The organism is Pararhizobium capsulatum DSM 1112, assembly GCF_030814475.1.
GTDB classification, from domain to species: Bacteria; Pseudomonadota; Alphaproteobacteria; order Rhizobiales; family Rhizobiaceae; genus Pararhizobium; species Pararhizobium capsulatum.
On sequence record NZ_JAUSVF010000001.1, the window covers coordinates 1,589,622 to 1,701,731 of the forward strand.

The window sequence follows — 112,110 nt, forward strand, 5'->3', positions numbered from 1 at the left end:
GATGACGGCTTCTTAGAGCATGCGCGGGGATCAGCAAAGAACGAAAAGTCGGGAGCGGCGTCGGGTTTCAGAGGCTGCGGATGATTTTGCGCAGGGCGTCGTTGCAGGCGCCGAGCATCAGCACGTTCTTCAGGGCCGCTTTCGGGTCGCGGGTACGAAACAGCAGCCCGTCGTCGCGAATCTTCCGGTCGACGATCAGCCTTCCTTCGTCCGTGTCCTTTTCCATGGCAACGGCGAAGTACATGCGCGAATAGCCAAGGCTGATGTTCTTGAAGAACTGATCCTTGTCGCTGACATCGGCAAAGAAATTGGCGATGTAGAACGACCAGCGCACATCGTCGAATTGGGCAAGCTTTGTCTTTGCCGAGGTGACATGACAGTAGCCGAGATGCGGACGTCCGGCGAGCGTCTTGTGAAAGACGAGCTTCGGAAAGCGAATCGAGGCGTGGAAACTGTTGATCTTTTCATGCGCCTGGGTGCCCGCAACTTCCAACTTGCGGCCGGTCCTTTGAGCAACTTCCTGATGGGTCAGATAGCGCTTTTCTGCGGGGTGCCAGTCGTTGCCTCGGCGCGCGATACGGCCTGTGCGCAGGAACTCCGTGTGCACTGCCGTCTTGGAGCTCGGCGCTTCGGCCTTTTCGCTCGACGAATCGAAGTAACGCAGATTTGGCATGGTTCATACCCGTTTGCTTCAGACGAAGACGCTGGCGATAGAGGTTGCCCGGTCTTCCTTCAGGAAATGCTACTATGACGCAGTTAACGCCGTCTTCCTTCTAGCCCCCCACGATGATGCGAGGCTTGTGTGATCGCGCGTTGGGCGGGGAGAAGCGATGTCGCAATGAGACATCAGCCGGAACGATTGGCAACCGGCAGCGTGAAAAAGCGCCATCTGCCGAAAAAATCGTCAGCGCTTTGTTTCTAATAGATAAATTTTGACGCGTCACAATCTGTGCGGTGTCGTCTTTCTTGAATCCGCTGTCGCTAATTGACACTTGCGACATCAAACTCTCAGCTTAAATGAAAACACTCAACGGTGCCGCCTTTATAGGGAGGGCGGAGAATTGGGAAGCCGGTCAAAATCCGGCGCTGCCCCCGCAACGGTGGTGGAGCGAAACCTCGGCAAAAGGCCACTGGAGAAATCCGGGAAGGCGCCGAAATAGTCCTGCCAAGGACAGCTCCAGAGCCCGGAAACCAGCCTTTGGGATGAAATTGATGTCTTGGTTGCGGCGGGCAGCCGGAAGGAGAACCAATAGACCGCGTGCGCTCCCGGCACGGCGGCGGTTCCTTTCCTGCTCGCCAAAAACCCAAACGATGTGGCGAACACAAGGAAAGAACCATGGATCTTCGCAGCGAAGTCCTCCGCAAGCTCAAGACCCGGCGCGACGGCCATAGCCTGGAGCAGGCCTTCTACACCGATCCCGATCTCTACAAGCTCGATCTGGAGCAGATCTGGTACAGGGACTGGCTTTTCATCGGCCATGACTGCGAAGTGCCGAAGGCCGGCAATTACTTTACCATTCAGGTCGGCGACTACCCTGTCGTCGTCACCCGCGACCGTCAGGGCACGGTCCGCGCCCTGCACAATTCCTGCCGCCATCGTGGCTCGCGCGTCTGCGCCGGCCAGAAAGGGTCGTCCGCCAAGCTCGTCTGTCCCTATCACCAGTGGACCTATGAGCTTGACGGTTCGCTGCTCTTTGCCCGCCAGATGGGCGAGGATTTCGACAAGGCGGTGCACAGCCTGAAGCCGATCGCCTGCGAAACCGTCGGCGGCTACATCTTCATCTGCCTCGCCGACGAGCCGATCGATTTCGCGCCGATGCGCGATATGGTGACCCGTTACCTTCAGCCGCATAACCTGAAGGACACCAAGGTCGCCTTCGAGAGCACCATCATCGAGAAGGGCAACTGGAAGCTCGTCTGGGAAAACAACCGCGAGTGCTACCACTGCGCCGCTAACCATCCGGAACTCTGCCGCACCTATCCGGAAGCGCCGACTGCGACCGGGGTGCAGGGCGCCAAGGATGATCCTGTCATTGCCGAGCACTGGGCGCGCTGCGAAGCCACCGGCCTGCCGAGCGAGTTCAAGATCGACCATACCGGCCAGTTCCGCATTGCCCGCATGCCGCTGATCGAAGGGGCCGAAAGCTACACGATGTCCGGTGCGCGCGCCGTCAAGCGCCAGCTGTCGGATGATGTCAGCCAGAGCCATATCGGCACGCTGCTCATGTTCCATTATCCGAGCACCTGGAACCATGTGCTGGCCGATCACGCCATCACCTTCCGCGTGCTGCCGCTCGGGCCAGAACTGACGCAGGTCACGACCAAGTGGCTCGTCCACAAGGATGCGGTCGAAGGCGTCGATTACAATCTCGACGAACTCACCCATGTCTGGACAGAAACCAACGATCAGGATCGCCAGATCGTCGAGGAAAATGCCTTCGGCATCCGCTCACCCGCCTACCAGCCCGGCCCTTACTCGCCGGAACACGAAGGCGGCGTCATGCAGTTCGTCGAGTGGTACGTGAATTTCATGCAGGACCGCCTGAAGGGCGCAACCGCACCTCTGTTCAAGGTCGCCTGAGATGACAATCGCCTCTTCCTTCCGCCATTTCGACGAGCTGCAGCCGTTCAACGACCGCCAGCAGCTGCTCGAATGCATCGCCGCGACTGTCGAGGCGGCCGATGTCATGACCTTCACCTTCAAGTCCGACAAGGATGGCTGGTTCCGGTATCTTCCGGGCCAGTTCCTGACGCTGGAGCTTCCGGTCACGCCGGAAGATCCTGTCATGCGGACCTATACGCTCTCGTCTACCCCGTCGCGGCCCTTCTCCGCGGCGGTCACGGTCAAGGCGCAGGCAAACAGCATCGGCACCCGCTGGATGTTCGAAAACCTGAAGCCGGGCATGAAGCTGAAGGCTTTCGGCCCGCTCGGCGATTTCTCCTTCGTGCGTCATCCCGGCGAAAAATACCTGTTCATCTCCGCCGGTTCCGGCATCACGCCGATGATGTCGATGACCCGCTGGATGGCCGATTGCGCGCCGCAGACGAACGTGACGTTCCTCTCCTGCGCCCGCCAGCCGGACGATCTCCTGTTTCGCGAGGAGCTGGAAAACATCTCGCGCAACATGCCGAACCTCAATCTCGGCTTCATCGTAGAAACCCATGCCCCGCGCCATGGCTGGCACGGCCTGCGCGGCCGCATCGAGACCTCCAAGCTTGCGCTGCTGGCACCCGATTTCCGCGATCGCACCGTCTTCTGTTGCGGGCCGGAACCGTTCATGCGCGGTGTCAAAACCATGCTGGAAAGCGTCGGTTTCGACATGGCACGCTACCATGAGGAAAGCTTCCAGCCGTCTAATGCGCCGGCCGAGGAAGAGCTTGCCATCCGAGCAGGGGCGGGCGAGGCGGATGCCAACGCGGTCTCCACCATCACCTTCACCATGGCCGGCAAGGAAGCCAAGTGTCAGCCGGGCAAGACCATCCTGCAGACCGCGCGTGCCAACGGCGTGCGCATTGGTGCCGCTTGCGAGGGCGGCATCTGCGGCACCTGCCGGGTCATGAAGATTTCGGGTGAGGTCGAGATGAACCACAATGGCGGCATCCTCGACGACGAGATCGAGGAAGGCTATATCCTCGCCTGCTGTTCGCGGCCGATCGGAGACGTACAGATCGAGGCGTGAGCCAGCGTTTGCATCTGTGGTGATTGAGCTTGATGCGGTCGCTCGGTACTGCATGCCGGTTTCGGCAGCCTGCGTTTTGAAAGACCCTCCGCCCCGCAAGTCCAACAGATACGGGGCGGGTCAGGTAGCCGCATCAACATAAGAATCATAGCACAGGCGAAAATGCTGCCCCATCACCCATCCGATCTAACGGCGGGCTAGTACGATCATCACGAGGGTACAGACATGCACCTCAAAAGACGTATTGATACGCCTTTTGAGGTATCGTTCTCTACGCCAAACGGATAGGTCGATGGCTGAAACTTGCCGGGCGAAACGACCGTTCACTCCATGCCATCTGCAATGATGGTATTTGCAATGACCTAATCCTTTAGGCCGTCATCCACGAAAGCGGGTGGCGGCTCTTGATTCGCGGCGACGGAAGAGGGGTTGCTGCAGACTACGTCTTCAGAACAGGAAATCATCGGCGTGCAGATGCGCAAGCTTGACGTTCTTCAGCGTGATGCTGTCGCCGTTCAGGCCGTCAATGTAGACGTAGCCGTCCTGCTGCGTCATGTGGTTCTTTACCAGATCCTTGAAATCGGTGATGCTCGAAAGACCGGTCAGGTCGAGAATGTCGTGGCTCGATCCAGTCGCGGCGAAGTCGGTGATCGTGTCCTTGCCGTCACCCTTGGCGAAGACGAACGTGTCGGAACCTGAGCCACCGGTCAGGCTATCGGCGCCGCCATGCCCCCAGATCGTATCGTTGCCGGCGCCGCCGTCGATGGCGTTTTTGCCGCCGTTACCATGGATCTGGTTGGCAAGGGCATTGCCGGTGGCGCTGCTGTTACCGGAGGCGGTCAGCGCCAGGTTTTCAAAATTGTCCCTCAGCGTGTAGCTGGCGCTGGACTTTACCAGATCGGTGCCTTCGCCGGCTTTTTCGACGAGCTTGGTGGACGAGCTGCTGATGACGTAGGTGTCGTTGCCCTTGCCGCCATGGACGCTGCCGGTGACCTTGCCGATGGAGCCGTTGAAAAAGTCGTCGCCGCCGCCGAGACAGACCGAGCCTTTGATCGTGCCGGTATTGATGACCTTCTGAACCCCATTGCCGCCTAGAAAGGCTCTGCCGGTACTTTCGACCAAGCCGGAGTTTTCAAAGGTGGACGTTGCCGTTCCGGTAAAGTCGATTGCAGCAATCCCCGCCTTCGTCGCAGTGATCGTGCCGGTATTGTTCACCGAGACATCCGTCCCGTCGGCAGTCACGCCGCCGGCTGCCTGGATCGTGTTGTTGTTGGTAACGATCGCCTTGTCGGCATCGACGGAGATGCCATAGGCCGAGGATGTGATCGAACCGTTGTTGGTCACCGTGCCGGCGTCGCCGGTCAGCACGACAGCATCCTTCAACGCCGTGATCGTGCCCTTATTGTTGGTGACGATTGCCAACGTGCCCTTGGCAAGAATTGCCGAGCCCTTGGTCGAGGATATCAATCCATCATTGGTAATCTTCGCCTCGGTTCCGGAAGATACAACCGTATTGGCGGTGGATTTCAACGTGCCGTGATTGGTGAGGGTCGCAGAACTGCCTGAAGAGACGAGTGCCCCCGCCTTGCTGGAACTGGTTTCGCCGTTGTTGGTGAAATTGGCCGAGGCGCCGGAAAGGACAACGGTATCGCCTGCAGCTTTGATCGTGCCATTATTGATTACCACTTCCATCTTGCCGCTAGCCTTGATGGCGGTGCCGGCTGAAGATGTGGTGAGGCCGTTGTTGACGATCTGGGTCGACGCGCCGGTGACGAGAAGCGTCGTCAGCTTGGCTTCGATCGTGCCATGATTGGCGAGTTCCAGCCCACCGCTCATGATCTGCATGCCGCCGCCCGATGTGCTGGAAACCTTGCCGGTCTTTGCGACAACAAAAATGCTGTCACTGTCGGCGACGCCGCTCGCCCCGAACTTCACGGCATAGTCGGACGCGGAGATGAGATTGCCATTGATATAGAAATCGCGATCAGTCGCCGTGCCGGTCGCGATAACAGCGGTGCCGGACGTGGAAACGCTGATGTTCTGATTTACGACCAACTCGCTGTTGGTCTTGAGCACCGACACGGGCGTCGTGCGGTCGCTTTTGATTAAGATATTAGTCTTCATCTGCTCATCATGTGCAGTGGTCTTATGGGAAAGTCCCTAGACCATTCTGCGACGGAAGGGGACAAAACCTGCCCGGCCGGCCGCGTCATTCACCGGCCATGGTAAACATATGCTTGCGGCGGGCGAGAAAGACAAGTGCGTCCTGAGCATGGGAGCCTCCCCAGATCTGGGGAGGTTGGGTTTCAGGGCAGCCTGCCGTTCAGTGTGGCATCAATTGAGAAGCTCGAAAAATGTCTTCCGGCGCGGGCTGTACGCGCTGTAGGGGTTAACCTTTCCGGTGGGTGTGATCGAGGCTGTCATCATCAGGTCTATGCCGATGCCGCCCCCCGACGAGGATATTGCCGTCGCGGAAACCAGAAGAACCGGCGGTTTTGCCGGAACCAGTTCCCCCTTGGCCCAGACCTTCTTCAGTTCAGCGGCACTCATCGCCGCGACATTGACGTCGATATCGTCGAGCGTGCCGGTGACCCGGTAGGGACAACGCCGCTTGCCGCAATTGGCGGCAGCCGAGAATTGCCAGAGCGCATAGCTGTCCCAGTTGCCCATCGGGAAAACATTGCGGATGCCCGGCTTGTAGCGCGCATACCAGAGCGGCAGGCGCGAGAGGATCGGATAGAGGCTCCGGTGTTGGGCAATATATGTGGCCGTCGTATGGTTGGTATAGAGCGTCGGATATCGCCCGGTGCGGGTCTTGATATGGCCGGCAAAGATGCTGGCGTCTTCAAGCGACATGAACTTTTCCGCGTCGATCCCTTCCAAGTCGAGAACCATCAGTTCATCATCGCGCGGAGACGCGTAGTCCAGGAAATGATTGGCCTGATCGATCGGGTTGCCAGGGCGTGCGAGGTGATAGGCCCCCCAGAGCAGGCCGTTGGCGCGGGCGAGCATCCGTCGTGTCTGGTAAAGCTCGCGGCTGACCGCGTATTTGCGCCACATGGTCTTGCAGTGGTTGACGGTGTCGCCAGCATGGTCGCCGGTGCAGGTAAAACTTTCCGGCAGGCCGTCGGATGCCTTCGAGATGAAGCCGGCGATGCGCTTGTCCGTCAGCATGGCATCCCAGTCGATGATGTTCATCTCGTAGGCATCGATCACGATCGCGTTTGAAGGTTTCTTCCAGGGCATGACATCGCGCGCGTTGAGAGGCGTCGCCAGCAAGATCGCTGCAAGAGTGAGGCTCAAAAGCCCTGAACCCAGTGTTTTCCGGCGCTTTGTCATGGGAGACAGCGTGCCGGGATGTTGGTTAACAAAGCATAAATTAGAATATCGCGATTTCTGGCTAGGGCGGTTGGCTCTGGTCACGAGCGGAACAAACCGGCCGGGTTGCCCGTTTCAAGTCCATAACGATCAATGGACCTTACGGAGGAAGCCCAGATGGGTATATTTAAAACAAGAATCGTGCCTGCGGCCTTGTCGGCAGTATTTCTGATCGCCTCGGTCGCGCCGTCGCAGGCTCTTACCAATATTCCGATACCGACCAAGGCGGAACGTGTTTCCCATGTCTTGGACGTTCAGTATCGCTATGATCGCGATCGTGACTATCGTCGCGGATACTACAAGAACAGTGGTCGCTACTATTACAACGGCCATCGCGGTTACAATTACTACCGTCCGGGCTACCGCGAATATAACGGCTACTGGTTCCCGCTGGCTGCCTTTGCCACCGGCGCCATCATCGGCGGCGCCATTGCCCAGCCGCAGGCCGTGCCGGCTTATGGTGGTAGTCATGTCCAATGGTGCCAGAACCGGTACCGGTCCTACCGCGCCTATGACGACACGTATCAGCCGAACTCTGGCCCGCGCCGTCGTTGCGCTTCGCCCTACTGATAACAGCAATCTCAGCACGAACTGGGCCGGAACTTTTCCGGCCCATTTTTTATGGCTACAGAATGCCGATCCGCTTCAGGATCATCCAGGCAAGGCCCATCGACATCAGGATGAACGTGCCCGCGACCAGCGTGCCGTGAAGCCCTTGCTCGAAGGGAAGACCGCCGGTGTTCATGCCGAAAAAGCCGGTGACCAGTGTCGGCGGCAGCAGGAAGGCCGTCATCAGCGACAGAATGTAGAGGTGGCGGTTGGTCTCGGAGGAGAGCTTGCTGTCGATTTCCTCATGCAGCAGACGGGCGCGTTCCTGCAGCGCGAAGACGTCACGATCGACGGTTTCGAGCCTATCCGATAGCCGCTCCGCCGCATCCAGGAAGCCCGGCGGCACCTCGTCTTCCTCCGATGTGCCGACGCGCCTTAGCAGGGCAAGCAGCGTGCGCAGGTGCCGGTGCAGCCTCACGGCCGTCCGGCGCAGCGGCGCAAGCCGCGGCTGGCTGTTGTGACCCGCTTCTCCGTAGACATCGTCCTCGATGATATTGAGCTCTTCGGTCAGCTCCAGAACGAGGCTGATCAGGGTGCGCTGGAACTCGACAACCATCATCTCGAAAAGATCGATCGGCCTCGTGCAGCGCGCGTTCTTCTCTACCGTCGCTTTCACCCGGTCGATGCTGCGCAGCGGATGCAGCCGCGTGGTGATGATGAAGCGATCGCTGACGGCGAAATGCAGCCAGCCGATGGTCTTGGTTTCGGCATCGAAAGTTCGCTCAAAATCCACCAATGTTCCATGCACGATGTCGTCGGTGACGGCGATGGCTGCCTGGGTATCGTGGCTGGTGAGTGTCGAGCTGACGTCAGCCGGCAGGTCGAAAATGTTTTCGATCAGCGCTGGTGTGCGGGCATCGCTCAGCGCCAGATGCACCCAGACCCAACCCGCGGCCGTCTGCCTGAGATTTTCCACGGAAGAATCGATGGCGATCCGGTTACAGCGCGTCTCTCCGGGAACGAAGCGATAGGCCCAGACCAGTCCCGGAATTTCGCGTGATAGCAGGTTCATGTGGCTGGATATCCTGGAGTTTGTCAGGGAAAAGTGGGAACGGGTTTCCCGAAAAGACACACGAAAACAAAAGAAATCAGAGGAGGTCTCGTTCAATCTGAACCCTACCTCCTCTAGAGGAAAGCAGAAGACGCTTATGCGCCTTTTATGACATTCTTGTTACAGAACGTTCCGCGCCAAAGGCCCGATCGGCATTCCGGTCGATATTGACGTTTACGTAAAAATCAATAATTTCGGCCCCAAGAAAATCCCGTCAGGAAAATCTCGCCCTGCGACGCCGGGCAAGGTTATCATGGGAAGGCAGGAGGAGACGATCATGTACAAGGCACCCGTCGAAGATATTCTTTTCACGCTGAAGCACGTCGCAGGGCTCGATGCCGCGCTTGCCGATGGCGCATTTGGCGATCTTGGCGAAGATATCGTCGATGCCGTGATGATCGAGGCGGGCCGTTTCGCCAGCGACGAGATCGCGCCGCTTGCTGCCATCGGCGACATCCAGGGCGCCAAGCTGGTGGATGGTGCCGTGAAGACGCCGGACGGCTGGCGTGATCTCTACCGCAACTGGGCGGCCGGCGGCTGGAACAGCCTCACGGCGGCCGAAGAATTCGGCGGGCAGGGGTTGCCGCATATGCTGCACATCGCCGCCATGGAAATGTGGAATGCCGGCGCCATGGCCTTTGCGCTCGGCCCGATGCTGACCATGGGCGCCGTCGATGCACTGGAAAAGCACGGCTCGGACGACCTCAAGGCGATTTATCTCCAAAAGATGATCTCCGGCGAATGGACCGGCACCATGAACTTGACGGAGCCCCATGCCGGCTCCGATCTCGGCGTCTTGAAGAGCCGTGCCGAGCGCCGCGACGACGGCAGCTACCGCATCTTCGGCCAGAAGATCTTCATCACCTGGGGCGAGCACGATTTCACCGACAACATCGTGCATCTGGTTCTCGCCCGTCTGAGCGATGCGCCGGAAGGCACGCGTGGGATATCGCTGTTCCTCGTGCCGAAATTCCTCGTCAATGCCGATGGTTCGCTCGGTGCGCGCAATGACCTCTTCTGCCACGCGCTTGAGCACAAGCTCGGGATCCACGCTTCCCCGACCTGCACGATGATCTACGGCGATGGCCACTTCGGCGCGGAAAAGGGAGCGATCGGTTACCTGATCGGCGAGGAAAACCGTGGCCTCAACTGCATGTTCACGATGATGAACAATGCCCGTCTCGCGGTCGGCGTCCAGGGCGTCGCCATGGCCGATGCTGCGACCCAGAAGGCGATCGCCTTTGCCCGCGAGCGCACCCAAGGCAAGGCGCCGGGCTGGGAGGGTAAGGGCATGAGCCCGATCATCGAGCATCCCGATATCGCCCGCACGCTGCTGACCATGAAGGCGCTGACCCAAGGGGCGAGGGCCATCGCCTACATCTGCGCCTATGCGGTCGATAAGGCGCGCCATCTGGAGGGTGACGAAGTGCGTTTCTGGGCGGATCGCTCCAGCCTGCTCACCCCCATCGCAAAGTCCTTCGGCACCGATGCCGGCGTTGATGTCGCCTCCATGGGCGTACAGGTTCATGGTGGCATGGGCTTCATCGAGGAGACGGGTGCCGCCCGCCTGCTGCGCGACGCCCGCATTGCCCCGATCTACGAAGGCACCAACGGCATTCAGGCCGTCGATCTGGTGACCCGCAAGCTGCCGATCGGCAATGGCGACCACGTTCGCGGCTTCATCGTCGAGCTGGCCAAGATCGCTGGCGTCGTCGCCGCCTCCAATCTTGATGGCTTCGGCAATACAAAGGATCGCCTGAACGCCTCGTTGCGCGATCTCGAAACCGCAACTGTCTGGCTTCTCGAACGCCTCGCTGCCGGTGAAATGGCCGCTGCCCTTGCTGGTGCCACCGCCTATCAGCGCCTGTTCGGTCTGACGCTCACCGGCATCTATCTCGCCAAGGGTGCGCTTGCCGATGCCGGCGATGATCAACAGCCGGCCCGCATCGCGCTCTGCCGTTTCGCGGCCGAAAACCTGATCGGCGAGACCGCCGCCCTGAAACACAGCATCGTCTACGGCGCCGACAGCCTCGCCGCCGCCCGCATCGCGCTTGCCTGAGGAAACACCATGACCGACGACGTGCTCATCGAACGCCCCGAGGCTTATCCGGGTGTCGAAGTCATCCGCTTCAATCGCCCGGCCAAGAAGAATGCCATCACCAGCGCCATGTATCGCAAGATGGCGGACGCCCTCGTGGCGGCTTCCCGCGATCCGGCGTTGCGGGTCGTCGCCTTTCTCGGCACGGAAGGCTGTTTCTCCGCCGGCAACGACATGGCAGATTTCATTTCGGTTGCCATGGGCGGCGCCATGGGGCGTGACGTCATCGACTTCCTGCGCGCGCTCGCCAGCATCGACAAGCCCGTCGTTTCCGGCGTGGACGGTCTGGCGATCGGTGTCGGCACGACGATCCACATGCATTGCGATCTGACAGTCGCGTCTGCGCGTTCTATGTTTCGCACGCCGTTCGTCGATCTGGCGCTGGTGCCGGAGGCCGCATCCAGTCTGCTTGCCCCGCGCGTCATGGGGCATCAGCGAGCCTTTGCGCTCCTGGCAAAGGGCGATGCCTTCTCTGCAGAGGAGGCGCTTTCTGCCGGTCTCATCCGGAAGATCGTTGAACCCGAAGCCGTTGAGACAGAGACCTTGGCGCTCGCGACAAAGCTGGCCGCCAAGCCACCGGCAGCACTCGCCATCGCCCGTCGGCTGTTGCGCGGCGACCGTGCGGATGTGCTCGCCCGCATCGATGAGGAGGCCATCCACTTCGCGGCTCAGTTGAAAAGCGTCGAGGCACGTGCGGCCTTCGAGGCCTTCATGACGCGCCGCTGAGACAGTTTCGGCGACCATCTTGATCGCCGCGCCTTGCCGCGGGGTGCGGCGCGCGCCATATTCCTTTTCGGGTGGAGCATACCGGCCTTGCTGGAGGGCAAGCCTGCCAGGAAGGACATGCCTTGCGATCCCCCTTCAAGTTTTCCTTCTCATCGATGCTGCGCCAGCAGCGCCGCCTCGAAAAGACCGTTCTGAAAGCGGTCAAGGCATCCCGAAAGGCCATTGCGCTCTCCCCGTTTTCCACCCCGGCTCCCGTAAAACCGTCGGTAAGACCCGCGAAGAAAACATCCGGCAAGCTCGAGGAGGTAACAGGCTTCGGCAGCAATCCGGCCCGCCTGCATATGCTGCGCTATGTCCCGCCGCAGCTTCCGCGCAAGGCCCCGCTGGTCGTGGTCCTGCACGGATGCCAGCAGAATGCGCGCGATTACGATCACGGCAGCGGCTGGTCCACACTGGCGCGCGAACGCGGCTTTGCGGTGCTCTATGCGGAGCAGACCCGTGGCAACAACGCCAATCTCTGTTTCAACTGGTTCCGCCCCAGCAACGTCACGCGCGACCGCGGCGAGGTCATGTCGATCCGCCAGATGATCGAGCGGATGGTGACGGCCCACGGCATCGACCGCAAACGCATCTACGTCACCGGCCTTTCCGCTGGCGGCGCGATGACAGCAGCGATGCTCTCGACCTATCCTGAACTTTTCGCCGGCGGCGGCATCATCGCCGGTCTGCCCTACGGTGCGGCGCGCGATGTTCACCGTGCACTTGCCGCGATGAAGAAGGCGCCGGATCGCTCTGCTCGGGAATGGGGAGATCTCGTCCGCACGGCATCACCCCACGCCTTCGCGGGTGGAAAAATGTCCCTGCCATCCGTCTCCGTCTGGCACGGTACCCGAGATCATACAGTAGCGCTCTCCAACGCCGAAGCGCTGCTTCAGCAATGGCTCGACCTGCATGGACTTGATCCCGCCCGTTTCATCGAAGGTCAGGTGGAAGGCCATACGAAGCGGAGCTGGAAGGATGCCTCCGGGCGTGTTGCGGTGGAGTTTCATCTGATCGAAGGCATGGGCCACGGTACCCCGCTCAAGCCGCGCGCGGCCTCCCGCAGCCGGGCCGATACGCCCGGTCCCTTCATGCTGGATGCCGGAATTTCCTCCACCACGCGCCTGGCCGATAGCTGGGGACTGAAAAAGCAGACCCTGCTTGCGCGATAAAGGCCCGGGCGCGGTGTTACCGACGAATCAGGGACATTAAATTTAACGGGCTCTTAAGTACGTCATCCTATTCTGCGGCCCATCAAGCATAGTGATGCTGCCGTCCGCATGATGCTGGCGTTTCCGCCCTTCGGGCATGTTCCCTTGAGATCATTCGCATGTCGCTCAGCCCCGCGGCACGCGCATTTGCGCGCTTCAGGCTCCGAGCCCGCTCGCCGTAACGTATAAGGAAGGCCCGCCTTGCTCCGCACCTCCAATCTCATGACGCGCATTCTGCTCGCAGCGTCCTTCGTCGTCGTCGCCGCTCTTGCCGGCTTTTCCATGTATATCGATAGCTTGCAGCGGGCCGCCACGACACGCGCCGTCGAGGAAAACATCTCCTCCTCCGGCAAGCAGGCTGCCCAAAGCGTCGCCAACTGGCTGAACGGCCGTGTCACGCTGACCGAAATGGCAGCCAACGCTGCCGGCAATGCGGCAGATCATGATGGGCTTCTGGGCGCCCTGAAAAATGACGTTCTCGTCAAGGAATTCATGACCACCTATGTCGGCGAAGAGACCGGAACCTTCACCATGTGGCCGGATTCGCCGATGCCGGAAGGCTACGATCCGCGCCAGCGCCCCTGGTATCAGGATGCCGTCAAGGCGAACGCCAGCGTGCTGACCGAGCCCTATATCGACGCCTCCACCAACGACCTGATCATCAGCGCGGCTTCGCCGGTCAAACATGACGGCAAGTTGACTGGCGTTGCCGGCAGCGACTTCTCGCTGAAGACGCTCGTCGACATGATCAAGGGTGTCGACGTCGGTGGCGAGGGCTTTGCCTTCCTCGCCAACAAGTCCGGCCAGATCCTCGTTCATCCGGATGCCAAGCTGGTCACCAAGACCCTTGCCGATGCCTTCCCGGTCAATACCCCATCGATCGGCTCCTCGATCATGGAAACCGAGCTTGACGGCAAGCCGATGCTCGTCAGCTTCGTTCCGGTCGCAGGCCTGCCCACGGTCGAGTGGTATGTCGGTTTCGCCGTCGATGCCGATGTCGCCTATGCCGCGATCAACCAGTTCCGTATTGCCGCAACCATCGCCACCATTCTTTCGGTCGGCGTGATGATCGCCTTCCTCGCCTCGTTGCTCAGCCGCCTCGTCATCCGTCCGGTCACCGACATGACCGGCGCCATGCAGAAGCTGGCGGCCGGTGATCTCGCGGCCGAAATTCCCGGCCAGGCGCGCCGCGACCAGATCGGATCCATGGCTGCAGCGGTCGCCGTGTTCCGTGATAACGCCATCGAACGTCTGCGTCTCGAAAACGAAGCCGATGCCGGCCGCTCGCTGTCTGAAAAGGAGCGTCGCGAACGCGAAGCCCAGAAGGCGCGCGAAACCGCCGATATCCAGCATGCCGTCGATGCCCTGGCGACCGGTCTCGGCCGTCTGTCTGACGGTGACCTCGGCTACCGCATCGACGCTCCGTTCGTTGCTCACCTCGACCGTCTGCGTGCCGACTTCAACAACTCCGTCGCCAAGCTGCACAATGCCATGGCAACGGTGGGCGAGAATGCCCGCGCCATCGACGCCGGCGCCCATGAAATCCGCCACGCGGCAGACGATCTCGCCCGTCGCACAGAACAGCAGGCTGCCTCCGTTGAGGAGACTGCCGCAGCGCTTGAAGAGATCACTACGACCGTCAAGGACTCGGCACACCGCGCCGAAGAAGTTGGCGCGCTGGTCGCTCGCACCCGCGCCGGCGCCGAGAAGTCCGGCACGGTTGTCCGCGATGCCGTCAACGCGATGCACGGCATCGAGAAGTCGTCCGGTGAAATCTCCAACATCATCGGCGTCATCGACGACATCGCCTTCCAGACCAACCTCTTGGCGCTGAATGCCGGCGTCGAGGCAGCGCGCGCAGGTGATGCCGGCAAGGGCTTTGCCGTTGTCGCCCAGGAAGTTCGCGAACTGGCCCAGCGCTCGGCCAATGCAGCCAAGGAGATCAAGACCTTGATCAATACGTCCGGCGAACAGGTCCGCGCCGGTGTCACGCTCGTCGGCGAAACCGGCAAGTCGCTGGAGGCCATCGTCGCCGAGGTGCAGGAAATCAACACCCACATCAGCGCGATCGTCACCGCCACCCGCGAGCAATCGACGGGCCTGCAGGAGATCAACACGGCCGTCAACACCATGGACCAGGGCACCCAGCAGAACGCCGCCATGGTCGAGGAACAGACAGCCGCCAGCCACGGTCTGGCCCAGGAAGCCGCAGCCCTCAACGCGCTGCTCGCCCAGTTCAAGCTGGCTGACAGCGGTCAGCCACGCCAGCAGGGGTATACTCGCCGCGCTGCTTGATAAAACCAGTCGCTCAGGAAATGAGAAAGGCCCGCTCGTCGGGCCTTTTTCTATGCAGCGGTTGTTGCCTTTCGCAAAATCCTCGCGACAAAATCGCTCTTCCCGCCAGTGTAGAAATTCCAGTCGCCACCCGCGTCTGCTGACAGTCGCCGCTTCAACGCCGCATATTCTGCTGCGTCATCGGGATGACCGCGCAGCCAATCCCGAAACAGAATGCGATTGATATGGGCGACATTGTCCGGCCCGCAGAGATAAAGCCGTATCCCATAGGACCCGCGCCCCGCGGTGAAGGTCCACTTGCCCTGATCATATGGGTCGCCATGGAAGGTGAATTCGCCGAACGTCTTCACGCGCTCGACGGCCTCTCCTAGAACGGCGTCGTGTCGGACAACGGCATCAATATCGATCTTGGGCTTGGCGCAGAGACCGGGGATCGATGTGCTGCCGATATGGTGAATATCGTCGACGAGATGGCCGATCAGCCCGTTGAGGCGTTGACGCTCCCGTTCGAACAGAAGCGGCCATTCCGGGTCGTAATCGACAACCTTTCTCACGCTCATCCAACGGCTCCGATGCCGTCCGGGTGCAGACTGCTCGATTCGCACGAAAAGCGGAACGGCCAATCACTTCTCCAGCGTCGCCACCACTTCCACATGGCTCGACCACAAAAACTGATCGATCGGCGTAACGGACGTGAGCCGGTAGCCGGCATCGACCAGAATGCGCAGGTCGCGCACCAGCGTCTGCGGATTGCACGAGACCGCGACGATCTTCTTGACGCCGGAGCGGGCGATTTCCTTGACCTGCACTTCCGCACCGGCGCGCGGCGGATCGAAGACGATGGCGTCATAGACCTTGAGTTCCGAGGTCATCAGCGGGCGGCGGAAGAGGTCGCGTTTCTCGATCGTGACCGGCTTCAGCCCCTGCGTGTTGCGGGCGGCGTTGTCGAGGGCCTTCAGTGCCTTATCGTCGCCTTCGACAGCGTGGACACGGCCGATCCGGGCAAGCCTCATCGAAAATGTGCCTGAGCCGGAAAACAGGTCTACAATCCGTTTCGCCTTGCCGACATGGCGGACGACAAGATCCGCCATCACGTCCTCAGCGGTTTTGGTCGCCTGGGTGAAACCGCCCGGAGGAGGCGAGACCTGCACGCCGCCGAAATCGATCAGCGGCTTGATCGGCTCGACAAGGATTTCGCCATTGACGGAAACCCGCGCCACGCCGCGCACCGAAAGCACGGTCTCGACCGTCTTGCGCCGCTGCTTGTCGTCCAGTTTCTTGATGCCGTCTGCGGCCAGATCGAGGCCGGTCAGCGTTTCCAGCACAGTGAGGCGGAAAGGCTCGGCATTGGCGGCCAGCGCTTCTGCCACCGTCCGGATGGTTGCAAGCTGCGACACGATGCCGGGGCTTGCGATGGGACATTCCGATATGGAAACGATGTGATGGCTTTCCGGCGTGTTGAAGCCGAGAAGCAATTCCTTCTCCGTGCGCCGGGCCGTGAACACGACGCGACGACGCTCGCCCGGCCGGGCGATGACGAGCGGTGCAACCTCGACTGAAAGTGCCTTGGACTTCAGCGCATCAATGACGATCTGGCGCTTGAAATCGTGATAGAGCGTATCACTGGCATGCTGCAGCGAACAACCACCACAGGTGCCGTTCTCGCCTTCCGGACCAAAATGCCGGCACTTCGGCTCGACCCGCTCGGGCGAAATCTCGCTCATCGACATGACCGTGCCGTTGTTCTTGTTCACGGCGAGCGCTGCCGTTTCACCGGGCAGCGTGAAGGGCACGTAAACGGGGCCAAAAGGCCCGCGGGCAATCCCGTCGCCGGAAAGGCCGAGCTTTTCGATGGTCAGGGTTTCCGAGCTCATTCCTCGTTGTCCCCGTCATCCTCAAGGTCATCTTCCAGCGGCTTGTGGCCGGCCAGCAGATATTCCTCGTTGCCGTCACCGCCGGCAATCGGCGAGGGGATGAGACCGAGGCTTTCCCAGCCCATGTCCTCGACGAGCCAGCGCTCAAGCTCGGCTGCAACGGCAGGCGCCGTCGTCGGGTCCTTCAGAAGCCCGGCCTTGCTGATCGCCTCGCGTCCGGCTTCGAATTGCGGTTTGACCAGCAGCACGCAATGCGCGCCGGGCTGCGCCAGATCGAGTGCCGGCGGCAGCGCCAGCTTCAGCGAGATGAAGGAAACATCCGAGACGACGAAGGTGATTTCGCGGCCCTCGAGAGTGTCTTCGTCGAGCACGCGGGCATTCAAACCCTCGATATTGGTAACGCGCTCGTCGGCCTCCAGGCGCGGATGGAACTGGCCGTGGCCGACATCGATGGCGATCACATGGGCTGCATCATTGTGCAGCAGGATTTCGGTAAAGCCGCCGGTGGAGGCTCCGATATCGAGGCACTCGCATCCCTCAGGCGAAAGGCCGAAATGTTCGAGACCGGCCTTCAGCTTCAGGGCAGCGCGCGAGACATAGGCCTGCACCGGATCATCAATCGCGATCACGGAATCTTCGGAGACATTGGCGCTCGCCTTGGTGACGACCTTGCCATCGACCGTGACGGTGCCGCGCTGGATGGCGTCGCGGGCGCGCGAACGGCTGGCGACGAGGCCGCGATTGAGCAGCAGCTGATCGAGACGAATGGGGTTTTTCAGGGTGTAGGACATCGCTCCTCATGACCTGTCAGCCCCGGGATGGCAAGGGTTTTGCCGATTTCCGGCAAAAAATTGGACCTTCTAACACTTCAGTCTGCCGATTGGTTTATAGCGAACGTCCGAAAAGCCCCCGAATAGTCGGGACTTTATCACGCAGGCTGTCGTCCTCAGCCAGCAACGCCTGAACTGATCGTCTGCTTCTGGCCCAGCGTTTTAAAGACTGTCGAAACGATGCCGGCGCGGTCGAGACCTGCCTTGGCATACATGACCTCGGGCTTGGCCTGTTCCATCCAGATATCAGGCAGCACCATCGGGCGCACCTTCAGGCCACTGTCCAGCAGGCCTTCATGGGCAAGGAACTGCAGCACATGGCTACCGAACCCGCCAACCGAGCCTTCCTCGATGGTGATCAGCACTTCGTGGTGACGTGCAAGCTGACGGATCAGGTCATGATCGAGCGGCTTGGCGAAGCGCGCATCGGCAACCGTGGTCGAAAGGCCAGCAGCATCGAGATCTTCGGCAGCTGCAAGACATTCAGCAAGGCGCGTGCCGAAGGAAAGCAGAGCCACCTTCGTGCCCTGTTTCATCACCCGGCCCTTGCCGATTTCGAGAATCTGGCCACGCTCCGGCATCTCCACGCCGACGCCTTCGCCGCGTGGGTAACGGAATGAAATCGGACCTTCGTCATAGGCTGCGGCCGTGCGCACCATATGCTTCAGTTCCGCTTCGTCGGCCGCCGCCATGACGACGAAGCCGGGAAGGGCGGCGAGATAGGTGGTATCGAACGAGCCTGCATGGGTCGGCCCGTCCGCCCCGACGAGACCTGCGCGATCGATCGGGAAGCGCACGGGCAAGCCCTGGATCGCCACGTCATGGACGACCTGGTCGTAGCCTCGTTGCAGGAAGGTCGAGTAGAGCGCCGCGAACGGCTTGTAGCCTTCGGACGCGAGGCCGGCGGCAAAGGTGACGGCATGCTGCTCCGCGATGCCGACATCGAAGGTGCGGCTCGGATGCGCCAATGAAAACTTGTCGAGGCCGGTGCCCGACGGCATGGCAGCGGTGATGGCGACGATCTTATCGTCGAAATCCGCTTCCTGCGTCAGCGCCTCGGCAAAGACGGAGGTATAGGCAGGCGCATTCGGCTTGGCCTTGGCCTGCGCGCCGGTGATGATATCGAAGGTGTTGACGCCGTGATACTTGTCGGCGGCGGCCTCCGCCGGCGGATAACCCTTGCCCTTCTGGGTTACGACATGGATCAGCACCGGACCCTTGGAATTGTCGCGGACATTGCGAAGGACCGGCAGCAGGTGATCGAAGGAGTGACCGTCGATCGGCCCGATGTGATAGAAACCCATCTCCTCGAACAGCGTGCCGCCGGTGACGTAACCGCGGGCATGCTCGACGGCGCGGGTGATAGCGCGATCGACTTTCTTGCCGAGATAGGCGGTCAGCTTCTTGCCGAGATCGCGGAAGCCCATATAGGTGCGCCCCGAGGCAAGGCGCGCCAGATAGGCGCTCATCGCGCCGGTCGGCGGAGCAATCGACATATCGTTGTCGTTGAGGATGACGATCAGGCGCGCATCGAGCGCGCCGGCATTGTTCAGCGCCTCATAGGCCATGCCAGCCGACAGCGCGCCATCGCCGATCACGGCAATGACGTTGCGCGGTTCGCCTGAAAGCTGCGAGGCAACGGCCATGCCGAGGCCGGCGGAAATCGAGGTTGAGGAGTGCGCGGCCCCAAACGGGTCGTATTTGCTCTCGGCCCGGCGGGTGAAGCCGGAAAGGCCGTTTTCCTGGCGCAGTGTGCGAATGCGGTCGCGCCGGCCGGTCAGGATCTTGTGCGGATAGCACTGGTGGCCAACGTCGAAGATCAGTCGGTCATGGGGCGTGTTGAACACCTTGTGGATGGCAATCGTCAGCTCGACGACACCGAGACCGGCACCAAGATGTCCGCCGGTGCGCGACACGGCATCGATCATTTCCGCGCGCAGTTCGGTCGCCAGCTGGGGCAGATCCCTGTCGTCGATCTTCTTCAGGTCGTCAGGGTAAGTCACCTGGTCGAGAAGGGGAGTCGCCGGCGTGGGCTGGGCTGGCAATTGTGTCACGCTGAATGCCTCGTTCTCGCGCCGCGCCGATGCGCCGCGATTCTGGAAGAGTGGGTGTCCGCAAATGTGGGTCTTTAAACAGAAACCACAAGGATTGCAAAAGCAGGTTTTTCTGCGACACGAACGGACAGTTTAGCGAATATTACCGTTCCGGCAAAGGGATAAACTCCTCCTTGTCCCCCGGTACGATATCGAAACGGCCGGTTCTCCACTCTTCCTTGGCCTGTTCGATGCGCTCCTTCGAGGACGAGACGAAGTTCCACCAGATAAAGCGCTGCGAGCCCATCGGCGCCCCGCCGAAGAGCATGACATGACAGCCCATCGGTCCGCCCGTTATGGTGATCGGAACACCCGGACGGAACACGAGCAGCTGATTGTCGGCAAAATGATCTCCGGCAATCACGGCCTCGCCGGAGAGGATATAGAGCGCACGCTCTTCCCATTCGGCCGCGAACGGCGCGCTCCTGCCGGCTTCGATCTTCAGGTCGATATAGATCGTGTCTGAAAACACCTTGACCGGGGAGGTCATGCCCTCGAAGGCGCCAATGACGACGCGACCGTCGAGCCCATCCTGCCGGAACGTCGGCATGTCGCGCTTTTCGGTATGGGCGAAGATCGGGTCGATCTCCTCGTACTGGTCGGGCAGCGCCAGCCATGTCTGCAGGCCGGAAATCGAATGATCCCTGCCGCGCAGGTTTTCCGGCGAGCGCTCCGAATGCACGATGCCGCGCCCGGCGGTCATCAGGTTGAGGTCACCCGGCGCGATGACCATCTCGGTGCCGAGACTGTCGCGATGCTTGATCTCGCCGTCGAAGAGATAGGTGACGGTCGAAAGCCCGATATGCGGATGCGGCCGCACATCCATCGCCTGTCCGGCTTTGAGCAAAGCCGGTCCCATCCGGTCGAAGAACACGAAAGGCCCGACAAGCCGCCGTTTGGCTGTCGGCAGCGCCCGGCGCACCTGGAAATTGCCAAGGTCCGTGGTGCGCGGAATGACCAGGAGTTCGATCGCATCACAAGCCGGCGCATCGCCAGCCTCGGGATCAATTCCGGGAAAGAAGGACATTGGCGGTTTCTCCTCTGAGCGGCTATAGCGCGAAATCGTCGTCGGGAAGCTTTGCAACGGTATCTTCGATATCCGCGAGCAGCATGGGCAACTGCTCGGAAACGATCGTCCAGATTATCGCGGCATCAATATCCTCATACATATGGCGGAGAATATTGCCGATACTGCGTATCTGTTGCCATGGATGATCGGGCAGCAAGGTTTCAGCGTCGGGTCCGAGTTTTGTCGCAGCTTCAGAAATACGCAACAGGCAGCGCTCTGTCGCGTCGCGCACGAGCGCGCTTTTTTCAAAGGCGCTGAAATCCATGCCGGCGGTATAGCCGAGAATACGCCCCGCATTTTCGGCGATGTCCTGCAGGCGGGTTTTCGGTCGCTTAGAAGGCAACGACCTGATCCCGCTTGATGTTGTGCCGGAGTTCTTCCTTCCGGATCGGTTCGGAAACAATGTCGACCTGGCGGCCTGTCAGGGCCTCGATCATGCTCTTCACGTCGCTGAGGGCGCCGAAATATCCGAACCCAGAACTTGCCACCGGAGCGGAAAGCTTGACTAGAACATCAATGTCGGAATGAAGCGACGCAGTGTCGCGGGCTATGGAACCAAAAAGCGAAATATGCTCGGCACCGGCGGCTTCCAAATCCGTTCGGTGCGCAAGCAGCTTGGCAATGATCTCATCCCGTGTCATGACCTCACACTACTACGGGGTGAGAAAGCCGTCCACTCACTCCCCGTCCAGCGGCTCGACGCCCTGCGGTTTACCTGCCCGGTCGAGGCGGATTTTTTCGATGCGGTTTTCGGCGGCGCCGAGCAGCGCTTCGCAATGTTTCTTCAGGGCTTCGCCGCGCTCGTAGATCTCGATCGACTTGTCGAGGGCGACGTCGCCGCGCTCCAGCGCCGAGACGATGGCTTCGAGTTCTTCCACGGCCTTTTCGAAGGAGAGGGCGGAAACGTTGGTGTTGTCGGTCATGATGGTCAGCCCCTCATCAGGCGGTAGATGTGTGTGCCGGCCGACTCGGCCAGTCCTTCGAGATCGTAGCCGCCTTCCAGGAGGCTGACCACGCGGTTGTTGGCGCTTCTGTCGGCGACATCGAGTAGCCGGCCCGTTGCCCAGTCGAAATCGTCGGCGACGAGATTGATCTGCGCCAGGGGATCGCGGTGGTGGGCGTCGAAGCCGGCGGAGATGATGATGAAATCCGGCCGGAAATTATCGAGCGCGGTCAGGATACGCGACTTGAAGGCCTCGCGGAAATGGTCGCTGCCGGTGTCCGGTGAAAGCGGTGCGTTGACGATGTTGCCGGCCCCTGTCTCATTCTTGGCGCCCGTGCCGGGGTAAAGCGGCATCTGGTGCGTCGAGCAGAACAGCACGGAAGGATCGTCCCAGAAGATATCCTGCGTGCCGTTGCCGTGGTGCACGTCCCAGTCGACGATGGCGACCCGTTCGGCGCCATAGGTCTCTTGCGCATAGCGGGCGGCAATAGCGGCATTGTTGAAGAAGCAGAAGCCCATCGCCTTGTTTCTCTCGGCGTGATGGCCGGGCGGGCGGGCGGCGACGAAGACATTGTCGGCCTTGCCGGTAAACACCGCATCGACGGCCGCGGTCGCGCCGCCGATGCCGGTCAGCGCTGCCTGCAGGCTTGCCGGGCTTGCATGGGTATCGGCCTCGAAGGAGTTGATACCCTCCTCGGGGATAACGGACATGACGGTGCGCAAATGCTCTTCCGGGTGGGCGAGCAGCACCAGATCCTCGTTGCCCTGCGGCGCCTTTTCGCGCTTAAGATCGCGGAAACGTTCGTGTTCCAGTGCGAGGTTGAGCGCGCGTAGACGGTCGGGCCGCTCTGGATGACCTTCCGGCACCTTGTGCTCGAGAAAGATCGGATTTTCGAAAAGGATCGTGCTCATGCCTCGAACCTAGGGCGTGATGCTTTCAAGGTCCATGGCGCGATGCATGCAATTGGCCGTTTTCAACAACGCGGGTCGATGAGGATCTTGCCGTTCCGTGCCGGCTTCTCCTGGTGAGCCAGCGCATCCGCAAGGCGCGAGAGCGGGTAGGTGGCGGCGATCCGGCTGGAAAAGATGCCGTCGCGCACGCCCGCGAAACAGATTTCGACGGAAGCCGCCAACCGGTCGCGCCCGGCCGAATGCACGTAGTTGCGCAGCCACAGGAAACTGAAGCGAACATCCGGCCGTGCCGAAATCGCTTCCTGCGGAACCGGAATACCGCTGAGTGCGCCGTACTGCAGAAAAAGCCCGCCCGCGAGGAGCTTGTCGCAAAGCAAGTCACCACCGGCATAACCGCCAACGCAATCGATCACCGCGTGGAGAGGCTCGCTATCTCCCACGTCACTGGCGAGCAACACAGATGCGGCGGCCGAAGGTTCGGGGTCCCCATCCCAGGTCTGCCTGTTTCTGACGATCGCCATGGGGAGAGCATTTTCCCTGGCAAGCTGGCGCAACAGCATGCGCCCGATCGCAGACCCGGCAGCGGTGACCGCTATCCGCAATCCGGCCAATCCCCCATTTGCCGCAAAATGGCCCTTCAGGGTTTCGATAAGCTGCAGCGTCGTCATCGGGTTGATATAGGCCATGGCGGCATCGTTGTCCGCGATGTCGTCCGGGACGGGAAAACACCAATCGGCGGGGCGCAGCAGGTAGGTCTGCCAGAGACCGCTGGCGCCGAGCGGCAGCACGCGGTCTCCCACCGCGAGGCCGCTCACATCCTTGCCGACCCGCGTCACCCGCCCGAACCCTTCGAAGCCGGGGATGAAGGGCAGGATCGTGCGGTTGCGGTAAGCACCGGTAATGGGGATCAGGTCGGAAGGATTGATGGCTGCGCGTTCAATTGCGATTTCGATCTCGCCCGGCTGCGGGGCCGGGCGGGAAAGGGTGGCAAGTTCGACAACAACGCGCGGTTCCCCATAGCGGGAAATCAGCGCGCCACGGTTTTCCGGCATCAGGCGCGTTGCGGCAAGAGTGGGTAACCGACGATGATGGCACGGGCGGCCAGCGAGGCGATGCCAGCCTTGAGGAGGTCTCCCGGGATGAAGGCGAGCGAGCCCAAAACGGCCTTCTCGATGCCAAGGCCGGTTACGAACGCAAGCCACGCAATTCCAAGCAAATAGACGACGCCGATACCGCCGATGACGGACGCGATGAAGAAGCCGGTGAGCTGGCGCACGCCGGTCTGGCTTTCACGCACCAGCTTTTCGGCAACCAGGCCTGTCACGAAAGTGCCGACGACCCAGCCGATGATGAAGCCGGCGGTCGGGCCGGCGAGAATGGCAAGACCGCCGCGACCGCCGGAGAGAACCGGCAGGCCGATCGCCACCATCAGGATGACCAGCAGATAGGCGAGCGCGCCGCGCCTGGCGCCGATAATGCAGCCTGCGAGCATGACGCCCATGGATTGGGCCGTGATCGGGACGGGGATGAAGCCCAGCGTGATCGGCGGAATAATTCCAAGGAAAACAATGATGGCGGCGAACAAGGCAATAAGCACGAGGTCTCTGGTGGTCATTCCGTCTCTCCAGTGGGAATCATTTTTCGTTTATAAGAAACTGCTTGACTACTGACGCCTGAACCCGCGCGCGTCAATGGCCATGGCGATCGTATCGGCGTCTTTGAGCGTCTGGATGATGAGCGGCGCAAACAGGGTGAGCGGCCGCATGGGAAGCCCGCGAGCACGGTGTGCCTCGCGGATATTGGCATAGCGATCGAGGATTTCCGGCACGAAGCGGATCACCAGCGCCAGCGCCAGTCCGACATCGGCGGCTCTGAGGATGCCGGCTCTTTCGAACGGCTGCAAGAGGATGGTGATCTCGTCCATGAAGGCGCTGATCGCCGTTGTCGCGGTGATGGCGCTGGCAAGGAAGACGACCGCGCCGATGCGAAGCGCCATCGCCGCCGCCTGCCGCGCGCCGTCGAAATAGAGGGTGGCAAGCGCCAGGATCAGGATGGCGAACAGCACCCAGCCGACACGACCGAAAGCTTCGCGCAGCGGCAGTCCCAGCGTGAAATAGGTGGCAGCGCAGAGAATGAAGACTGGCAGCAGCGCAAGCGGCGAGGTGACGAAGAAGAGCACGATGCTGGCCGCCATCAGCATCACCAGTTTGGTGCGCACTGACATGGCGTGCAGGGGCGTCCGACCCTCGACATAGAGGCTCTTCAGCATGCGGCAAGCTCCCGGTAGCGGGCGATGACCTCACCTGGGGTCCCGTCCGCAACAAGCCGGCCGCCATCAAACAGCAGCACCCGCTCGAAATCCTCGACCAGCGACAGATCGTGGCTGATGACCAGCACCTGCTGCTCCAGACTTTCGATCGTTGATGCCACGAGCGCCCGGTTCTTCAGGTCCAGCTGGTTGGTCGGCTCGTCGAGGATCAGGATGTCGGGCTCGGTCACCAGGACGCTCGCCATGGCGACGAGTTGCGTTTCGCCGCCGGAAAGCTCGTGCACCCGCCTGCGGGCAAGATGGGAAATACCGAATCGCGCGAGGATTGTGGCGGTGCGTTCAGTGATTTCAGTGGTCTTCAGGCCACGATTCTTCAGGCCGAAGGCAATATCTTCCTCGACGATCGGCATGATCAGCTGGTGTTGCGGGTTCTGGAAGATGAAGCCGGCTTTTCCGAAGACGCGTTTCTCGTCGGCAACGGTATCGAGGCCGCCAACCAGCACATGGCCCCCGCTCGGTTTCACCAGCCCGTTGATCAGCCGCGCAAACGTCGTCTTGCCCGAGCCGTTGAGACCGATAATGCCGATGCGCCGCTCGGTCAGCGTGAGGGTCAGGGGATGAAGCGCGGTCTTGTCGCCGAAGCGAACCGAGCAATCGGCAAAGCGAATATCCAAGGCAGTCCCCTCGCTATCTCGGCCCGTTCTATAATCGAGTCTGGCCGAAAGGCAAATCCGCCGGTTTGACTGTTGGGAATAAAAGCCTAATCTCCGTGCCCATGGCGATTCTGGTTTCGAACCGCGACGCGCGGCTGATCTTTCTCAACAAGCAGGGCCTTGCCGCCGCGCCCAATCGTGCGCTCGGCAAGGAGGGGTTGCTGCAGCTCATCCATGATATCGGCTTCGTTCAGATCGACAGCATCTCGACCGTGGAGCGCGCCCATCACCAGATCCTGTTTTCCCGCAACCAGACCTATCGGCGTGATCACCTGACGGAGCTTCTGGAAAAGGACGGCGAGCTGTTCGAGCACTGGACGCATGATGCCTCGATCCTGCCCGCCGTGTTCTTCCGCTACTGGAAACATCGCTTTGCCCGGCGCGAGCCGGTTCTGAAGGAACGCTGGCTGAAATGGCAGGGCGAGGGGTTCGACAGCAGTTTCGAGGAAACGCTTCAACGTATCGCCGAGGGCGGAGCGGCAATGTCGCGTGATCTGAAGGTGGCCGATCACAAGTCCGGTGGGTGGTGGAACTGGCATCCGAACAAGACAGCGCTCGAATATTTCTGGCACACGGGAAAGCTTGCGATCGCCGGTCGCCAGAATTTCCAGAAGATCTACGATCTCGCCGAGCGCGTCATTCCCGGCCATCATTATGAGCCGGAAGTGAGCGAGGAGGCCTTCCTCGATTGGGCCTGCCGCAGCGCTCTAGAACGGCTTGGATTTGCCACGCGCGGCGAAATCGCCGCCTTCTGGGGCCTGATCTCGCCGGAGGAAGCCGGTGTCTGGATCGAGACCCACCGCGAAGAGCTCACCGAAGTGGCGATAGGGCCGGCGGATGGCGAAAAGCCGCGGCTGTCCTATGCCTTTGAGGGCTTCCCCGATAATCTCGGTGACCATTCCGACCCGCCCGCTCGCCTCCGCGTTCTCAGCCCCTTTGATCCGCTGATCCGCGACCGCAACCGCACGGAGCGCCTGTTCGGCTTCTATTACCGCATCGAGATTTTCGTGCCTGAGCCCAAGCGGGAATACGGCTACTATGTCTTCCCGCTGCTCGAAGGCGACCGTATCGTTGGCCGCATCGACATGAAGGCCGACCGCAAGGCCGGCACGCTCGACGTCAAGCGCATCTGGTGGGAGAAGGGCGTGCGCGCCTCATCCGGACGCTTGGAGCGGCTGGAAGCCGAACTTGCCCGTGTCGCCCGCTTCGCCGGGGTCGAGCGGGTGAACTATCTTGCGGGTTGGCAGGGAGATTAGCCTCCATCCGTCTGTCAGCAGAATGCGACTTCCAGGTTCTGCCGGTCGTTTGTGATCATCCGGCATCTCGTTTCAAAGCCTTCGCCCTTGATCAGCAGGACGAATTCTGCCGGGATTCCGGTGCTTGCGGAAACCGAAAGGCTTGCACCATCAGAGCCCAGCGAGCGCACGGTGCAATCGATCGTGGAGCGCCGGTCATTGAAGAGGATAGATCCTGCCTTCAGCACCCGCCGCCGGGCGTTCATGCCATCTTCGGCAGACATCGAACTCCAGGAAACGCAGCGATTGCGCCCTTCGTTCTTGGCCCGGTACATGGCGGCGTCGGCCTGGGCAAGCAGTGTATCGACGTCCTTGCCGATAATGGACAGTGATGTGCTGCCGAGGCTTGCCGTGACATTCAGGGTGCCATAGGCGCCGCTGACGGCCTGGGATGCGATCACCAACCTCAGCTTTTCGGCCACGGCTTCCGCCCCATTGCGATCGATATGTGGAAGCAAGACGGCAAATTCCTCGCCCCCCAGACGGCCGAAAAGATCGCCGGCCCGCAGCACGGTTCTGCAGGCGCAGGCGACAGCCTTCAGGGCGTCATCACCGGCCGCATGGCCATGCGTGTCGTTCACCCGCTTGAAATGGTCGATGTCGAGGACGATGCAGGAGAGATCGTGCTGGTGACGACGGGCAAGCGAGATCAGCTGATCTGCTTCCTGCTTGAAGGCGCGGCGCGTCAACGCTTCGGTCAGGCTGTCCGTCGCCGCCGATTGCATCAGCTCGATCCGGTCCATGGCGGCACCGGAAAGTTCCTGCAGAATGGTGAGATCGCGTGAACTGAAGGACCGCGCGCGCCGGTCGATGGCGCAGACGGTTCCGATCGTATGCCCGGCTTTGGTTTTAAGGGGCACGCCGGCATAAAAACGGATGTGGGTTTCCCCCGTCACCGCCGGATGTTGCGCGAAGCGAATATCCTTGGTGGTATCAGGCACCACGATGGGTTCTTCGTTGTCGATGACATAACGGCAAAATGAATCCTCACGCGGTACTTGCGTTGCGGCAAGGCCGGAGCAGGCGGCATACCATTGCCGATGGGCGTCAATGAGCGAAACGAGGCCGATATCGATCGAGAAGATCGACTTGATCAGACGCACCACGCGTTCGAACCCTTCGTCTCGCGGCGTATCGAGAAGATCAAGCTGCGACAACGCAGCCAGTCGTTCGCTCTCACGCTGCACAACCTCTGCCGACGATCTTCCGAATGCCTTGGTGACAACCATTCTCGATTCCTCTTCAACGGTAATAACTTACCTTCTAGAGGTTGTCAGGGAAAAGTGGGAACCGGTTTTCCCGAAAAGAAAAACGCAAACAAAAGAATCCAGAGGATGTCTGGTTCAATCTGAACCAGACATCCTCCAGCGAAGAAATCTAGAATAACGACACGTTGAGGAATTAGCGTTGGCACAGTAAATTTCTGGTCAACTCTCCTGCAGCGAAAATTGTCTTGAGAAAGCGACCAACGTCGCTCAGACACCGTGCCATGCACGGGGTCAGGCGGCGCGGAATGTCCTTCAATATCCCGTCAGTTCATTTTGCATCGGCGGTTTTGGCGGTGCCGTACCGCGGATGCGGGCCATAATCGTCGTCAGCGTCGCGGCATCATTGTCGAAGCCGCCGTGAGAGGTGGATTGCGTTGTGGCGCTCGATTTTCCGGAGGAAAGATCGATTTTCAGCTTCTTAAAATCCTCTGGATCAGGCATGGGCGAGTGATAGATTTCCATGCCGGCAAGCGGTGTTTCAGGCATTTCCTCAAAAGCGCGTGAGACCAGATAGAGCAGGGAATGGCTGTAGCGTGGCGTGAATGGAATGCCCGCCTCAACCGTATCCTTCTGCTCCAATTCGTCAGTCATCATGTAGAGATACATCTTGTCCTTGAGTTTCACCGGTCCTTTGCCGGATAGAAGCGGTTTGTAATGCTCATTGAAGAAATTGACGGTACAGGCCGGCGCCATGAGATGGATGCTCTCGATGTCGATATTCTTCAGGCCGAAGCGCTTGAAGGCGCTGATCAGGCGCCCGAGCATGATTGACCCGGCGCTATGGCCGACAAGATGAATTTTCGGGCGCACAGCTGCGGCATCGAGACCCTTGAGGAGCGGTGCCAACCCACGATATCCACCGTCATAGTCATTCGTGGTGGTTTTGGTCTCTTCCTCTTTAAAGGCAGCGGCCGCATCGCCCTTCATGTTGCGCCAGGCGCGGTTACCGGCCCATTTGCCAAGACCGGTCTCAAACATCCAGTCGGTGAAACCGCTACCGGCGAGGCCAGCGTTCGTTTCCGACATCTTGCCGAAAGCCTCTCCGAAGAAGTCGGAGGCCCACATCAGATGGAAATTGTAGAGCTGGTTTCGGCCGAAGATATCGGCACGCTTCCAGGCGGCAATGCGGCGTGCCTCTGCGACGCGCGAATTGAGACCGCCATGGGCATAGATGACAAGGTGCGGATAGCCGGCACCACCGTTCGAAGAAGGGTTTGCCAGACGCTTGACCGTTTCCAGCATTTCCTCTTGTCGCGGCGAGGCATATTTGCCGGTCTCGATCAGTTGCCCGTCGTCGATATTGATGAAATGGCCGAGGATATCGGCCCGATTGGGATCGCCGATACCGAACAGACCGGAGCGGCTGCTGGGTGAACTTCCCGGAATGGCACTGAAGGCTGCCGGTGCGCGCACGCCGAGTTGCAACACCCAGCCATCCATGACTGTCGCCGCCCAGTCGGCGTAGCTCCAGTGAGCAACGCCGTTATCGCCCCACCGTTCGCCCCAGGAATTCAATATCCAGAAGCCATCCGCATCATAGCCGACAATAACAAAGGCATGGCCACCAAGCGGCGCACCGCCGGGCTCGATCTTCTTGCCCTTGAGCGTCTTCCAGTTTGCGTGAATTTGGGCAGAAACATATCGCGCCCACCTCTTGCAGCGCTGCATGGTAGTCGCTGAGGTCCGGTTGAAGTCGGAAATAGGCGCCGAGCCGCGTCTCCTTTGCCGCCTTCGCCATCTCGTAGGTTAAGAGCCAATTCGGGGCGTTCGCGCCTGGAGTGTTCTCGTCGCAGACGCCATTGCGGAAGAAGCCCTTGATGCCACCCCGCAGGCTTGATCCTTCGTGGGGACTTTCCGTCCATTCGTCGTTCCGCATCGCCATCTGTTAGAGCATGGTGGCGCTCGCCCGTTCCGGTGATAAATCTTCATCGTTTTCATGGCGCAAAACGTCGATGACATGGGCGAGTGCGTGCCCGACGCAGCTGTTGATCTTGCCCTGATCACGCACGGAAAAAGAGATGCGATAGGCTTTCTGCTGCGGCAGGCGTTGCAGATTCGGCTGGTAGATCCGGTCGCGGATATCCGGCAGATCAGGGAGAATATCAAGCATCCTGCCGCCGGGACCGTTGGGCCTGCGACCAAGATAGGCGCGGTTGCCGAAATAGACTACCTTGTCATTGGCGATATCTATGCGTGGCGTTTTGGGCTGAATTTCCGGCTGGTTCTCTGTCGCAGCGTCGCCCGCCACGCCCGGGTCCGATGACGTATCGTTGCCGTTGTCGCCAGAATTCCCCTGCGTGCTCTTAGCCATCCGTCTTCTCCATCGAAACGTTTTGCTAATATAATCACAGGTTGTATTCTTTGTTAAGCGTGCGGTGGCTGCAATCGTGCAGCCCCGGCATAGAGGTTCAGATGATGTCAGTCTCGGTGATCTGGATGCCGAAGCCTTCGAGGCCGACATAGTGGCGCTCGCGCGTCGAGAGCAGGCGGATCGAGGTAATGCCGAGATCTTTCAGGATCTGCGCGCCCAGTCCGATTTCCAGCCATTCGCTTTCGCGGGCCTGTGCCTCGTCATGGCCTTCGCGTTCGTGTTTTGCCGTGCGCGCGGTCTTGGAAACGCCCACCCCGACAGAACCCTCGCGCAGGTAGACGATGACACCGCGGCCCTGCTCGGAGATGCGCTTCATGATCCTGTCGAGCTGGCAGTCCTTGCCGAACACATCAGCGCCGACGTTTTCCAGATGCAGGCGCACCGGAATATCGACACCATCGCGGATATCCCCGAAGACGACGGCCAGATGCTGCATCGGGTCCCAGGGCAGCGAATAGGCGTGGCCCTTCGCCTTGCCGTAGGGCGTGTCGATATCGAAGCTGCTTTCCAGCTCGATCAGCTTGTCCTTGCGCTGGCGATAGGCAATGAGGTCGGCAACGGAAACCTGCTTGAGACCGTGGGTCTCGGCAAAGCTTGCCACCTGCGGGCCGCGCATCACGGTGCCGTCGTCGTTGACGAGTTCGCAGATCACGCCGATCGGCGGCAGGCTGGCGAGCTTGCAGAGATCGACGGCGGCTTCGGTATGGCCGGAGCGCATCAGGACGCCGCCTTCGCGGGCAACGAGCGGGAAAATATGGCCGGGACGGGTGAAGTCGGCCGCGCCGACATTCGGATTGGCGAGGTTGCGCACCGTCAGGGTGCGGTCGTCGGCCGAGATGCCGGTGGTGGTGCCGTGCTTGAAATCGACGGAAACAGTAAAGGCCGTCGTGTGGGCCGAATCGTTTTCGGCGACCATGGCGTTGAGGTTCAGCCGCTTGGCTTCCTCGCGCGGCATCGGCGTGCAGACGATGCCGGAGGTGTAACGCACGATGAAGCCCATCTTTTCCGGCGTGCAGTGAACGGCGGCAACGATCAGGTCGCCTTCATTCTCGCGGCCGTCATCATCGGTGACGACAACGATCTCGCCGGCTTCGAAGGCACGGATGGCGTCGACGACGCGCTTCTGGTCATAGGCCATGGTGTTCTCCTAATTTTGTCCGGCGGTTACTTCAGGCGACCTGTCTGGCCGCGGTCGCGCAGGTAGTGGTCGGCAATGGTGCAGGCAACCATCGCCTCGCCGATCGGCACGGCGCGGATGCCGACGCAGGGGTCGTGGCGGCCCTTGGTGCGCACATCGACATTGTTTCCGTCACTGTCGATCGAGCGGCGTTCCGTCAGGATCGAAGAGGTCGGCTTGATGGCGAAGCGGGCGACCACTGGCTGGCCGGTGGAAATACCGCCCAATATGCCGCCGGCGTGGTTGGACAGGAAGATCGGCTGGCCGTCATTGCCCATACGCATTTCATCGGCATTTTCCTCGCCGGTGATTTCTGCGGCGCCAAAGCCGTTGCCGATCTCGACGCCCTTGACGGCGTTGATCGACATCAGGTTCGAGGCGATGTCCTGGTCGAGCTTGGCGTAGATCGGAGCGCCGATGCCGGCCGGAACACCTTCGGCGATCACCTCGACGACGGCGCCGATCGAGGAGCCGGCCTTGCGGATGCCATCGAGATATTCTTCCCAGACGGGCACGATTTCAGGATCCGGCGCAAAGAACGGGTTTTCGTTGACCTGCGCCCAGTCCCAGTTGGCCCGGTTGATCTTGTGCTTGCCAATCTGCACGAGGGCAGCGCGGACGGTGAGGCCCGGCACGACCTTGCGGGCAAGGCCGCCGGCGGCGACACGGGCAGCCGTTTCGCGGGCCGAGGAGCGCCCACCGCCGCGATAGTCGCGGATGCCGTATTTCACGTCATAGGTATAATCCGCATGGCCGGGACGGTAGCGCTTGGCGATCTCGCCATAATCCTTGGAGCGCTGGTCGGTGTTCTCGATCATCATCGAGACCGGCGTGCCCGTGGTAATCATCGTCTCGCCGTCCTCGTCCAGCATCACGCCGGAGAGCACCTTCACAAGATCGTCCTCGCGCCGCTGGGTGACGAAGCGGGATTGGCCGGGCTTGCGCTTGTCGAGCCACGCCTGCAGGTCAGCGAGCGTGAAGCGGATGCCGGGCGGGCAGCCATCCACGACGCAGCCGAGAGCAGGCCCATGGCTTTCGCCCCAGGTGGTGACGCGGAAGAGATGGCCGAACGTATTGTGTGACATGGAAACCGGAGACCGTGAACTGACGGGGAGGGGTTTATGGCCCCATTCTTTCGGTCGAGACTATTAGTGTAAAAAGGCCGGAAGGGAAAAGCCTTTCTGCCTAAAAAGCGTTAGGCAAGGAAAAGCCTTTCCTCACGAGGCCAGTGCCAGTGCATCGCCCTTGGCAAAGGCAAGGAAGTCCTCGGCACTTTTTGCCTTGGAGAACGCATAGCCCTGCAACAGGTCGCAGCCGAGCACACTGAGCATTTCCGCATGGGCCATGGTCTCGACGCCTTCGGCAACGGTCTCGATGCCAAGAGAACGGCCGATCTCGATGATCGAGCGGATCAGCGCCTGTTCCTTGCGGGAGCCGAGGATCGGTGCCACGAGCTGTCGATCGATTTTCAGCCGCTTCGGCTTGATCTTCAGAAGGCTGACGATCGAGGTATGACCGGTGCCGAAATCATCGATTTCGATGTCGATACCGAGCTTCTTGATGCCCTCGATATTGGCAGTGACGATATCGTCGCTCTCATCAAGGAAGATTGATTCCACCAGCTCGAAGGAAAGCTGGCCGGCTGTGAAGCTCAGACCCTGCAGCGAGTTGAGAAGCAGGTCGTCGGAAAGCCGCTTGGCCGAAACGTTGACCGAGATCTTCGGGATATGAAGACCCTTTGACGCCCACACCATGGCATCAAGTAATGCGCGGTCGAGCACGATGCGATCGAGCGTGGCGACGACGTTCAGTTCCTCGGCAATGCCCAGGAATTTGTCCGGTGTCAGAAGGCCTTCGCGCGGGTGGTTCCAGCGGATCAGCGCTTCCACGCCCACAAGCTTCAAAGTCCCGGCTTCGAACTGCGGCTGGTACCAGGGGACGAACTGATGCTTTTCGATGCCTTCGAGAATTTCGTCGGCAATGCGCTTGGTGGTGATGATCTCGGCCTGCAGCATCTCCGTGAAGAATTCGAAGCGGTTGCGGCCGTTTTCCTTGGCGCGGTAGAGCGCGATATCGGCGTTGACCAGCAGTTTGCGCTCATCCACCGCCAGATCGCCGGCTGTCGCGATGCCGATGCTGACCCCGAAACGACAGGGGAAACCGTTATAATCGACGGGCTGGCGCATCTCGTGGATGATCCGCTGCGACAGCTTCTCGAGGTAGGTCTTGTCCGGCGCATCGGTGATCACGACAACGAACTCGTCGCCGCCGATCCGGGCGACCATATCGTTTGCGCGGATATTCGAACGCAAGATCTGCGAGGCATGCACCAGCATGGCATCGCCGGCGGCATGGCCGAGCGTGTCGTTGATCTGCTTGAAGCGGTCGAGATCGATATGCAGAAGCGCGATATTGGTGAGGCCATCGGCGCGTGATGCCGAGAGGGTTTCGAGTTTCCTGTCGAGCATGCGGCGGTTGCCGAGCCCTGTCAGCGGATCGTGAAGCGCGTTGTGCTCGATGCGGTGATTGGCTTCCGCGAGCTCGTCATTCTTGACTTCCGCGACGGCCTTGGCCGCCTTCAGGTCTTCGGTCAGCCGGACGTCTTCGCTGATATCGAAGGCGATGCCGATCATCTTGCGCGCACCTTCGGGAGAAATGTGAATTTTGCCAACGGACCGAACGTGCCGCACCGAACCGTCCGGCAACACCACCCGTGACTGCTGGACATAGGGCAGATCACCCTGGATCGCGCGGTCGACGTTGGTCTCCGCTTCCTTGCGATCCTCCGGATGCAGCGCGGAAAGCCAGGTTTCGTGCGTTGCCTGTCCATCGGTGAAAACCAGACCGTAAAGCTGGTGCATGCGCTGGTCCCAATAGCTGACACCACCCTCGAGATCGGCTTCCCACATGCCGCATTGGTAGGAGGCGAGCGCCAGATCGAGCCGGCGGGAGATTTCCTCCAGCTGCTGTTCCCGCTCGGAGAGACCGTCCAGTGCATCTTTCAGTTCGGTATTGCGGGCTTCGGCAAGCGCCTTGGCCGCCCTCAGCTGATCGGTCATCGTCACGTCGTCGGTCACGTCCCAGCTGATGCCGGTGATCTTGGCTTTGCCATCGGCGCCGACATGGGTGGAGCCAACATGGCGCAGATGACGAAGCCCGCCACCCGGCATGACGATGCGATATTGGGAGCGGTATTCCTGGTTTTCATCCAGCGCCCTGAACAGGGTGAGCGACACGCCTTCGAGTTCATCGGGATGTACGGTGCTGCGCCAATCGGCATAGGTCGGGTGGCCGCTGCCCGGCGCAAGGCCATGAAGGTGGTACATGCGCTCGTCCCAGGACCGTTCCTGTGTATCGAGGTCGATTTCCCAGATGCCGATGCTGGAGGATTCGAGCGCAAGATTGAGGCGGTGGGAGAGCGTCAGAAGCTCCCGGTCGCGCGAACGCAGCGTTGCGATCGTGCGCTGGCGCTCGCTGACGAGGCCGAAGGTCACGACGATCGGAATGATGATGATCGCAGCCGCGGCAAGGATGGCGATCATCAGGCCCTTGTTGTTGTCGGGTTCCTGCTGCCAGCCGCCGACCGGTATGGCCGCCAGCTCCCAGGTTCCGCCCGGCAGGTGCATCTGGCGGATCACCGGCGTCTGCGCGAAAATCTCCGCTTCGCCGAAAAATGGATCCTGAATGTTGTCGCTGACAGAAACGTCGCGGATTGCGAGCTTCACGTCGATATGGCGATCCGTGCCTTCCCGTTCGTCGCTCGTGCTCGTCTGGAGCAGGCGAGCCGCCTGATAAAGTTCGGTTTCATCGACGATCGCTTCCATGAAGCCCCAGAAGCGCATGTGCGCGAGCTTCTTGGCGAAAACCGGCGAGAAAAGGTTGAAGCCTTTCCGGCCATCCGGAAGCCGCACGGGGCCAGCAATGATGGGGCGGGCCTTTGACTGGGCGCGATCGGTTGCGACACGCGACGAGCCGAAACGCTTGAAGTCGGTACCGACCATGCGCTCATTGCCCTTGGCGGGCACGACCATGGAAACCACGGCTTCAGGTGCTGCGCTGATGCGCGTCATCTGCGGGTTCTGCAGGAGAACCTTCGAGGCGAGCAGGTTGAACTGCTCCGGGGTCATGTCGGGATTGGCGGAGACACTGTTTGCGGTGCCGCGGAGCGCTGTGATGCTTGTGGTGATTTCGGCCTGCAGACGGGTCGAGATCAGGCTGAGCTCGTTCTGGACCTTGATCTTCAGTTCGCTGCGAAAATTAAGGCGATTTTGCTGGTCGAAAAAGTAGCCGCCCGTGAAAACGACGGCCGCAGCGATCACGACCGGAATAAGCGACGGCCTTGCCAGTCTCGCAAGCATTTCCACGCGATGGCGAAGAGTTGTGCCGATGGTCAAGCCAGTATTCCCCTGTTTTAAAAAGGGACGGTAGTGATTGAGTCTTAAGATTGGCTTTAGAGGCTGATCCTGCTATGAAATTCCCGCTGAAAATACCACGGTGCGTGAGGGGCGTAACGTCGTGTTAACCATAGATCCGGAAATCGGGCAAACTCTGAAAAGCCACAACACTGGGCAACTTTCGCCACAATCGGGGGGCAAATCATGCGGACAACAAAATTCAAAGAATCACTTACGAGGGTAACCCGCATGAAGTTCGTCGTAGCGGCACTCATGGCCACAGCAAGTTTTCTGTCTCCGCTCGGCGCCTACGCCGAAAGCGCTGACGTCGAAGCTGTCATCACATCGGTCGATACCGAGCGTCTGAGCCTCTCGCTTGACGACGGAAAAAGCTACCAGGCGCCTGAAGAATTCAACTTCGACGGCCTGACCGCAGGTGTCAAGGTTCTGGTCTTCTACACCGAAGTTGACGGTAAACGCGTCATCAACGATCTGGAAATCGTTCAGTAAGACGCCACAGGTCTGAATAAAATATCCCAAGGCGCGTTTTGAAATGCGCCTGGTTGTGTTGAGTTTGCAAAGATGGCCAGGGCTCTAAAGCCAGCCGATCTTGCCGTCCTCGATCTTCAGGATCCGGTCCTGCGGGATGGCGCCCATTGCAGCTTCTTCCGCGTCCATCGCACCACAGAGCTTGAACAGCGCGCGGATGACGCCACCGTGGGCGACTGCGACCGTCGGCCTGCTGACGTCGGCAAGCCAGGCGCCGATCCGCCAGGAGAGGATTTCATAGCTTTCCGCATCCTTGCCCGGCGGAATGAAATCCCATTTCGAAAGCTCTCGCTCAGCCACGCGCTCCGGTGCAATCGCTTCCAGCTCTTCCAGCGTGTAGCCCTCCCAATCGCCGAAGGAAAGTTCCTTCAGGCGCTCATCCGTCCGGTAGAGCAGGGGATCAAGGCCCATCGCGCCACGCAGGCGCTCCATCGTCTCGCGCGTGCGGCCAAGCGGGCTTGCGACGAAATCCCAGGCTGCGGCCGTGGTCGGGTCGATAAGCTGGGCAAGCTTGCGGCCGTTGCCGCTTGCCTGGGTGCGGCCGGTATCGTTGAGGGGAATATCCTTCTGGCCCTGTAGACGGATCTGGGCGTTCCAGTCGGTCTGGCCATGGCGGATGACATAGATGAGCAACAGAACGCTCCGAGGCAGTATGTCGAAAAGATAAAGGCCCCGCCGATGACGGAGCCTCCTGTCTTGTTTGGCTGGTCAGTCCTTGACGACGCTGATGTCAGGCGCATCGACGGCTTTCATGCCGATCACATGGTAGCCGCTATCGGCGTGGTGGACTTCACCGGTAACCGAGCGCGACAGGTCGGAGAGCATGTAGAGGCCGACATCACCCACTTCCTCGATGGTGACCGTGCGGCGCAGCGGTGCGTTGTATTCATTCCACTTCAGGATATAGCGGAAGTCACCGATGCCGGAGGCGGCGAGCGTCTTGATCGGGCCTGCGGAAATGGCATTGACGCGGATGTTCTTGGGGCCGAGATCAACGGCAAGATACTTGACGCTGGCTTCGAGTGCAGCCTTGGCGACGCCCATGACGTTGTAGTTCGGCATCACCTTCTCGGCGCCGTAATAGGTCATGGTCAGCAGCGAGCCGCCATCCGTCATCATCTTTTCCGCACGACGCGCTATGGCCGTGAACGAATAGACCGAGATATTCATGGTCATGGCGAAGTTGGCAGGCGATGTATCGACGTAGCGGCCGGTCAGTTCATCCTTGTCGGAGAAGCCGATGGCATGGACGACGAAATCAATCTTTCCCCAGAGCTTTTCGAGCGTTTCGAAGACGGCGTCGATCGACGATTCGTCGGTGACGTCGCAGTGACCTGCCATGACCGCGCCAAGTTCGGCTGCGAGCGGCTCGACACGCTTCTTCAGGGCGTCGCCCTGATGGGTGAAGGCGATCTCGCCGCCCTGTGCGTGAATGGCCTTGGCAATGCCCCACGCGATCGACCGGTTGTTGGCGACGCCCATGATGAGCCCGCGCTTCCCCTTCATCAGACCTTGCGACATTCGGGTGCCCCTATAATGCTATGCTTCCCTCGCTGGCGCGAGCGGAATGGCGGATAAATTGACATGACGGGAAACCGGGGAGCGGCGTTTGGCCGCGCCGGTTCCGAAATTCGGAGCCATGGCTATGACATAGGCGTCCCGGTGGTTCAAGCGCAGCGCCTATCAGGAACTGTTAGTCCCCGTAATATTGGGTCAGCATCCCCCCGCAATGTCACGGTTGCGTCAAAAACCGGCGATGACCGTTCGTATCAGAGAACGAGGCCATCGCGGCGCGCGCGCATCAGGTCGGTGATGCGCTCATCCGGCTTTTCCCACAGCATCAGCCTCAGTTCGACCACGAGCGCCCCGCGACCGCCATCGGCGTCCGGCAGGCCGTGACCCTCAAGGCGGATTGCCTGATCCGAGCCGGACCAGGCGGGGATGGTGATGCTGGTGGCGCCGGTCGGGGTATCCACACGCATTTCGCACCCCAGCACAGCGTCCTGTATATTGATCGGCAGGGTGGTGTGAAGATCGATCCCGTTCGGACGGAAGGTTTCGTCGGCAGCAATGCGCACATGCACGATCAGGTCGCCGCGGATCATTCCGTTCAGGCGGTAGCCCTGTTCCTTCAGTCGAATGACGCTGCCGTCGACGGTGCCGGGCGGCAGGGCGACTTTCAAGGTCTGGCCGTCGGGCAGCGTTGCGGTCGCCTTCTCGCGGCGAAGGATGTCGGCGATGGTCACCGTTGCTTCGCTGAAGATGTCCGGGACCTTGTCGGCAGGCTTCTGGGCGCCACGAATGCGCCTTACGATCGCTGAAACGAGTTCGGCAGCAGGGGCGGCCGCCCGTGGCAGGATGCCGAAGGGACCGTAGCGCTTCTCGACTTCGGGTTTGGCCTCGGGCTTCTGTTCAGCTGTTTCAGGCTCGGCGGCAACGCCGGGTTCGATCCGCGTTTCCGGTTTCGGATCGGCCTTCACCTCGGCCTGCGGCTGCACCGACGCGGCTTTCGGGATGGGTTGCGGCTTTGCCTGGGGGCGTGTCTCGGCGCCGAAGATGCGCGAAATCATCTCCTCGGCGGTCTCCGGATCGACGGTATCGCGGGCCTGTTCCCGCGACTTGCGCTTCATTTCCTCCATCCGGCGAAGATCAGCTTCGCGCCGCGCATAGTCATAGCGGTTGCGCAGCTTGGGGTCTTTCAGAACCTCATAGGCGCGCCCGGCCTCGGCAAAGCGGGCAGCAGCGTTGGGATCGTCGCGGTTGTGATCAGGGTGCACGGCCTTGGCGACATTGCGCCAGGCGGTCTTGATCTCGTCGGCTCCGGCGTTTCGCCTCACGCCTAAAACTGTGTAGGGATCACGCATGCCATCACCGCCCGTTCGTGCCGCATCCATCTGCGCGGATGTCGGCTTTGCTTGAAAACAATGGGAGATGGCGCAACCGGCCGTCTCTCTACGGCAATGATGGGAAGAGGCAGCTTAAATAACGGTTAGCCGTTGTCCCGCGCGGCCTTGCAAGCGTCCATTCCGGCAGTTTTTGTGCGGTCTAATTGAAACTGTGGTTAACACCCGGTCAGCGTGTGACCACCGGGCCGTTAGCTGCGCGGTGCGAAGCTGGTCAGCATCCATTCACCATTCTGCATCAGGCAGGTATTGCCGTCGAAGTTGGCGATGCCCTGGTAGGAGTGGCGGGTGGTCGTGAAGCGTCGGCAGGTAACGCCATTTACCTGCTCCTCGTTGATGCTGCTGATCACACCCGCGCTGCCGGAGTTTGAATTGGCCCATGGAATAGGGCCGCCTTCGACCTTGCTGACATCGGCGGAGGATACAGCGTTGCGTACCGTCAGGGCGTCGGAAAGGCTGTCATTGTTTTTCAGCGGAACAGAACCTGTGGCGACGCTGTGATCGACATCGCTGGATGTCAGATCAAGCCCGGCGCCCATGCAGCCGGAAAGAAGAAGCCCCGCGAGGCAGACGAACACGATCCCGCATCGACGGGATAAAGCCTTGGTCTCATTGATGCTGTTTGCTATGTCTTGCAACGGCCTACCTGTCGAACTCGGGAGAGCTAATTCGAAAGGTCGGCGGACACGATCGCAACGGCTCTGACATATTCACTGGCGGGCGGACATCCGGGGTTCTCTCCGCACCACAAATCACGGCATTGGAAGACAATATGAGCGAGACTGGGTTAACAACTGGTGACTTCACCGAGGAAAACGAGCCCTTTTCCCTTTTCGGCGCCTGGCTGAAGGAAGCGCAGGCCAGCGAGATCAACGATCCCAACGGGGTAGCCTTGGCGACTGCGGATGCGGATGGATTGCCGAACGTGCGAATGGTCTTGCTCAAGGATTTCGATACTAGGGGATTCGTCTTCTACACGAATTTCGAGAGTCAGAAAGGTCAGGAAATTCTGGGCAGCATGAAGGCCGCGATGTGTTTTCACTGGAAGAGCCTGCGCCGTCAGGTGCGCATCCGCGGTCCGGTCGAAATCGTCAGCGATCAGGAAGCCGATGAATATTACAAGACCCGGCCACGTGGCAGCCGAATCGGTGCCTGGGCCTCGAAGCAGTCCCGCCCGCTCGAAAGCCGTTTTGCGCTGGAAAAGGCGGTGGCGGAATATACGGCGCGTTATGTGATCGGGGAAATTCCACGCCCGAGCCACTGGTCCGGCTTCCGCATCCGCCCGACCTCGATCGAATTCTGGAAGGACGGCGCCTTCCGCCTGCACGACCGCATCGAGTTCCGCCGCCCCGATCCGGATGGCGGCTGGGACAAGGTGCGGATGTACCCTTGAGACATTTTTTCCTCTTCACCCCGTCCGCATCATGCGGAAGGGGATGCCGGACGCCAGCGCGCCAACATAGGCCGCCTTCTGGAAGTGACCATTCAGCGAAATGCGGGGCAGGGCGGTCAGCTCCTGTGCGGCGTCGAGCGTTCCCGGCTGGGTCGTCACGGCAACCGTCAGCCCGAGCGCGCGGGCAAGCTGCCGGTCGCGGGCGGAAACCGCCGATAAGAAGCCGTAGGGGTAGGCCAGTGTCGTCGGCCGGTTGCCGGTAATCTGCTCGATTATCTCGATAGAGCGGTTCAGTTCCGCGCGGACCTCCTCATCGGAGAGCCGCGACAGGGCGCGATGGCTGACGGTGTGAACGCCAAGCTGCGCCAGCGAATTGTCCACGAGTTGCTTCAGCCCGCCTTCATCCAGCGTCAGTTTCTCGGTGATCGACAACGGCTCGATGCCATTTGCGCGGGCGAGGACATCGATGGCTGCGACGGCGGTCGCCTCGTCGCCGGTACCGACATAATCGGCAAAGCGCCCAAAGGCCTGATGTTTGCGGGCGGCGGTGTCGAGTGGGAGAGTCTCTGGCCCCGCGCCGAAGTCGAAGGTCAGGCTGTTCTTGGCTTCCATGAGGTCGGCCAGCGTCTCCCACCACAGGCCATGGGTGCGCTCGATGAAGCCGCGAGTCGCAAAGACGGTGAAGGGCACACTATAGCGGGAGAAGACCGGTGCGGCATGCTCGATATTGTTGCGATAGCCGTCATCCAGGGTGAAAACGGCGATCGGTGCGCGGCCCTCTGCCGTCAGTTCCTGCGGCAGGTTTTCGAGCGCAACGAAACGGTAACCCTCGGCTTTCAGGGTCGAAATCGCCGTGTCGAGAAATTCCGGTGTGATTTCCAGATGGGCGTTGGGATCGAACAGCCGCGGCCGTCTCGGACGCACATGATGCAGTGTGAAGATCGCTCCGCGGCCGCGCGCGGCCTTCATCAGGCCGGCCATCTTGACGATCCGTGCGGTTTCCAGCCCGCCGGTGATCAATGTGCTTTTCACGAAACGTTTGAGCATGCCGCCGAGCCCTGACCTGCGCGTGCCGTCTGGGCGCCGCTTCAAAGGCCGGCAGGATAAGGCTTTGGCGTTAAGCCAAGTTGAATCCAAAAGGAAAAAGGCGAACCGCTTATCGCGACCCGCCCTCGTTTTCGCTCTGTTATCCTGGTTTAGCCGACGAGATAGACCGCCTCGTCATCCCGTTGGCGGCCACCAAGTGCTGCACCGACGCCGGCGACAAAGGCGCCGATGAAGAGCGAAAGCGCACCGAGAAGAGCAACCGTGGCGCTGGTCTTGCGGGCCGTATCGGCCGCTTCCTGTGCCGCGACCTTCGCATCCTCAACGCTTTTCAGGACGCTATTGACGCGGGCCTTTGCATCCGCATCCGAAAGACCGGTGCGGGCAGCCACGAGCTGGCCGAGATAGGTCTTGTCGGCCTCCGACATCTCGCCCTTGGCCGCACTGCTGACAAGAATGCGCGAGACTTCCGCTGTCGCATCGTCTGTCGATGCCGTTGCCGGCGGCGTGGGTGGATCGGCCGGACGCAGCAGGCTATCGACAAAATAACCGGTCAGCTGGTTGTTGCTGTCAGGCGCATTGTCGGAGGTCGCCGCAGCCGTTGCGGCGGTGGCGGCGGCTGTCAGCGTGGCGGTTGCCTGAACGCCCGCACCGATGGTGGAGGAAACGGCAGAGCTGAGCACGCCAGCGATCAGCAGCGTCGCGACTGCCCAGGCCATCAGGCCATGAGCGGTGTCACGAAAGAACACTTCGTCCGTGTGCACGCCGACCCATTTGGTCCGGAGCCGGCCGGTGACATAGCCACCGAGCGCGGAGGCGAGCCATTGCACGATGATCAGCCAGACGGCCGTGGAGACCGCGAATGTGGTGACCGAGGCGCCTTCACTCGACCAGGGTGAAATCATGGTGAGGCCTAGGCCAGAACCAACCAGCATCAGCACCAGCGTCAACGCTGATGCGGCAACCGCGCCGGCGAGGATCGCGCCCCAGCTCACGGCGGAGCGCGAGGACTCTTCTGCGGGCAGGACGGCCGTCGATGAAACGGGTATCGTCATCGCGCCACCTATCGCATGAAGAGTGCGAGGAGGATAATAATGGGGATCGGAACCCCCAGCAGCCAGAGCAGAATTCCGCGTCCCATGATGTCTCTCCTTATGATGGTTCAGGGTGTCCCGATGAATTCGGGATCTGCCCCTAGAACGCCGCAGGAGAACGTTGGTTCCAGAGAAGCTGCCGCTAAGTGTCGAAATTAAATAACGTTCTTATGTCTTTGTGCCGCCGACCGTCGTATCGTTCATGCGCAGATGCGGCTGGCCGACGCCGACCGGCACCCACTGGCCGCCCTTGCCGCAATTGCCCATGCCATTGTCGAGCTTCATGTCGTTGCCGATCATGGTGATGCGCTTCATCGCATCCGGACCGTTGCCGATGAGCATGGCGCCCTTGACCGGCGCGCCGATCTTGCCGTTGTCGATCAGGTATGCCTCGGTGCAGCCAAACACGAACTTGCCCGACGTGATGTCCACCTGTCCGCCGCCGAAGGAAACGGCATAGATACCCTTTTTCACGGAAGCGATGATCTCTTCGGGCGTCTTGTCCCCTGAGAGCATATAGGTGTTGGTCATGCGCGGCATCGGCACGTGGGCATAACCTTCGCGACGGCCGTTGCCAGTCGGCTTCATGCCCATCAGGCGGGCGTTCTGGCGGTCCTGCATGTAGCCGACGAGCTTGCCGTCGTCGATCAGCACGTTGTAGGCCGACGGCGTGCCTTCGTCGTCGATAGTCAGCGAGCCGCGACGGGCCTCGATCGTGCCGTCATCGACGACGGTCACGCCCTTGGCGGCGACCTGCTCACCGAGAAGTCCGGCGAAAGCAGACGTCTTCTTGCGATTGAAATCACCTTCCAGCCCGTGGCCGACGGCCTCGTGCAGCATCACGCCCGGCCAGCCGGAGGAGAGCACGACATCCATGGTGCCTGCCGGCGCATCGATCGCTTCAAGATTGACAAGCGCCTGACGCAACGCTTCATCGGCGCCATGCTGCCAGCTTTCGGTCAGGATGAAATCACCAAAACCGCGACGGCCGCCGACGCCATAGGAGCCGGATTCCTGCCGGTCGCCGTCACCAACGACGACGGAAATATTGAGCCGCGTCATCGGACGGATGTCATGCATGCGCTCGCCATCGGCACGCAGGATATCCACCACCTGCCAGGAGGCGGCGATGGAGGCTGAGACCTGGCGCACCTTCGGGTCCTTGGCGCGCAGATAGGCGTCGATTTCGGAAAGCAGCGTGACCTTTGTCTCGAAGCTCGGCGTGCCGATCGGGTTTTCGTCGCCATAGAGCTTGACGTTGGTGCCCTGCGGGGCCGCGGCGTAGGAGCCGGAGTAACCACGGGTCACGGCGCCCACGGCATCGGCCGCGCGCTTCAAGGCCGCAACAGAAAGATCGCCCGCATGGGCGTATCCGGCCGCCTCACCCACAACAGCACGCAGGCCAAAACCCTGGTCGGTATTGAAGCTGCCGCCCTTCAGGCGGCCATTGTCGAAGGAGAGCGATTCCGACTGGATATGCTCGATGAACAGCTCACCGTCATCGGCGCCGTTGAGCGTATCCGCCAGAACCTTGCGCACCGCCGCCTCGTCGCTGTCGAACAGTTTGATGAGATCGGTGTTCATGGGCGTGGCTCCTGCATCTTTTGATGCGGGTTATGTAGAGGCTCGGCGCGAGCAGGGCAAGGAGCGCTGCCATTGCGAAGAGCGGTATTAGGCCTTTCCGCTCACACGCTCGCGTACGCTCTCCAGGATCTCGTCCGACAGGGCAGGGTCGTTGACGACCCGCGACAGCACGAGCGCCCCGACAAAGCTTGCGACATCGGTGATCGCGCGTTCGCGGTCGGGCTCGCCACCGTCTTCCATCTGCCAGTTTTCCATATGGGCAATCAGGCCCCGAATATGCTCGGTCACTGGACCTCTTTCGGTGTCCGGCAGGCGTGCCAGTTCCGGCCCGAGGGCTGCGACCGTGCATCCGGCGCCAGCTGCTTCGCGATGCGCGGGTGAAAGATAGGATTTTGCGAAGTCCTCCAGCGAGCCGCTCAGTGCATCGGCTTTCAGCATATCCACCATCGCATGGGTCAATGCCTGCCCGGCAAGATCGCTCTTGGATTTGAAGTGTCCATAAAAGCCGCCATGGGTGAGGCCTGCACCCGTCATCACGGCATCGACACCAACTGCATGAATGCCGTTTTCGCGAAACAGCTTTGCAGCCGTGTCGAGAATACGCTGCCGGTTTTCCTTCGCCTGTTCCTTGGTCGGACGCATCCCGCATCTCCTTCGAAAAATTGCTCTTGACAAAATATATGACGAGCGTCATTTAAAAGCAATACATGACGATCGTCATGTAAATTTGAACCCCACGGCTGAGGCCTCCGACATCAGGATGAAGGACATGAGCATGCGTTACAGAGTTTTCGGCCGCACCGGCCTTCGCGTTTCATCGCTGGCGCTGGGCACCGGCAATTTCGGCACCGGCTGGGGCTATGGCGCCGACCGCGAGACAGCCAGGCAGATCTTCGACGGCTACCGCGCTGCCGGCGGCAATTTCATCGATACCGCCGACCAGTATCAGTTCGGCCAGTCCGAAACGCTGACAGGTGCGTTCATTGCCAGTGACCGCGACGATATTGTGCTTGCCACCAAATTCTCGCTGGGCGATGCGCCGACGAGCGGCCTGCAGCGCACCGGCAACAGCCGCAAGGCCATGATCCAGTCGGTCGAGGCCAGCCTAAGGCGCCTGAACACGGATCGCATCGATCTGCTCTGGGTCCATATGCCGGATGCCGTCACCCCGATCGATGAGATCGTCCGCGGTCTCGACGATCTCGCCCGTTCCGGCAAGATTCTCTATGCCGGCTTGTCGGATTTCCCCGCCTGGCGCGTCGCAACGGCTGCAACCTTGGCTGACCTGCGCGGCTGGTCGCCGATTTCGGCGCTGCAGGTGGAATACAGCCTTGTCGAGCGCACGGTCGAGCGTGAGCTGATTCCGATGGCCAACGCCTTTGGCCTCGGCACGGTCAGCTGGTCGCCGCTCGGCGGTGGTCTGCTGACCGGCAAGTATCGTAAGGGCGAGACGGGCAGGGCGCAGGGGCTCGGCGCCGTCATCCATGGCGAAAGCGATGCCCGCAAGACGGCGACCGTCGATGCTGTTCTGGCAATATCAGAGGAAACGGGCCTTCCCGCCGGACAGGTTGCCATCGCCTGGGTGCTCGCCAAGGGCACGACCCTGCCGATCATCGGCCCGCGCACGAAGGAACAGCTGGACGACAATCTGGCAGCCCTCGATGTGCGTCTGACCGAAGAGCAGATCGCCCGTCTTGACGCTGCCAGCGCCATTCCGCTCGGCTTCCCCTACGACATTGTCGCCGGCAGCCGCGGTCGTCTCGCTGGTGGCAAGGCGGATGTGATGGATTGGCCGGTGGCTGCGGTGAAGTAGATGGAGAGTGAGGTGGGCAGACAACTCGCCTCTTGCTCTCTCTTCTCCCCAACGGGGAGAAGGTGGCGCGAAGCGCCGGATGAGGGGGCGGCTGGCTTTGAATCTGCGGCAAAGACCCATCGCCTCGCTTTCGCTCGGCTCTTCTCCCCACTGGGGAGAAGAGGGAGGTCGCGGCGGTGCCTCATATCACGATCGCTGGGAGAGGCTTTGCCCCTAACCCTCTCCCCGCAGACGCGGCGAGGGGACTATAAGGTGCCTGCCTCACGGCAGCGCATCATACCCTTCGCCGAACCCCTTCAGGTCCACCGGTATGCCAATGCCCTCTTCCGGCGACTGGAAGACGATGAAGGTCGCCGTCGCGCCCGAGCGGAAGGTCTTTAGCAGTTCGTCTTCCAGCACGACTTCGGCGTAGCAGCCGTCATTGAAGCAGCGCACGAAATAGGCGCGGCCGATATCCTTGCCATCGACATTGAGGCCAAGACCGTTCGGCAACAAAACGCCGAGCGGCGCCAGCACGCGCAGAATCTTTGCCTTGCGATCGGCCGTCTTCAGAACCACCACCGAAAGCCCGACTTCCGGCCGATCCTCGGCGATCACGTTCTGCATCAGCGCGCATTGTTCGGCCGTCGCGCCCGCGGGCTGGTCGCAGACGATCGACCATGCGCCGTGGTTGGATTTCACGGTGCCGGGAGTGTTTGGTTGCTGCTGGGTCTGGGCGAACGCCGTCAGGGGAAAGGTGGTTGCAGCAAGTCCGATGGCCGCAACGGACAGCCGCGAAAGGAGGGACAGGCCCATGTAAACCTCGAAATACGAATCATCAGGGCTATTCTTGAAGCGCGCCTGCGCAAATGAAAAGCCCTTGCCCCTACATTCACCAGTCATGCGGCAGAAAAGCGGCGGTGCGCAAGGCCTTTGGAGGAACTTCCGGCCGGTTGCGGGTCAACCCAAGCTGCCTTCCCCCTACGTTCCATGGTATAGAGCCGGGCATCGGTCCCGCGCGCCATTGCGGAGAGGTTGTCATGGCGGGTGTGCGGCAGGCCGAAAGCGGTGCTGGCAAGTCCCTGTGCGAAAAGCAAGGATTTGCGCAAAAATGCCGCATGAGGTTGAATGGACAGATGTTGCGGCGCTGGTCAAACTGTGGTTTGAAGCGCTTCAGTATCGCAGGGATTCTGCGTTTAGGTTTGATCCTGATCAAACGCCCAGGGGAGACATATTGTGAAAAACAAGGCTTTTGCAGTTTTGGCATCCGTTGCCTGTCTGCTTTTTGCTTCCAACGCCTTTGCCGACAAGCCGGTTGCGTGGCAGACCAATTTCCAGTCGGCCGCTACCGGTATTATGGAAGAAGTTACGTGGTTCGAGCATTATACGCTCTGGTTCATCATACCGGTCACGCTTTTCGTCCTGGCACTTCTGATCGCGGTTGTCGTCAAGTTCCGTGAAAAGGCAAATCCGGTCCCGTCCAAGACCAGCCACAACACGGCAATCGAAATCGCCTGGACGCTTGGTCCGGTCGTTATCCTGCTCTTCCTGGCAATTCCCTCGTTCCAGCTTTTGACGGCGCAGCTCACCCCGCCGGAAAATCCTGACATCACGCTCAAGGCAACGGGAAACCAGTGGTACTGGTCCTATGAATACGAAGTCGGCGAAAATCCGCTGTCCTTCGATAGCCTGCTGATGAAGGAAGAAGACCGCGCGTCGCTCGGCAAGGAAGACAAGACCGAATATCCGCGTCTTCTCGCTGTCGACAACGAAGTCGTCGTTCCTGTCGGCAAGACCGTTCGCGTTCTTGTTACCGCTGCCGACGTCATTCACGCCTTCGCCATGCCGGCCTTCGGCGTGAAGATCGACGCCGTTCCGGGCCGTCTCAATGAAACCTGGTTCAAGGCAGAGCGAGAAGGTCTCTACTACGGCCAGTGTTCCGAGCTCTGCGGCAAGGACCATGCCTATATGCCGATTGCCATCCGGGTCGTCAGCGAAGACAAGTACAAGACTTGGCTCGCGGCTGCCGCCACCAATGTTGGTGAGGCGAACAAGGCACTCATGGCTTCCATCGACGGCGCGGCCAAGACCGTAGACGTCGCTGAAAACGCCGCACAGTAATTCGCCCTACAGAATTCGAAGGGGAGCTCAGACCCATGGCCGGAACATCCGCCCACCACGATCATCATCATGATCATGCCGAGCATGATCATCACGACGACCACGCCCACAAGCCGCTGACCTTTTTTCAGCGCTGGTTTCTGTCGACGAACCACAAGGACATCGGCACCCTGTACCTGATCTTCGCGATCTTCGCGGGTATCATCGGCGGTACGCTGTCGGTGTTCATGCGCGCCGAGCTGCAGGAGCCGGGCATCCAGATCTTCCACGGTCTGGCATCCATGGTCTACGGCTTCGAGGGCGACGCTGCCATCGATGGCGGCAAGCACATGTTCAACGTCTTCACGACCGCACACGCGCTCATCATGATCTTCTTCATGGTCATGCCGGCGCTGATCGGCGGCTTCGCCAACTGGATGGTGCCGATCATGATCGGCGCGCCGGACATGGCGTTCCCGCGCATGAACAACATCTCCTTCTGGCTGATTATCCCGGCCTTCCTGCTCGTGTTCCTGTCGATGTTCGTCGAAGGTCCGGCAGGGGCCTATGGTGCGGGTGGCGGATGGACGATCTATCCGCCTCTCTCGACGTCAGGGCAGCCCGGGCCGGCCATGGATTTTGCGATCCTCGGCCTGCACCTCGCCGGTGCATCCTCGATCCTCGGCGCGATCAACTTCATCACCACGATCCTCAACATGCGCGCACCGGGCATGACGCTCCACAAGATGCCGCTGTTTGCATGGTCGGTGCTGATCACCGCCTTCCTTCTCCTGCTCTCGCTGCCGGTTCTGGCCGGCGCGATCACCATGCTTCTCACCGACCGTAACTTCGGCACGTCGTTCTTCGCGCCGGAAGGCGGCGGCGACCCGATCCTGTTCCAGCACCTGTTCTGGTTCTTCGGTCACCCGGAAGTCTACATCCTGATCCTGCCCGGCTTCGGCATCGTCAGCCACATCGTCTCCACCTTCTCGCGCAAGCCGATCTTCGGCTATCTCGGCATGGCCTACGCCATGGTCGCGATCGGCGCCGTCGGCTTCATCGTGTGGGCACACCACATGTACACGGTCGGCATGTCGCTCGACACGCAGCGCTACTTCGTGTTCGCGACGATGGTCATCGCGGTTCCGACGGGCGTCAAGATCTTCTCGTGGATCGCGACGATGTGGGGTGGTTCGATCCGCTTCGCGACCCCGATGGTCTGGGCGATCGGCTTCATCTTCCTGTTCACCGTCGGTGGCGTCACGGGCGTCCAGCTTGCAAATGCCGGTCTCGACCGCGCTCTTCATGACACCTACTATGTGGTTGCCCACTTCCACTACGTTCTGTCGCTCGGCGCCGTCTTCGCGATCTTCGCAGCCTGGTACTACTGGTTCCCGAAGATGAGCGGCTACATGTACTCCGAGTTCATCGGCAAGCTGCACTTCTGGGTGATGTTCGTGGGCGTGAACCTCGTGTTCTTCCCGCAGCACTTCCTGGGTCTCGCCGGCATGCCGCGCCGCTACATCGACTATCCGGATGCGTTCGCCGGCTGGAACTTCGTATCCTCGATCGGCTCCTACATCTCGGCCGTCGGCGTTCTCATCTTCCTCTTCGGTGTCTTCGAAGCCTTCGCCAGGAAGCGCGTCGCTGGCGACAATCCGTGGGGCGAGGGTGCGACCACGCTGGAATGGACCCTGTCTTCGCCGCCGCCGTTCCACCAGTGGGAACAGCTGCCGCGCATCAAGTAAGCGATTAGGGCCGCCCTCGACGGCGGCCTTGACGCGTAAACTTCCTGCAACCGTCATCCTCGGGCTTGTCCCGAGGATCTGGCGGGCATGAAACGAACGCAGGGATGAAGCAAATTCTCGGGACAAGCCCGAGGATGACGACAGTAGCAAGCACGCGGGCAACCGAAGTGTCTTGAACGGGACGGAAACAACATGGCACTCGTCGACAATCACGAAGCAATCGGAGCCGAAGGCGCAGTGCGTCTGTCGGAAGCCTCTGCGCGCGATTTCTTTGAGCTCCTGAAGCCGCGGGTTATGTCGCTGGTGGTCTTTACGGCGCTCGCCGGCATGGTCCTGGCGCCAGGGCATATCCACCCCGTCCTCGGCTTCATCGCGATCCTCTGTATTGCCGTGGGGGCCGGAGCCTCCGGCGCCCTCAACATGTGGTACGACGCCGATATCGATGCCGTCATGAGCCGCACGGCCAAGCGCCCGATCCCTGCCGGCAAGATCCTGCCGCAGGAAGCGCTTGCCTTCGGCCTGACGCTCTCGGCCTTCTCGGTCTGCATTCTCGGCCTCGTCGTCAACTGGCTGTCCGCCGGTCTGCTTGCCTTCACCATCTTCTTCTATGCCGTCATCTACACGATGTGGCTCAAGCGCTCGACGCCGCAGAACATCGTCATCGGTGGGGCGGCCGGCGCTTTCCCGCCCATGATCGGCTGGGCTTGCGTCACCGGCGGCATCTCGATCGAGAGCATCGTGCTCTTCCTCATCACCTTCCTGTGGACGCCGGCCCACTTCTGGGCGCTTGCACTGTTCAAGATGCGCGAATACGGCGCCGTCAACGTGCCGATGATGCCGAATGTCTGCGGCGAGGCGACCACCAAGAAGCAGATCCTGCTCTATGCCGTGCTGACCGCCTTGATCGGTGTCGCGCCTGCTGTCCTCGGCTTCTCCAGCCTCGTCTATGGCGCGGTCGCAGCCGCCCTCGGCCTCGGCTTCATCTGGTACTCGTTCCTTGTCCTGCGCATGCCGGATGGTGACGAGAAGATGGTGCCTGCCAAGAAACTATTTGCCTATTCGATCCTTTATCTTTTCGTGATCTTCTCCGCGCTGATGGTCGATCACCTGGTCACGACCCTGTGGCTGAATGTCGGAGGTGCCATCTGATGGAATTCGTAAAGCTCAACGAAGCCCAGAAGAAGTCCCGTCGCGGCCGCAATATCGCCCTCGCTGTCGTGCTCTTCTGTCTTGTCGTCCTCTTCTACGTCGTGACGCTGATCAAGATCGGCAACAACGGCATGATCAACTGATCGGGATGACCATGGGCAACGCACTGCAACAGGACGGCAAGGGCAGGGCAAACGGCGTCATCGTCGTTTCCTGTCTCGCTTTCGTAGTCGGCATGGTCGGCATGGCCTATGCCGCCGTGCCGCTCTACGACATGTTCTGCAAGGTCACCGGCTATAACGGCACCACCAAGCGGGTGGAGCAGGCCTCTGACGTCATCCTCGACAAGACCATTGAGGTGACCTTCGACAGCAATACGGCTTCCGACCTGCCCTGGGACTTCCAGCCGGTTCAGCGTTCCGTCAATCCGAAGATCGGCGAGACCATCCAGGTCGAATTCCAGGTGAAGAACCTGTCGTCGAAGCCGACGACAGGTCAGGCCGTGTTCAACGTCACGCCGATGCAGGCGGGCGCCTATTTCAACAAGGTGCAGTGTTTCTGCTTTACCGAGACGACGCTGCAGCCCGGCGAGGAGATGACCATGCCGGTCGTCTTCTTCGTCGATCCCGAGATTGCCAATGCCGTGGAGACCAAGGGTCTTCGCACATTGACGCTGTCCTACACCTTTTATGCCCGCGAGCCGTCGAAGCCGGTTGCCGCGGTCACGACGACGCCAGCGAAAGCTGACAAAAAGCTTTGAAATATATGTGTTTCCGGCTAAGCCGGAAACGTGGAGAGAGAAAGACTTTTCGGGGATTATCACATGGCCGATGCGCATCAGAAGAACCACGACTACCATATCATCGACCCGAGCCCATGGCCGCTTATCGCCTCCATCGGCGCCTTCGTCATGGCTTTCGGCGGCATTGCCTATATGCGCTACCTCTCGGGCGGCTCGTTCAAGCTGTTCGGCCTTGAGCTGGCAAACCCGTGGGGCCTCTTCATTGGTCTCGCGATCGTGCTCTACACCATGTACGGCTGGTGGTCGGATACGGTGAAGGAAGCACATGAGGGCCACCACACCCGCGTCGTCGCCCTTCACCTGCGCTATGGCATGATCATGTTCATCGCTTCGGAAGTGATGTTCTTCGTCGCCTGGTTCTGGGCATTCTTCGATGCCAGCCTGTTTCCGGGCGAAGCCATTCAGGCAACTCGCACCGTGTTTACCGGCGGTGTCTGGCCGCCGAAGGGCATTGAGGTTCTCGATCCGTGGCATCTGCCGATCTACAACACGGTGATCCTGCTCCTGTCCGGCACCTGTGTCACCTGGGCGCATCACGCGCTGCTGCACAATGATCGCAAGGGCCTGATCAACGGCCTGGCGCTGACCGTTCTGCTCGGCATGCTGTTCTCCTTCGTTCAGGCTTATGAATACGCTCACGCTCCGTTCGCCTTCAAGGATTCGATCTACGGTGCGACCTTCTTCATGGCGACCGGCTTCCACGGTTTCCACGTTCTGGTAGGCACGATCTTCCTGCTCATCTGCCTGATCCGCGCGATCCGCGGCGACTTTACCCCGAAGCAGCATTTCGGCTTTGAGGCCGCCGCCTGGTACTGGCACTTCGTCGACGTCGTCTGGCTGTTCCTGTTCTTTGCCGTCTACGTCTGGGGCGGCTGGGGCGCACCGATCGCCCACGGTTGATCCGGGCCACGTGAATTTTAAAGGGCGGGTGCTTCGGCATCCGCCCTTTGCGTTTGACGTATCGCGCGGGTGCTGCGAATGCGCTATGGGACGAGCGGCTTTCTCCCTCTTCTCCCCAGCGGGGAGAGGAAAGAAACCGCGAAAGGGGGAACGGGCGGAAAAGATGAACGACGACAGCGCACATTATCCGCCGGTCGATCCGGTAAAGACCGGCCTTCTGGGACGTTGCCCGCGCTGCGGCCAGGGCAAGCTGTTCGACGGCTTCATCAAGCTGAAACAGGAATGCACCGCCTGTGGGCTCGACTATCGCTTCGCCGATGCCGGTGACGGCCCTGTTGTCTTCGTCATCCTGATTGTCGGCTTCCTCGTTGTCGGGGCCGCACTCTGGACCGAGGTCAACATCAATCCGCCGCTCTGGCTGCACTTCCTGCTGTGGATACCCTTGGCCTGCGGCCTCAGTCTCGCTCTGATGCGCATGCTCAAGGGCCTGCTCGTCAATCTGCAATATCGCAACAACGCACGGCCCGGCGAGATCGATCGTGGTTGAGGGCGTGGTGAAATTCAGCAAACTGCGCACTGTTTTCGGGGCTGTCATCGTGCTGTTGGCGCTCGCCATCCTGTTGTCGCTCGGCACGTGGCAGCTTCAGCGTCTCGCGTGGAAAGAGGGACTGCTGGCTGATATCGCCGAGCGCCGCGCCGCGCCCGCTATCGACGTTCTTGCGATAGACGCGATGGCCAAGGCTGGCGAGGATGTCGACTACCGCGCCATGAGCGCCACGGGCACCTATCTCAACAATAAGGAGCGCCATTTCTTCGCGACCTACGAAGGCCGCACCGGCTATTACGTCTATACCCCACTTCAGCTCGCAGACGGCCGCTTCCTGCTCGTCAACCGTGGCTTCGTACCTTTCGACAGCAAGGAACCGGAGACCCGCAAGGAGGGCCAACTGACCGGCCTGCAGGCGGTGCACGGCCTCGCCCGCGCCGAACTTTCGGAAAAACCTTCGTCTCTTGTTCCGGACAATGATGTTGCCAAGAACATTTTTTACTGGAAGGATCACGACGTAATGGCGGCGAGCGTCGGGCTTGACCTGGCTAATGTCGTTCCTTTCTTCATGGACGCAGATGCGGCGCCAAATCCCGGTGGTTATCCGATCGGCGGCGTCACGCAGTTCGATCTTCCGAACAGCCATCTGCAATACGCCGTTACGTGGTACGGGCTGGCCGCCGCTTTGGTCGCCATCAGCATTGCATTCATGATCAAACGCAGACGCAAGGCGTAGGCAATGGAGCCGATTGGCGGCTTCGTTCATCGTGAAGGGGCAAACCCATGGGCACTCTCGCCGATCTCTTCGTCGCACTGACGGCACTGCTGCATATCGGTTTTCTGGTGCTGGAAATGTTTCTCTGGACCGGCCCGATCGGCCGCGGCGTCTCCGGCAAGAACGAAGAAGAGGCCGCGGCGACGAAAGTTCTGGCGGCCAACCAAGGGCTTTACAACGGTTTCCTTGCTGCCGGTCTGATCTGGGCCTTGCTGCATCCCATGCCGGAAATTGCCTTCCAGCTGAAGCTCTTCTTCCTTGTGTGCGTGATCGTTGCCGCTATATATGGCGCATGGTCGGTTTCGTGGCGCACTCTGCTGGTGCAGGGCGTGCCGGCGGTCCTGGCTCTGGTCTTTACGTTTCTGGCAATGTGATACATGGCATCATCGGCGGCAAAAAAAGCGATCACCATCCGGCTGTGCGGACCCCGTGGATTCTGTGCCGGCGTGGATCGGGCAATCCAGATCGTCGTGCTGGCGCTGAAGGAATTCGGCGCGCCCGTCTATGTCCGCCACGAGATCGTGCACAATCGGTATGTCGTCGAAGGCCTTGAGGCCAAGGGCGCGATCTTCGTCGAGGAGCTTGACGAGATCCCGGAAGAGCACCGCAAGCAGCCGGTCGTCTTCTCGGCCCACGGTGTGCCAAAATCCGTGCCGGCCGATGCCGAAACCCGCAATCTCTTCTATCTCGATGCGACCTGCCCACTGGTCTCGAAGGTCCACAAGCAGGCGATGCGCCACCAGCGCATGGGCCGCCATGTTGTCCTGATCGGTCACGCCGGCCATCCCGAAGTGATCGGCACGATGGGCCAGCTGCCGGACGGCGCGGTCTCGTTGGTCGAAACCGTCGAGGACGCGGAAACCTACACGCCGCCGGATGCGGACAATCTCGGCTTCGTCACCCAGACAACGCTCTCGGTCGATGATACGGCCGGTGTCATCAAGCGGCTGCACGAGCGTTTCCCCAACCTGACGGCGCCCGCCGCCGATTCCATCTGCTACGCCACCACCAATCGTCAGGAAGCAGTGAAGCAGGCCGCTCCCGGCTGCGATCACTTCATCATTGTCGGCGCACCGAACTCGTCGAACTCCAAGCGGCTGGTCGAGGTTGCACTTCGAGCCGGCGCGAAAAAATCGGTGCTTGTCCAGCGCGCTTCGGAAATCGACTGGGATGATTTTACCGATATCTCGACGGTTGGCCTGTCCGCCGGTGCGTCCGCGCCCGAAGTCATCGTCAACGAGATCATCGAGGCGTTTCGCGAGCGATACAATGCCGTCGTGGAACTTGCCGACACGGTCGAAGAAACCGAAAACTTCCTCGTTAACCGCGAGCTTCGCCATGTGCCGCTGACCGTGAACGATATGGCCTGGGTGAACGGCGAATAGCGTTTTTCTCTTCTCCCCAGCGGGGAGAAGTGCCGAGCTTGCGAGGCGATGAGGGGGGCTTCGCCGCGAATTCAGAGCCAGCCGCCCCCTCATCCGGCGCTACGCCACCTTCTCCCCGCTGGGGAGAAGAGGAAAGTCCCCGCTCTTCGCTGAGAAGGCATCACAGAATATCGAACCGGAGCGGCATGCTTGCTCCGCACAATTGCAGACCGCCACCTGAAAGCCGCTGAACCATGGCCGTTTATACCGATATCACTGAAGACGATCTGAAGCAGTTTCTGTCCGCTTATGACGTCGGCCAGCTCACCTCCTACAAGGGTATTGCCGAAGGGGTCGAGAACACCAATTTCCTGCTGCACACCACCAGCGGCGCCTATATCCTGACGCTCTATGAAAAGCGTGTTGATCGCAACGATCTGCCGTTCTTCCTGGGCCTGATGCACCATCTTGCCGAGCGCGGCCTTTCCTGCCCGCTGCCGCTGCCGAGGGCCGATGGCGCGCTGTTGGGGGAGCTTTCCGGTCGCCCCGCCGCCGTCATATCGTTCCTCGAGGGCATGTGGCTGCGCAAGCCGGAGGCAAAGCATTGCCGCGAGGTTGGCCGTGCGCTGGCGCAAATGCATGTGGCCGGCGAAGGTTTTGAAATCACGCGCCGCAATGCCCTTTCCGTGGATGGCTGGCGTCCGCTCTGGAACAATTCGCGCGACCGCGCCGATGAGGTGCAGGAGGGCCTGCGCGAGGAAATCTCCAGCGAACTCGACGCTCTTGAGGCCCAATGGCCGAAGGACCTGCGGGCCGGCGTCATCCATGCCGATCTCTTCCCCGACAATGTCTTCTTCCTCAACGACGAGCTCTCGGGCCTGATCGATTTCTATTTCGCCTGCAACGATTTCCTCGTTTATGACGTCGCCGTGTGCCTGAACGCCTGGTGCTTCGAAAAGGACGGTTCCTTCAACATCACCAAGGGCACGGCGCTGCTGGCCGGCTACAATGCTGTGCGTCCGCTCTCGCCTGAAGAGGTCGAGGCCCTGCCTCTGCTGTGCCGTGGGTCCGCGCTGCGCTTCTTCCTGACGCGTCTCTACGACTGGCTGATGACGCCGCCCGGCGCGCTCGTGGTCAAGAAGGACCCGATCGAATACCTGAAGAAGCTGCAATTCCATCGCACGGTGCGATCCGCCGCAGCCTACGGTTTCCGAAAGGCGGACGCGGCATGACCTCGGAGATGAAACACGTCGATATCTTCACCGACGGCGCCTGCTCGGGCAATCCCGGCCCGGGCGGCTGGGGCGCGGTGCTGCGCTACGGCAAGAAGGAAAAGGATATGTGCGGTGGCGAGGCTGAAACCACCAACAACCGCATGGAACTGCTCGCAGCGATATCGTCACTTTCCGCGCTGAAGGAGGCTTGCGAGATCGATCTCTACACCGACAGCAAATACGTCATGGACGGCATTTCCAAGTGGATCCACGGCTGGAAGAAGAATGGGTGGAAGACCGCCGACAAGAAGCCGGTGAAGAACGGCGAGCTCTGGCAAGCGCTCGACGAAGCCAACCGCCGCCACAAGGTCACCTGGCACTGGGTCAAGGGCCATGCCGGCCACCCGGAAAACGAACGCGCCGACGAGCTGGCACGCAAGGGTATGGAGCCGTTCAAGAAGGCGACGGGATGAGCTTCAGTTTAGGGGGCAAGCGGCAACCTCCGTCATTCCCTCTCCCCTTATGGGGGAGAGGGACAAGCGGCGGACTCACAGCGTCAGCTTGTAGCCGATATGGCTCGCCACGAAGCCGAGCTTTTCATAAAACCGATGTGCATCCGGCCGCGCATTGTCGGTGGTGAGTTGCACCAGCTTGCAGCCACGCTCCCGGCATTGCTCGATCGCCCATTCGATCATGCGACCACCATGGCCCTCGCTGCGCCGGTCGCTGGCGATACGCACCGCCTCGATCTGGCCGCGCCACGATCCCCTCCGCGAAAGCCCGGGAATGAAGCTGAGCTGCAGGGTGCCGATCACGCTGCGATCGTCCTCTGCCACTGCGAGGAACTGGTTTGGATCGGCTTCAATAGCCCGGAAGGCGGCGAGATAGGCTTCGTCGACAATGCCTTCAGCCGCTTCGCGATTGCGCCCCAGCGGGTCGTCGGCGAGCAGAACAAGGATCGTCGATAAATCCCGGACCTCGGCCCGGCGAAACATTATCTGCGTCATGACGGCAATCCGTGGCCGCCCGGCGGAACCGGGCGGCAGCTTTTTCAGAGCTGCTCAAGCATCGCAGCGGCACCAGACACTGTGGCCTGACCCGGACTTTCCTCGACGTTTACGGATTTCACCACGCCGTCCTCGACCAGCATGGAATAGCGCTTGGACCGAACGCCGAGCGTGCCGGCGGAAAGGTCGATATCCATGCCCAGCGCCTTGGTGAAGGCGGCGTTCCAGTCGGAGAGGAAATGGATCTTGCCCATGCCGCCGGACGCGGTCGCCCAGGCGCCCATGACATGAAGGTCGTTGACGGCAACGACGGCGATGTCATCGACGCCGCGGGCGAGGATAGCGTCACGATTTTCCAGAAAGCCCGGCAGGTGGTTCAGCGAGCAGGTGGGCGTGAAGGCGCCGGGAACTGCAAACAGCACGACCTTCTTGCCGGCAAACAGCTGATCCGTGGTGATCTCGACCGGGCCGTCGGCGGTCTTTTCCTTGAAAGTAGCGGCAGGCAGCTTGTCTCCGACGGAAATGGTCACGGGGTCTCTCCCTTTGAGAATGTTCAGAATGGCAGGCGTCGTCCGAAGCCGACGGGTTGATGGGAATATAGATTCGCGTCAATCAAAGGCAAGCGCGGTTTCGATGCTGCGGTCGCCTGAGGTGACGACGACCAGAACCGAGCCACTTTTCAGCGCTCCGCCCGAGGTCGGGGGCTTCACGGGAACTTTGGCAAGGATCGTTCCGCCATCGGTTATGGAGATGGCCGTCTTGCCAAAACCGAAGCCGGGCGGGCCGGCAACGAATATCTCCGCTGAGGATGGGTCGGCGCCTTCCGGAAGCCCAACGTCCATGCTCAATGTCGCGACCTTCGGGTCGTACGCCGCCGAAGCCACCTTGAAGCTATCGTCGGGTTGTGCCGGTAGGGCTGCGACGGCAGCGTCGATCCGGGCGCGTTCCAGCGGATTTTCCACCAGCCTTTCCGGCAGGGAAACCTTCAGCGCCGCCTGGACGGGTATGCAGATGTCCTTGCAGATGCCGAGGAAGACCGATGCATCCAAAGCAAGGTCGCCGGGACGGTTGCGCTTGAGCGTCAGCGGCAAGGCGACGGAATGGTCGTAGCCGACATAACGAACGATTCCATCGTCAAAAGTCTGCGGCGGAGGGAAGCGGATGCCGGAGAAATCGATGCCGCCGGCGGCATCGATCGTCACCTCGGGCGGGATGCCACTTGCGCCCGGCTCGCGCCAATAGGTCTTCCAGCCGGGTTTAAGTCTTATGTCGAGGATGGCGGGGATATTGCCATCGGCCTGAGGCTTTGCGGCGACGATCCGCACCTCTCCGCCCTCGACAACCGTCCACTCGCTGCTCGCAGCTTCGCTTGGTTTTGCAAAAAAATATCCGGCAAGGGTTGCCAGCACGAGGAAATGCGTCACATTCTGTAGAAGACCACTGCGTTTCATGACGGTGACGATTATCGTTTTTGTGAAGCGGATGAAAGGTACCTGCTCCTCCCCATGATCATATTGTGGTGATGGAGGATGCGGTGCGCGGCGGCGTGCAGGACAGAATACCGAGAGTGACGACACGTCTGACTTTGGCTCTGACCGGATAGGCTGACACCATGATGGCGACATTTCAGAAAAAGCGCGAACGCGGCCAGCTGGACGGACATTTCCTGATCGCCATGCCTGGCATGGTCGATAGCAATTTTGCCCGTACGGTGATCTATGTCTGCGCCCATTCCAGCGATGGTGCGATGGGTTTCATCCTGAACCGGCCCCAGCAGCTGACCTTTACCGATGTGCTTCGCCATCTGGACATCATTGACCAGGATGAGGCGATACGCCTGCCTGACAAGACGCGCCGTTTCCAGATCCAGTCCGGCGGTCCCGTCGAGACCGGGCGCGGCTTCGTGCTGCACTCCGACGATTACCTCAGCACCTCCAGCATTCCCGTCAGCGACGAGATCTGCCTGACGGCGACGCTCGATATTGTTCGCGCCATATCGCGCGGCGAAGGTCCCGCCCGGGCAACCATGATGCTTGGTTACGCAGGCTGGGGAGCCGGGCAGCTGGAAAACGAAATCGCCAACAACGGCTGGCTCAACTGCCCGGCAAGCGAAGATCTGATCTTCGATCGCGACTTCGGCGACAAGTACGATCGTGCCCTGGCCTTGATGGGTGTAGCGCCGGCCATGCTGTCGATGGACGCTGGTCACGCCTGAGGTTTGTTCCCTCAGGGTGTCAAATTTCTTTTACAAAAAAGCCCGGAACATTTTCCACCCGTTCCCGTTTTCCAGTGGCACGACATGACGAAGCGCGCATGTCGAAAGACCAAGGAGAATGATAATGGGCAGCACGTCCGACAAGATTTCCGGCGCCGCAAATCAGGCAGCTGGCAAGGCAAAGCAGGCGGCCGGCAAAGTAACCGGCAACGACAAGCTGCGTGCCGAAGGCAAGGGCCAGGAAGTCAAGGGCAAGGTCCAGACTGCTTCTGGCAAAGCCAAGGACGCCGTAAAGGGCGCCGTCGATCGCATGTAATCCGTTTCCGCCGCAGTCCGCGTCATAAGACGTGGACCGTGGCAACGAGGTGCGCAACCAGCTTCTGTCCTGACGGGTTCAACTGGATGGGAGACTATGCGCCGATGCCCGCTGTGCCTTGTGCCAGCGGGCATTTCTTATGTTGTAACGTGATGTATGATCCCCGAAAACTTATCCTTGATTATGCCAGGGCGGACCCACCTCCATGAGACTTTATGCCTGTGAGAACTGCGGAAACTCCATTCATTTCGACAATCGCACCTGCATTTCCTGTGGTTCGCAACTCGGATTTTCCTCTGAAAGCCTGCTGCTTCATGCGCTTCAGCCGGTCGATGGTGGATGGAAGACGATGTCGTCCTTGCCGCAGAGCGTGTTTTTTTGCGCCAATGCGGCCCATGATATCTGCAACTGGCTTGTGACGGCGGGTGACGGCAACGCCTACTGCGTCGCCTGCCGGTATAACCGTATCGTGCCGGTCACGGACAACCCGGAAGGCCTGGAGCGCTGGCAGAGGATCGGGCAGGCGCAAAGGCATCTGTTCTATTCTCTGCTGCGCTGGAGACTTCCTATTCCGGGGCGCGATATCGATCCGCAGGGGGGCCTCGTCTTCGATTTCCTGGCGGATGAAGTTGATGCGAACGGCAATGTCATCCCGGCAATGACCGGGCATGAAGACGGGCTCATCAGCCTGCGCGCGGCGGAGGCCAACGACGCGACGCGCGAAAGCGTGCGTGTCTCGATGGGCGAACCTTATCGCACTCTGCTTGGGCATTTTCGCCACGAGATCGGTCATTTCTATTGGGGACAACTGGTAAGGGATGACGATACCCTTGCGCTTGCGCGGCAGCTCTTCGGCGACGAGCGCGAGGACTATGCCGAGGCGCTGCAGCGCAACTATGAGCAGGGGCCTCCAGCAGACTGGCAGACACGCTTCATCAGCACCTATGCCAGCTGCCATCCGGCGGAGGATTTCGCCGAGTGCTGGGCGCATTTCTGCCATATCGTCGATACGCTGGAAACGGCGCGCTCCTTTGGCATCTCCACCGACCCGCGCCGCCACGAAGATATGGCAGCAGAAGTCGATTTTGATCCTTATCGCGCCCATGACGCGCAAACGCTGGTGGATGCCTGGATCCCGCTCAGCGTCGCGCTCAACAGCCTGCAGCGCAGCATGGGGCAGGCCGACAGCTACCCCTTTGTGCTTTCAGCGTCGGTGGTGGAAAAGCTGAATTTCATCAATGCTTTGATACAGCGTGCGGGCAATCGCCAGTATTCTTTAGGCAATAGGCAATAGGCAATAGGCAATAGGGATTAGGGCGGCAGTAGAAAAGATTGCCTGCCGGAAGAAGCCAGTTCGAAGCGTTCCTCAACTGCCTACTGCCTAAAATCACGCCCTCTTCATCAACGGAAATCGTTCCTTCAGCAGCCGCTGAATGGAATCTGCTCCGATCGGCGGGCCGAAGAGGAAGCTCTGGCCGAAGTCGCAACCCATCTGGGCGAGTTGCACGGCATCCTCCTCCGACTCGATGCCTTCAGCAACGACCTGCATCTCAAGCTCCCTCGCCATGGTGATAACGGAGCGCAGAAGGATGGTGCGCTTGTCGCTTGAATCCTTGACCAGTGCCTTGTCGATCTTGATCGTGTCGAAGGGGAAGCGAGTGAGATAGGCAAGCGAGGAATGTCCCGTGCCGAAGTCATCCAGTGCAAGCTTCAGGCCGGCGTCCTTCAGTTTTTCGAGAACAAGCCGCGCCTGTTCCGGATTTTCCATCACGAGCGATTCCGTCAGTTCGATCCGGATCTTCTGTGGGTCGCAGCGGTTCTTGGTCAGGATCGCGCGAATATCGTCGTAGAGATCGTTGTTGAGAAGCTGCGCGCTCGACAGGTTGACGGATACGAAGATCGGCAGGTCGCCGGTCTGAAGTTGCCATTCGTTGAGGTCGCTTGTAGCGCGCTCAAAGGCAAACAGTCCAAGTTCACTGATGAGATCGCAGCTTTCTGCAACCGGGATGAATTCCGACGGCGAGATATTGCCGCGCTTGGGATGATCCCAGCGCATCAGGGCCTCGAAACCGGCGATCTCGGCGTCTTGCAAGCGCACGATCGGCTGGTAGACGAGGCTCAATTCTTTACGCTCGATGGCGCGCTTCAGGTCATGTTCCAGCTGCATGCGATCCGTGCCGGAGGTGCGGAACGCCGGCCGGAAGGGCTCGACCCTGTTGCCGCCGGCCTTCTTGGCACGGAACATCGCAAGCTCTGCGTCATCCAGCAGGATGGCGGCATTCTCCTGCTGATCCACCCAGGACACGAGACCGATCGAGGCCGTGAGGTTGACTTCGCGGTTGCCGAAGGAGAGCGGCACCATGATCGCCTTCGACACGGCATCGGCGAAATCGGCAACTTTTGCAGGGTCGCGCTCGGACATCAGGATCAGCCCGAAAGCATCGCCACCCAGACGCGAGAGTGTGTCCTGCGGCTTCAGGAGCCGGCGCAGGCGACGGGTCAGGGCAATCAGGATATTGTCACCGGCAGCTATGCCGAGCGTATCGTTCACGGACTTGTAGCGGTCTATGTCGATGGTGATGACGGTCGGGCGAACGGAATTCGAACCCGAGGCCAGCGAGAGAATCGATTGCAGACGATCGAGGAAGACCTGGCGGTTTGGAAGGCCGGTCAGATTGTCGTGCATCGCATTGTGCAGCAGTCGGTCGATCGAATTCTTGTGTTCCGTGACATCGACGATTGTGCCGACGCAGCGGATGATTTCGCCATTGGCGCCAAGAACAGGCCGGGCACGGATGGACAGCCAATGATAGTGGCCGTCTTCGGCGCGGATGCGGAATTCATGGTTCAATCGGCCGCGACGATGCTCCAGAAGAACGTCGAGCGTGGCGCGGAAGCGATCGCGGTCGTCGGGGTGGAGGCGCGGCAGCCAGTTGCGGGCCGGGCCATGCATGCTGCCCGGCGAAAGTCCGAGCTGGGCGGAGATATCGGGAATGGTCACCACGCGGTCGCGCGCCACATCCCAGTCCCAGACCGTATCGCCCGAGCCGGTCAGCGCAAGCGACTGGCGTTCGAGATCTGAGAACAGACCCTGGCTATAGGCGCCACCGGCGAAGGCGTGCTGCATCACCGTAAAGCCGATCAGGAGCACGATCAGAACGAGGCCACCGCCAAGAGCGGGCTGCACGATGTCGTTGGAGAGCTGGCCGGTAACCGTCAGCCAGGCGCCGAACAGCCAGACAAGGATGAGCAGCCAGGCCGGAACGAGCAGGATGGCGCGGTCATAACGATTGAAGCCGAGATAGGCGATCAGGATGATGCCGGCCGTACCGGTCAACGCAAAGGAGAGGCGGGCAATACCGGCAGCGATCGCCGGGTCGTAGATGGCGACGCCGAAGAGCAGTCCAAGGCCGAGGATCCAGGCGAGCGTCGCATAGGACAGATGCTGGTGCCAGCGGTTGAGATTGAGATAGGTGAACAGGAAGACCACCAATCCCGCCGCAAGGAACACCTCGGTTCCCGCTCGCCATATTCGGTCGTCGCCGGCCGTCACGCTGATCAGTTTCGAGAGAAAGCCGAAGTCGACGCAGATATAGGCCAGCACCGCCCAGGCCAAGGCTGCCGTCGCGGGCAGCATCGAGGTGCCCTTGACGACGAAGAGAATGGTCAGGAACACTGCCAGCAGGCCGGCGATGCCGAGCACGATGCCACGGTAGAGCGTGAAGGCGTTGACGGTATCCTTGTAGGAGTCCGGTTCCCACAGATAAATCTGCGGCAGCTCAGGTGTGGCAAGCTCCGCAACGAAGGTGATGACCGAGCCGGGGTTGAGCGTGATGCGGAAGACATCCGCCTCTTCACTCGGCTGCCGATCCAGCGCAAAGCCTTCGCTGGGCGTGATCGAGAGGATGCGCTGCGAGCCGAGATCCGGCCAGAAAAGCTTCGAGTTCACCAGCCGGAAGTGGGGCGCGACGATGACGCGGTCGATCTGTTCTTCCGAAACATTGGCAAGCGCAAAGACGGCCCAGTCGCCCTGGTGGTTATCGGCGCTCGAGCGAACCTCGATACGGCGAACGATGCCATCGGTTCCAGGAGCCGTCGAAACCTGGAAGGCTTCGCCGCGACCGGTATAGATCTCCGTCGTCGCGGTCAGATCGAGCGCGGTGTCCTCGCGGGAAATTTTCACGGGCTCGATCGCCAGTGCCTGACTGGCCCACAGGATTGCGAACATGGCAAGGACAAGCGCCATGATCCTCTGGACCGGCAAGGGGAGGGGCAAGCGGGTGAACGTCATCAAATACTCAAATTCCTGGCTGGCGCGCTTTCCTGCGAGAGGAGGGAGAACATCAGGTGATCTCGCCAATGTCCATTGATCTTCAGATATTCCCGCAGGTAGCCTTCGCGCTGAAACCCGACCTTTTCAAGGAGCCGGATGCTTCTCTGGTTCTCGGGAATACAGGCTGCCTCGACCCGGTGCAACTGAAGGCTTGAAAAGATATAGGGGAGAGCAAGGCGCAGCGCCTGTTCCATATGGCCCTTGCCGGCATGACGCTCACCCATCCAGTAGCCGATCATGCAGCATTGGGCGACCCCGCGGCGGATATAGCCGATGGTCAGGCCGCCCAGAAGCTCGTTTTCGGCGCGTGAGAGGAGAAACAGCGGTACGGCCTGCCCGGAGGAAAATTCCTGTTCGTTGCGGATGACGCGTGTGCGAAAGGCGCTTTCCGTCATTTCATCCGCCCGCCATGTCGGCTCCCAGGGCTCCAGGAAAGCGCGACTTTCGCTGCGTAGCTGGAACCATTGCCGGTAGTCGGAGGTCTTGGGCAGCCGCAGGATATAGCTGGCGCTTGCAATCTCGACCGGGTCCGGTTGCCGTGACAGAAACCGAAAGACCGATCGTGTCATGTAAGCCTCCGCGGGCGAGCCGGAATGTCGATGCGCGCCGCTTCGGCTTTTAGCCGGCGGCCGCGCGGGGATGGTGGGTGCCGTTCGATAGCGCTCCCAGAATGTCGTCCATCGGCGCCAGCTTGTCTACAGGGCCGATAGCCGACAGGGTCGGGATTGTATCGAAGAACAGCCGGCCGGCGAGATCCTTGAGCCGTTCGATGGTGATGCCTTGCAGACGCTCCATCAGTTCCTCATTGGGGATCGGGCGGCCATAGAGCATCATCTGGCGGGCGATCTGGCCGGCGCGGGCAGCGGGGCTCTCCTGTCCCATCAGAAGTTGGGCGCGGATCTGGGCGCGGGCGCGATCGATTTCCTGCTGGTCGATCTGCATCGACGACTTGCGCAGTTCCTCGATGATGACAGGCATCAGTTCCGGCAGGTTCTCGCCGCCGGTCGCCGCATGCACGCCGAAGATGCCGGTATCGGAAAAGCCCCAATGGAAGGCGTAGACCGAGTAGCAGAGGCCACGATGCTCGCGCACTTCCTGGAACAGGCGGGACGACATGCCGCCGCCGAGGATGTTGGCGAGGATCTGCGAACAGTAGAAATCACGGGCGTGATAGGCCTTGCCCTCGAAGCCGAGCAGCACCTGCGCGTCCATCAGGTCGCGGCTCTCGCGCACGTCGCCGCCGATATAATGGGCGGGCTGGGATGCTTGCGGGCCGGCCGCGACTTCCGGCAGGCTGGCGAAACGTTCTTCTGCCTGTCGCACGAAGCTGTCATGGTCGATTGCACCGGCACCAACAACGAACATGCGATCGGTCGTGTAGTTGCGGGCGAGATAGGCGCGGATCTGGTCCGGGGTGAAGGAGAGCACTGTTTCCGGCGTGCCGAGGATCGGGCGACCGATCGTCTGGTTGGCAAAGGCGGTTTCGGCAAACCTGTCGAAGACGACGTCGTCCGGCGTATCGTTGGCAGCGCCGATTTCCTGCAGGATGACCTGCTGCTCGCGTTCGAGCTCCTCGTGATCGAAGGAGGATTCGGTGAGGATATCGGCAAGGATATCGACCGCCAGCGGCACGTCGTCCTTGAGGATGCGGGCGTAATAGGACGTGGTTTCGGTCGATGTCGCGGCGTTGACCTCGCCGCCGACATTCTCGATCTGCTCGGCGATATCGCGCGCCGAGCGCCGGGCCGTGCCCTTGAAAGCCATGTGTTCGAGAAGATGGGCAATGCCATGTTCTTCATTGGTTTCGTCACGCGAACCAGACTTGATCCACACACCGAGGGCGACACTTTCGAGGTGCGGCATGGTCTCGGTTACGACCGTCAACCCGGATTTTAGCCGAGTGCACTCAACTTTCATCGTCTGTCTTTCTGCGTTCTAATTCCGGATGCGCGCATGCTCGTTGACGAAAGTTTCAACGATCTTAAGCTCGGGCTCCAGGATATCGAAACGCTCCTCCCTGACCATCAGGTCAGCAAGCCACGTTGGAAGCGCCGGGTCAATACCGCTGGCTGATTTTACTGCGGCGGGGAATTTTGCCGGATGGGCGGTGGCAAGCGTCACCATGGGCGAACCTGGCTTTTCGTTCTTGGCCGCGACATGCACGCCGATGGCGCTGTGCGGATCGAGCAGATAGCCGGTTTCGGCAAGCACCGACTTGATCGTGCCTGCCACGTCTTTCTCGGTGGCGCGACCGGCGCGGAACTCGCGCTTGATCGCCTTCAGCGCCTTTTCCTCGATCTCGAAAGCGCCGGATTGCTTGAGGCCTGCCATGGCGAGCCGCACCTTGGAGGCATCGCGATCATAGGCTTCGAACAGCAGGCGCTCGAAGTTCGAGGATATCTGGATATCCATCGAAGGCGAGGTCGTGGCCTTCACCGCGCGCATCTCATAGCGGCCGGTCTTCAACGTGCGGGCGAGAATGTCGTTGTCATTGGTGGCAACGACCAGCCGGTCGATCGGCAGGCCCATTTTCTTGGCGACGTAGCCGGCGAAAATATCGCCGAAATTGCCGGTCGGCACAGTGAAGGAGATCTTACGATCCGGCCCGCCGAGCGCAACCGCGGTCGTGAAGTAGTAGACGACCTGGGCCATGATGCGGCCCCAGTTGATCGAATTGACGCCCGAAAGCGCCACGCCATCGCGGAACGGGGTGTCGTTGAACATCTCTTTGACGAGGTTCTGGCAATCGTCGAAATTGCCCTTGATCGCCAGCGCATGCACGTTCGAAGCGGTGGACGTCGTCATCTGCCGCTGCTGCACCGGCGAGACCTTGCCTTCGGGGAACAGGATGAAGATATCGGTGCGATCGCGCCCGGCAAAGGCGTCGATCGCCGCCCCGCCAGTGTCGCCCGAGGTGGCGCCGACGATGGTGGCGCGCTCGCCGCGCTCCGCCAGCACATAATCCATCAGCCGCGCGAGCAGCTGCATGGCGACATCCTTGAAGGCAAGCGTCGTACCGTGGAAAAGCTCAAGCACGAAGCTGTTCGGGCCGGTCTGCACCAGCGGCGTCACGGCCGGATGGCGGAAGGTCGCATAGGCCTCATCGATCATCGTCCGGAACTTGTCATCAGCAATTTCGCCATCGACGAACGGCGTCAGGACTGCAAACGCGACTTCCTGGTAGGACTTGCCGCGCAGTGCCCGGATTTCCTTTTTCGTCAGCGTCGGCCAGTGCTTGGGAACATAAAGGCCGCCATCACGGGCGAGCCCGGCCATGAGCGCATCGCAGAAGCCGAGGGTAGGGGCTTCGCCCCGCGTCGAGACATACTTCACCGTTACCATCCTTCGTCATACATTCGCCGCTCCGCGGATGCGACCACATTAGACAAGCGACGCGCGAACCACGGTTCTCTTTGCGTCAGCCTCTGGCAAAACCACCAAAAACGTGCATTTCCAATCATCTGGCGATTTGCCGGAGACTTCGCTCTTTGCACCCTGGGTACCGGTCGAAATTTTGAGCGGCCGCACGGATTCACCAATCGATTTTTCAATGCGCCGCTGCTATAGACCATCGCCAAGGGTCTTGAAAGGCCCAGTTGCGGCTTGTTTCGTCTGTCGGACAGAGCGTGATCCGGCCCGCAGCGCCAATGACGGGAGTTGCGGCGCTTTGCTCCTTGCGAGCATGCCGCCATGCGTAAAGCAGAGGGTTCAGTTACGTGATCGGTAAAGTCTCCAGCCGTCTTCTCGGCATTTCTCTCCTTCTCATCGCAGCAGGCTGCAACAAGACCGATACCGGCGGCGCCATCGACGCCGGCGGCAGCGCGGTGGCACCGACCCCGGCGGTCATCCAGGGTGCCTGCCCGAAGGTCTTCCTGCTCGACGGCACCGCGATCCATACCAGCTACGCGGGTGCCAAGGACGATCCGACAAAACTCGTCTACCAGGCGACGCTGGTCGATACGACCCGCCAGTGCGTGCAGAACGAATCGCAGCTCGTCATGACCGTCGTCGTCCAGGGTCGTGTCGTGTCCGGTCCCGCCGGTAGCGCCGGCACCATTAACCTGCCGATCCGCGTTGCCGCGACCGATGGCGAAAACACGCTGTTTTCAGAACTGACGCAATATCCGGTAACGATCCAGCCGGGAGCGGGCGCAAGCCAGTTCCTCTTCACGAAGGCCAACATCGCCCTCCCGGGCGGCGCCGGCTCCTTCGCCAAGGTTTATGTCGGTTTCGACGAAGGCCCGCAGGCTAAGAAGAAAAAGTGAGCTGAAACCCGCCGGATGCAGATTGCCTCCACACTCCCCGTCATCCTCGGGCTTGCCCCGAGGATCCACGGCTCGGAGCATGGATGGTCGGGTCAGGCCCGACCATGACGGAAGCTGGGTTTTCTACCCAACAAAAAAAATCCGGCATCAGTTATAACGCCGGTTTTTATGCCTGAAAAAGGCTGATACGTCTTAAGCGCTCATCGTTTCCGACCATGCGGCAAGCGCCTCGATCGTGCCGGCAAGTGCGCTCATGCGTGAAATCACGGTTTCCGCGCCGGCATCCGTCAGATGATCGGCGTGCGACGGATAGGTGTGCGAGGCGCCGGTAAAGCCGACGACGCGCATGCCGGCGGAGCGGGCGGCGTGAACGCCATGCACCGAATCCTCGATCACCAGCACCCGCGACGGATCGATGCCGAACTGTTTTGCGCCGTGCAGGTAGATGTCCGGCTTGGGCTTTACCCGGTCTTCGCCGAGATCGCGGGCCGAATAGATATGCTTGCCGAAGAAATCCTTGATGCCGAGCTTGCCGAGCATCATGGCGAGCCGTTCGGACGTCGAGTTGGAGCAGATGCCGTGCGGCAGCGTCAGCCCGGCCAGCATCGGCCGTACGCCGTCGATGATCTTCACATCACGCGCCAGGCGCTTGTCCAGAACGTCGTCATGGCGGTTGAGCAGCGAGGCCGAAAGCGGGATGTCCGCTTCCTTTTCGATCTGCAGCAGCGTGTTGTGCCAGGTCATGCCGGCAAAACGTTCGGCCATCTCTTCAGTCGAGATCGGGAAGCCTGCTTCCGTCAGAAGCTCGGCTTCGACTTCGGCGGCGATGACTTCGGAATCGACGAGCACGCCGTCGCAATCGAAGAGGATGAGATCGATGCTGTTCATGGAGATAGGTATCCTTTGGGAAGACCGCCGCCGTTTACACGATGCAGCCGCAAAGCTCAACCGCGGGAAGTGGATGGCTGCCATGCGCGGCGTGAGAGTTCTCCGGAGATGTCAGGCGAGGGTCGCCTGTGGCACGGCGAAGAGGTCCAGAAACGTCTGCTCGCCGGTCCGGGTAAACTGGATGCGCCGGCTTTCGGCCTCGCGTTTTGCCCAGCCCCTGTCGAGAAACAGGTTCAGCAACGCCTCGCCCAGAGATCCGGCAAGATGCGAGCGTCGTTCGCTCCAGTCGAGACATGTGCGGCAAAGCGGGCGACGACGCTTCGTCAGTGCCTCCAGATCGATGCCGAGCGCGGTCATGCGGCTGCGGCCGACCACTGTCAAAGTCAGCTCGTCATCCGTTTCGGTGACGATCTCTTCGGCGATCAGGCTGTCGAGCATGCGCACGCCATAGTCACCGGCAAGATGGTTGTAGCAGACGCGCGCCTTGCGCAGCGAAGGGTCCTTCGGCCCAAGCCGCTGGCGCAGCAGGCCACGGCTTGCGGCAAAGCCCATCAGGCTTTCCAACAGCTGCCCCACGTCGTCGTCAAACAGCGAAAAATAGCGGTGTCGGCCCTGCTTGCGCTGCCGCACGAGCTTCCCTGCTTCCAGCTTGGAGAGATGCGAACTGGTGGTCTGAAGGGTAATTCCGGCAGCCCCCGCAAGCTCAGTCGGGGTCAATGCCTTACCGCTCATCAGGGCGGTCAGCATGTTGGCGCGGGCAGGGTCACCGATGAGGGCGCCGATCTGGGCTATGTCCGGTCCTTCTTTCATAGTTCGACCGTAACCGAAGCATCGATTACATTCAAGATGGCAGAAGGGATCATCGAAAGCGAAAGGACAAACGATGATCACCTGTTTCATCCGCTATGAGATCGACCCGTTCAAGCGCGAAGAGTTCGGCCAGTATGCCCGCGCCTGGGGTCAGGCGATCCCGCGTTGTGGCGCTGATCTCATCGGCTATTTCGGCCCCCACGAGGGCTCGGCAACGACCGCCTACGGCGTCTACAATATCGAAAGCCTCGCCGCCTACGAGGCCTACCGCGCCCGCCTGCAGGCCGATCAGCTCGGCGCGGAAAACTATCAGTTTGCCAAGCGGGAACGCTTCATCCTGAAGGAGGATCGCATCTTCCTGAAAAATATGTCGCTGCCGCATGTAGAAAGGATCAAGCCATGATCGCCGTGATCTTCGAAGTAACGCCGGCTCCCGGCCGCCGCGATGTCTATCTGCATCTTGCCGCGCAGCTTCACGCGCGGCTCAAGGACATCGACGGCTTCCTGTCGATCGAGCGTTTCGAAAGCCTGGTGACCCCCGGCAAGATCCTGTCCTTGTCCTTCTGGCGCGACGAGGAGGCCGTGCGGCAATGGCGCAACCTCTCCGAACACCGCGGCGCCCAGGAAGCTGGCCGCCACGGCGTTTTCGCCGACTACCGTTTGCGCGTGGCAAGTGTTCTCAGGGACTATGGCATGAACGAGCGAGAGGAGGCGCCGGGCGATAGCCGCCAATGGCATCTGTCGGCCGTGCGCTAGAGAAATCGAGGCAGCCAAACCGTCATCAGAAAACCTTGATAGCGGATTTTTCGATGTCGTCCTTCAGGCGTGGGTGAAGCCCGTCCCGTGTCGTGATGTCCACCGCTGTTTTCAGTTTTTCCTCAAGGAGCAGCTTGATGCTCATGAGATCCAGGGCGTTAAAGCGGCTGGATGCGTCATATTCGATGAAGATATCGAGGTCGCTTCCAGCTTTTGCCTGGTCGTTCACCGTCGAACCGAAAAGATAAAGGGCGGTAGCTCCCATAACCCGAACGGCTTTCGCGTTCCTTGTGAGCTGGGCGATGGCTTCGTTTCTGAGCATGCTATCGAGCATGCTATCCAAGATAGCGTAAGCTTGCATACTCCGCCATTGCCGATCGAGATTTTCGTAAATGTTGGACGGAGTTCAGCTTTTGGTAACCAACTTCGGTAACCATAAGAGGTGAAATCAGTTCCGAGTAAGCGTAAGAGCGAGTTGTCCATGTCCTTTGTTGTTTCGCCGGCCGATATTTCTCGCGCCGCCCGCCCGTCTGGCTGGCTGGATACCATCATCAAGGGCGACTGCGTTGCTGCGCTCGAAGCCCTTCCCGATAACTCCGTCGATGTCGTCTTTGCCGATCCGCCGTACAACCTCCAGCTCGGCGGCGCCCTGACGCGCCCGGACCAGTCGCTGGTCGATGCCGTCGATGACGAATGGGACCAGTTCGTCTCCTTCGATGCCTATGATGCCTTCACGCGCGCCTGGCTGCTCGCCTGCCGCCGCGTCCTGAAACCGACCGGCACGCTCTGGGTCATCGGCTCCTACCACAACATTTTTCGCGTCGGCGCGACCTTGCAGGATTTGAATTTCTGGATCTTGAACGACATCATCTGGCGCAAGACCAACCCGATGCCGAACTTCAAGGGCCGTCGGTTCCAGAACGCCCACGAGACCCTGATCTGGGCCTCCCCCAGTGCCAAGGGCAAAGGCTACACTTTCAACTATGATGCCCTGAAGGCCTCCAATGATGACGTGCAGATGCGCTCCGACTGGCTGTTCCCGATCTGCTCGGGCGGCGAGCGCCTGAAGGGCGACGACGGCAAGAAGGTGCATCCGACCCAGAAGCCGGAAGCGCTTCTCGCCCGCATCCTCATGGCCTCCACCAAGCCGGGCGATGTCGTGCTTGATCCCTTCTTCGGCTCCGGCACGACCGGCGCCGTCGCCAAGCGCCTCGGCCGCCATTTCGTCGGCATCGAGCGGGAGCAGGATTATATTGATGCCGCTGCCGAGCGCATTGCCGCCGTCGAACCGCTCGGCAAGGCGACGCTCTCCGTGCTGACCGGCAAGAAGGCCGAACCGCGCGTTGCCTTCAATACGCTGATCGAAAGCGGCCTGATCAAGCCGGGTACGGTACTGACCGATGCGCGTCGCCGCTACAGCGCCATCGTGCGTGCCGACGGCACCATCGCAAGCGGTGGCGATGCCGGCTCGATCCATCGGCTCGGTGCGAAAGTTCAGGGGCTCGACGCCTGCAATGGCTGGACGTTCTGGCACTACGAGCAAGGTGACGAACTGAAGCCGATCGACGATCTGCGCTCGATCATCCGCGCCGACATGGCCAAACTGAACTGATTTCGAATAGGGTTCCCTGCCCAAACACCAAAGCCATCATGCGTCAAGCATGGTGGCTTTGGCGTTTTCAGGCTTTGAAGAGGAAGATGCGCAGGGCGCTCAGACGAGCCCATCCGGCTTCATGAGGGTGTCGAAGCAGGCCTTGCAGTAGCCAAACCGATACCCCTGCGTCTGCCAGGGCTCGACAGGCGCATTGCAGTCAACGCAGTCGATGATCCAGCGCTTCGGACTTTCTCCGACATGGGCCGAAAGGCTTCGGTTCGCGGGATTCTTCCATGTGTCGGGATCGGAGTTCATCGCACCACCTTTCCTGTCGCCAGGAAACGAACATCTGAAGGAGACTATTTCCCATTTACCATAAGATTTTATGGTTTTCACGAGTTTTGATACGCTTTTGAAAGGACGGTCTAAAATACCGAGCAGGCTGCTAAGAGCTTCAATCTTTTAGAACAATTTAACCATCCCTCGCCTATTCTTCAGGCAGGCGAACAACCGTCTGATCAAGCATTCGGCCCGCTGTCGTGTATCGCATGAGTTCCCCCGTCAGAAATCATTCAGACCGGACCCCGTGTGCAGGATACGATTTGTGTCCGGCTCGTCGCGCCTGCCAAGGCAGCGGCCGTCCGGAAAGGATGCGGCCGAAGGGTTTCCGACGGTAAACGGATGGCTTTCTTCCGGTTTTAGTACCTTCAGTCCCGGGGGAACGCTAAAACGCCCAGAATTCCGAGAGGAGTTCTGGGCGTTTCTCTTTGGGGGGCTCCGCGAAAAAATATCGGAACCGCCACGCCATTGCTCTGCAGAAGAGGGGGTACCCTCGTGCTTAAAGGAAGAAGTCGTCGGCATACATCTTGGTGACGCCGCTCATCTTGATTTCGAAGTCGGCCCGGCCGTCGCCGTTGGTGTCGCCTGAGAGGATGCCGCTTGCGAAGCGCAGTTCGCCGGCCTTGCTGTGGAAGGACTGGCCACCGATGAAGCTGAAATCCTGGTTGCCGCTGCGTCCCGTGTTGGCGTCGATCGTGTGCAGATCCACGACATCATATTCCGAGCGGTGGAAGTCGGCGATGATATCACGCGACGTGCCGCGGCCGATTTCGCTCACCGAATTGAAGTCGAACGTATCAGTGCCGCTGCCGCCGTGCAGGTAGTCGCTGCCGGTGCCGCCGATCAGGATGTCGGCCCCCGAGCCACCATAGAGATCGTCATTGCCGGAACCGCCCCAGAGGTCGTCATCGCCACCCAGGCCTTCCAGCAGATCGCTGCCGCCGCGGCCCTTCAGCACGTTACGGCCGTTGCTGCCGGTGATATTGTCGGCTGCATTGGTGCCGGTGGCATTCTCGATGCTGATCAGGTCTTCATAGTGACCCTTGGTTGTCGAGGCCTTCTTGCCTAAGAGGTCGATGGTCACGCCCTTGCCGCGCTGCGAAGCATAGTCGTCCTGCATCTCGTAGCTGATCGTGTCGATGCCGGAGCCGCCGTTGAAGGAATTGTCGAAGCCAACCGAGAGGAAGGTGTCGTTGCCTCCGTCGCCGTAATAGACACTGTTGAGGGTATCGACCTCGAAACGGTCATTGCCGTCGCCGCCGTGAACGATGTCGTACTCGCCCTTGGCGCCCGCGCGGATGTCGGCAATGTAGAGGTCGTTGCCGCTACCGAGATAGATGTCGTTGCCACCTTCGAAGTAGTTGACGACCTTGTCGTAGCCTGCTCCGGCGCTGACATAGTTGTTGCCGCCGTAGGAATCCGTGCGGTTCAGATAAATGTCGTCATCGCCGTCATAAGCGTAGATTTTCACCGCCACATACTTGTTCTGGACGATGTAATCGTCGTCGTCGGTGCCGTAGATGGTAGCCATGGAACAATGCCTTTCGGTGGGAAACGCTGAACTCTATGGATGCGATCATGCTGCCAGGAAGGTGAATGATGGCTGAACCGATTGGGGCGCTTTGGTGATTTCACGAAGGGCTTTTCATGGCCGGAAACGATCTAAGCCAGCGCGTCGTAATCCGTCACCTCGACATTAATGACCTTGCCTTCGGGATTGAAGGTGATGGTCTCTTCGCCACGTCGGCTGAAGGGTGCTCCGGTCGAGGCGCTGGTCGCCTTCAGGCTCCAGACGGCGCGCGCGGCAAAAGGCGAGACCTGCTCGATCAGGCTGTCTTCCGCTACCTGATCCGGATACTCGTCAAAATAACGCCGGAAGGCAGCCATGATGGCATCGCGACCCGCAAGTCCGCCGACCTTGCCCGACGAATAATGTGCATCCTTGACGAAGAAATTCTCGATCGTTGCAAAGTCGAGTTCGTTGATCGCATGGTGAAAACGCGCGGCAAGCGCACAAGGGTCGATCGTCATGGAGTGTTCCTTCAGGCGAGCAGGCCGTAGAGCGTCAGGTCGGCCTTCAACGTCTGCGGGTCGGTGAAATGAACGGCATGCCAGCCGGCCGTACGGGCGCCGACCACATTGGGCATGCTGTCGTCGATAAAGAGTGTCGCTGAAGGTTCCAGCCCGAAGGTGCGGGCATGCAGCTCATAGATAGCGACATCGGGCTTGATAACGCCGGCATCGCCCGAAACCGTGACGCCGCGGGGCAAGGTCAGGAACGGGAACAGCTTCTGGGCTTCCTTGAATGTGTCGGAGGCGAAGTTGGTCAGCAGCGTCACGTCATGACCCTGCGCAATCAGTCCCTCCATTATCGAGACGCTCTCGACATAGGCATGCGGCACCATCTCGTTCCAATGCTTGCGAAAGGCGCGGATGTTTTCGACGTGATCGGGATGCCTGGCGATCAGCAGCTCCTCGGCTTCCACCCAGTCCCGCCCGCGATCCTGCTCCAGGTTCCAGTCATGGGTGCAGACATTGGCGAAGAACCAGTTGCGGTCTGCCTCATCGGGGATCAGCCGGCTGAAGGGCACATTGGGGTCGTAATGGATCAGCACCTTGCCGATGTCGAAGACGATATGGCGGATGTCCGCCCTGGATTTTTCCAGGCTTTTTTCGGCACTCATGTCGGCACGTTCCTCGGTTTCGTCACCCGGGCCGGCCGGAAGGCGTCCGGTATAGCCTGGGCGATTGCCTTTTTCATGACGGTGGGCAGCGCCTGATCCTTCAGCGTTTCCGCCGCCTCCCACCACGCATTGCCCGTCGCCGGGTCGCCGTTTCGCTCGAAGCGGGCCGCGACATTGGCCCGATAGACCGACAAGCGCAATTCAAAATGCGTAAAGATATGAATGATTGCGCCGCAAGCTTCCCACTCGGCATCGAAGGGGCGGCTGGCTGTCGTCGTATCGCCGTCGATGCGCGCGGTCCATTCGGTGCCGGGCACCTCCGTCATGCCACCGAGCAGGCCGGTATCGCCGCGCTTGCGCAACAGGACCGAACCATCAGGCCGGATGGCGACGAAGGCCGCGCCGACGCGTACCGGTTTTTCCTTCTTCGCCGCCTTGCGCGGAAAGGTCTCGGGATCTGCGGTTTTCAGAGCAAGACAGTCCTCATTCAGGGGGCAGAGAGCACAGGCCGGACGCTTTGGCGTACAGATCGTGGCACCGAGATCCATCAGGCCTTGCGCGAAATCGCCCGGCCGCTCTTCCGGCGTCATCTCGCCAACCAGCGCCCGCAGTTCCGGCTTTGCCGCCGGCAGCGGTGTTTCGACCCTATAGAGACGAGAGAAAACACGCTCGATATTGCCGTCGAGAACCGCGCTCCTGCGACCGAAGGCGATGGCGGCGATGGCAGCTGCCGTATAGTCACCAATGCCCGGCAACGTTTTGAGGCCTTCCTCGGTATCGGGAAAGATGCCGCCGTGCTGCGTGGCGACGACCTCGGCGCATTTCTTCAGGTTGCGGGCGCGGGCATAGTAGCCGAGCCCCGCCCAGGCCTTCATCACCTCTTCGGTGTCGGCCCTCGCAAGATCGGTGACCTCGGGCCATAGCCGCAGGAATTTTTCGAAATAGGGTTTGACCGCCTGCACCGTCGTCTGCTGCAGCATCACTTCGGAAAGCCAGACATCATAGGGGCGGGGCATGATGCCGCTTCTTGCCATTGGCGGCGAGACGCGCCAGGGCAGGTCGCGGTGGTGCCGGTCATACCAGGCCAGAAGACATTGCGCGGTGTGGGCCGCTGGAGATAAGGAGAGCATGATTTGCCGGGAGATTGATTTGTCGCCTATACTTGGTCGACCCGCCGACCTCCTTCAAGGCCTATTCGAAGTGGACATCTGCCCGTGAAAGAACCATGGCGCCCCAGGGGTGCCCGCCAGATCAGCGAAGTCGCCAATGCCCTGATCGATCCGGTGCTCGCCAAGCGCGCCGGTATCAGCACCTTGCTGCTCGGCTCCTGGGACGAGATCGCCGGTGAGGATTTCGCCGATTGCACCCGGCCCGAAAAGATCACCTGGCCACGCCGCGCCTCCGAGATCGTCGATGGCAGCGGCCATCAGCCTGGCGTGCTGATTGTCGCCTGCGAGGGCGCGCGTGCGCTGTTCCTCACCCATGCACAGGGCGAACTGATCCAGCGCATCAACGGCTTCTTCGGCTTCCCGGCCGTCAACCAGCTGCGCATCGTCCAGAAGCCGGTTTCCCAGCCGCCGAAACATCGCGGCAAGCCGCGTCCGCTGACCGGCGAGAGGGCGCGCCATCTGGAGGGCATGGTCGAGGGCATCGAGGACGATGCGCTGAAGCAGGCGCTGACCCGTCTCGGTACGGCGGTCATGTCGCCGCATCGACGCTGAGCCTTTCTCCGGAATTTATGTGCAATCGCTGACATATGGCCATCGGCTGGTCACAATTCTTTGAACCTTGGTGAGGTTCAAGCCCTTGTGACTGTCCTCAAGGCGCGTTATCGCAGTTTCGACCATTTCCTCACATCAGGTGTTCCATGTTCCTTTCTGAAATGAGCCCTTTCAAGCGCCTCCTGGGCGGTGTCGCCGTTGCCGCGGTCGCCCTGACGCTCGCTGCATGCAGCGACGAGAAGAAGGACGCCGCCGAAACCGCCAAGCCGACCGAGACCACCGACACAGCGACCAAGACCGAGGTCAAGCCGGGCGACAACATGATGACGTCGTCGACGATGGCGTCCAATACGATGGCACCCTCGACCATGGCCAGCACGCCGATGACGGCAGCCGCCGAGCAGGCCAAGCCCGCAGGCGAAACGCAGGTCGCCCAGGCCGCAGCGCCCGCCGCCAAGGCCGAGTTGCCGCAGTCGGAAGGCGAAATCGACGTTGCCAAGTTGATGGAGCCCGGCGCGCTGCCGGAAATGGCGCTCGGCAAGGCCGATGCTCCGGTTACAATCGTCGAATACATGTCGATGACCTGCCCGCATTGCGCCCGCTTCCACAACGAGACCTTCGAGGCCATCAAGGCGAAGTACGTTGATGGCGGCCAGGTGCGCTTCATCGTGCGCGAATTCCCCTTCGACCCGCGTGCTGCCGCCGCCTTCATGCTGGCGCGTTGCGCGCCGGAAGGCCAGTATTTCCCGATGGTCTCCATGCTCTTCAAGCAGCAGGAACAGTGGGCCGCATCCAAGAACGGCCGCGACGCGCTGCTGCAGATGTCGAAACTCGCCGGTTTTACACAGGAGAGCTTCGAGGCCTGCTTGACGAACCAGAAACTTCTGGATGATGTGAATGCCGTAATGCAGAAGGGCGCCAAGGACTACGGCGTGGCCGCAACGCCGACCTTCTTCATCAATGGCAAGAAATACTCCGGAGAAATGTCGGTTGACACCATGTCGGGCCTTATCGACTCGATGCTCTAAGGTTTCCCTGTTTTTCGGAAGCGGGCGCATTGTTGCGCCCGTTTTTTTGTTTGCGGAGCTTGATCGATGAGATTCACCAAGCTGCGTCTCCTCGGCTTCAAATCTTTCGTCGAACCCTCCGAATTCGTCATCGAACGGGGCCTGACCGGCGTTGTCGGGCCGAATGGCTGCGGCAAGTCCAATCTGGTCGAAGCGCTGCGCTGGGTGATGGGGGAGAACTCCTACAAGAACATGCGCGCGTCCGGCATGGACGACGTGATTTTTTCCGGCTCCGGCAATCGCCCCGCCCGCAACACCGCCGAAGTCGGCCTCTATCTCGACAATTCCGACCGCACCGCTCCCGCCGCCTTCAACGACAGCGACGAAATCCAGGTCACCCGTCGCATCGAGCGTGAAAACGGCTCCGTCTACCGCATCAACGGCAAGGAAGCGCGCGCCAAGGATGTGCAGCTTTTGTTTGCCGATGCATCCACCGGCGCTCGCTCTCCGTCGATGGTGGGGCAGGGGCGGATCGGCGAACTGATCGCCGCAAAGCCCCAGGCTCGTCGGCAATTGCTTGAAGAAGCCGCCGGTATTTCCGGCCTGCATTCCCGCCGCCACGAGGCGGAACTGCGGCTGCGCGGCGCCGAGACCAACCTGGAGCGACTCGAAGACGTCACCTCGCAGCTGGAAAGCCAGATCGAGAGCCTGAAGCGCCAGTCGCGTCAGGCAAACCGCTTCAAGATGCTGTCCGCTGATATCCGCCGCCACGAGGCGATGCTGCTCCATATCCGCTGGGTGCAGGCCAAGGAGGCGGAAGCCGAGGCCGACAGCCAGCTCAACCAGATCACCTCACTGGTTGCCGAAAAGGCGCAAAGCCAGATGGAGGCCGCCAAGAACCAGGCGATCGCCAGCCTGAAGCTGCCGGAGCTGCGCGAGGCGGAAGCCCGCGCGGCGGCGGCCCTGCAGCGCCTGCAGATCGCCAAGTCGCAGCTGGAAGAGGATGCCGGCCGCATCCTGCGCCGCCGCGACGAGCTGCAGCGCCGCCTTGCCCAGCTTGCCGAAGATATTTTTCGTGAAGAGCGCATGGTTGCCGATAACGCCGGCATCCTCGCCCGCCTTGATGCGGAAGAGGCAGAGATCAACGATATTCTAGGTGAAGCGGGTGATCGCGCCGAAGAAGCCCGCGAGCGTCTGGCCGACGCCAGCGACCGGCTCAACGATAGCGAACGCGCACTCTCCCTGCTGACCGGCGAACGCGCAGAGGCCATGGCAACGCGCAATCAGCTGGAAAAGACGATCCGCGATCTTTCCGAACGGCAGATGCGGCTTGCCCGGCAGCTTGCTGATCAGGCCCGCGATCTCGATGCACTCGATAGCCAGATTTCGACCCTGCCGGACCCGGAGCAGAAGCGCGAGGACGTCGAGGCGGCGGAAGTGGCGCTGGAGGCCGCTGAAGCCATTATCGTGGAAATCGAGGGTGCTCTTGCCGAAGCCCGTGCCGCCGAAGTTGCTGCCCGCCCGCCGGTCGACATGGCCCGCGCCAGGTTGAACGGCATCGAAACGGAAGCCCGCACCATCCGCCGCATGCTGGAGGCTTCGAGCCAGCAAGGCACGGCCCCACCGGTTGTCGATGCCATGGTCGTCGATCGCGGCTTCGAGACAGCGCTGGGCGCCGCGCTTGGTGACGATCTCGATGCGCCGCTCGATCCGGCCGCGTCAGCCCATTGGCGCATGCCCGGTGATACCAGGCTCGACCCGGTCTTGCCGGGTGGCGTCCAGCCACTATCGGCACATGTAAAGGCCCCGGCGGAGCTTGCCCGCCGCCTGCGCCAGATCGGTCTGGTTGATGATCTGGCCAGCGCCGAAGCCTTGCAGAAGGAATTGAAACCCGGCCAGCGGCTGGTGACGCGTGACGGTGCCGTCTGGCGATGGGATGGCCATGTGACCGGTGCGGATGCACCGAGCGCAGCAGCGCTGAGGCTAGCCCAGAGAAACCGGCTGGAAGAGCTCGACGAAGAAGCCGAAAGTGCCCGCGATCTGCTCGATGCTCGCGAAGCGGACCTTGCCGCCGCCGCCATCCGCATCCGTGCTGAGGACGAGCGGCTGCGGCTTTCCCGCGATGAGCAGCGCCTGATCGCGCGCCGGCTTGCCGAGGCCCGCGACGCTCTGGCTGCCGCCGAGCGCGCCTCGGGCGATCTCGTGCGCCGTCGCGCCGTTCTCGCTGAGACCCGCAGCCAACTGGAGCTGCAGAATGAGGACGTCGCCGATCAGATGGAGGAGGGGCGGGCGGCCCTAGAAGAGCTTGCCGATCTCGGTGATCTCGAACAGCGCGTTTCCAGCCAGACCGTGGCCGTCACGCTTGATCGTGCCGCCGTGGTCGAGGCCCGCTCGATCCATGACGGCCTTGCCCGCGAAAACGAATCCCGCCAGCGCCGCCTGACGGCCATTGCCGGCGAGCGCCAGACCTGGAGCGAGCGGGCGAAAGGTGCACAAGACCATATCGAGACCCTGCGCGACCGCGAGGCCGAGGCCCGCGAGGAAGCCGAAGAACTGAACGACGCCCCCGACGCCTTCGACGACAAGCGCCGCGCCCTGATGAACGAACTCAGCAAGGCCGAAGCCCTGCGCCGCGAAGCGGCGGACGAATTGGCGCTGGCCGAGACCCGCCAGCGCGAGGCCGACCAGCGCGCCGCGACCGCGCTTTCGGAACTGGCGGAAAACCGCGAGAAGCGTGGCCGCGCTGAAGAGCGTCTGGTGTCCAACCGCGAGAAGCGGCTTGAGATCGAAGCCCGTATCCGCGAAGCGCTGTCCTGTGCGCCACATGAGGTGATGCGGCTCACCGGCCTTGCCGTCGATGCCGCGCTGCCGGACGTGCGCAACATCGAGCGTGAGCTGGAGCGGCTGAAGATCGAGCGAGAACGGCTGGGGGCAGTTAACCTGCGCGCCGAGGAAGAGCAGAAGGAGCTTTCCGACAAGCTCGACGCGATGCTGAAGGAGCGCGAGGATGTCATCGATGCGATCCGCAAGCTGCGCTCGGCGATCCAGAGCCTCAACCGCGAAGGCCGCGAGCGTTTGCTCGCTGCCTTCGATGTCGTCAATGCGCAGTTCCAGCGGCTGTTCACCCATCTCTTCGGTGGTGGCACGGCCGAGCTGCAGCTTATCGAAAGCGAGGACCCGCTTGATGCCGGCCTCGAAATCCTCGCGCGCCCGCCGGGCAAGAAGCCGCAGACCATGACGCTGCTGTCTGGCGGCGAGCAGGCGCTGACGGCGATGGCGCTGATCTTCGCCGTGTTTCTCACCAATCCGGCGCCAATCTGCGTGCTGGACGAGGTGGATGCACCGCTCGACGACCACAATGTCGAACGCTACTGCAACCTGATGGACGAGATGGCGGCCTCCACCGAGACCCGCTTCGTTATCATCACCCACAATCCGATCACCATGGCCCGCATGAATCGCCTGTTCGGCGTCACCATGGCGGAACAGGGGGTATCCCAGCTGGTGTCGGTCGATCTACAGACGGCCGAACAGCTGCGCGAAGCTGTGTAGAATTTCGTAGCGTAGGGCTCGATATCCAAACCAGCTTGCCCGTTTTTCACGGCAGGAACAAATTCCTTGGTCGGCCGTTATCGCTTTCGATAACCCGTCAATATTGCAAGGAATTCCCGTGAACAGAAATGCCCTCTACATGATCATCGGCGCCCTCATCGTTGTCGTCGCCGGCTTCTCCTATTACGCCTATCAGGAAGAAAAAAAGCCAGATGGCGTGGAAATCCAGGTCGGCAAGGACGGGCTGTCGATTCAGGAGAATTGAAGGTTTCCCCGTGCAGACGGTCGCGTCCGGACGGCCCCCTCAAATGTTGGAAGGGTCTCGGTGGAGAGCTAGAGAAGTCGCGGATAGCTCACGCGCGCTTCGTCCTTCCCGCGAAAAATTAACAATATCTTAAAATAGCGAAGCATCCACCCGTTTGGGGGATGCTTCGCCGTGCTGACGATGTTAGTCTGCACTTATATTTGAGGGGTCTTGTATTCGTTTCGATTAAGATCGTCCTAGTGCCTGTAAAGCGGGTGGGGACTTTAACCTTTATAATTCAGCAATTTGGCGCAAGTTGGGGCAGGCATGAAATTACCTTTACCGTTCGGTGGCGCTCTCTATGTGAAGTCGGCCCGTCGATTGAAGTGGGTCGAAGATAAGCGACAGGTTCCGCTGTTTATCGTCGGCGGTATCTGTATATCCTACTGGACCCGATCGACCCTCGATTGGGATCGGCGCCACGAGGAGCATGCTCGTAAGCTGCACAGCGCCTCATCGGGATTGTGAAGCTCATACGCCGCCTTCGCGAAACCCTTGGGTAGACATTGCTTCCGGCTCCGCAAGCTGCCGTACCGGATTATCGCGTCCTGTGATCGGTGTGCATTCGCCTGCGTCATTTTGCTGCGATGCAATATATTATGGTTCGCGCCACATTTTCAACGGGATGCACATGCTGTAGTCTAACCCTTGAGCGAGTGGGGAGACTGTTATGGGCAAGTGGGTCTATACCTTCGGCGATGGTACTGCCGAAGGCAGCGCCGCCGATCTGGACCATCTGGGCGGCAAGGGCGCAAATCTTGCCGAAATGTGCAATCTCGGCCTTCCGGTCCCGCCCGGCCTGACGATCGTTACCCGCGCTTGTTCTCACTATTACGACAACGGCCGCACCCTTCCCGACACGTTGAAGGATGAAGTCCGCCAGGGCATTGCCCTCATGGAAAAGGCAACCGGCCGCTTGTTCGGCGATACCAACCGCCCCCTGCTGGTGTCGGTGCGCTCCGGCGGGCGCGCCTCGATGCCCGGCATGATGGATACGGTGCTCAATCTGGGCCTCAACGATCAAACGGTGGAAGCGCTTGGCCATGATGCAGGCGATGCCCGCTTTGCCTGGGACAGCTATCGTCGTTTCATCCAGATGTATGGCGATGTTGTCATGGGTCTCGACCATGAAGTCTTCGAGGAAATCCTTGAGGACGAAAAGGGGCGCCTGGGTCACGAGAACGATACGGAGCTGTCTGCTGTCGAGTGGCAGCATGTGATCGGTCTCTACAAGGCGACCATCGAGGAAGAGCTTGGCGAGGCCTTTCCGCAGGATCCGCAGGTGCAGTTGTGGGGCGCGATCGGGGCGGTGTTTTCCAGCTGGATGAACCCACGCGCCATCACCTACCGTCACCTGCACAACATTCCGGCAGAGTGGGGCACGGCCGTCAACGTGCAGGCCATGGTGTTCGGCAATCTCGGCACCGCGTCTGCCACTGGCGTTGCCTTCACGCGAAATCCCTCGACCGGCGAGAATGAGCTTTACGGCGAGTTCCTCGTCAACGCGCAGGGCGAAGATGTCGTCGCCGGCATCCGTACGCCTCAGAACATCACCGAGGTAGCACGCATCGCCTCCGGTTCCGACAAGCCATCGCTCGAAAAACTGATGCCGGAGGCCTTCGAGGAGTTCCAGGCCATCTGCCGCAGGCTCGAGGCCCATTACCGCGATATGCAGGATCTCGAATTCACCATCGAGCGCGGCAAGCTCTGGATGCTCCAGACCCGTTCGGGCAAGCGCACCGCCAAGGCGGCGCTCCGGATTGCCGTCGACATGGCCGAAAGCGGCCTGATCACCCGTCCGGAAGCTGTGACCCGCATTGACCCCGCCTCGCTCGACCAACTCCTGCATCCGACTATCGATCCCCGCGCCCGGCGTGACATCATCGGTTCCGGCCTGCCGGCCTCGCCCGGTGCGGCAAGCGGCGAGATCGTCTTCACGTCCGAGGAAGCCGTCACAGCGGAGAAGGAAGGCCGCAAGGTCATCCTGGTGCGCGTCGAGACGAGCCCCGAGGATATCCACGGCATGCACGCTGCCGAAGGCATCCTCACCACCCGCGGCGGCATGACCAGCCACGCGGCGGTCGTTGCCCGCGGCATGGGTATTCCCTGCGTTTCCGGCGCCGGCAATCTGCGTGTCGATATCAGGAACGAGCAGTTGATCGCCGCAGGCATCACGCTGAAGCGGGGGGATGTCATCACCATCGATGGTTCCTCCGGGCAGGTGCTGAAGGGCATCATTGCCATGATGCAGCCGGAGCTTTCCGGCGACTTCGGGAAGATCATGGCCTGGGCCGACCAGAACCGTCGCATGACCGTGCGAACCAATGCCGACACCCCGGCGGACGCCCGCGCCGCCCGCTCCTTCGGGGCCGAGGGCATTGGTCTCTGCCGAACGGAGCACATGTTCTTCGAAGGCGAGCGCATCAATGTCATGCGCGAGATGATCCTTGCGGCCGATGAGGCCGGTCGGCGCGTGGCACTCGATAAGCTCCTGCCGATGCAGCGTTCTGATTTCGCCGAACTGTTCTCGATCATGCATGGCCTGCCGGTGACCATCCGCATGCTCGATCCGCCGCTACATGAATTCCTGCCCAAGACCGATATCGAAATCGAGGATGTCGCTGGCCGGCTTGGAATGAAGCCTGCCGAACTGCGCCAGCGCGTCGATGCCCTGCATGAGTTCAATCCGATGCTCGGCCACCGTGGCTGCCGGCTTGCCATCTCCTATCCGGAGATCGCCGAGATGCAGGCCCGCGCCATCTTCGAAGCGGCGGTCGAGGCCGCACGCGAGACGGGTGCCGCCGTCGTGCCGGAGATCATGGTGCCGCTGGTCGGCCTGAAAACAGAGCTGGACTATGTGAAGGCGCGGATCGATGCGGTTGCCCGGGAGGTGATCGGTGAGGCCGGCATCGAGATCGAATATCTCGTCGGCACGATGATCGAGCTGCCGCGCTCGGCGTTGCGCGCCCATGTGATCGCCGAATCCGCCGATTTCTTCTCCTTCGGCACCAACGACCTGACCCAGACCACCTTCGGTATCTCGCGCGATGACGCCGCGCAGTTCCTCAACACCTATATCCAGAAAGGCATCGTCTTGAAGGATCCCTTCGTCTCGCTCGATTTCGATGGTGTGGGCGAGCTTATCCAGATCGCTGCGGAGCGTGGACGGCGCACGAAGAACGGCCTGAAGCTTGGCATCTGCGGCGAACACGGCGGCGACCCGGCGTCCATCCGCTTCTGCGAGGAAACCGGCCTTGACTACGTCTCCTGCTCGCCCTTCCGCGTGCCGATCGCAAGGCTTGCGGCGGCGCAGGCGGCGATCAATGGCCGGGGGTAAAGCGGGGTTAAAAATTGACTGTGCCGATTCCATATTTATCGAATACAACTACATTGTTTCTCCTGAGAGGAAGTTGTCGATGAAGCATGTTTCGATCATCGTGCGCGCTGCATGGGATGCTGAAGCGAGCGTATGGGTTGCGACCAGTGCTGATATCGACGGACTCGCTGTCGAGGCCGATACCATCGAGGCCCTGGAGCCAAAAGTGGTTTCCGCGATATCCGATCTCCTAGAAATGAATGAGGTTTCCTCGGATTTGCGGAAGATTCCCGTTCACATCCTGTCGGAGCAATTCGCCCGGGTTCCGAACCCCTATTTCCGGTAGTTCGATGGCGAATTATCTGCGGGAGTTGAAAGCACTTTTGATCAAGGCCGGCTGTACTTTCGTTCGTCAGGAAAGGGCGATCACGAGATTTGGTACAGCCCGCTTTCCGGCCGGCACTTCACCAGCGATCACGGAATGAAATTGCGTCACACGGCCAACGAAACGCTAAAGCAGGCAGGCCTTCCTAAAGCGTTTTAGAGTTTGTCAGGGAAAAGTGGAAACCGGTTTTCCCGAAAAGACAAACGAAAACAAAATAATCTAAAGCATGTCGCGCAAAAGTGTGCAGCGGTTTTGCGATAACGACATGCGCAAAAACAAAGAGCTAAAGCGTGGGAAGCGAATCTGAAAGATCGCGACACGCTTTAGAGGATGTCGCGCAAAAGTGTGTAGCGGTTTTGTGATAGCGACATGCGCAAAAACAAAGAGCTAAAGCGGGGGAAGCGAATCTGAAAGATCGCGATGCTCTTCATCATCTTGGTCCAAGTTGCTAAGGCTGCCTCATAGGTCCCTCACCGATAAACGACGATCGGCCGATCCCAATCCCAGGCGCCACCATTGTAGCCGTAGCGGAAGGCGCGGCGTTCGGCGTGACGATCAAGGTCGATGCGTTGCAGGCAGGTGGCCATCGCGTCGGTGCCGCGGCGGAAGCCATAGGACATGCAGGTCTTTTCGTCCGCTGCCCGTCTCTCTTCCGGTGTCATGGTCTGGCAACCTGCGAGAAGGGCAGCAGAGACCGCAATGAAAACGATGGAACGTGCGCGCATGGAGCGACCTCGAACAGACTGTTTGCCCAAAGCGTCACAAGATTAGTTGATACAAACAGTCATGTTTGAGCCTAGCGCCGAAACGATTGTCTTTCAAGGAGTTGCCTATGCATCAAATGCGACGCAGTACATCGACGAAAGCATCCGCGAAGCTTCTGAGATCGGCGGTTTTCTCGCTGGGAGGTTCCACGCGGATAGCGGCGCCGCCGGTTTCCAGGCAGGCGAAAACGGTTGCGGCCTCATCCGATTCCGCGCGCGGAATGCGCAGAACGGCGATGCGTTCGCAATTTTCGATCAATCCTGATGCCGGCAGTTCGAAAAGCAGCGTACCGCCTATGGATGATGCCGATGCTGCCATATGGGCCGAGAAGCCCTCGCGCCCGCTGGAAAAGCCATCCACGGACAATTCCAGCTCCAGCAGTTCTATGGTGAAATCCGGACCCGCGGGATGCCCCTGGATGGAAATCTGAGGTTGAGTGGAAGACGCGACCCACTCAGCACCTGATTGGCTGTCGTTGGTCGCAGGCACAGATTCGGATGAAAGCATGCTGTTCTCCTTCTTGGCCCTAAACAGGAAACTTGCTGAGCGAGAATGGCAAATTTGCGACGCAACCTATGCGTGTTTTCGTTTCAGGTTTCTGCAAGGTCAGACAGGGATTGCGGAAACGTCGTTCCGCTGCCCGAAAAGCGCTTCACAGTTTTCGCCATCATGCTCTAAACAGGAGATGCCTGCCGTTTTCACGCCGGGCGTTGCCTGATGTGTGCGAGGGGCCGGCAGACGCATGATGATCAAGTATGAACGCCCGATATCCTACGCCGCCCTGTGGGCGCGCCGGATTGCGCGGTTTTCCTGCGGCCTGTTTCTCGTGGCAGCCCTTGCCCATCGTTTCGGCCCGCTGACGACCCCGCATCTGATCGCGATCGTGGTTTTGATAGCGGCGCTCGCGCTGGTCTCGGTGTTGCTTGCTGTCGTGGGTTTCGTGCGACTGTGGCAGATGGCGGCCGTCGGCGGCGTCGCGTCTTTCGCCGCCCTCGTCTATGCCGCGCTTCCCCTGACGGTCGTCGGCTTCGGGACTTATGTCTATTTTTCAAAACCCGCGATCTACGACATCAGCACCGATACGGTGACGCCGCCGGAATGGATCGAGAAGCCGAGAGCCGATCAGGGCTGGTTGCGCCGGCCGGCAACTGTTACTCCCCAGGACCGCGAAGCGCAGATCGAGGCCTATCCGGGCCTCACGGGCCGGCGTTACGACGGCGCACTCGACCGTGTTTTCCGTGGAGTGAAAACCGTGGCCGCCAACACCGGCATCCGGGTGGTTGCGACCGAAGGCGAGGAGAATGCGGAGGCCGATCTCGAAGATCTCGTGGTCAAGCCGGAGGCCAATGCCCCGTCCGACAGCGAGCCCGACAACGTGCCGATCCCGCTCTCACGCCCGAGCCTGATCATCGGGGATCGGCCCGCGGGCTTCAGGGCGTCCGATATCCTGCTGCAGGGCGAGTGGCGCACCCCGATCGCCGGCTTCCGTTTCGATGTTCTGATCCGACTCCGCGAAGAGGCAGAAACCACCTTCGTCGATGTGCGCGTCGCCTCCCGCTACGGCCCGCATGAACTCGGTCTTGCCGCAGGTTTCGCCGATCAATTCCTGCATGCGCTCGACGCCGAACTTCTGGGAATCGCGGGGGATTGAGAGTGCTTAGAGTTTGTCAGGGAAAGGGGAAACCGGTCTTCCCGAAAAGACAAACGGAAACAAAAGGAGCTAGAGGATGTCTGGTTCAATCTGAACCAGACATCCTCTAGCCGATAAACCGGCTTCTCTGCTCCGCCGTCGGCACCATACACTCCGCCTTCCGCCCGGCGATGCGGTAGCGGTTGCGAGCAACATGCCCATAGACCCAATCGCGCATGCGTTTCGGGATGATCCGCAAGACGCCGGCGAGCGCCCAAGGCATGCCGAGCTTCTCCAGAACCGCCAGTGCCGCCTCGGATTTCATGGCAATCTGGCCGTCGGTAATCACCAGATTTGTCTCGTAGTCACGCTCATCCAGACCGTAGTGGCGATAGAGCGCCGTCCCGAGCAGCGACTGCGCGGTCAGCATCCTGAACCGGCATTCGCGATCATGGTGCAGCACAAAGCGCGCCCAGGCCGAGCAGAACACGCATGTTCCGTCGAAAACGATGATCGGCGCCGTGTCGTCGAAAGCGGGGACGGATGAATCGTCGCGGTAGCTGTAAGCCATGCGACCGTGCGCCAAACCGGTTTTGCTCATGCCGCCCCACCCGGCGCAAGCCGGTAGTGGCCGGAAAGCGACGGTGGGCCATCGGTCTCCACCTGTCCGCGCTCGACCAGATCCTCGATATGGGCCAGCACTGAAAGAGCCGCCGCCCCGTGCAGCCGCGGATCGGTGCTGGCATAGATGATCTTCACCATCTCCGGGATCGACGTGTCGCCTGCCTTGATCCGCTCCAGCACCGCGCGCTCGCGCATGCGCCGGTGGGCGCGCAAGCCTCGCAGGAAGGCGGCAGGTTCACTCAACAAACCGCCATGGCCGGGCAGGTAGAGCCGGTCGTCGCGGGTGAGCAGCTTTTCAAGCGAGGCCATATAGTCGCTCATGGCGCCATCCGGGGGCGCGACGATACTCGTAGCCCAGGCCATCACATGATCGGCCGAAAATACCGTGCCGGTTCCTTCGAGCGCAAAGGCCATGTGGTTTGCCGTATGGCCGGGGGTTGCAAGCCCCGTCAGCGCCCAGCCGTCGCCCTCGATCGTCTGTCCGTCGCCAAGCACGATGTCGGGCTGGAACGCCATGTCGGAGCTTTCCGCAAAGGGATTGATCTCGCCCTGGTGCAGTGGCCGGGCAGCCCGGTGTGGTCCTTCCGCCACGATCAGCGCGCCGGTTGCCGCCTTCAGCCGCCGGGAAAGCGGCGAGTGATCACGGTGCGTATGGCTGACGGCGATGTGGGTTACCTCGCGTCCATCAAGCGCCTTCATCAGCGCGTCAAAATGCGCATCGTCCTCCGGGCCGGGATCGATGACCGCGACTGAACGGCCGCCGACGATATAGGAATTCGTGCCATGGAAGGTGAAGGGGCTCGGATTGTTGACGGTGATGCGCTGAACGCCATCCGCCACCGGCACCGCCTCGCCATAGGCGGGTTGGAAATCAAGCTTGAAGTCTGGCCCCTCCATGCGCCGGCGCCTCACTTGTACTCGATCTCGATGAACGACATGGGCTCAGGTCCGGCATTGACGACATTGTGTTCCATGCCCGCCTCGCGCCGGTAGGCCGCACCCTTGGCGATATCCACTCGCCGCTCGCCACCTGGCTCCTCCAGCAGGAACCGGCAATCGGTCATCGGCACGACGACGTAGCCGAGCCCGTGCACATGATGGCCGGTATCGGCGCCGGGCTCAAAATCCCAGCGGGTGATGCGCACCACGGCGTCGTCGACAAGAATGGTGGAAATGGCAGGCGGGCGGGCTTTGTATTGGCTCATCAGGGTCTCCAGTCGCCGGACCCTACTGCAGATTCGAGGCAACCGGAACGAAGCAGTGGCAAAAATTCCGCGGCGATTTTTCACGTCCCACATCCGCCGTTGCCCCGGCATGTTGTATTCGGCAGCTATCCACCGCGCTTTGGCAGAATATGGGATGATGAGGGTAAAAACGTCCAAGAAATCGACCGAAAGCCGAAACTAAGGATTGTCGTGTGCCTTCGGCTTTGCTAATCAGGCGCTCGATCGAACGGCGTTGCGCCGTTTTGCCGGAAACGAAAAACGTTTCCCGATCCTGTTGGGGCGTCGCCAAGCGGTAAGGCACTGGTTTTTGGTACCGGCATTCCCAGGTTCGAATCCTGGCGCCCCAGCCAAGCATTTCATGACGATAAATCAATTCCTGGGAGCTATAAGCCCTCGCCCTTTCAGAAATAGACACCGAATTTTAGCAAATAGCAAAAAAACCCACCGATCTGCACCGGCGGGCTTCATTGTTTTCTTGGGTCCGATGTGGCTTCTGCGAGCCAACGTCAACCAGCAGCCGGCGTCGGGGCCTTCGCGTCACCCAGGAACTGTTCACACCAGCTTGGGCCTTCCGCGCTGCGGTGGTCGCCTGCGACGTGGATGGAGCGGATGACGTAGTCGGAGGAGACTGTCAGCTGGACGGAGCAGCTCAGATATTCGGTGCGGGCAGGGGAAATGCGCTTGCCGCGCTTGCCATCCGGCCCCTTGGCGTATTCAGCCGGGATGCGACGGGTCTTGTAGCCGCCCTTCCAGGAATAGACCGTCGCGTCGCCGCTTTCGACATCCGAGACCGGGGGGCCGAACTGGGCGAAGAAGGTGCCGGCGGGCTGGCCGTTCCAGCGGGCCTCGACGGCATTGCGTGCCGGGCCAACGGTGGTGCAACCGGCAAGCGTCAGCGCAAGCCCGGCCATGGTGATCATGCGGAAGTTCATTTCGGTCGTCCCTTTGATTTCGTGCTGAAACATCTGTGCCGGCTCGCCGCAAACACCTGTGCGGCCGGAGTTTTCCCCTTGCCTCTAGCTCCAAACGCAAAGAAAGAAAATCACCCGCCGGCCACACTCCAGCAATTATTTGCAAAGGCGGTCGGCCTTATTTCTAAACCTCCAGAACCTCGGCACAGCGCGACAGGCTAATACCGCCGGTCGTGTCACTGCTGGCGCGAATGCGAGCGATCCGGTCGTCGGTAGATGAGCCTGCGAGGCAATCAGTGCAGCCTGGACCCACTCAAGCGAAAGCGCCGAATTATCGAATGCTTCCATGATCTTATCTGGGCGCATCGGCGTTTCGTCCTTAACGCCCCATGCCGCGGCGACGATTTCCCCCACCGCCTGTCGCTTTTCATGAATTTGCCGCTTGTCTCCGGCCGGATGCTGTTCTATAGAGGCGCCGCTGGTCACGGAGTGTAGCGCAGTCTGGTAGCGCACCACGTTCGGGACGTGGGGGTCGGAGGTTCGAATCCTCTCACTCCGACCAGCTAGAAGTCCGATACTACAGGGCTTTTTCATTCCCGAAAATATCTGAAAATTGTGCGAAGCCATCCGATGTCGTGATGCAAGCTGGAGAGTCTTTGCCCGGCATGGCATCGGCCATGGGTGCCCGTTCTTCGTGTTTTTCCTCAATCGGTGCGCTTTCTCATATCCTTCAAGGGAGTTGGCCGCCTTGTCGATGACATGAACGAGGCGTCAACGAAGCTGAAGGCGCTGCAGGCGCAGGAGCAATTCGCCATCCAGTCGCTGTCGATTGCCGACAGCAATTCCGAAAACGTCATGCAGCTCTTCAGGTCTTTGTCTGCCGGGGAGGGCTGGTCGCGTACCGAACCGCTTCAGTCTCTCTAATCCGGTATCGCCCGGTCGATATGGGTGCCAATCAGCATCGCCACCAGATGCACGGTGTTGCGGGCGCCGAAACGTTCCTTCATGCGCTCAAGGCGGTGCTCCACGGTTCGGTGCGAGATGCCCAACGTGGCGGCAATCTCTTTCGCGGTCGCTCCCTCGATCAGCAGCTGAACGATGGTCTCGTCGGCAACATCGAGCTTTTCGTTGCGTGCCGGCGGGTTGAGCAGGAACTGGGCATAGGAGGAAGAGATGATCCATTCCGGCCGGTCGGTATTCTTCTGCGGCAGCAGGATTCGGTCATAGCCGAGTTTGACGCCGAGAAGCTTGGTCTTGACCAGTTCCAGGGCCGGCTGCTGGCGCGCCAGCACATCCTTTAGCCGCGGAATGACCGCCTGCTCCATATAGGCGCGGTCCTTGAACTCGCCGATCCGACAATCAGCAAAGATCTTGTTGAGGTTAAGCACGCGCGTGATGAAGCCGGAATGACGGATCGTCTTCATGTGCCAGTTGAGCGGATTGTCTCCCTCGATAGTGAACACTGTCAGCCGCATCTTGATGCTGAGCTTATCAAACACACCACGATAGATATCCTCGGCCGCCGCCGGCTTTTCCGGAACGGTTTTCAGCCATTCGTCCAGCATGGTGCGCGTCACGACATTGAAGGACGTTTCTTTTGACATTCCGAAACAATCAACCCTTAAAATTTTAGGGAATACAACGGAAGGTCGCAGAAATTGCAAGAGGGTAAAAATACCCTGTACGGCGTCTTCTCTTTATAATTGCTTGGAAAATTCGATCTTTCCGGTTTTATTTTTTAGCTGGTCGTTATTTGTTTCTGGACCTTGCTAAATTAGAAATTGCATGAAATTCGGTGGCCGCTCAACGAGAAATCCCGCGGACGAGGCCGCGGGATCGTTTTGCAACGTTTATTTCCGGCAAACAATCAGCCGTCGATATCGCCGAGGATTTCGGCGGCCTTGCCGGCGGAGATGCGGCGAACTTCCGCTTCCTCGCGGCGGCTGGCGAAGAGTTCGCTAGCCAGGATCTTGTCGGCGAGATCGGCGGGCAGCGACAGCAGCACGCGGGTATCGTCCGTATGGATGCCGGCCAGCGCCGAACGCTTGGCTGTGATCATGCCGCCAGCCACCGTGTTGTTGGTGTCGGGGTCGATCAGGATGAAGGCGCCGGTGGTTCGGTTCTGCTCATAGGAGTCGAACACGGCCTGCTCGTCGAAGGAGAGATGCACCTTGCCGATGGCGTTCATGCCAAGGCCATCCGTGTGATGGCTCCATTTGCCGTTCTTCAGGTCGAGCTGGCTCGATGGCTGAACAGTGACGCGCTGGCGGCGCGAACCGCTCTTCAGCCAGTAGCGCTTGCCGGGCTGGATGCCATCCGGCTGCAGCGCGACGATCTGGGCATCGAAGGCGAGGCCGGTCTGCGGCTGCGCATCGATCGAGACAATCATGTCGCCGCGCGAGACGTCCACCTGACGGTCGAGAACCAGCGTGATCGCGTCACCTGCAACGGCGGCGTTGCGCACGAGGTCGAAGGTAACGATCTTGGTGACGTTGGCCACCATGCCCGAGGGCAGGATGACGACGCTGTCACCGGGCTTCACGGCGCCACCGGCAACCGTGCCCTGATAGCCACGGAAACTTTCACCGGGACGCGAGACGCGCTGCACCGGCAGGCGGAAGCCGACCGTCTGGGCCGAGCGTACGGTTGCCAGTTCCAGCACTTCGACCAGCGTCGGCCCTTCGTACCAGGGCATGGAAGCCTTGCCGTCGTAAACGACATTCTCGCCCTTCAGCGCCGAAACCGGGATCGCGGTAATCTGGCGCACGCCGAGCGACAGCGCCAGTTCACGGAACTCGTGGCTGATCGCATCGAAACGGGCGCGGTCGTAGCCGGTCAAGTCGATCTTGTTGACGGCGAGAACGAACTGCTTGATGCCCATCAGTGTCGCGATGGTCGCGTGGCGGCGAGTCTGTTCGAGCAGGCCGACGCGCGCGTCGACCAGCAGCACGGCGAGATCGGCAGTCGAGGCGCCGGTTGCCATGTTGCGGGTGTACTGCTCATGGCCGGGGGTGTCGGCGACGATGAAGGCGCGCTTGTCGGTGGCGAAATAACGATAGGCGACATCAATGGTGATGCCTTGTTCGCGTTCGGCCTGCAGACCGTCGAGCAGCAGTGCGAAATCGGGCAGGCCGAGATCGTTCTGCTTGCCGCTGTCGCGGCGCAGCGTTGCCGCCTGATCTTCCTTGACGGCCTTGGTGTCCCAGAGCAGTCGGCCGATCAGGGTCGACTTGCCGTCATCGACGCTGCCGCAGGTGATGAGGCGCAGCGGACGCGTGTCGCGGGGCTGGCGCTGGGCATCAACAGCCGGGAAGGCGCTGATGTTGGCAGTGCCTGTTTCGATCGCTGCGGTCTGTTCAGCTGTAGCTTGTCCAGTCGAAGAATGGGCGGTAGCGGAAACAGTCATCAGAAGTATCCTTCGCGTTTTTTCTTTTCCATCGAGCCGGATTGGTCACGGTCGATGGCGCGGCCCTGACGTTCGGAAACGGTCGCGGTTTCAAGCTCGGAGATGATGTCGTGGAGGGTGGTCGCCTCGGAGCGGATGGCGCCGGTGAGCGGGAAGCAGCCGAGCGTGCGGAAGCGGATGACTTCCTCGCGCTTGGTCTCGCCGGGCAGCAGTTCGAGGCGCGGATCTTCCGCAAGGATCATCATGCCATCGCGCTCGACGACCGGGCGCTTCTTGGCGAAGTACAAGGGTACAATCGGGATTTCCTCGGCCTGAATGTAGCGCCAGATATCGACTTCGGTCCAGTTCGACAGCGGGAATGCGCGCACGCTTTCGCCCTTGCGGATCATGCCGTTGTAGATGTTCCAGAGTTCCGGGCGCTGGTTGCGCGGGTCCCAGCGATGGTCGGGCGTGCGGAAGGAGTAGATGCGCTCCTTGGCGCGGCTCGCTTCCTCGTCGCGGCGGGCGCCACCGAAGGCCGCATCATAACCGCCGGCATCGAGCGCCTGCCGAAGCGCTTCCGTCTTCATGATATCGGTATAAAGAGCCGAACCATGGCTGAACGGCGTGATGTTCTCGGCCGCGCCGCGCGGGTTCTTGTGTTCGACCAGATCGAGATCATAGCGCTTCACGATCTCGTCGCGGAAGGCGATCATCTCGGCAAACTTCCAGCCCGTGTTGACGTGCAACAGCGGGAAGGGCACGCGGCCGGGATAAAAGGCTTTTCGCGCGAGATGCAGCAGCACGGCGGAATCCTTGCCGACCGAATAGAGCATGACGGGCTTGTCGAACTCGGCGGCCACTTCGCGGAAGATGTGGATCGCCTCGTTCTCCAGCGCCTTCAGGTGCGGATCGAGAGGTGTTTTCGAGGTCTGCGGATTGTGCAGTTCCGTTTCCGGAAGGGTCAGCGGCATTTCAAGTCTCCGGGAGTATCTTGGGAGGCGAGGTTCGCGCGGTTATCGCGCGATGCTGCTCGCGGGAAGGGGTGATTGCGGGATGGCGGAGGCAGCTTCCGCGACGTGAAGGCCGCATTCGCGCTTCTCGTCGTTTTCCCACCACCAGCGGCCGGCGCGTTCAGGTTCGCCCGGCTTGATGGCACGGGTACAGGGCTCGCAGCCGATCGAGGGGTAACCGCGCTTGTGCAGCGGATTGACCGGGATGTTTTCGGCAGCGACATGCGCCGCCATCACCTCGTTCGACCAGTCGGCCAGCGGGTTGACCTTTATCATGCCACGTTCAAGGTCGGCCTCTGCAAATGGCGTTTCCGCACGGTTGCCGGACTGGCCACGACGCAGGCCGGTGATCCAGAAGGATGCCCCTTCGAGTGCGCGCGCCAGCGGCTTCAGCTTGCGCACGCCGCAACAGGCGTGGCGCGCTTCGACGCTGTCGTAGAAGCCGTTAAGGCCATACTTGGCGGCATAGGCGTCGATATCGTCCTGCTCCGGATGGAAGCGGCGTATGAGGATGCCGTAGGTTTCTTCGGTCTTGTCGATCAGCGCCACGGTCTCGTTGAACAGGCGACCGGTTTCGAGCGTCGAGACTTCGATGTCGTGACGACCGGTAGCAATGGCCGCGGTGATCACCTGATCCTCGATGCCGAGGCTGGTAGTGAAGACGGACTTGCCTTCCAGACTGGCGACAACAGCCAAGCGACCGGAGAGGTCGAGGCCTTCAAGCTCAAGGCTCAGTGCCTTTGCGGCGATTTCAAGCGGATGCGATGCCATGAAAACAGAAATCCTGATGTTGTGTGCGGAATATCGCAGCCGGAGCCGCGAAAAGACAGGAAAACGGATTTCTAATGCTGCCCGCGCTGAGCAAATATCTCTCTAATCTCGGTCGATCAAAGAATATGGCGGAAATGTGCACTATTAAACCTTAAAATACATAAAAATTATATACTAATAATCTCCTCCACATTCCCTATGAGAAGCTTCCGGGATCGCTTTGAAAGCAATGTCGGGCTTGTTCCGCATGGCCGGCCCGCTTTCGAAGAGGGCTTCCGATGATCGGTTTTTATCGCCATCAGGAAACATTTTGAAAAATATGACAAGAATCCTCATATTTTCATTTCTTAAACTTGACAATAATTCTCATCTTAATTAGCGGAGGTTTTGTAGATTGAATCTGCCTTTAGGGGGGGCAACTCATGGCCATCACAACTATGACGCGGACAAGAACGGCACCGGTCTCGATTTCACGAAATTTATCGACAAGTTCGACACGAGCTTTGTAGCCGCAGGCTACGGCGAATTTTCCGGCGCAAATGGTATTTCTGGCAAGCAATATGCAACGGTAGACGCCGTAAAGACGGGCGTCATCTTCGACGCCGGCAAAACCGACTGGTCTTATAACACCACGACGCACCAGGTATCCGGCTCGCTGAGCGCCCTGCGTTTCGGCAGCAAACAAAGCTGGATTCGACAAGCCACACTTTCAAGCAGACGACCGATCTGAAGATCAGCGGTCTCGGTCTTGACGCATCCGCAGACGCCAACGCACTTCGCTCGAGCCTGTCCAAGGCGGACACCACCGGCCTGCTCGACCTTCTCGCCAAGAACAGCATCAACTTCGTCGGCAGCACTGGCAAGGATGTCTTCAAGGGCTTCGGCAAGGCCGATACGCTTTCCGGCGGTGCCGGCGACGACAAGCTCTACGGCGAAGGCGGCAATGACTCCCTCAAGGGCGGTGCCGGCAACGATCGTCTTTATGGCGGCGCGGGCACGGACAAACTTTACGGCGATGCTGGCGACGACTTCATCTTCGGCGATTCCGGAGCCGACACCATCAACGGCGGAACTGGCAATGACACCATCACCGGCGGCACCGGCAACGACGTGCTGATCGGCGGCGCAGGCAAGGACACGTTTGTGTTCAAGGCAGGTTCCGGCAAGGACACGATCCTGGACTTCCACGCGGGCAGTAGCACCGCAGGTGACGTGCTCCAGCTCGACAAGTCCGTGCTTTCGTCCTTCAGCGCGGTCAAGGCTGCCGCAACAGATACCTTTGACGGGGTCCTTATCAAGTTTGGAACCGGCTCGATCCTGCTCGACGGCGTCGAAAAGGCCGAACTGCACGCGAATGACTTCTTCTTCGTTTGATCTGGCCTGAGCTTGTAAATACCGGAGGCCGGGCGTTCTGCGTCCGGCTTTTCTATTTCATCTCGATAGCGTCCCGCACGCGGGCGAGACGGTCATGGTTCGCCGATCCGCCGCCGGTGGGGTATTGCGTGATCATCAGCGGCATTGCTGGTCCGTCGGCGCGGAACTTCCCGCCTGATCATCCCGGAGTTCGCGTCCCCTACCGGCGCTGACTACCGGTCGCTCACCGCCCAGCGTGGATTGATCCAGGGTTCCTGGTTGGAGCGGGGCAGTGGCTGCTTGCCGAGGATATGGTCGGCGGCCTTTTCGCCGGTCATGATCGAAGGGCCGTTGAGGTTGCCGTAGGTGATATCCGGAAAGATCGATGAGTCCGCGACGCGCAGGCCGTCGATGCCGATCACCCGTGTTTCCGGGTCGACCACCGCCATCAGATCGTCTTTCGATCCCATCTTGCAGGTGCCGCAGGGGTGATAGGCGCTTTCCAGATGGTCGCGCAGGAAATCGTCGATCTGCTCATCGGTCTGCACGTTTTCGCCCGGCTGGATTTCCGGCCCGCGAAACTCATCGAACGCCTTCTGGCCGAAAAGCTCGCGGGTAAGGCGCACGCAATGGCGGAATTTTACCCAGTCTTCTTCGGTGCTCATATAGTTGAAGCGAATGACGGGATCCGCCATCGGATCGGAAGACGCAAGCGTGACATTGCCACGTGATTTCGAGTGGTTATAGCCGACATGCACCTGGAAGCCGTGGCTCTTCGCCGCCGCCTTTCCGTCATAGGAAATGGCGACGGGCAGGAAATGGAACTGGATATCCGGCTGTTTGATGCCCGGAGCCGAGCGCACGAAAGCGCAGCTCTCGAACTGGTTGGACGCTCCGAGCCCCGTGCCGGAAAACAGCCACTGCGCACCCGCGACACCCTGCCAGAACCCGGGCAGCCACGAGTAAAGCGACACCGGTTTCAGCGATACCTGCTGGAAATAAAACTCCATATGGTCCATCAGGTTTGCGCCGACACCCGGCCGGTCGAGCTTCACCTCGATACCCATGTCCTTCAGATGTGCCGCCGGGCCGATACCCGACAGCATCAGGAGCTTGGGCGAATTGAAGGAGGAGGCTGAGATGATGACTTCGCGGTTGGCCTTCACGATCTCTATCTTGCCGCCGCGCTCGATTTCGACGCCGAGGGCGCGGCCATTCTCGATCACGATCCGGCGGGCGAAACATTGCACGAGTTCGACATTCGGGCGCTTCATCGCCGGTCTCAGATAGGCATTTGCGGCAGACCAGCGGCGGGATTTCCAGATGGTCTGCTCCATCAGGCCGAAGCCTTCCTGCTTCTCGCCGTTGTAATCCTCGGTCGTCTCGAAGCCCGCCTCGCGACCGGCCTCGACAAAGGCCTTGAACAGCGGGTTCTTCACCGGCCCGCGCTGCACGTGCAGCGGCCCGTCCGTGCCGCGCCATCCATCCTGACCGCCATGGGAGCATTCCATGCGCTTGAAGTAGGGCAGCACATCAGCATAGCCCCACCCCTTGGCGCCGGCCTCTTCCCAGCGGGTATAGTCTTCCGCCGAGCCCCGCACATAAACCATGCCGTTGATCGACGACGAGCCGCCGATCACCTTGCCGCGCGGGGCTGTGATGCGCCGGTTGTTGAGGTTCGTTTCGGGCTCGGAGAGATAGCCCCAGTTGTAGCGCTTCATGCTCATCGGCCAAGCGAGTGCCGCCGGCATCTGGATGAACGGCCCGATATCCGATCCGCCATATTCCAGCACCATAACGGTGTTCCTGCCGTCCTCGGAGAGCCGGTAAGCCATGGCCGAGCCGGCCGAACCGGAGCCGATGATGATGAAGTCTGCGTTCATGGTCAGTGTCTCGTTTCTTGAACGGCGATATCGGTAATGGCTATAAGAAACTTGTGATTTTTATCGCCAATTGATATGGAATGCGCATGAAGGAAATTCGCTTCTCGCGGCGTGCCTACAAGGCGCTTCAGTCGATGCAGCCCACGCGGAAGGTGGCATCATCGAGAAGTTGCACGCTTATGCGCGAGGGGAAACAGTCGATATCAAGAAGATGATAGGCCTTCCCTATTTCCGGATTCGCGTGGGTCAGGATCGCGTTATCATCGATGATCTCGGTGTCGTGGTCATGGTTATGAATGTCGGACCGCGCGGAAGCATCTATAAGGAGTGAATTCAGATGAGCGAAATCCAGAAGCTGACAATCGACGGCAAAGGCTACGTCCTCCTGAGCGAGGAGGATTACGAAGATCTGATCGACGGGCTGGAAGCCCATGCCATCATGGCGCGGATTGCGGCCGGCGAGGAGACCTGGCCGATGGAGGTCGTTGAAGCTCGCGTCAGAGGAGAAAACTCTGTCCGCGTTTACCGTAACTACCGTAAGCTCACCGCCTCCGAACTTGCGGCTGCCGCCGGCATATCCCAGCCCTACCTGTCCGACATCGAGAACGGCAAGAAGACCGGCTCCGTCGCGGTGCTGAAGCGCATCGCGAAGGTGCTCAAGGTCGATCTCGACGATCTCGTTCCGGACGTTGCGGAGGACTGAGGCGCTCATCTCAATACGGCGCCTCGACCTTGCCCATGGCCACATAAACCGTCTTCAGCTCCGAATAATGCTCCAGAGCCGCCGCCGAATTTTCGCGGCCGAAGCCGGATTGCTTGGAGCCGCCGAAGGGGATTTCGACCGGGCAGAGATTGTAGGTGTTGATCCAGAGCGTGCCGGCTTCCAGCTGGTCGACGACGCGGTGGGCGCGGGTCATGTCTGATGTGAAGACGCCGGCCGAGAGGCCGAATTCAGTGGCGTTGGCACGGGCGATCACCTCTTGCTCGGTGTCGAAATCGAGCACGCACATGACCGGCCCAAAAATTTCCTCCCGCGCGATCGTCATGTCGTCGGTGACGTCGGCAAAGACTGTCGGCTGGATATAGGTGCCTTCCGAGGAAACCGAGTTCGGAATGCCGCCGCCGGTAAAGAGCGTCGCGCCCTCTGCCTTGCCCTTGTCGACATAGGAGAAGACCTTGTCGAGCTGGGGACGCGACACCATCGGGCCGAGCTGTGTCGCCTCGTCCATCGGGTCGCCGATGATGATGTTCTCGGTGCGCTCCTTGAGGCGCGACAGGAATTTCTGCTTGATGCCCTTCTGAACGAAAACGCGGGTGCCGTTGGAGCAGACCTGGCCTGTCGAATAGAAATTGCCCAGCATCGCCCCGCCGATGGCGCTTTCGAGGTCGGCGTCGTCGAAGACGATCAGCGGCGACTTGCCGCCGAGTTCCATCGTCACATGCTTGAGATGACCGGCTGCAGCGGCCGCGACCTTGCGGCCGGTCGGCACCGAGCCGGTGAGCGAAACCTTGGCGACATCGGGATGGTTGACGAGCAGCGGTCCGGTCTCGCGGTCGCCCTGGATGACGTTGTAGAGCCCCTTCGGCAGGCCGGCCTCAACAAGGATTTCGGCGATCTTCAACGCGCCGAGCGGCGTGTTTTCGGATGGCTTGAAGACCATGGCGTTGCCGGCGGCAAGCGCCGGCGCGCCCTTCCAGCAGGCAATCTGCTGCGGATAGTTCCAGGCGCCGATACCGACGCACACACCGAGCGGCACGCGCTTGGTATAGGCGAAATCACCGCCGAGCGGGATGTAGTCGCCGTTCAGCGCCGTGGCGATGATGCCGCCGAAGAACTCGAAGCTGTCGGCGCCCGAGATCGGGTCGGCGACGATGGTTTCCTGGATCGGCTTGCCGGTATCGAGCGTTTCAAGCTCCGAAAGTTCGCGATTGCGCTCGCGTATGATCTCGGCAGCGCGCTTGAGGATGCGGCCGCGGGCGGTCGGGCTCATCGCCGCCCACTCCGGCTGGGCGCGTTTTGCGGCGGCGATTGCCTTTTCGACGATAGCGGGCGTGGCCGCATAGAGTTGGGCGATCACCTCGCCGGTCGCGGGATAGATGCTTTCGAAAACGGTGCCGGTGGTATCCTCGACATAGTCGCCGTCGATGAAGTGGGAAGCTTTGGGTTGTGCACGCATCATTTGGCTCTCAATTCTTCGTAGGACACCATGACATGTTCCTGAAACGCAGGGCGCTCTGTCAGCGCCTGATAATAGCGTTCCAGAACAGGCCGCGGCCGGCGTTCGATATCGATGGTGAAGTAGCGGTAGAGGAGGTGGCCGAACTGGATGTCGGCCGGGGTGAAAGTATCGCCGGCGAGATAGGCGTGGCGGGAAAGCTGGGCTTCCGCGATGTCGAGCTTGCCCTGTAGCGCCTTGACGGCGGCGGTAATCGCAACCGGGTTCTGATCCTTCGGGGCGGTGCGGACGACATGCCAGAAGATCGGCACGGTGAAGCCTTGGGAGAAGGTGACCTTGGCCCATTCCGCCCATTTGTCGACCGGCGCGCGGGCAACCGCATCTTTCGGCCAGAAGCTGTCGTCGCCATAGCGGGCGGCGAGATAGCGGATGATGGAGCCGGATTCCCAAAGTGGTTCCATGCCGTCATCGATCAGCACCGGCACGAGGCCGTTCGGGTTCAGCGCCAAAAATTCCGGCGTATCGACCACGCCATAGGTGAAGCCGGCATCGGTGCGCTCGTAGTCGAGCCCGAGCTCACTGATGCACCACATCACCGCCTGCACGTTGGACGAGGATTTTCGCCCCCATATCTTGATCATCGTTCACTCCCCGCGTGGATAGCGTTTGGATTCTTCGAGATTGTCGAGGTTCATGTGGTTGCGCATGTAGCGCTCGGAGGCCTTCTGCAGCGGCTGATAATCCCAGGGATAGTAGGAACCATTTCGCAGCGCCTCGTAGACGATCCAGCGGCGGGCCTGGCTTTCGCGCACGGCGGCATCGAAGGCTTCCATGTCCCAGCGCACATCGCGCATTTCCTGGAATGCGCGCAGCGTCGGCGCATGGGCGGGAACGCCGGCAAGATTGGTAAGCTCCAGCGGATCGGCCTCCAGATCGAACAACTGGTCGGGATCGATCTCGCAGTGGATATATTTCCACTTGCCCTCGCGAATGCAGACGAGCGGGGCATAGGAACCCTCCGCCGCATATTCCATGATGACGGGTGAGGTCCGTTCCATGCCGTTGATCACTGGCACGAGGCTTTCGCCATCCGTCCACGGCATGATCTCGTCCATGGAAATGCCGGCGAGATCGCAGAGCGTCGGCAGGATGTCCAGATTGGAAACCGGCGCCAGATGCAGGGCAGGCGTGATACCGGGACCTGCAACCATCAGCGGCACGCGAGCTGAGCCCTCGAAGAAGTTCATCTTGAACCACAGTCCGCGCTCGCCGAGCATGTCGCCGTGGTCCGAGCAGAACAGGATGACGGTATCATCCAGCATGCGGGTGCGGGTCAGCGTGTCGATCAGCTCGCCGACCTTCTCGTCCAGATAGGAGATATTGGCGAAATAGGCGCGGCGCGAGCGACGGATATTCTCTTCCGTCACCGCGAAGTTTTGATAGTCGCAGGCGTGGATGAGACGCTGCGAATGCGGGTCCTGCTCGGCAAGCGGAATATCGCCCACGTCCGGCAGCAGGTGCTCGCAATTCTCGTAGAGATCCCAGAACTTTTTACGCGCAACATAGGGGTCGTGCGGATGGGTGAAGGAGACCGTAAGAGCCCATGGGCGGCGGGCCGTGTCGTCCTGCTCTCGGGAAAGGTGATAAAGCTTCTGGTTGGCGAGGAAGGCGACTTCGTCGTCATATTCCATCTGGTTGGTGATTTCGGCGATACCTGCACCGGTGACGGAGCCGAGATTGTGATACCACCAGTCGATGCGCTCGCCGGGCTTGCGGTAATCCGGCGTCCAGCCGAAATCGGCGGGGTAGATATCGGTCGTCAGCCGCTCCTCGAAGCCGTGCAACTGGTCCGGGCCGACGAAATGCATCTTGCCCGACAGCGCCGTGTAGTAGCCGGCGCGGCGCAGGTGGTGCGCATAGGTCGGGATAGATGAGACATATTCGGCGGCGTTGTCATAGACCCGCGTGCGGCTCGGCAGCTGTCCGGCCATCATCGAGGCGCGAGCGGGCGCGCAGAGCGGCGAGGACGTGTAGTTGTTTCGGAAGCGCGCCGAGCGTTTTGCCAGCGCCTTCATATGCGGCGCATGCAGGAAATCCGCCGGACCGCCGGGAAAGAACTTTCCATTGAGCTGGTCGACCATGATGATGAGAATATTCGGTCGCCTAGCGGTCATGCTGCATGTCCCTTTTCGGTATCGGTCTGGATGGAAAACATCTGGAGATTGAGGGTGATGTAATCGTCGGTGAGGCGCATGGAGGCATCCGCCGTCACCGGCGAAGACCCGAGCGCGCGACGAATATAAAGCCCGTCGATCATCGCAGCTGTTCCCTCTGCGATGCGGTTGGCGTCGGTGGCGGAACAGAGCTGCTTCAGGCTATCAACGAGGTTGGAATGCAGCCGCCGGGCGTAGATAACCAGCAGCCGCCGCGTCGCTTCCGAACGCTGTGCCTCGGAATAGAAGGCGAGCCATGCGGAAATTGTCTGTGGGGCGAATTGGTCGGCCTGGAAGCTGACGCGGATGATCGCCGAAATCCTGTCGCGCGCATGTTCGGCGGCCTTCAATGTCCGGACCGTATCATTCCGCAGCTGGCGCAGCAGGAAGCGGATGGTTTCCGTCAGCAACTGTTCCTTGGAGCCGAAATAATGATGGGCAAGGGCAGGAGAGACACCGGCCTTGCGGGCGATATCCGACATCGTGACTGACAACGTGCCCTGATCGCCGATCACCTGCAGCGCGGCATCCACCAGTGCCCGGCGGCGCACCGGCTCCATCCCGATCTTCGGCATGCGTTTTTCCCCTTTTGTTGCATCCATGGTATTTTTGATTGATCCGTCAATCAACAAAAAAATTTACAGCTTTTTGTTGTAATGTTCTCGTTTTGGTTGGATGCTGAGACTCTCGCTTTTTGGGGGGCGACAGAGGCGAATGGATGTCAAGGAGGAACGTTTTCTGCGGGCAGGATTGCTAACGATTGCGGGAGCCGCCGGCATTATCGCACTGGTCATCGTAGGCTATTCGCTGAGGGCGGGAACGGTGCCAAAGGACTGGATGACCCCACGTTGAAGTGTCTAGGTGTTTCAATGGTCGCTCTTGTTCTTTGTCGTGTGGGTCGACTTTTAAAGGAAAATTCCTGGGATTCGAAATTGAGTTCGACAGCGTTGCCGCCCTTGCCAAGGATACGAATGAAATCGGCGCGCGCTTGACGCGACTTGAGGCCGTTTTTGCAGAATTGCAGCAAAAAGTTGCGCCTGCCTCGGAAGAGCTATTGGAGGAGGCGGTTGAGCTGTCGCGGCCGAAAATGCCCAAGCTGCCAGAAGTCCAGGATGAAGACGATCGCAATATCGGACGCTTCGGTAGAAGGGCAGATCGGGACGGGTATCATTTGTCGGCCTCTTTTATCGGCGGTGAAAATGATCGATTTGTTCGGGTAAAGCTCAGTGTCGCGCGAACCGACGGCGTGCAAATGACGCACAATGTTCATTTCTTTTTGCATCGCACTTTCGCACAAGAAAAAGTCATCATTCCTCCGACAAATGGAGTCTCATCATTGGAGCTTCTTATCTACGGTGGGTTCACGGTCGGTGTTTGGATCGAAGATACAGAGACTTTGCTGGAACTCGATTTGTCAAAGGCAAGGGGTGCCCCCTATGTTGTTCGGACCCAATAATTCTGGTCTGGATAAAACATGAAACCTCTCCTCCTTTCATGGCAGCTCTGGGCATTGCTCTCGGCCGCCTTTGCCGCGCTGACCGCGATCTTCGCCAAGGTCGGTATCGAAAACGTCCAGTCCGATTTCGCAACCTTCGTGCGGACGGTCGTTATCCTGTTTGCGATCACCGCCATGCTGTTTCTGACGGATGGCTGGCAGTCGCCCTCGACGGTGCCGGGAAGGAGCTGGGTGTTCTTGGTGCTGTCCGGTCTTGCGACCGGCGGCTCCTGGCTTTGTTATTTCCGGGCGCTGAAGATGGGCAATGCCGCGCAGGTCGCCCCGGTCGACAAGCTCAGCGTCGTTCTGGTCGCGGTTTTCGCGGTGATCTTCCTCGGTGAAAGACTGTCGGTCGCCCATTGGTTTGCCGTTGCCATGATTGCGACCGGCGCCGTGCTGCTCACCTTCAAGATATGAAACGGCAAATCGCCAGGCGGAGAGCAAGCCGCGATTTTTCCCACTTCCCTTGTGGGTTGAAATGCGGCTTTATCGCATGAGTTCAGAGTTGGGGAGTTTGACATGGCCTTGGATTTGGTTGCCAGACAGAAATTGAGCAGCAAATGGGGATGGTTCGTCGCATTGGGCGTTCTGCTCGTCATGGGCGGCGGCATTGCGCTCGCCAATCTCTTCGTGGCGACAGTGGTGTCCGTCTATTACGTCGGCGCCATCATGCTGGTCGCCGGCCTGCTGCAACTTTTTCACGCCTACCGGGTCAAGGGCTGGCAGAGCGTGCTCTACTGGGGCCTCGCTGGCGGCTGCTATACGATTGCCGGCATCTTCGCCTTCATCAACCCGCTGCTGACATCCGCCGTCCTGACGCTGATCATGGGGGTGGCGTTGCTGGTCGCCGGCCTCTTCCGCATCTGGTCCGGTTTCACGCTGCGGCCGCTCAAGGGCTGGGGCTGGATCGCGCTTGGCGGCCTTGTCACGTTCCTTGCGGGCCTCATCATCCTGGCCGGTTGGCCGGTCAACAGCCTGTGGATTTTGGGTCTGTTCCTCGCCATCGATATCACCATGCAGGGCCTTGCCCTGATCGCTTTCGGCGTGCTTGCAAAAGCATAAGCGGCGTACCCGGAAATATCAGTATTTCCGGGTGAAATTGCCGCGATATCAGCAGGTTCTAAAGTGTTGAAATCGTGGGTTGTTATCCTCGCGGCGAAGAAGCTGCGGGGAGGGATTTTCCTGTTGTGAAAGCTTCACAAAACTTTCACGCTGGGGAAAGCTTTCATTGACACTTCGGCCCGAATGTCGCGTGCAGCCACGCCTTTTTTGGCGCGGCCCCCATGAAGACCGGAGCCCCCATGTCCGCCGCTGCTGCTGCCGCCGAAATGCTATCCCTGCGCCGTTTCCGCGATGATCAGATCGTCACCCTCGCCAAGCTGGTGATCGAGAATGCTTTTCAGCCGATCGTTGAAGCCACGACCGGCGCCGTCTTCGGCTACGAGACTTTGATGCGCGGCTTCGAGCGGCTTGGCTTCAATTCACCGCTGGAACTGCTCGACAGGGCGGAGGCGACGGGCCAGCTGCTGGCGCTCGAGCATATGATCAACAGCCGCGCCTTTGCCGGCTTCGCTGGTATGCCGGATTTTGCCTCGCGCACGCTGTTCGTCAATTTCGACGCCCGGCTGATCGGCATGGAAGACGATATCGTCGAGCGCCTCAGCAGCCACCTGAAGCGCGCCGAGATCCCGCCGTCCTCCATCTGTTTCGAGCTTTCCGAGCGCTTCGACAATATGCGCATGCCGGCGTTTTCCGACCTCATCAAGCGGCTTCGGCTGGCCGGTTTCAAGTTGGCGCTCGATGATTTCGGCGTCGGCTTCAACGGCCTGAAGCTGCTCTGCGACCAGCCGGTGGATTATGTGAAGATCGACCGTCATTTCATCTCCGGCATCGACGCCAGCCCGCGCAAGCGCCATCTGGTACGCCATACCGTCAACACCGCCCATGTGCTCGGCACCCGGGTTGTCGCCGAGGGCGTGGAGACGGAAGCCGAGTTCTCCACCTGCCGCGATCTCGGCTGCGACCTCGTACAGGGCTATTTCGTCGCCCGCCCGACGGTGCATTTCGCCGAGCTGCAGCCGTCCTATCCGCATCTGGTCCAGACGGCGGAGGTGCGCCGGCCGTCCGCCTCGCTCGACAGCATCCTCATCCGCAAGCAGATCGAGCAGGTGCCGGCCGTCAACGAGGCAAGCGGCCTCGACAGCGTCTTCGAACTGTTCCGCAAGTCGCCGCAGCGCAGCTTCTTCCCCGTGCTCAACGCCAATGGCGAGCCGCGCGGCGTGCTGCATGAATATCATGTGAAGGAGATGATCTATCATCCCTTCGGCCGCGACCTGCTGAAAAACCACATCTACCAGCGCCATATCGCCCATTTCGTCAGTCCGGCGCCGATCGCCGATCTGGAGACGCCGGCCGAGGAAATGCTGAAGATCTTCGCTGGCATGGACGGCAGCGACTGCGTCATCCTCACCGAAAACATGCGCTATGCCGGCATCCTCTCGGCATCCTCGCTCCTGAAGATCATCAACGAAAAGCAACTGAAGCTGGCGCAGGAACAGAACCCGCTGACCGGCCTGCCGGGCAACCGTGCGATCCGCGACTACGTGCAGGAAGCCGTGCTCGATGGCGATGAGGCACGCTATTTCTGTTATTGCGATTTCGACAGCTTCAAGCCGTTCAACGACCACTATGGTTTCCAGAAGGGCGACGTCGCCATCTCGCTGTTCGCCGCCCTGATGCGGCGCCATTTCATAGGCGAGGAAAAATTCCTCGGCCATGTCGGCGGTGACGATTTTTTCATCGGGGTTCGCGGCTGGACGCGGGCAGAGCTGGAGGCGTTGCTGACCCGCATTCTCGAAGAGTTCCGCGCCGATATCCGCCAGCATTACTCGGCCGAGCATCAGGCGGCCGGCTACATGACCGGCCATGGCCGCAACGGCGAAACCACCTATTTCCCGCTGATGCGTTGCTCGATTGCGGTTCTGGAGCTGCCACAAGGCTTCGTGTTTTCCGACACGCTCGCTGTCAGCACCCGCATTGCCGAGATCAAGACGCACGCCAAGGAAAGCGATGAAGGGCTGGTTTTCGATACTTTCGGGCATCACGCGGGGTAAACCCGGTATCCGCTTGGGTCATCCCAAAAAAGAAGCGGGCCGGAACCCGTCATGGATTCCGGCCCGTCCTGCATGATCCCAAAGCGTCTACGCCGCGATCGGGTACGCTCATGCGCGAACCTCACGCGCTCAGTTCACGAGCGTGACAGCCGTGGCCTGATGTTTCTTTCCAACCATGTCATAGGCGATCTTGACCTTTTCGCCGGCCTTCAGCCCCGGGTCCTTGAAGTTGGCCGGCAGCATGAAGTGACTGCCGTCCTTGAGGGTCAGCGTCAAAGCCTTCGTATCGATGGCCTTGATGGTTCCTGTCGTCATGCTCGCGGCGAATGCGGCCGAGGACAGGGAGATTGCGGAAATGATGGTCAGAGAAGTCAGAAGAGCACGCATCGGTGTCGTCCTTGATTGGTCCGGAGATGAACCTGTAACAGTGAAGCCGTCCCGAAACGTCGAGTCGCGACTCAAGGGGAGGGAGCCGCCGGCGTTTCCCGGTTTCGAGAATGAAGCTAGACCCGGTTTTCAAGCCTTTCAAATTAAAGAAGTTTAATTTTCCGGTAACGCATTTTGACGCAATTTTGCCTTGGTGCGGCGCAGCATCGGATGCTTCGCGCCGCTTTTGCCACAAAGGTTAAGGGCTGTGCGTCGATCTTTCCAAGCTTGTTGCGCATGGCGGCGGGCACAGTTTGCTCTCTCCCCAGCGGGGAGAAGTGTTAGGCCGCTGCCTCGTCCTCATCCGCAATAACCTGCATCTGCTCTAGGAAGCCAACTTCCCGCGCGCTAAGTATCACGGTAAATCGCTTTCATTCGAGAGGACTTGCCCCGTGAAGCTTCCCGTCGAAATGACTTATGTCGACCTGCCGTCGCCCGGCGGCCCGGAAAACATGCGCCTTGCGCGCGGTCCATTGCCGGTGCTTTCGCCGGGCGAAATCCTCGTCAAGGTCGAGGCCGCCGGCGTCAACCGGCCGGATATCATGCAGCGCAAGGGGTTCTATCCGCCACCACCGGGCGCAAGCCCATTGATGGGGCTGGAAGTCTCGGGCGAGGTGGTTGCCATCGGCGAGGAAGCCGAAGGTTTTACGATCGGCGATCTCGTCTGCGGCCTTGCCAATGGCGGCGGCTATGCCGAATTCTGCGCAATCCCCGCCACCCAGGCGCTGCGCTGGCCGCACGGCTACGACGCCGCCCGCGCCGCCGCGCTGCCGGAAACTTTCTTCACGGTCTGGGCCAATGTCTTCCAGATGGCGGATCTGGTAGAAGGCGAGACTTTCCTCGTCCACGGCGGCACCAGCGGCATCGGCACGACCGCCATCCAGCTCGCCAACGCTTTTGGCGCCCGCGTCTTCGCAACGGCCGGTACCGCCGGAAAATGCAAGGCCTGCATCGACCTCGGCGCCGCCCGTGCGATCAACTACAAAGAAGAGGACTTCAAGGCCGTCGTATTGGAGGAAACCGGCGGCAAGGGCGTCGATGTCATCCTCGACATGATCGGCGGATCCTATTTCTCTCGTAACGTCACCAGCCTCGCCAAGGACGGCCGCCTCGCGATCATCGCCATGCAGGGAGGCACCAGGGCTGAAGATTTCGATGTGCTGCCGATCATGACCAAGCGTCTGAAGCTCATGGGCTCGACACTGCGCCCGCGAACGGCGCCGGAGAAGGAAGCAATCCGTGACGATCTGGAGGACAATGTCTGGCCGCTGCTCGATGCCGGCGAGATCGCCCCGGTCATGCACGCCGTCGTGCCGTTTGCCGAAGTTGCCGAGGCGCACCGGCTGCTGGAGGCGGGGGATCATATCGGCAAGATCGTGTTGACGATGTGAGGGTGCCAAATTGAAACTTGGAGATCGAGACGTGAGCAAGAGCTGGAACAAGGGTGTGACTTTGGCGCTGGAAGGGCCGGGAAAGTTCACGACCATCAGCACTATCCAGGAAGCATCGTGGGCGCTGATCGAGGATTGGCCACTGGAGGATGGCGAGGCGCTGGACAAGGCCTTGCTGGTCATAGAGGCCGCGATGTCAGGCAAGAAAACGCCCGAGGAGGCCCGATTTGCCTTCATCGCCGCGGCACATGAAGCGGGGATTGAAATTCAAGAGTAGGGGTGCTGCCCTGCTGCAAGGCGAAATACCTGCTGCGGTACTGGATTTTACCTTCGCAATGAATGGAAACATTGCTGTCGGCCTTGGGCGACGAGAGCTGGCGCTATCGGAGAAGTTCTGTTCTTGTCTCGATGCTTGCCCCCTTGCATTCCTGTCACAAAAGACTACCTTTTCCTTATGTTCAACGTAGTGAAAGGAAGGTGATCCAATGTCGAATGAGATTTCGGACCTCGTGACGGGCATGGGAGTTGTGGTGACGGAAACGAGGCAGCCCTCGTTCTAACCCCGCCTTCCTGCGGGCGGCTGAAACGCCGTCCGGGCCAGTTACAGGCCAAAGCTCATGGAAAGGGTCGCCTCGTGCGACCCTTTTTGCGTTTTTGGGGATGGGCAGGCGTTTGAGCCAAGACCTCACTCTGTCACTTCGTGACATCTCCCCTCAAGCATGCGCTTGATGAATCTCATGGACAGGTCCGGTTTGGCGGCAGACAATATTTGAAGAATGGTAATGGTGGGATATGACGCATCGGAACTTGGATTTTTGAGGGCACCCCATGTCGAACCCCGTACTCGTCGAAGTCACCCGTGGCGCACTGGTGGAAAGCCGCCATCGCGGCATGGTCATCGCGGTTGATGGCGATGGCAACACCGTGTTTTCGCTGGGTGAAACCGATGTCGGCGTCTTCCCGCGCTCGGCCTGCAAGGCGATGCAGGC

The 112,110-nt window shown here is 60.5% G+C and carries 110 protein-coding genes, 2 tRNA genes, 2 pseudogenes and 1 riboswitch (1 of these 115 cut by a window edge); of the genes and pseudogenes, 51 read left to right on the forward strand and 63 right to left on the reverse strand.

The window, feature by feature from the left end:
* Positions 1-67: 67 nt before the first annotated feature.
* Entirely contained in the window at positions 68-673 is a 606-nt protein-coding gene (locus QO002_RS07560; RefSeq protein ID WP_307228260.1) for a DUF6656 family protein, read from the reverse strand.
* A 341-nt stretch (positions 674-1,014) separates the two neighbouring features.
* Positions 1,015-1,214: riboswitch (cobalamin riboswitch) on the forward strand.
* 122 nt (positions 1,215-1,336) lie between these two features.
* On the opposite strand from QO002_RS07560, the gene QO002_RS07565 reads away from it, so the two are divergent.
* Together QO002_RS07565 and QO002_RS07570 are read left to right on the forward strand one after the other, a co-directional pair.
* Positions 1,337-2,581: an aromatic ring-hydroxylating oxygenase subunit alpha gene (locus QO002_RS07565; RefSeq protein WP_307228262.1), complete on the forward strand. Its 1,245-nt coding sequence runs from the start codon at positions 1,337-1,339 to the stop codon at positions 2,579-2,581.
* Between the two features lies 1 nt (position 2,582).
* A complete protein-coding gene (locus tag QO002_RS07570; protein ID WP_307228264.1) occupies positions 2,583-3,680 on the forward strand; it encodes an FAD-binding oxidoreductase in 1,098 nt (365 codons plus the stop codon).
* A gap of 447 nt (positions 3,681-4,127) precedes the next feature.
* On the opposite strand, the gene QO002_RS07575 is transcribed toward QO002_RS07570, so the two are convergent.
* Positions 4,128-5,804: a hypothetical protein gene (locus QO002_RS07575; RefSeq protein WP_307228266.1), complete on the reverse strand. Its 1,677-nt coding sequence runs from the start codon at positions 5,802-5,804 to the stop codon at positions 4,128-4,130.
* 210 nt (positions 5,805-6,014) lie between these two features.
* Positions 6,015-6,926, reverse strand: coding sequence for a glycoside hydrolase family 25 protein (locus QO002_RS07580; protein WP_307233223.1), 912 nt, complete (start codon positions 6,924-6,926; stop codon positions 6,015-6,017).
* 249 nt (positions 6,927-7,175) lie between these two features.
* On the opposite strand from QO002_RS07580, the gene QO002_RS07585 reads away from it, so the two are divergent.
* Complete coding sequence (locus QO002_RS07585; RefSeq protein WP_307228269.1) at positions 7,176-7,628, forward strand: BA14K family protein; 453 nt, start codon at positions 7,176-7,178, stop codon at positions 7,626-7,628.
* A 55-nt stretch (positions 7,629-7,683) separates the two neighbouring features.
* Here the strand turns inward: QO002_RS07585 and QO002_RS07590 are convergent, their stop codons facing one another.
* Positions 7,684-8,679: a transporter gene (locus QO002_RS07590; RefSeq protein ID WP_307228271.1), complete on the reverse strand. Its 996-nt coding sequence runs from the start codon at positions 8,677-8,679 to the stop codon at positions 7,684-7,686.
* A 316-nt stretch (positions 8,680-8,995) separates the two neighbouring features.
* On the opposite strand from QO002_RS07590, the gene QO002_RS07595 reads away from it, so the two are divergent.
* From QO002_RS07595 to mcpU, 4 genes are all read left to right on the forward strand, one after another.
* The gene (locus tag QO002_RS07595; protein ID WP_307228273.1) at positions 8,996-10,777 is read left to right on the forward strand and encodes an acyl-CoA dehydrogenase; all 1,782 of its coding nucleotides are present in this window, start codon (positions 8,996-8,998) and stop codon (positions 10,775-10,777) included.
* Positions 10,778-10,786: 9 nt separating this feature from the next.
* Entirely contained in the window at positions 10,787-11,542 is a 756-nt protein-coding gene (locus QO002_RS07600) for a crotonase/enoyl-CoA hydratase family protein (RefSeq protein ID WP_307228276.1), read from the forward strand.
* Positions 11,543-11,664: 122 nt separating this feature from the next.
* Entirely contained in the window at positions 11,665-12,753 is a 1,089-nt protein-coding gene (locus QO002_RS07605; RefSeq protein WP_307228278.1) for an extracellular catalytic domain type 1 short-chain-length polyhydroxyalkanoate depolymerase, read from the forward strand.
* A 240-nt stretch (positions 12,754-12,993) separates the two neighbouring features.
* The gene (gene mcpU / locus QO002_RS07610; RefSeq protein ID WP_442417762.1) at positions 12,994-15,087 is read left to right on the forward strand and encodes a methyl-accepting chemotaxis protein McpU; all 2,094 of its coding nucleotides are present in this window, start codon (positions 12,994-12,996) and stop codon (positions 15,085-15,087) included.
* A gap of 50 nt (positions 15,088-15,137) precedes the next feature.
* Here mcpU and QO002_RS07615 read toward each other — a convergent pair whose 3' ends face one another.
* From QO002_RS07615 to QO002_RS07675, 13 genes are all read right to left on the reverse strand, one after another.
* Positions 15,138-15,647 carry a GrpB family protein gene (locus QO002_RS07615; protein WP_307228280.1) on the reverse strand — a complete coding sequence of 170 codons (510 nt, stop codon included), beginning with the start codon at positions 15,645-15,647 and terminating at the stop codon, positions 15,138-15,140.
* 63 nt (positions 15,648-15,710) lie between these two features.
* Entirely contained in the window at positions 15,711-16,961 is a 1,251-nt protein-coding gene (locus QO002_RS07620; protein ID WP_307228282.1) for a class I SAM-dependent RNA methyltransferase, read from the reverse strand.
* Entirely contained in the window at positions 16,958-17,752 is a 795-nt protein-coding gene (locus QO002_RS07625; protein WP_307228283.1) for a TlyA family RNA methyltransferase, read from the reverse strand. Before QO002_RS07625 ends, QO002_RS07620 begins: the two co-directional genes overlap by 4 nt.
* Before the next feature lie 155 nt (positions 17,753-17,907).
* Complete coding sequence (dxs, locus tag QO002_RS07630; RefSeq protein ID WP_307228285.1) at positions 17,908-19,845, reverse strand: 1-deoxy-D-xylulose-5-phosphate synthase; 1,938 nt, start codon at positions 19,843-19,845, stop codon at positions 17,908-17,910.
* Positions 19,846-19,987: 142 nt separating this feature from the next.
* The gene (locus tag QO002_RS07635; RefSeq protein ID WP_307228287.1) at positions 19,988-20,911 is read right to left on the reverse strand and encodes a pirin family protein; all 924 of its coding nucleotides are present in this window, start codon (positions 20,909-20,911) and stop codon (positions 19,988-19,990) included.
* A 22-nt stretch (positions 20,912-20,933) separates the two neighbouring features.
* Complete coding sequence (locus QO002_RS07640; protein WP_307228289.1) at positions 20,934-21,296, reverse strand: HepT-like ribonuclease domain-containing protein; 363 nt, start codon at positions 21,294-21,296, stop codon at positions 20,934-20,936.
* Positions 21,286-21,594, reverse strand: a complete 309-nt coding sequence (locus tag QO002_RS07645) for a nucleotidyltransferase family protein (protein ID WP_307228291.1) — start codon at positions 21,592-21,594, stop codon at positions 21,286-21,288. Before QO002_RS07645 ends, QO002_RS07640 begins: the two co-directional genes overlap by 11 nt.
* 36 nt (positions 21,595-21,630) lie before the next feature.
* Positions 21,631-21,876, reverse strand: a complete 246-nt coding sequence (locus QO002_RS07650; protein ID WP_307228294.1) for an exodeoxyribonuclease VII small subunit — start codon at positions 21,874-21,876, stop codon at positions 21,631-21,633.
* Positions 21,877-21,881: 5 nt separating this feature from the next.
* Positions 21,882-22,808 (reverse strand): histone deacetylase family protein, encoded by a 927-nt coding sequence (locus tag QO002_RS07655; protein ID WP_307228296.1) that lies wholly within the window; start codon positions 22,806-22,808, stop codon positions 21,882-21,884.
* A gap of 62 nt (positions 22,809-22,870) precedes the next feature.
* Positions 22,871-23,860, reverse strand: a complete 990-nt coding sequence (locus tag QO002_RS07660) for a zinc-dependent alcohol dehydrogenase family protein (protein WP_307228298.1) — start codon at positions 23,858-23,860, stop codon at positions 22,871-22,873.
* Entirely contained in the window at positions 23,860-24,423 is a 564-nt protein-coding gene (locus tag QO002_RS07665) for a biotin transporter BioY (RefSeq protein ID WP_307228300.1), read from the reverse strand. The genes QO002_RS07660 and QO002_RS07665 overlap by 1 nt, the downstream gene beginning before the upstream one ends.
* Before the next feature lie 48 nt (positions 24,424-24,471).
* Positions 24,472-25,077: an energy-coupling factor transporter transmembrane component T family protein gene (locus QO002_RS07670; RefSeq protein ID WP_307228301.1), complete on the reverse strand. Its 606-nt coding sequence runs from the start codon at positions 25,075-25,077 to the stop codon at positions 24,472-24,474.
* Positions 25,071-25,751 (reverse strand): energy-coupling factor ABC transporter ATP-binding protein, encoded by a 681-nt coding sequence (locus QO002_RS07675; protein WP_307228303.1) that lies wholly within the window; start codon positions 25,749-25,751, stop codon positions 25,071-25,073. Before QO002_RS07675 ends, QO002_RS07670 begins: the two co-directional genes overlap by 7 nt.
* A 101-nt stretch (positions 25,752-25,852) precedes the next feature.
* Here QO002_RS07675 and QO002_RS07680 point away from each other — a divergent pair, with 101 nt between their 5' ends.
* On the forward strand, positions 25,853-27,046 hold the full coding sequence (locus QO002_RS07680; RefSeq protein ID WP_307228305.1) for a winged helix-turn-helix domain-containing protein: 1,194 nt from the start codon (positions 25,853-25,855) through the stop codon (positions 27,044-27,046).
* Positions 27,047-27,060: 14 nt separating this feature from the next.
* Here the strand turns inward: QO002_RS07680 and QO002_RS07685 are convergent, their stop codons facing one another.
* From QO002_RS07685 to QO002_RS07710, 6 genes are all read right to left on the reverse strand, one after another.
* Complete coding sequence (locus QO002_RS07685; RefSeq protein WP_307228307.1) at positions 27,061-28,314, reverse strand: sensor domain-containing diguanylate cyclase; 1,254 nt, start codon at positions 28,312-28,314, stop codon at positions 27,061-27,063.
* Between the two features lie 291 nt (positions 28,315-28,605).
* Entirely contained in the window at positions 28,606-30,021 is a 1,416-nt protein-coding gene (locus tag QO002_RS07690) for a hypothetical protein (protein ID WP_307228309.1), read from the reverse strand.
* 217 nt (positions 30,022-30,238) lie between these two features.
* Positions 30,239-30,664, reverse strand: coding sequence for a hypothetical protein (locus tag QO002_RS07695; protein WP_307228311.1), 426 nt, complete (start codon positions 30,662-30,664; stop codon positions 30,239-30,241).
* A 97-nt stretch (positions 30,665-30,761) separates the two neighbouring features.
* Positions 30,762-31,862, reverse strand: coding sequence for a 3,4-dihydroxy-2-butanone-4-phosphate synthase (ribB, locus tag QO002_RS07700; RefSeq protein ID WP_307228313.1), 1,101 nt, complete (start codon positions 31,860-31,862; stop codon positions 30,762-30,764).
* Positions 31,863-31,888: 26 nt separating this feature from the next.
* Positions 31,889-32,986, reverse strand: a complete 1,098-nt coding sequence (aroC, locus tag QO002_RS07705; protein WP_307228316.1) for a chorismate synthase — start codon at positions 32,984-32,986, stop codon at positions 31,889-31,891.
* Between the two features lie 132 nt (positions 32,987-33,118).
* Positions 33,119-36,295: a bifunctional diguanylate cyclase/phosphodiesterase gene (locus QO002_RS07710; RefSeq protein WP_307228318.1), complete on the reverse strand. Its 3,177-nt coding sequence runs from the start codon at positions 36,293-36,295 to the stop codon at positions 33,119-33,121.
* Between the two features lie 249 nt (positions 36,296-36,544).
* On the opposite strand from QO002_RS07710, the gene QO002_RS07715 reads away from it, so the two are divergent.
* On the forward strand, positions 36,545-36,805 hold the full coding sequence (locus QO002_RS07715) for a DUF1344 domain-containing protein (protein ID WP_307228320.1): 261 nt from the start codon (positions 36,545-36,547) through the stop codon (positions 36,803-36,805).
* Positions 36,806-36,889: 84 nt separating this feature from the next.
* Here QO002_RS07715 and QO002_RS07720 read toward each other — a convergent pair whose 3' ends face one another.
* The 4 genes from QO002_RS07720 to QO002_RS07735 all read right to left on the reverse strand — a co-directional run bounded on the left by QO002_RS07720 (position 36,890) and on the right by QO002_RS07735 (position 40,385).
* A complete protein-coding gene (locus QO002_RS07720; RefSeq protein WP_307228322.1) occupies positions 36,890-37,477 on the reverse strand; it encodes a histidine phosphatase family protein in 588 nt (195 codons plus the stop codon).
* A 75-nt stretch (positions 37,478-37,552) separates the two neighbouring features.
* Entirely contained in the window at positions 37,553-38,365 is an 813-nt protein-coding gene (gene fabI / locus QO002_RS07725; protein ID WP_307228324.1) for an enoyl-ACP reductase FabI, read from the reverse strand.
* Positions 38,366-38,613: 248 nt separating this feature from the next.
* Positions 38,614-39,708 carry a DnaJ C-terminal domain-containing protein gene (locus QO002_RS07730; RefSeq protein ID WP_307228327.1) on the reverse strand — a complete coding sequence of 365 codons (1,095 nt, stop codon included), beginning with the start codon at positions 39,706-39,708 and terminating at the stop codon, positions 38,614-38,616.
* A 230-nt stretch (positions 39,709-39,938) separates the two neighbouring features.
* Positions 39,939-40,385, reverse strand: coding sequence for an RT0821/Lpp0805 family surface protein (locus QO002_RS07735; RefSeq protein ID WP_370878462.1), 447 nt, complete (start codon positions 40,383-40,385; stop codon positions 39,939-39,941).
* A 122-nt stretch (positions 40,386-40,507) separates the two neighbouring features.
* On the opposite strand from QO002_RS07735, the gene pdxH reads away from it, so the two are divergent.
* Positions 40,508-41,140: a pyridoxamine 5'-phosphate oxidase gene (pdxH, locus tag QO002_RS07740; protein WP_307228328.1), complete on the forward strand. Its 633-nt coding sequence runs from the start codon at positions 40,508-40,510 to the stop codon at positions 41,138-41,140.
* A 15-nt stretch (positions 41,141-41,155) separates the two neighbouring features.
* Here the strand turns inward: pdxH and QO002_RS07745 are convergent, their stop codons facing one another.
* The 4 genes from QO002_RS07745 to QO002_RS07760 form a co-directional block, all read right to left on the reverse strand.
* Complete coding sequence (locus QO002_RS07745) at positions 41,156-42,187, reverse strand: polysaccharide deacetylase family protein (RefSeq protein WP_307228331.1); 1,032 nt, start codon at positions 42,185-42,187, stop codon at positions 41,156-41,158.
* Positions 42,188-42,336: 149 nt separating this feature from the next.
* Positions 42,337-43,239, reverse strand: coding sequence for a hypothetical protein (locus tag QO002_RS07750; protein WP_307228333.1), 903 nt, complete (start codon positions 43,237-43,239; stop codon positions 42,337-42,339).
* Positions 43,240-43,446: 207 nt separating this feature from the next.
* Complete coding sequence (tldD, locus tag QO002_RS07755) at positions 43,447-44,862, reverse strand: metalloprotease TldD (protein WP_307228335.1); 1,416 nt, start codon at positions 44,860-44,862, stop codon at positions 43,447-43,449.
* An 87-nt stretch (positions 44,863-44,949) separates the two neighbouring features.
* The gene (locus QO002_RS07760) at positions 44,950-45,504 is read right to left on the reverse strand and encodes a TetR family transcriptional regulator (RefSeq protein ID WP_307228337.1); all 555 of its coding nucleotides are present in this window, start codon (positions 45,502-45,504) and stop codon (positions 44,950-44,952) included.
* A 133-nt stretch (positions 45,505-45,637) separates the two neighbouring features.
* Here QO002_RS07760 and QO002_RS07765 point away from each other — a divergent pair, with 133 nt between their 5' ends.
* Positions 45,638-46,675: an aldo/keto reductase gene (locus tag QO002_RS07765; protein ID WP_307228340.1), complete on the forward strand. Its 1,038-nt coding sequence runs from the start codon at positions 45,638-45,640 to the stop codon at positions 46,673-46,675.
* Between the two features lie 261 nt (positions 46,676-46,936).
* Here QO002_RS07765 and QO002_RS07770 read toward each other — a convergent pair whose 3' ends face one another.
* A complete protein-coding gene (locus QO002_RS07770) occupies positions 46,937-47,470 on the reverse strand; it encodes an invasion associated locus B family protein (protein ID WP_307228342.1) in 534 nt (177 codons plus the stop codon).
* 420 nt (positions 47,471-47,890) lie between these two features.
* Between QO002_RS07770 and coxB the strand changes: the two genes are divergently transcribed.
* The 12 genes from coxB to rnhA all read left to right on the forward strand — a co-directional run bounded on the left by coxB (position 47,891) and on the right by rnhA (position 57,726).
* Complete coding sequence (gene coxB, locus QO002_RS07775; protein ID WP_307228344.1) at positions 47,891-48,775, forward strand: cytochrome c oxidase subunit II; 885 nt, start codon at positions 47,891-47,893, stop codon at positions 48,773-48,775.
* Positions 48,776-48,810: 35 nt separating this feature from the next.
* Entirely contained in the window at positions 48,811-50,502 is a 1,692-nt protein-coding gene (gene ctaD / locus QO002_RS07780; RefSeq protein ID WP_307228346.1) for a cytochrome c oxidase subunit I, read from the forward strand.
* A gap of 192 nt (positions 50,503-50,694) precedes the next feature.
* The gene (locus tag QO002_RS07785) at positions 50,695-51,651 is read left to right on the forward strand and encodes a heme o synthase (protein WP_307228348.1); all 957 of its coding nucleotides are present in this window, start codon (positions 50,695-50,697) and stop codon (positions 51,649-51,651) included.
* Positions 51,651-51,794 carry a cytochrome c oxidase system small membrane protein gene (locus QO002_RS07790; protein ID WP_307228350.1) on the forward strand — a complete coding sequence of 48 codons (144 nt, stop codon included), beginning with the start codon at positions 51,651-51,653 and terminating at the stop codon, positions 51,792-51,794. Before QO002_RS07785 ends, QO002_RS07790 begins: the two co-directional genes overlap by 1 nt.
* Positions 51,795-51,805: 11 nt before the next feature.
* Positions 51,806-52,411, forward strand: a complete 606-nt coding sequence (locus tag QO002_RS07795) for a cytochrome c oxidase assembly protein (protein ID WP_307228353.1) — start codon at positions 51,806-51,808, stop codon at positions 52,409-52,411.
* Positions 52,412-52,474: 63 nt separating this feature from the next.
* Complete coding sequence (locus QO002_RS07800) at positions 52,475-53,353, forward strand: cytochrome c oxidase subunit 3 (protein ID WP_307228355.1); 879 nt, start codon at positions 52,475-52,477, stop codon at positions 53,351-53,353.
* A gap of 163 nt (positions 53,354-53,516) precedes the next feature.
* Positions 53,517-53,900, forward strand: coding sequence for a DUF983 domain-containing protein (locus QO002_RS07805; RefSeq protein WP_307228357.1), 384 nt, complete (start codon positions 53,517-53,519; stop codon positions 53,898-53,900).
* Positions 53,901-53,907: 7 nt separating this feature from the next.
* Positions 53,908-54,636 carry an SURF1 family protein gene (locus QO002_RS07810; protein WP_307228359.1) on the forward strand — a complete coding sequence of 243 codons (729 nt, stop codon included), beginning with the start codon at positions 53,908-53,910 and terminating at the stop codon, positions 54,634-54,636.
* 47 nt (positions 54,637-54,683) lie between these two features.
* Positions 54,684-55,049 (forward strand): DUF1304 domain-containing protein, encoded by a 366-nt coding sequence (locus QO002_RS07815; RefSeq protein ID WP_307228360.1) that lies wholly within the window; start codon positions 54,684-54,686, stop codon positions 55,047-55,049.
* A gap of 3 nt (positions 55,050-55,052) precedes the next feature.
* Positions 55,053-56,060, forward strand: a complete 1,008-nt coding sequence (gene ispH / locus QO002_RS07820) for a 4-hydroxy-3-methylbut-2-enyl diphosphate reductase (RefSeq protein ID WP_307228362.1) — start codon at positions 55,053-55,055, stop codon at positions 56,058-56,060.
* 233 nt (positions 56,061-56,293) lie between these two features.
* A complete protein-coding gene (locus tag QO002_RS07825; protein ID WP_307228364.1) occupies positions 56,294-57,271 on the forward strand; it encodes a homoserine kinase in 978 nt (325 codons plus the stop codon).
* Between the two features lie 8 nt (positions 57,272-57,279).
* Positions 57,280-57,726, forward strand: a complete 447-nt coding sequence (gene rnhA, locus QO002_RS07830; protein WP_307233229.1) for a ribonuclease HI — start codon at positions 57,280-57,282, stop codon at positions 57,724-57,726.
* Between the two features lie 75 nt (positions 57,727-57,801).
* Here the strand turns inward: rnhA and QO002_RS07835 are convergent, their stop codons facing one another.
* The 3 genes from QO002_RS07835 to QO002_RS07845 form a co-directional block, all read right to left on the reverse strand.
* Complete coding sequence (locus QO002_RS07835; protein ID WP_307228366.1) at positions 57,802-58,260, reverse strand: GNAT family N-acetyltransferase; 459 nt, start codon at positions 58,258-58,260, stop codon at positions 57,802-57,804.
* Positions 58,261-58,304: 44 nt separating this feature from the next.
* Positions 58,305-58,790, reverse strand: coding sequence for a peroxiredoxin (locus tag QO002_RS07840; protein ID WP_307228368.1), 486 nt, complete (start codon positions 58,788-58,790; stop codon positions 58,305-58,307).
* A gap of 78 nt (positions 58,791-58,868) precedes the next feature.
* Positions 58,869-59,711, reverse strand: coding sequence for a protein-disulfide reductase DsbD domain-containing protein (locus QO002_RS07845; protein ID WP_307228370.1), 843 nt, complete (start codon positions 59,709-59,711; stop codon positions 58,869-58,871).
* Between the two features lie 161 nt (positions 59,712-59,872).
* Between QO002_RS07845 and QO002_RS07850 the strand changes: the two genes are divergently transcribed.
* The 3 genes from QO002_RS07850 (at position 59,873) to QO002_RS07860 (ending at position 62,085) form a co-directional block, all read left to right on the forward strand.
* Complete coding sequence (locus QO002_RS07850) at positions 59,873-60,475, forward strand: YqgE/AlgH family protein (protein WP_370878463.1); 603 nt, start codon at positions 59,873-59,875, stop codon at positions 60,473-60,475.
* A 124-nt stretch (positions 60,476-60,599) separates the two neighbouring features.
* Positions 60,600-60,791, forward strand: a complete 192-nt coding sequence (locus QO002_RS07855) for a CsbD family protein (RefSeq protein WP_307228372.1) — start codon at positions 60,600-60,602, stop codon at positions 60,789-60,791.
* Between the two features lie 205 nt (positions 60,792-60,996).
* Positions 60,997-62,085, forward strand: coding sequence for a zinc-binding metallopeptidase family protein (locus tag QO002_RS07860; protein ID WP_307228374.1), 1,089 nt, complete (start codon positions 60,997-60,999; stop codon positions 62,083-62,085).
* Positions 62,086-62,178: 93 nt separating this feature from the next.
* On the opposite strand, the gene QO002_RS07865 is transcribed toward QO002_RS07860, so the two are convergent.
* From QO002_RS07865 to thrC, 4 genes are read right to left on the reverse strand one after another with little or no spacing between them, the layout of a single operon-like run.
* Positions 62,179-65,082, reverse strand: a complete 2,904-nt coding sequence (locus tag QO002_RS07865) for an EAL domain-containing protein (RefSeq protein ID WP_307228376.1) — start codon at positions 65,080-65,082, stop codon at positions 62,179-62,181.
* Positions 65,082-65,693, reverse strand: a complete 612-nt coding sequence (locus tag QO002_RS07870) for a GNAT family N-acetyltransferase (protein WP_307228378.1) — start codon at positions 65,691-65,693, stop codon at positions 65,082-65,084. Before QO002_RS07870 ends, QO002_RS07865 begins: the two co-directional genes overlap by 1 nt.
* Before the next feature lie 49 nt (positions 65,694-65,742).
* A complete protein-coding gene (locus tag QO002_RS07875; RefSeq protein ID WP_307228381.1) occupies positions 65,743-67,041 on the reverse strand; it encodes a M16 family metallopeptidase in 1,299 nt (432 codons plus the stop codon).
* Positions 67,042-67,059: 18 nt separating this feature from the next.
* The gene (gene thrC, locus QO002_RS07880) at positions 67,060-68,466 is read right to left on the reverse strand and encodes a threonine synthase (protein WP_307228383.1); all 1,407 of its coding nucleotides are present in this window, start codon (positions 68,464-68,466) and stop codon (positions 67,060-67,062) included.
* A gap of 374 nt (positions 68,467-68,840) precedes the next feature.
* On the opposite strand from thrC, the gene QO002_RS07885 reads away from it, so the two are divergent.
* Positions 68,841-69,389 (forward strand): hypothetical protein, encoded by a 549-nt coding sequence (locus QO002_RS07885; RefSeq protein ID WP_307228385.1) that lies wholly within the window; start codon positions 68,841-68,843, stop codon positions 69,387-69,389.
* A 192-nt stretch (positions 69,390-69,581) separates the two neighbouring features.
* On the opposite strand, the gene QO002_RS07890 is transcribed toward QO002_RS07885, so the two are convergent.
* Positions 69,582-70,277 (reverse strand): HAD family hydrolase, encoded by a 696-nt coding sequence (locus QO002_RS07890; RefSeq protein ID WP_307228387.1) that lies wholly within the window; start codon positions 70,275-70,277, stop codon positions 69,582-69,584.
* A gap of 111 nt (positions 70,278-70,388) precedes the next feature.
* The gene (locus QO002_RS07895) at positions 70,389-71,087 is read right to left on the reverse strand and encodes an ArsR/SmtB family transcription factor (protein ID WP_307228389.1); all 699 of its coding nucleotides are present in this window, start codon (positions 71,085-71,087) and stop codon (positions 70,389-70,391) included.
* A gap of 73 nt (positions 71,088-71,160) precedes the next feature.
* On the opposite strand from QO002_RS07895, the gene QO002_RS07900 reads away from it, so the two are divergent.
* Both QO002_RS07900 and QO002_RS07905 read left to right on the forward strand, forming a co-directional pair.
* Entirely contained in the window at positions 71,161-71,490 is a 330-nt protein-coding gene (locus QO002_RS07900; RefSeq protein WP_307228391.1) for an NIPSNAP family protein, read from the forward strand.
* Positions 71,487-71,843 carry an antibiotic biosynthesis monooxygenase family protein gene (locus QO002_RS07905; RefSeq protein WP_307228393.1) on the forward strand — a complete coding sequence of 119 codons (357 nt, stop codon included), beginning with the start codon at positions 71,487-71,489 and terminating at the stop codon, positions 71,841-71,843. The genes QO002_RS07900 and QO002_RS07905 overlap by 4 nt, the downstream gene beginning before the upstream one ends.
* A 25-nt stretch (positions 71,844-71,868) precedes the next feature.
* Here the strand turns inward: QO002_RS07905 and QO002_RS07910 are convergent, their stop codons facing one another.
* Positions 71,869-72,165: a nucleotidyltransferase family protein gene (locus QO002_RS07910; protein ID WP_307233233.1), complete on the reverse strand. Its 297-nt coding sequence runs from the start codon at positions 72,163-72,165 to the stop codon at positions 71,869-71,871.
* A gap of 159 nt (positions 72,166-72,324) precedes the next feature.
* Between QO002_RS07910 and QO002_RS07915 the strand changes: the two genes are divergently transcribed.
* The gene (locus QO002_RS07915) at positions 72,325-73,455 is read left to right on the forward strand and encodes a site-specific DNA-methyltransferase (RefSeq protein WP_307228395.1); all 1,131 of its coding nucleotides are present in this window, start codon (positions 72,325-72,327) and stop codon (positions 73,453-73,455) included.
* A gap of 99 nt (positions 73,456-73,554) precedes the next feature.
* Here QO002_RS07915 and QO002_RS07920 read toward each other — a convergent pair whose 3' ends face one another.
* The 5 genes from QO002_RS07920 to mutY form a co-directional block, all read right to left on the reverse strand.
* Positions 73,555-73,752: a hypothetical protein gene (locus QO002_RS07920; RefSeq protein ID WP_307228397.1), complete on the reverse strand. Its 198-nt coding sequence runs from the start codon at positions 73,750-73,752 to the stop codon at positions 73,555-73,557.
* A gap of 523 nt (positions 73,753-74,275) precedes the next feature.
* A complete protein-coding gene (locus QO002_RS07925; RefSeq protein WP_307228400.1) occupies positions 74,276-75,307 on the reverse strand; it encodes a calcium-binding protein in 1,032 nt (343 codons plus the stop codon).
* A 131-nt stretch (positions 75,308-75,438) separates the two neighbouring features.
* The gene (locus QO002_RS07930) at positions 75,439-75,807 is read right to left on the reverse strand and encodes a nuclear transport factor 2 family protein (protein WP_307228402.1); all 369 of its coding nucleotides are present in this window, start codon (positions 75,805-75,807) and stop codon (positions 75,439-75,441) included.
* An 11-nt stretch (positions 75,808-75,818) separates the two neighbouring features.
* Entirely contained in the window at positions 75,819-76,460 is a 642-nt protein-coding gene (locus QO002_RS07935; protein ID WP_307228404.1) for an HAD family hydrolase, read from the reverse strand.
* Positions 76,457-77,590, reverse strand: coding sequence for an A/G-specific adenine glycosylase (gene mutY, locus QO002_RS07940; protein WP_307228406.1), 1,134 nt, complete (start codon positions 77,588-77,590; stop codon positions 76,457-76,459). The genes QO002_RS07935 and mutY overlap by 4 nt, the downstream gene beginning before the upstream one ends.
* Before the next feature lie 84 nt (positions 77,591-77,674).
* On the opposite strand from mutY, the gene QO002_RS07945 reads away from it, so the two are divergent.
* From QO002_RS07945 to QO002_RS07975, 7 genes and pseudogenes are all read left to right on the forward strand, one after another.
* On the forward strand, positions 77,675-78,181 hold the full coding sequence (locus tag QO002_RS07945) for a DUF721 domain-containing protein (RefSeq protein ID WP_307228408.1): 507 nt from the start codon (positions 77,675-77,677) through the stop codon (positions 78,179-78,181).
* A 146-nt stretch (positions 78,182-78,327) separates the two neighbouring features.
* Entirely contained in the window at positions 78,328-79,209 is an 882-nt protein-coding gene (locus tag QO002_RS07950; protein WP_307228410.1) for a DsbA family protein, read from the forward strand.
* A 66-nt stretch (positions 79,210-79,275) separates the two neighbouring features.
* Positions 79,276-82,740 (forward strand): chromosome segregation SMC family protein, encoded by a 3,465-nt coding sequence (locus QO002_RS07955; protein ID WP_307228412.1) that lies wholly within the window; start codon positions 79,276-79,278, stop codon positions 82,738-82,740.
* A 118-nt stretch (positions 82,741-82,858) separates the two neighbouring features.
* The gene (locus QO002_RS07960; protein ID WP_307228414.1) at positions 82,859-83,005 is read left to right on the forward strand and encodes a hypothetical protein; all 147 of its coding nucleotides are present in this window, start codon (positions 82,859-82,861) and stop codon (positions 83,003-83,005) included.
* Between the two features lie 709 nt (positions 83,006-83,714).
* On the forward strand, positions 83,715-86,381 hold the full coding sequence (ppdK, locus tag QO002_RS07965; protein ID WP_307228416.1) for a pyruvate, phosphate dikinase: 2,667 nt from the start codon (positions 83,715-83,717) through the stop codon (positions 86,379-86,381).
* Entirely contained in the window at positions 86,368-86,706 is a 339-nt protein-coding gene (locus QO002_RS07970; RefSeq protein WP_307228418.1) for a DUF1902 domain-containing protein, read from the forward strand. Before ppdK ends, QO002_RS07970 begins: the two co-directional genes overlap by 14 nt.
* 4 nt (positions 86,707-86,710) lie before the next feature.
* Positions 86,711-86,904: pseudogene (locus tag QO002_RS07975) on the forward strand (type II toxin-antitoxin system HicA family toxin).
* Between the two features lie 311 nt (positions 86,905-87,215).
* Here the strand turns inward: QO002_RS07975 and QO002_RS07980 are convergent.
* Positions 87,216-87,470: a hypothetical protein gene (locus QO002_RS07980; RefSeq protein WP_307228420.1), complete on the reverse strand. Its 255-nt coding sequence runs from the start codon at positions 87,468-87,470 to the stop codon at positions 87,216-87,218.
* 112 nt (positions 87,471-87,582) lie between these two features.
* Complete coding sequence (locus QO002_RS07985) at positions 87,583-88,017, reverse strand: hypothetical protein (RefSeq protein ID WP_307228422.1); 435 nt, start codon at positions 88,015-88,017, stop codon at positions 87,583-87,585.
* Between the two features lie 235 nt (positions 88,018-88,252).
* Between QO002_RS07985 and QO002_RS07990 the strand changes: the two genes are divergently transcribed.
* A complete protein-coding gene (locus QO002_RS07990; protein ID WP_307228424.1) occupies positions 88,253-89,161 on the forward strand; it encodes a DUF1499 domain-containing protein in 909 nt (302 codons plus the stop codon).
* A 106-nt stretch (positions 89,162-89,267) separates the two neighbouring features.
* Here the strand turns inward: QO002_RS07990 and QO002_RS07995 are convergent, their stop codons facing one another.
* From QO002_RS07995 to QO002_RS08005, 3 genes are read right to left on the reverse strand one after another with little or no spacing between them, the layout of a single operon-like run.
* Positions 89,268-89,741, reverse strand: coding sequence for a thiol-disulfide oxidoreductase DCC family protein (locus QO002_RS07995; RefSeq protein ID WP_307228426.1), 474 nt, complete (start codon positions 89,739-89,741; stop codon positions 89,268-89,270).
* Positions 89,738-90,661, reverse strand: a complete 924-nt coding sequence (locus QO002_RS08000; RefSeq protein ID WP_307228428.1) for an MBL fold metallo-hydrolase — start codon at positions 90,659-90,661, stop codon at positions 89,738-89,740. Before QO002_RS08000 ends, QO002_RS07995 begins: the two co-directional genes overlap by 4 nt.
* A gap of 11 nt (positions 90,662-90,672) precedes the next feature.
* Positions 90,673-90,969: a cupin domain-containing protein gene (locus QO002_RS08005; protein WP_307228430.1), complete on the reverse strand. Its 297-nt coding sequence runs from the start codon at positions 90,967-90,969 to the stop codon at positions 90,673-90,675.
* A 296-nt stretch (positions 90,970-91,265) separates the two neighbouring features.
* On the opposite strand from QO002_RS08005, the gene QO002_RS08010 reads away from it, so the two are divergent.
* Positions 91,266-91,340, forward strand: a tRNA-Gln gene (locus QO002_RS08010).
* A gap of 156 nt (positions 91,341-91,496) precedes the next feature.
* Here QO002_RS08010 and QO002_RS08015 read toward each other — a convergent pair.
* Complete coding sequence (locus QO002_RS08015; protein WP_307233235.1) at positions 91,497-91,922, reverse strand: hypothetical protein; 426 nt, start codon at positions 91,920-91,922, stop codon at positions 91,497-91,499.
* A gap of 464 nt (positions 91,923-92,386) precedes the next feature.
* Here QO002_RS08015 and QO002_RS08020 point away from each other — a divergent pair.
* A tRNA-Pro gene (locus tag QO002_RS08020) sits at positions 92,387-92,463 on the forward strand.
* A gap of 173 nt (positions 92,464-92,636) precedes the next feature.
* Positions 92,637-92,825: pseudogene (locus QO002_RS08025) on the forward strand (flagellin); the annotation flags it as partial.
* Here QO002_RS08025 and QO002_RS08030 read toward each other — a convergent pair.
* The 4 genes from QO002_RS08030 to QO002_RS08045 all read right to left on the reverse strand — a co-directional run bounded on the left by QO002_RS08030 (position 92,822) and on the right by QO002_RS08045 (position 97,070).
* A complete protein-coding gene (locus QO002_RS08030) occupies positions 92,822-93,505 on the reverse strand; it encodes a helix-turn-helix transcriptional regulator (protein WP_307228432.1) in 684 nt (227 codons plus the stop codon). The pseudogene QO002_RS08025 and the gene QO002_RS08030 sit on opposite strands and share 4 nt — an antisense overlap.
* Before the next feature lie 263 nt (positions 93,506-93,768).
* Positions 93,769-95,307 (reverse strand): sulfate adenylyltransferase subunit CysN, encoded by a 1,539-nt coding sequence (cysN, locus tag QO002_RS08035; RefSeq protein WP_307228434.1) that lies wholly within the window; start codon positions 95,305-95,307, stop codon positions 93,769-93,771.
* Entirely contained in the window at positions 95,307-96,260 is a 954-nt protein-coding gene (gene cysD / locus QO002_RS08040) for a sulfate adenylyltransferase subunit CysD (RefSeq protein ID WP_307228436.1), read from the reverse strand. The genes cysN and cysD overlap by 1 nt, the downstream gene beginning before the upstream one ends.
* Positions 96,261-96,302: 42 nt before the next feature.
* Entirely contained in the window at positions 96,303-97,070 is a 768-nt protein-coding gene (locus QO002_RS08045) for a phosphoadenylyl-sulfate reductase (RefSeq protein ID WP_307228438.1), read from the reverse strand.
* Positions 97,071-97,907: 837 nt separating this feature from the next.
* Between QO002_RS08045 and QO002_RS30880 the strand changes: the two genes are divergently transcribed.
* Positions 97,908-98,444 (forward strand): calcium-binding protein, encoded by a 537-nt coding sequence (locus tag QO002_RS30880; RefSeq protein WP_370878544.1) that lies wholly within the window; start codon positions 97,908-97,910, stop codon positions 98,442-98,444.
* 212 nt (positions 98,445-98,656) lie between these two features.
* On the opposite strand, the gene betA is transcribed toward QO002_RS30880, so the two are convergent.
* A complete protein-coding gene (gene betA / locus QO002_RS08055) occupies positions 98,657-100,306 on the reverse strand; it encodes a choline dehydrogenase (protein WP_307228442.1) in 1,650 nt (549 codons plus the stop codon).
* A 337-nt stretch (positions 100,307-100,643) separates the two neighbouring features.
* Here betA and QO002_RS08060 point away from each other — a divergent pair, with 337 nt between their 5' ends.
* Positions 100,644-101,009 carry a helix-turn-helix domain-containing protein gene (locus QO002_RS08060; protein ID WP_307228443.1) on the forward strand — a complete coding sequence of 122 codons (366 nt, stop codon included), beginning with the start codon at positions 100,644-100,646 and terminating at the stop codon, positions 101,007-101,009.
* 10 nt (positions 101,010-101,019) lie between these two features.
* Here QO002_RS08060 and betB read toward each other — a convergent pair whose 3' ends face one another.
* Genes betB through betI form a run of 4 tightly spaced genes read right to left on the reverse strand, consistent with a single transcriptional unit; the run spans position 101,020 to position 105,271 of the window.
* A complete protein-coding gene (gene betB / locus QO002_RS08065; RefSeq protein ID WP_307233237.1) occupies positions 101,020-102,483 on the reverse strand; it encodes a betaine-aldehyde dehydrogenase in 1,464 nt (487 codons plus the stop codon).
* Positions 102,483-103,124: a glutathione S-transferase family protein gene (locus tag QO002_RS08070; protein ID WP_307228446.1), complete on the reverse strand. Its 642-nt coding sequence runs from the start codon at positions 103,122-103,124 to the stop codon at positions 102,483-102,485. The genes betB and QO002_RS08070 overlap by 1 nt, the downstream gene beginning before the upstream one ends.
* 3 nt (positions 103,125-103,127) lie before the next feature.
* Positions 103,128-104,657: a choline-sulfatase gene (gene betC, locus QO002_RS08075; RefSeq protein ID WP_307228448.1), complete on the reverse strand. Its 1,530-nt coding sequence runs from the start codon at positions 104,655-104,657 to the stop codon at positions 103,128-103,130.
* The gene (betI, locus tag QO002_RS08080) at positions 104,654-105,271 is read right to left on the reverse strand and encodes a transcriptional regulator BetI (RefSeq protein ID WP_307228450.1); all 618 of its coding nucleotides are present in this window, start codon (positions 105,269-105,271) and stop codon (positions 104,654-104,656) included. Before betI ends, betC begins: the two co-directional genes overlap by 4 nt.
* Before the next feature lie 139 nt (positions 105,272-105,410).
* Here betI and QO002_RS08085 point away from each other — a divergent pair, with 139 nt between their 5' ends.
* The 5 genes from QO002_RS08085 (at position 105,411) to QO002_RS08105 (ending at position 109,304) form a co-directional block, all read left to right on the forward strand.
* A complete protein-coding gene (locus QO002_RS08085; protein ID WP_307228452.1) occupies positions 105,411-105,548 on the forward strand; it encodes a hypothetical protein in 138 nt (45 codons plus the stop codon).
* 136 nt (positions 105,549-105,684) lie between these two features.
* A complete protein-coding gene (locus QO002_RS08090; protein WP_307228453.1) occupies positions 105,685-106,152 on the forward strand; it encodes a pYEATS domain-containing protein in 468 nt (155 codons plus the stop codon).
* Positions 106,153-106,170: 18 nt separating this feature from the next.
* A complete protein-coding gene (locus tag QO002_RS08095; RefSeq protein ID WP_307228455.1) occupies positions 106,171-106,608 on the forward strand; it encodes an EamA family transporter in 438 nt (145 codons plus the stop codon).
* A gap of 102 nt (positions 106,609-106,710) precedes the next feature.
* Entirely contained in the window at positions 106,711-107,253 is a 543-nt protein-coding gene (locus QO002_RS08100; RefSeq protein ID WP_307228457.1) for an HdeD family acid-resistance protein, read from the forward strand.
* 239 nt (positions 107,254-107,492) lie between these two features.
* Entirely contained in the window at positions 107,493-109,304 is a 1,812-nt protein-coding gene (locus QO002_RS08105) for a bifunctional diguanylate cyclase/phosphodiesterase (protein ID WP_307228460.1), read from the forward strand.
* A 129-nt stretch (positions 109,305-109,433) separates the two neighbouring features.
* On the opposite strand, the gene QO002_RS08110 is transcribed toward QO002_RS08105, so the two are convergent.
* Positions 109,434-109,691, reverse strand: a complete 258-nt coding sequence (locus tag QO002_RS08110; RefSeq protein ID WP_307228462.1) for a DUF1344 domain-containing protein — start codon at positions 109,689-109,691, stop codon at positions 109,434-109,436.
* A 431-nt stretch (positions 109,692-110,122) separates the two neighbouring features.
* Here QO002_RS08110 and QO002_RS08115 point away from each other — a divergent pair, with 431 nt between their 5' ends.
* The 3 genes from QO002_RS08115 to QO002_RS08125 all read left to right on the forward strand — a co-directional run.
* Positions 110,123-111,121 carry an NAD(P)H-quinone oxidoreductase gene (locus QO002_RS08115; RefSeq protein ID WP_307228465.1) on the forward strand — a complete coding sequence of 333 codons (999 nt, stop codon included), beginning with the start codon at positions 110,123-110,125 and terminating at the stop codon, positions 111,119-111,121.
* A 31-nt stretch (positions 111,122-111,152) separates the two neighbouring features.
* Positions 111,153-111,398: a DUF982 domain-containing protein gene (locus QO002_RS08120; RefSeq protein WP_307228467.1), complete on the forward strand. Its 246-nt coding sequence runs from the start codon at positions 111,153-111,155 to the stop codon at positions 111,396-111,398.
* 551 nt (positions 111,399-111,949) lie between these two features.
* A protein-coding gene (locus QO002_RS08125) for an asparaginase (RefSeq protein WP_307228469.1) crosses the window boundary here: on the forward strand, positions 111,950-112,110 show its 5' end (the start). Its footprint extends 844 nt past the window's final position; the window shows 161 of its 1,005 coding nt (coding positions 1-161); the start codon lies at positions 111,950-111,952; the stop codon falls past the right edge of the window.

Excerpts from the sequence above, each read along its gene's own strand:
- QO002_RS08100 (WP_307228457.1), top strand. The coding sequence starts at position 106,711 with ATGGCCTTGGATTTGGTTGCCAGACAGAAATTGAGCAGCAAATGGGGA.
- QO002_RS07615 (WP_307228280.1), bottom strand. The coding sequence starts at position 15,647 with ATGAGCGTGAGAAAGGTTGTCGATTACGACCCGGAATGGCCGCTTCTG.
- betB (WP_307233237.1), bottom strand. The coding sequence starts at position 102,483 with ATGCGTGCACAACCCAAAGCTTCCCACTTCATCGACGGCGACTATGTC.
- QO002_RS07860 (WP_307228374.1), top strand. The coding sequence starts at position 60,997 with ATGAGACTTTATGCCTGTGAGAACTGCGGAAACTCCATTCATTTCGAC.
- QO002_RS07750 (WP_307228333.1), bottom strand. The coding sequence starts at position 43,239 with ATGACGATACCCGTTTCATCGACGGCCGTCCTGCCCGCAGAAGAGTCC.
- QO002_RS08000 (WP_307228428.1), bottom strand. The coding sequence starts at position 90,661 with ATGGAGGGGCCAGACTTCAAGCTTGATTTCCAACCCGCCTATGGCGAG.
- QO002_RS07930 (WP_307228402.1), bottom strand. The coding sequence starts at position 75,807 with ATGACGATCGACCCTTGTGCGCTTGCCGCGCGTTTTCACCATGCGATC.
- QO002_RS07655 (WP_307228296.1), bottom strand. The coding sequence starts at position 22,808 with ATGAGCACGATCCTTTTCGAAAATCCGATCTTTCTCGAGCACAAGGTG.
- QO002_RS07590 (WP_307228271.1), bottom strand. The coding sequence starts at position 8,679 with ATGAACCTGCTATCACGCGAAATTCCGGGACTGGTCTGGGCCTATCGC.
- QO002_RS07805 (WP_307228357.1), top strand. The coding sequence starts at position 53,517 with ATGAACGACGACAGCGCACATTATCCGCCGGTCGATCCGGTAAAGACC.
- betC (WP_307228448.1), bottom strand. The coding sequence starts at position 104,657 with ATGACCGCTAGGCGACCGAATATTCTCATCATCATGGTCGACCAGCTC.
- QO002_RS08005 (WP_307228430.1), bottom strand. The coding sequence starts at position 90,969 with ATGAGCCAATACAAAGCCCGCCCGCCTGCCATTTCCACCATTCTTGTC.
- QO002_RS07815 (WP_307228360.1), top strand. The coding sequence starts at position 54,684 with ATGGGCACTCTCGCCGATCTCTTCGTCGCACTGACGGCACTGCTGCAT.
- QO002_RS07950 (WP_307228410.1), top strand. The coding sequence starts at position 78,328 with ATGTTCCTTTCTGAAATGAGCCCTTTCAAGCGCCTCCTGGGCGGTGTC.
- QO002_RS08085 (WP_307228452.1), top strand. The coding sequence starts at position 105,411 with ATGGATGTCAAGGAGGAACGTTTTCTGCGGGCAGGATTGCTAACGATT.
- QO002_RS07875 (WP_307228381.1), bottom strand. The coding sequence starts at position 67,041 with ATGAAAGTTGAGTGCACTCGGCTAAAATCCGGGTTGACGGTCGTAACC.
- QO002_RS07890 (WP_307228387.1), bottom strand. The coding sequence starts at position 70,277 with ATGAACAGCATCGATCTCATCCTCTTCGATTGCGACGGCGTGCTCGTC.
- QO002_RS07865 (WP_307228376.1), bottom strand. The coding sequence starts at position 65,082 with ATGACGTTCACCCGCTTGCCCCTCCCCTTGCCGGTCCAGAGGATCATG.
- QO002_RS07970 (WP_307228418.1), top strand. The coding sequence starts at position 86,368 with ATGGCCGGGGGTAAAGCGGGGTTAAAAATTGACTGTGCCGATTCCATA.
- QO002_RS07825 (WP_307228364.1), top strand. The coding sequence starts at position 56,294 with ATGGCCGTTTATACCGATATCACTGAAGACGATCTGAAGCAGTTTCTG.
- QO002_RS08095 (WP_307228455.1), top strand. The coding sequence starts at position 106,171 with ATGAAACCTCTCCTCCTTTCATGGCAGCTCTGGGCATTGCTCTCGGCC.
- QO002_RS07625 (WP_307228283.1), bottom strand. The coding sequence starts at position 17,752 with ATGTCCTACACCCTGAAAAACCCCATTCGTCTCGATCAGCTGCTGCTC.
- QO002_RS08110 (WP_307228462.1), bottom strand. The coding sequence starts at position 109,691 with ATGCGTGCTCTTCTGACTTCTCTGACCATCATTTCCGCAATCTCCCTG.
- QO002_RS07910 (WP_307233233.1), bottom strand. The coding sequence starts at position 72,165 with ATGCTCAGAAACGAAGCCATCGCCCAGCTCACAAGGAACGCGAAAGCC.
- tldD (WP_307228335.1), bottom strand. The coding sequence starts at position 44,862 with ATGAACACCGATCTCATCAAACTGTTCGACAGCGACGAGGCGGCGGTG.
- QO002_RS07690 (WP_307228309.1), bottom strand. The coding sequence starts at position 30,021 with ATGCAGCGCTGCAAGAGGTGGGCGCGATATGTTTCTGCCCAAATTCAC.
- QO002_RS07895 (WP_307228389.1), bottom strand. The coding sequence starts at position 71,087 with ATGAAAGAAGGACCGGACATAGCCCAGATCGGCGCCCTCATCGGTGAC.
- QO002_RS07685 (WP_307228307.1), bottom strand. The coding sequence starts at position 28,314 with ATGGTTGTCACCAAGGCATTCGGAAGATCGTCGGCAGAGGTTGTGCAG.
- QO002_RS07600 (WP_307228276.1), top strand. The coding sequence starts at position 10,787 with ATGACCGACGACGTGCTCATCGAACGCCCCGAGGCTTATCCGGGTGTC.
- ppdK (WP_307228416.1), top strand. The coding sequence starts at position 83,715 with ATGGGCAAGTGGGTCTATACCTTCGGCGATGGTACTGCCGAAGGCAGC.
- QO002_RS07670 (WP_307228301.1), bottom strand. The coding sequence starts at position 25,077 with ATGCTGAAGAGCCTCTATGTCGAGGGTCGGACGCCCCTGCACGCCATG.
- ribB (WP_307228313.1), bottom strand. The coding sequence starts at position 31,862 with ATGGCCTATGACCAGAAGCGCGTCGTCGACGCCATCCGTGCCTTCGAA.
- QO002_RS08070 (WP_307228446.1), bottom strand. The coding sequence starts at position 103,124 with ATGATCAAGATATGGGGGCGAAAATCCTCGTCCAACGTGCAGGCGGTG.
- QO002_RS07680 (WP_307228305.1), top strand. The coding sequence starts at position 25,853 with ATGGCGATTCTGGTTTCGAACCGCGACGCGCGGCTGATCTTTCTCAAC.
- QO002_RS07570 (WP_307228264.1), top strand. The coding sequence starts at position 2,583 with ATGACAATCGCCTCTTCCTTCCGCCATTTCGACGAGCTGCAGCCGTTC.
- QO002_RS07565 (WP_307228262.1), top strand. The coding sequence starts at position 1,337 with ATGGATCTTCGCAGCGAAGTCCTCCGCAAGCTCAAGACCCGGCGCGAC.
- QO002_RS07770 (WP_307228342.1), bottom strand. The coding sequence starts at position 47,470 with ATGGGCCTGTCCCTCCTTTCGCGGCTGTCCGTTGCGGCCATCGGACTT.
- QO002_RS07855 (WP_307228372.1), top strand. The coding sequence starts at position 60,600 with ATGGGCAGCACGTCCGACAAGATTTCCGGCGCCGCAAATCAGGCAGCT.
- QO002_RS07915 (WP_307228395.1), top strand. The coding sequence starts at position 72,325 with ATGTCCTTTGTTGTTTCGCCGGCCGATATTTCTCGCGCCGCCCGCCCG.
- QO002_RS07920 (WP_307228397.1), bottom strand. The coding sequence starts at position 73,752 with ATGAACTCCGATCCCGACACATGGAAGAATCCCGCGAACCGAAGCCTT.
- QO002_RS07560 (WP_307228260.1), bottom strand. The coding sequence starts at position 673 with ATGCCAAATCTGCGTTACTTCGATTCGTCGAGCGAAAAGGCCGAAGCG.
- QO002_RS08015 (WP_307233235.1), bottom strand. The coding sequence starts at position 91,922 with ATGAACTTCCGCATGATCACCATGGCCGGGCTTGCGCTGACGCTTGCC.
- QO002_RS07730 (WP_307228327.1), bottom strand. The coding sequence starts at position 39,708 with ATGCGTGATCCCTACACAGTTTTAGGCGTGAGGCGAAACGCCGGAGCC.
- QO002_RS07985 (WP_307228422.1), bottom strand. The coding sequence starts at position 88,017 with ATGCTTTCATCCGAATCTGTGCCTGCGACCAACGACAGCCAATCAGGT.
- QO002_RS07635 (WP_307228287.1), bottom strand. The coding sequence starts at position 20,911 with ATGTCCTTCTTTCCCGGAATTGATCCCGAGGCTGGCGATGCGCCGGCT.
- QO002_RS07595 (WP_307228273.1), top strand. The coding sequence starts at position 8,996 with ATGTACAAGGCACCCGTCGAAGATATTCTTTTCACGCTGAAGCACGTC.
- QO002_RS07760 (WP_307228337.1), bottom strand. The coding sequence starts at position 45,504 with ATGCGTCCGACCAAGGAACAGGCGAAGGAAAACCGGCAGCGTATTCTC.
- QO002_RS07695 (WP_307228311.1), bottom strand. The coding sequence starts at position 30,664 with ATGGCTAAGAGCACGCAGGGGAATTCTGGCGACAACGGCAACGATACG.
- rnhA (WP_307233229.1), top strand. The coding sequence starts at position 57,280 with ATGAAACACGTCGATATCTTCACCGACGGCGCCTGCTCGGGCAATCCC.
- QO002_RS07955 (WP_307228412.1), top strand. The coding sequence starts at position 79,276 with ATGAGATTCACCAAGCTGCGTCTCCTCGGCTTCAAATCTTTCGTCGAA.
- QO002_RS08060 (WP_307228443.1), top strand. The coding sequence starts at position 100,644 with ATGAGCGAAATCCAGAAGCTGACAATCGACGGCAAAGGCTACGTCCTC.
- QO002_RS07925 (WP_307228400.1), bottom strand. The coding sequence starts at position 75,307 with ATGGCTACCATCTACGGCACCGACGACGACGATTACATCGTCCAGAAC.
- QO002_RS07645 (WP_307228291.1), bottom strand. The coding sequence starts at position 21,594 with ATGACACGGGATGAGATCATTGCCAAGCTGCTTGCGCACCGAACGGAT.
- QO002_RS07900 (WP_307228391.1), top strand. The coding sequence starts at position 71,161 with ATGATCACCTGTTTCATCCGCTATGAGATCGACCCGTTCAAGCGCGAA.
- QO002_RS07870 (WP_307228378.1), bottom strand. The coding sequence starts at position 65,693 with ATGACACGATCGGTCTTTCGGTTTCTGTCACGGCAACCGGACCCGGTC.
- betI (WP_307228450.1), bottom strand. The coding sequence starts at position 105,271 with ATGCCGAAGATCGGGATGGAGCCGGTGCGCCGCCGGGCACTGGTGGAT.
- QO002_RS07745 (WP_307228331.1), bottom strand. The coding sequence starts at position 42,187 with ATGCTCAAACGTTTCGTGAAAAGCACATTGATCACCGGCGGGCTGGAA.
- fabI (WP_307228324.1), bottom strand. The coding sequence starts at position 38,365 with ATGTCGCAAGGTCTGATGAAGGGGAAGCGCGGGCTCATCATGGGCGTC.
- QO002_RS07990 (WP_307228424.1), top strand. The coding sequence starts at position 88,253 with ATGATGATCAAGTATGAACGCCCGATATCCTACGCCGCCCTGTGGGCG.
- QO002_RS07785 (WP_307228348.1), top strand. The coding sequence starts at position 50,695 with ATGGCACTCGTCGACAATCACGAAGCAATCGGAGCCGAAGGCGCAGTG.
- ctaD (WP_307228346.1), top strand. The coding sequence starts at position 48,811 with ATGGCCGGAACATCCGCCCACCACGATCATCATCATGATCATGCCGAG.
- QO002_RS07980 (WP_307228420.1), bottom strand. The coding sequence starts at position 87,470 with ATGCGCGCACGTTCCATCGTTTTCATTGCGGTCTCTGCTGCCCTTCTC.
- QO002_RS07580 (WP_307233223.1), bottom strand. The coding sequence starts at position 6,926 with ATGCCCTGGAAGAAACCTTCAAACGCGATCGTGATCGATGCCTACGAG.
- QO002_RS08105 (WP_307228460.1), top strand. The coding sequence starts at position 107,493 with ATGTCCGCCGCTGCTGCTGCCGCCGAAATGCTATCCCTGCGCCGTTTC.
- betA (WP_307228442.1), bottom strand. The coding sequence starts at position 100,306 with ATGAACGCAGACTTCATCATCATCGGCTCCGGTTCGGCCGGCTCGGCC.
- mutY (WP_307228406.1), bottom strand. The coding sequence starts at position 77,590 with ATGCTCTCCTTATCTCCAGCGGCCCACACCGCGCAATGTCTTCTGGCC.
- QO002_RS07795 (WP_307228353.1), top strand. The coding sequence starts at position 51,806 with ATGGGCAACGCACTGCAACAGGACGGCAAGGGCAGGGCAAACGGCGTC.
- QO002_RS07835 (WP_307228366.1), bottom strand. The coding sequence starts at position 58,260 with ATGACGCAGATAATGTTTCGCCGGGCCGAGGTCCGGGATTTATCGACG.
- QO002_RS07800 (WP_307228355.1), top strand. The coding sequence starts at position 52,475 with ATGGCCGATGCGCATCAGAAGAACCACGACTACCATATCATCGACCCG.
- QO002_RS07650 (WP_307228294.1), bottom strand. The coding sequence starts at position 21,876 with ATGACCGACAACACCAACGTTTCCGCCCTCTCCTTCGAAAAGGCCGTG.
- QO002_RS07660 (WP_307228298.1), bottom strand. The coding sequence starts at position 23,860 with ATGCCGGAAAACCGTGGCGCGCTGATTTCCCGCTATGGGGAACCGCGC.
- QO002_RS07665 (WP_307228300.1), bottom strand. The coding sequence starts at position 24,423 with ATGACCACCAGAGACCTCGTGCTTATTGCCTTGTTCGCCGCCATCATT.
- aroC (WP_307228316.1), bottom strand. The coding sequence starts at position 32,986 with ATGTCACACAATACGTTCGGCCATCTCTTCCGCGTCACCACCTGGGGC.
- QO002_RS07995 (WP_307228426.1), bottom strand. The coding sequence starts at position 89,741 with ATGAGCAAAACCGGTTTGGCGCACGGTCGCATGGCTTACAGCTACCGC.
- QO002_RS08030 (WP_307228432.1), bottom strand. The coding sequence starts at position 93,505 with ATGTCAAAAGAAACGTCCTTCAATGTCGTGACGCGCACCATGCTGGAC.
- QO002_RS07845 (WP_307228370.1), bottom strand. The coding sequence starts at position 59,711 with ATGAAACGCAGTGGTCTTCTACAGAATGTGACGCATTTCCTCGTGCTG.
- QO002_RS07905 (WP_307228393.1), top strand. The coding sequence starts at position 71,487 with ATGATCGCCGTGATCTTCGAAGTAACGCCGGCTCCCGGCCGCCGCGAT.
- thrC (WP_307228383.1), bottom strand. The coding sequence starts at position 68,466 with ATGGTAACGGTGAAGTATGTCTCGACGCGGGGCGAAGCCCCTACCCTC.
- QO002_RS07935 (WP_307228404.1), bottom strand. The coding sequence starts at position 76,460 with ATGAGTGCCGAAAAAAGCCTGGAAAAATCCAGGGCGGACATCCGCCAT.
- QO002_RS07575 (WP_307228266.1), bottom strand. The coding sequence starts at position 5,804 with ATGAAGACTAATATCTTAATCAAAAGCGACCGCACGACGCCCGTGTCG.
- QO002_RS08045 (WP_307228438.1), bottom strand. The coding sequence starts at position 97,070 with ATGGCATCGCATCCGCTTGAAATCGCCGCAAAGGCACTGAGCCTTGAG.
- QO002_RS07620 (WP_307228282.1), bottom strand. The coding sequence starts at position 16,961 with ATGAGCTCGGAAACCCTGACCATCGAAAAGCTCGGCCTTTCCGGCGAC.
- cysD (WP_307228436.1), bottom strand. The coding sequence starts at position 96,260 with ATGCCGCTGACCCTTCCGGAAACGGAACTGCACAATCCGCAGACCTCG.
- QO002_RS07765 (WP_307228340.1), top strand. The coding sequence starts at position 45,638 with ATGCGTTACAGAGTTTTCGGCCGCACCGGCCTTCGCGTTTCATCGCTG.
- QO002_RS07715 (WP_307228320.1), top strand. The coding sequence starts at position 36,545 with ATGAAGTTCGTCGTAGCGGCACTCATGGCCACAGCAAGTTTTCTGTCT.
- ispH (WP_307228362.1), top strand. The coding sequence starts at position 55,053 with ATGGCATCATCGGCGGCAAAAAAAGCGATCACCATCCGGCTGTGCGGA.
- cysN (WP_307228434.1), bottom strand. The coding sequence starts at position 95,307 with ATGACTGTTTCCGCTACCGCCCATTCTTCGACTGGACAAGCTACAGCT.
- QO002_RS07790 (WP_307228350.1), top strand. The coding sequence starts at position 51,651 with ATGGAATTCGTAAAGCTCAACGAAGCCCAGAAGAAGTCCCGTCGCGGC.
- QO002_RS07585 (WP_307228269.1), top strand. The coding sequence starts at position 7,176 with ATGGGTATATTTAAAACAAGAATCGTGCCTGCGGCCTTGTCGGCAGTA.
- QO002_RS07850 (WP_370878463.1), top strand. The coding sequence starts at position 59,873 with ATGATGGCGACATTTCAGAAAAAGCGCGAACGCGGCCAGCTGGACGGA.